The following is a 115,343-nucleotide window of genomic DNA, read 5'->3' as shown; positions in this document are numbered from 1 at the left end:
CGGCGAGTTCGGACCTGATCTCCTTGCGGTGATTGGCCAGTGCGGTGAACTCCGTGGTCAGCGCGTTGCCCGGATGGCTGTTGAGACGCCACAGAGTGCGCAGCGGCTGTGGCCCGTCCAGCAGGCTGATCTGCCGCTCCAGCTCTTCGTCGCCCCGTCGGCGCATTACGGCGAGGAAGAGGTCGTCGAGGGTGTGGAAGTAGTACAGCACCAGAGCGGGCGCGACCTCTGCCTCGCGCGCCACCCGGCGCACGCCCACGGCGGCGTACCCCTCCTGGAGCATGAGCCGCTCGGTGACGTCGAGCAGGACCTGGCGCGTCTTGGAGTTCTCGGAGCCCATACGGCGAGGTGCGGTCATGCCGGTCATTGTCCTTGACGGCGCCCCGGGAGCGCTGTTAAACAGTTGTTCAGGGATCGAGTTAAACACTCGTTCAGCATGGACGGAGGTTCAAGCCATCGGGCGGTTCGCGGAGGATCCGGCTGCCGAACTCGCCGCGGCCGAGCCAGGGTTCGAGCAGTCGGCCGGATCCCTCAGCATCGGGTCGACGGTCTCCTTGTCGCCGCATCGCAGCACCATGCCGTACCCGTCGGCCCCCTGGACGCGGTGGCCGGTGAAGCCCTCGAACGTGGCGCCGCAGCGGCCACCGCACTGTTACTTCTCGCGTCCGTTCTGCGCGGCCCCCCCGCGCGGCTTGGTGACCAGGCCTCCCCGCCACCGTCACCGCGCCACATCACCTCATCTCACCTCACCTCACCCATGAATCGAGGTCAGTCATGCCCGGACGAGTCGAAGGCAGAGTCGCCTTCATCACCGGAGCCGCCCGCGGTCAGGGCCGCAGTCATGCCGTGCGGCTGGCAGAGGAAGGCGCAGACATCATCGCGGTGGATGTCTGCAAGCAGCTCGACGGTGTCACCTTCCCCATGTCCACGCCCCAGGACCTTGACGAGACCGTCAACCAGGTCCAGAAGCTCGGCCGTCGCATACATGCGGTGCAGGCGGATGTACGTGACCACGACGCGCTCAAGGCCGCGGTCGACGACGGTGTCAGGGAGTTCGGGCGTCTGGACATCGTGGTCGCCAACGCAGGGCTCGGCAGCGACGGCGCCACGCTCGAAGCGATGGACGAGAAGACCTGGCGCGACATGATCGACGTCAACCTGACCGGTGTGTGGCTGTCCACCAAGGTGTCGACCCCGCACATCGTGGCCGGCGGCCGGGGTGGCTCGGTCGTGCTGACGAGTTCCGTCGGCGGCCTCAAGGGCTACGCGAACATCGGCCACTACATCGCCGCCAAGCACGGCGTGGTGGGGCTGATGCGCACGCTCGCAGGGGAGTTGGGCGCCCAGGGCATCCGGGTCAACAGCCTGCACTCGACCCAGGTCAACACGCCGATGGTGATGCATGAGGGCACCTACCGGATGTTCCGTCCCGACCTGGAGAACCCCACCGCCGCCGACTTCGCGGCCGTCTCGCAGAGCATGCACATGCTTCCCACTCCCTGGGTGGAGTCGCTGGACGTCAGCAACGCCGTCCTCTTCCTCGCTTCCGACGAGGCCCGTTTCATCACCGGCGTGACGCTGCCCATCGACGCCGGCGCCCTACTCAAGTGAGCCGCACAGGAGAGGAGTTGTGCCCATGACCACCGTCAACGCGATCCACTGGGACCCCTACGACCCCGCGCTCGCCCGCGACCCCTACCCCCTCTACGCACGCCTGCGTGAGGAGGCGCCGCTCTACTACAACGCCGAGCACGACTTCTACGCCGTCAGCCGTCACGCCGACGTCCAGCGTGGTCTCGCCGACTGGCAGACCTATTCCTCCGCACGCGGCGACATCCTGGAGATCGTCCAGGCGGACATCGAACTCCCGCCGGGCACCCTCATCTTCGAGGACCCGCCCGTCCACGACATCCATCGCCGCCTGCTCGCCCGGGTGTTCACGCCCCGTCGTATCGCCACCCTGGAACCACGTGTACGGGCCTTCTGCCGCCGGGCCCTCGAACCGGTCGCCGGCGCAGGGCGGTTCGACCTGGTCGAGGCCGTCGGCGCGGAGATGCCGATGCGTGTGATCGGCATGCTGCTCGGCATCCCGGAGGCCGACCAGCCCGCCATCCGCGACCGCACCGACGACACGCTGGGCACCGAGGGCGGCGGAAAGATCAACCACGAGGACATCCTCAGTACGGACGCCTTCAGGGACTACATCGAGTGGCGCAAGCGGCATCCCTCCGACGACCTCATGACCGAGCTGATGACCGCCGAGTTCGAGGACGAGAACGGCGCTACCCGCACTCTCACCGACGAGGAGGTACTGACGTACTGCTCGGTGGTCGCGGGCGCGGGCAACGAGACGACGGGCCGGCTCATCGGATGGTTCGGCGCTCTGATGGCCCGCTATCCCGCAGCGCGGCGGGAGCTGGCCGCCGACCCGTCCCTCATCCCCAACGCCATCGAGGAGGTCCTGCGCTTCGAGCCGACCGGCCCGTTCACCGCGCGATACGTCACCAAGGACGTCCAGATGTACGACCGCACGGTCCCCGCGGGCAGCGCCATCCTGTTCATCCAGGCCGCCGCCAACCGAGACCCCCGCCGCTTCGACGACCCGGACCGCTTCGACATCCACCGGGTCACCCAGCACATGAGCTTCGGCGTCGGCGCCCACTACTGCCTGGGCGCGGCACTGGCCCGCCTGGAGGGCAGGATCGCCGCGGAGGAGATCCTCGGGCGATTCCCCGGCTGGGATGTCGACTGGGACCACGCGGAACTGGCCCAGACCTCGACCGTACGTGGCTGGAAGACCCTGCCGCTGGTCATCGATGGAGGCAAGTGATGGATGGCCGCTGGACCGTCACGGTCGACAAGAGGGTGTGCGTGCGCACCGGCCTGTGCGCGGCCGCCGCACCCGAGGAGTTCGAGCTGGACGAGGGCGGCCAGGGACGCGCGAGGTCGCAGACGCTGCCGGGGTCCGAACTGGTCCTGGAAGTGGCGGAGTCGTGCCCGATCGAGGCCATCGGCATCACGGACGCGGACAGCGGTGAGCGGGTCTTCCCGTCTCCGGCCTCCTAGCGGCAGTCACTACCTCAGCTTCGTCGCCATGCTCCAGCAGTGCGGCCGCCGGGACCTCCTGCAGTGCCTTCCGGCCGAACTGGGCAGGCCCACCACCGACTTCGTAGAGCGGATCAGCGCTCTGCTTCCGCACATCCCCGAGCCGCTGCGCGGCCACCGCATCGCACAGGTCCTCGCCTTCGGTGTGCACGCCGCCGCCCAGCGCGAACGCACCCGGGCCGGCGGTGGGGTCGTGCTGCCCTTCGCCGTCCATGTCGGCGACCTCCTGGACGGCCTGGTCGGCTTCCTCCAGGCCCCGGTCTCCGCCACGACCTCGTCCGTGCTCGGCGGAGCGACCCGAGCGGACCGGTCCTGCCGCTGCACCCCTGAGCACACGCCTTCCCACCCGCGAGCGGAGGAGCGACGGTCCGATGAGCATCGATCTGCACAACGCCGTGGCGGTCATCACCGGCGCCGGCAGCGGGATCGGCCGCGCAGCCGCCCACGCCTTCGCCCGGCGCGGCGCACGAGTGGTCGTCACCGATCTGGCCGGCGAGCGGGCGAACGCGGTCGCCGCCGAACTCGGCGCCCGGGCCGTCGCAGCCGTCTGCGACGTGACCGGCGTCGACGACCTGCAAGCGGTTCGCGAGCTGGCTCTCGAACGCTTCGGCCGCATCGACCTGGTGATGAACAACGTCGGCATCCTCGCCGTCGGCCCCGTCGAGGACATCCCCCTGGACGCCTGGCAACGGGTCGTCGACGTCAACCTGTTGGGCGTCGTGCGCAGCAACCTCGTATTCCTGCCAGGTCTGTTGGCGCAGGGGTCCGGCCACATCGTCAACACCGCCTCCACGGCAGGCCTGTTGCCCTACGGGTACGACCGGCTTCCGTACACCGCGACCAAGCACGCCGTCGTCGGCCTGTCCGAGGCACTCGCCCTATACCTGCGCCCGCGCGGCATCGGAGTCTCCTGCCTGTGCCCGGCAGGCGTCGCCACCAACATCGTCGAGCAGATCAGCTTCTACGGGAAACCGGCACCGCCCCGCGGCCCGAACTTCCCTGTCCTGGACGCCGATTCGGTCGGTGAACTCGTCGCCGAGGGCGTCACCCATGACCGCTTCCTCATCCTCACCGCACCCGAAGCCGCTGAGGAACTGCGCGAACACGGTGCCGATGTCGACGCCTACCTGTCCCGTCTGACGAAGGACGCCCCATGAGCAGCAGCACCATCGACCGGCTCCGCCTGGACGACAAGGTCGCCGTCGTGACGGGCGGCGCCGGTGCCATCGGCCAGGTCTACGGCCGCGCACTGGCAGAAGCCGGCGCCCGCGTCGTCCTCGCGGACCTCAACGGCGAAGGCGCCGAACAGGCCGCCAAGACCCTGGCCGCAGACGGACTGCACGCGTTGGGCGTGCCGGTCGACATCACCGACCGCGCCTCCGCCGCCCACATGGCCGCGCGGGTGACCGACGCCTTCGGCGGCATCGACATCCTGGTCAACAACGCCGCCCTGATGGCCGAAATCCCCCAGGTCGACATCCTGGACCTGCCGGGCGACTGGTTCGACCGGGTCATGCGCGTCAACGTGTTCGGCGCCGTCGTCTGCGCGGGCGCGGTCAAGGCGTCGATGGTCGGGCGCGGCGGCGGACGGATCATCAACCAGGTCTCCGCCGGTGCCTTCATGGGCGGCGGCATCTACGGAGTCAGCAAGCTCGCCCTCGTCAACGTCACCGTCGGCCTCGCCCGCTCCCTCGGCCCGCACGGTATCAACGTGAACGCCATCGCGCCGGGCCTGGTGGACAACGAACCCGGTCTGCGCAGCCTGCCCGCCGACCACCCCGCCCGCGCCGCGCTCACGGCCTCCATCCCGGGCAAGAAGTCCGCGCCCGCCGAAGACCTCCTCGGCACCCTGCTCCTGCTCGCCTCCCCGGCCGGTGAATGGATCAACGGACAGACGATCAGTGTCGACGGCGGCTGGGTCACCCGGCTGTGACCGGCGCGAACGCACCCACCACACGGGTCGGCTTTGTCGGACTGGGCAGCCAGGGCGCGCCGATGGCCCGCCGGATCGCCGAAGAGGGCTTCCCGTTGACACTCTGGGCACGCCGTCGAACCTCGACGGACGCGTTCGCCGACACGGCTGCCACTGTGGCCGGGACACCGGCCGACCTGGGCGCCGCGAGCGACCTCGTGTGCCTGTGCGTCGTCGCGGACGCGGACGTCGAGGACGTACTGCTGCGACCCGACGGCGTACTGACCGGCATGGCTCCCGGAGGAGTCGTCGCCATCCACTCCACCGTTCACCCCGACACCTGCCGGCGCGTCGCCGACGAGGCCGCCGAGCGGGACATCGCCGTCGTGGACGCCCCGGTCAGCGGGGGAGGCGGAGCCGCCGCGCAGCGCAGGCTGCTGCTCATGGCCGGCGGGCGGGAGACGGACGTCGCCCGGTGCCGCCCGGTGTTCGACGCCTTCGCCGACCCGGTGATCCATCTCGGACCGCTGGGCAGCGGCCAACTCGCCAAGCTGCTCAACAACTTCGTGTTCACCGCTCAGGTCGGCCTGGCGCTGGACACCTACGCGCTCGCCGACGGCCTCGGCATCGACCGCACCGCCGTCGCGCAGGTACTGGCCCACGGCACGGGAGGAAGCCGTGCGGCGGCCATCCTCGCCGCCTCCGGCTTCAACACCGAGGGACTGCGTCAGGCCCTGCCCCTGCTGCACAAGGACGTCGGCCTGCTGCTCGATGTCGCCGACACGGCCCGTGCCGCCCGGCCCCACGCCCTGGCGGACCTGACCACCCACACCCTGGCGATGTTGGCCCGGCGCCCGGCGCCCTGACCCCCGCCCCACCCGGACGACCCCAAGGCGGCACCGACATGACCACGTCCCTGTCCCATGACCTCGGCACCACCGGCCCCCTCGTGGACGGCACCTGGCTCGACAGCACCTCCGCCGGCCCGCAGGACCACGTCAACCCAGCGACCGCCCGCACGAACGGCACCGTCCTGCTCGCCGGGCCGCAGGAGGTCGACGCGGCCGTCGCGGCGTCCAAGCAGGCCTTCCCCGAGTGGCGGGCGATGTCCCCGGACCGACGCCGCCGCATCCTCCAGCGCGTGGAGGAGCTGATGCTGGAGCGCGTCCCCGAGCTGGGCCGCCTCAACACCCTCGAACTCGGCGTGCCCATACGCACATCTGCGGCCCTGGCCCAGCTGAGCGCGGGCTGGTTCGGCTACTACGCGGGCTGGGCGGACAAACTGGAGGGCGCCACCATCCCGCCCAGCCCCCGCACGGTGCCCGGGCTGGACTACACCGTGCCCGAGCCGTACGGCGTCGTCGGGATCATCCTGACCTGGAACGGTCCGATCATGTCGGTCGGCATGAAGGTCGCCCCCGCGCTCGCGGCCGGCAACTGTGTCGTGGTCAAGGCTCCCGACCTGGCCCCCTTCACCGTGGCCCGGTTCGCGGAGATCGCCCTGGAGGCCGGGCTGCCCCCGGGCGTGCTGCACGTCCTGCCCGGCGGCCCGGAAGCAGGCGACCGGCTGGTCCGCCACCCCGACGTCGCGAAGATCTCCTTCACCGGCGGCATTCCGACCGCGAAGAAGATCCTCGACGCGGCCCGCCACACCCTCAAGCCGGTCCTGCTCGAACTCGGCGGCAAGACGGCCAACATCGTCTTCGCCGACGCCGACCTCGACGAGGCCGTCACCGAGACCGTCCGCTCCTGCTTCACCCTCTCCGGCCAGGGCTGCAACCTCACCACCCGCATGCTGGTGCACCGCGAGGCGTACGACCGAGTGGCCGCCGCCACCGGCCGGGCGGCCGCCGCGCTGCGCGTCGGAGACCCCTTCGACCAGGCGACGGCCCTCGGCCCGGTCATCGGCAAGGCAGCACACGAACGCATCCTCGGCATGGTCGCACGCGCCGCGAAGGACAGCCGCGTCGTCGTCGGCGGCCACGCGACCGACCCCTCGACGCTGCCCCCGGACAACCGTGACGGTTACTTCATCGACCCGACCGTCCTCGCGGACGTCGATCCGTACAGCGAGGTCGGGCGAGACGAGGTCTTCGGCCCGGTGCTCTCCCTGATCCCCTTCGAGACCGAGGACGAGGCGGTCGAGCTGGCCAACTCCACCCCCTACGGCCTCGGCACCGCCCTGCACACCCGCGACGTCTCCCGCGTCCAACGCATCGTCCCGCAGCTCCAGTCGGGCACCGTCCTCGTCAACGGCGCCTCGGGCCAACCTCCGGGTGCCCCCTTCGGCGGCTACAAGCAGAGCGGCTACGGACGAGAAGGCGGCAAGGAGGGCCTGTACGAGTTCCTCCAGACCAAGAACGTCTTCATCCGTGCGTGAGACCTGCCCGAAATCCCGCCCCTGGAGGCCGAGATGAACGACAGCCCGCAAGTGCGGACCCTGACCGACGCGCTCCCCGACCGCCAACCGCCTACGGCTCAAACGCCGTTCGGCCGTGCCTCACGGGACTTCCTGTACGGCGAGGTCTGGTCGCGCCCCGGCCTGAGCCGTCGTGACCGCCGCTGGACCACTCTGACCTGTGTAGCTGCCGCCGACGCGCCCCAGCCCATCGAGGACCACGTCCACGCGGCACTCGCGACCGGAGACATCGCCCTGGAACCCATGCTGGAGTTCGTCCTGCACTTCGCGGTGTACTGCGGCTGGCCCAAGGCCTCCCACCTGGAGGGCGCCGTCGCCCGACAGTGGGACCGCATCCATCGTGAACGCGGCGAACAGACGCCACCCTGGCCCCAGTTGGGCAACGACACGCTCGGTCCCGGCACCTGGGACGAGCGACTCGAGCGGGGCGCCGAGGAGTTCACCGACGTCAACCTCCTCCCCGCACCGCCCACGAACTCGCCGTACCGGCAAGCCGGCATCCTCGGTTTTGTCTTCGGGCACGTCTGGCAGCGCCCCGGACTGACCCGTCGCGAACGCCGGATCATCACCGTCGCCTGCGTCGCCCTCGACGACTCGCCCGTCCCACTGCAGTCGCACGTCACCGCCGCGCTCCACTCCGGCGACATCACCAAGGAGGAGATGGACGAGCTCGTGCTGCAGTTCGCCGCGTACTACGGCTTCGCCAAGGGAGAAGCCCTCGCCGACGCGGTCGAGGCGGCGTGGTCCAAGAGGCCCGACTGACGGCGGGGGCATCCGCAGAGGTTCGAGTCCGCCCGCCGGACGAGTTGGCGTTCTCGGTCGAACGCCAGCACACCGGCCGGGGTTGGCGCCTGGTAACTGTCCTTGCGCCTGCGGCAGTTGCAGTCGGTCCCTCGCCCACGGGGCCGCCGTGTGCCTACGGTCGGCCCAGGTGCATCAGGCGCTGACCACGCCGGTGCTCAGCGGGCGGAGGCAACCGACTGGAGCCGGTCGCTCTGGCGGTCGGGGCGGCCGGCGGCGTACGCGGCGAGCGCGGCGATCCCGGTGACAGCGATCAGCGCGCATATGGCGCCCCAGCCCAATGCGGTGTAGGCGCGGGTGCCGAGCCATGAACCGGCGCTGCCGCCGAGGAACGCGCAGGTCATGTAGCCGGTGTTGAGACGGCTGCGAGCCTCGGGCCGGAGGGCGAAGATGCGGGCCTGGTTGGCGACCTGGCCGCACTGCACCGCCACATCGAGCAGGAGCAGCCCGACGGCCAGCCCCACGAGCCCCGGCGCTCCGCCCAGCAGGCCCGTGGTGAGTACCGCCGCCGCGGCGAGGGCGGCCAGGATGCACCACAGGTTCACCCGGTCGGCGCCGAGCCGGTCGACCCAGCGGCCGGCCGCCGGCGCGCAGAACATGCTGCCCGCGCCGATCAGAGCCAGCAGGCCCACGGTCTGGGTTCCCATGTCGTACCGGGGGCCGGTGATCAACAGAGCCAGCGCCGTCCAGGCGGCGCTGAACCCGCCGAAGACGGTGACCTGGAAGAACACGGAACGCCGAAGCTGTCGCTCGTCGCGGAGCGGGCGCAGGGCGTCGGCCAGCAGTGTCGGGTAACGATCCCGTACGGCGGGGGCGGCGCTGGGCAGGGCGGGACCGAGGAGCACGGCGAGCAGCGCGGTCAGAGCGGCGGCGATCAGGTACGGCGCGCGCCAGCCCAGGTGCTCGCCCAGGACGCCACCGAAGGTGCGGGCCAGCAGGATGCCGCCGATCAGTCCGGCCTGCAGGGTGCCGATCACGCTGCCGCGCCGGTCCGGCTCGACCAGCCCCGCGGCCATGGGGAGCAGGAGCTGCGGGACCACGGTCGCCATGCCCACCACGCCGGCGGCCGCGAGCAGCGGACCGGAGGCCGGGGCGAGACCGGCGGCCAGCAGGGCGAGGCAGGTCACGATGAGCAGTCCGGTGATCAGCGGACGGCGCGGCAGGCGGTCGCCGAGCGGAACCAGCAGGAAGAGCCCGGCCGCGTAGCCGAGCTGGGTCACCGTCGCCACGACCGCCGCCGTGGCCGGAGCGATGTCGAGGCCGTCGGCGATCATTGGGGTCAGGGCCTGCGGAAAATAGACGTTCGCGACGCTGACACCGCAGGCCAGCGCCATGAGGAGCGGAAGCCTGCGCCCCATGCCCGGCGACTCGGGACGGGGCGCATCGTTCTGGGACATCACATAGCCTCCTATCGAACGAACTGGATGGTTCGAATTTCGACCGTGACACGGCCACCTCTGATTCGTCAAACGAACCAGTTCGTTACCCTGGGATGCATGGCATACGACTCCACAGCGACCAGGGAACGCATCCTTGCGGCGGCGACCGCGGAGTTCGCCGCGCACGGCGTCGCCGGTGCGCGAGTGGACCGTATCGCTGCCGAGGCAAAGGCCAACAAGCGTGCCATCTACGACTACTTCGGCGACAAGAACAAGCTCTTCGCCGTGGTCCTTGAACATGCGTTGGCCGACCTCGCCGACGCCGTACCCCCCAGCGAGGACCTCCCCGCCTACGCCGAGCGTCTCTTCGACTACCACCGCGCCCACCCCGAGGCCCTGCGGCTCGTCATGTGGGAGGCCCTGGAGATCGGCGAGGGGCCGGTCCCCGCGGAGGAGGACCGTACCGCCCACTACCAGGACAAGATCGACGCCGCGGCCTCGGGTGGCAGGGCCGGCGACGCCCGCGCCCGCGTGTTCTTCACTCTTGCGCTGACCGGCTGGAGCATCGCCATGCCGCAGCTGCGGCGCATGGTGCTGGGCCCCGACCACAGCCTCGACGACCTCCGTACGGATGTCGCCCAGGCGGTCCAGGCATTGTCGGCGGCGCCTGAAGGGCAGGCACAGCGCCCTGCCGAGTGAGGGGGAGCCGGGCGTCCCGAGCGGTAACGGCTCAGCGATACACAGGAGTTGGGCATCCGTGCCGGGGCACGGTCTGACACCGAACCTCTCCAACCCGGCAGCTCCCATCAGGTGGCAGGGTGTTGTTCGATCAACGGTGCTGTTCTGTCGGCAGAGCAGAGTCCATGCAAGATGGCCGGTCAGGTCTTCCCCATGTCAGTGAGCCGCTGAACGGACAACAGGGAGCAACCCATGTCCAGCCATGGCAGGAATATTCAGGACGAGCCCGAGACCGCGTACTGCCCCTACCCGCTGTACTCCCAATTGCGAGAGCGAGGCGTGCCCTTCGTCTCGGAGACCGACGCCTTCATGGTCACTCGGGCCGAGGACGTCGACACGGTGCTGCGTGATGTCGAGACTTTCTCTTCGCGCGACGCGCTCGGACTCACGCCGGTCGAGCCGGGGAGTGAGCCAACAGGGGCCGCGTTCTATCTGCTCACCACGGATGCTCCGGAGCACAGTCGGCGCAGGCGGCTGGCGGCCAGGGCGTTCACGTCCGGACGGATCGCCCGCTTCGAGCCGCAGATCCGGACCGTGTGCGCGGAGCTGATCGAGGGCTTGCGCGGGCGGGAGGAAGTCGACTTCGTGACCGACTTCGCCGTCAAGCTGCCCATCGCCGCCATCGCCACGGTGTTGGGCATCGCGGAAGCGGACACCGCTACGATGCGGCGGCTCTCGGAGGAGGTGCTTTCCTCCCTCGTCGGTTCACCCGACCCGGTCGGCTTCAGGTTGGCCTGCGAGGAGTTCGGTGCGCTCCTGTCCCCGGCGTTGGAGGCTGCGGCCGGTGTCGACCAGGAGACCACCATCCTGCATACGATCGCTGCCGCCGGTCTCGGCGCGGAGGACGCCACACGGTTTGTCATCGAGTTGCTGTTCGCCGGTAACGTGACGACCGCCGATGCCATCAGCAGCAGCACCAGGCTGCTGGCAGAGGATGCGCGCCTGGCCGACCTGTTGCGGCAGGACCCGTCGCGGCTCGCCACGTTCGTCGAGGAGTCGCTGCGTCTGGAGTCGCCGGTTCAGGGACTGTTCCGGACCACGACCCGTGACACCGAGATCGGCGGCTGTCCGGTTCCGGCCGGCGCTCGCCTCTTGGTGAGTTTCGGAGCCGGCAACCGTGACGCGAAGCTGGTCGAACGGCCCGACGAGCTGGACCTCGACCGTGTCTCGCCGCACGCGCACCTCGCGTTCGGCCGGGGAGCGCACACGTGCCTGGGGCACGCCCTCGCCCGCCTTGAAGTGCGCATCGCTGTGGAGGTGCTGTTGGACACGGTGCAACGCTTCGAGTTGGCGGTCCCACCGGAGCGGCTCGCTTACCAGCGTGAAGTCACCGTGAGGCATCTGCAGTCCCTGCCGCTTCGCCTGTACTGGTCCTGAGAGACCGTCCCGTCTCCCACGGTGTCCCAGGCACCCGGGTACCGGTCCTCGCCGGGGTCGGGTCCAGGGTTCTTCACCGCCGGGCCGGACACATCCAGAACAGTCGGGCGTGTCCGGCCCGGTGAGTGTCACTCGCCCGGGTGGGAGATCTCGATGTCGTGGCTTTCCACACCCGAGCCGCGAACGGTCAGGTGGGTGGCCTTCCGCGGGTAGCCGGCCGCCGTGATCGTGTACTCGCCACCGTCCAGGTCGGTGTGCCCGCTGACCGGGCCGTCGGTGGAGGACCGGACGGCGGCCGTGGCCGGGACCTTCGTGTCGTGCTCGTTGGTCTCGTGGTTCCCGTCCTCCCGGCCGCGGAGGCCGAACGCCGCCAGGGCGGCGCCCACGAGGGCGAGGACGCCGGTGACCAGGTCGGCGGTGTGGACGCCGTTCATGAAGGCGGTGTGACTGCCCTCCATCACGGCCGCCCTGAGCTGTGCGGGCATCGCATCGGAGACCGGGGCGACGCCCATCGCGACCGCGTCCTTCGCCTCCTCGAAGCGAGCGGCCGCCGAGTGGGGCACGCCGGCGTCGGTCAGTGAGTCCGTGAGCGTGGAGCCGACGCGGCTGCTGATGAGGGAGACGAGCACCGAGGTGCCGAGCGCGCCGCCGACCTGGAGCGAGGTGGCCTGGAGGCCACCTGCGATGCCGCCGTCCTTGACGGGCGCGTTGCCGACGATCGCGTCCGAGGACGAGGCCATCTGCATGGCGCGGGACGTCAGCCCGATCTTGTGCCCGACGAGTGTGGCGCCGGCCGCCACACGCTCCGCCGCCCAGAGTTGCTGGATGGCGTAGGCGTCCTCGATCTCGAGATCGGGATAGGTCAGGCTGAGCTGGGTGATCGGCCGGCGATCACGGTCGGCCTGCATGAGGGCAGCCGCGGCTGAGCGACGTTCGGCTTCGGTGATCACCGGTTTCCTCTCGGGAGGTGCGGACTGTTGTCGCGCGGCGTTCGGGTGGAGCAGGGCATGCACCACCCCGTCGGGTGATGGCACGGTCACGTCAGGCGCTGTCCGGCGTCGGTTCCTGCTTGGCCGACACGGGCGGCGTCGGCAGCCAGGCCTCACCCGGCTCGACGACGAAGGTGAACTCGAGGCTGTACCAGGCCTCGGTCACGTCCGGGTCCGGTGCCGACTCGTTCTCGTGGCGCGTGTAGATGCCGACGAGATTCTGTACGACGCCGAACTGCGCGTCGGTTTCCAGAATGGGGTCGTCGTGGCTGTAGAGCTGGGATGCGATCGTCTTGTAACCCGGTTTATGAATCAGCGCGTGGAGATGTGCCGGTCGGAAGGCCTGATGCTGCGGAAAGCGAACACACCTTCCTCGTCGCTGAAGAACTTGCCACGCAGATTCCACTCGGCCTGCTCGGGGTCCTGGTTTTCATACAGGCCGGCCGGTGATGCGTGCCAGATGTCGACCTCCGCGCCGGCGACCGCGTTTCCCTCGGTGTCGACGATCCGGCCGGTGAAGAACAGTGGCGGTCCCTCGGTGGGCGAGCGGACGATCGATTCGCCGTTGTTCATCAGGGACACCAGCGTCGACAGGCCCAGCGAGCCCGCCATCAGCCTGACCTCGTTGTGGCTGGCCGTGGTGAGCTGGCCCAGCCGGGTCACGATTGTGAGGGCGGTGTCGAACTCTCTTTCGCTCAACCGTACTTCGCGGGTGAACTCGTGCAGATGGCGCACCAGAGCCTGGGTTATCTCCTTGACACGAGGGTCGCCGGCCCGCTCCGTCTCGGCAAGCACCGCCGCGGTGAGCTGGGTTTCGTCCTGGATGATCACGTCGGCGTCCCCTCGAAACGGTCGCCTGCCGACCCACGGCAAGCAGTCAGACGCGAGTATCCGAAGGCCGCTCCGCCCGTACAACACCACTGTTCATCCAGCGAACATCGAGGCGCCGCGACCCGGTTGAAGCGCCCGGGTCAGCGGTGCGCCACCGAAGGCGGCAGAAGCCAGGGCCGCTCGCGACGACAGACGAAAGCGCTGCCTGGCCTTCACCGGGTCAGCGCGCACGACCTCGCACAGGACGTGACTCTCAAAACCGGACTGACCCGAACCGTTGTGCTTCGCCCGCGCCGTTCGTAAGCTTTCCACTTGGAAGGTATTGAAACGTTTCAATACCTTCTGCTCACGAAAGGAACGATCCGTGGACGAGGACAACAGAAGTGCCCTGAGCCGCCGGCACATGGTCGGCATCATGACCGCGGCGGCGGCCGGAGCCTCCCTCCCGCTCGCCGCCGCTTCGCATGCCCGGGCGGTGAGCGGACAGGTTGCCGCACCGGCTGGGCTGCAGGTCAATTCCCGCACCGAGCCGCTGGGCACCGAGACCGAGCCGACCTTCAGTTGGGTGCCCCCGGTCGCCAGGCAGAGCGCCTACGAGATCCAGGTCGGCACCGGCCCAGGCCGCGCGGACGTCTGGCGGAGTGGCAAGGTGGCGAGCTCCAGCAGTACCGGAGTCGCCTACGGCGGGGCGGCTCTGACTTCGGAGCAGGCGTACTTCTGGCGGGTTCGGACCTGGGACGAGAAGCGCACTCCCGGCCGGTGGAGTGAGTCCGCGAGGTGGGAGACCGGGCTGCTGAAGGGCGAGAAGGACTGGTCGGGTGCGCAGTGGATCGGCGGGCGCCAGCCACAGGACCACGACTGGCGGGACCTCACCGCGACGGTCGTCTTCCGCGGCGGCGCAGACCCCACCGTCGGCCTGTCCTTGCTGTTGCGCGCCGAACCCATCGGCAAGACCTGGTCCGAGGGCCTGAACTGGACCGTCAAGCAGAGCGGCGACGACATGCAGCTGGTCATGACGACCCGCCACTACGCCGGCAACACCTGGATCGACGACGGCACCTCCGAGCCTGACTGGGGTGTGAACCACTACGACCCCCAGAGCGAGACCAACCCCACCGTCGCGGGCACCCGCACCCTCCCCGTCGCGGCGGTCGCCCTCCCCGCCTCGACCGGCCTGACCAAGGACACCTGGGCCACCCGCGACCACACCGTCCAGGTCGAGGCCGTGGGCCTCACCGTCACCACCACGGTCAACGGCGTCGAGGTCGACAGCCGCGCTCTCACCGGAGACCAGATCCGCCGCCACGGAAGTTTCGGCTTCGCCGCGGGCACCAGCGCCACCATCCGCAACGTCAAGGTGGCCGGCACCGGCGCCCCCGACTTCGCCGTCGACCTCACGACCGGCGCCAATCCGTTCGAGGCCGGTATCGGCACGCTCTCCGGCCTGACCTTCCCGCCGAAGAACCCCTTCATCCCCGCCAAGAACGCGATTCTTCCCATCGCCAACCCGGCCCCCCTCCTGCGCCGCGCCTTCACCCTGCCCAGGGGCCGCCGCGTCTTCAAGGCCCGCCTGCACCTGAGCGCTGCGGGCAACGTCACCTTCACGGTCAACAACGACCCCATCACCGTCGACGGCAAGCGGGCGAACCGCGACCACACCAATGTGCCCCGCCTTCTGACCGACCAGAGCACCTACGACCGCACCGTCCTGTACGACACCTTTGACGTCACCGCACTGGTCCGGGACGGCCGCGAGAACGTCGTGGCTGCCGAACTCGGCCGTGGCTGGTACGGGGTGACGACCCCTCAGGAGTGGTACTGGCAGATCGCCCCCTACAGCGGCGCGCCCCGCCTGCGCGCGAAGCTCGTCGTGACGTACACCGACGGCTCCGCCACCACCCTCGTCACTGACCAGGACTGGCTCACCGCGGACGGGCCCACGACCTTCGACTCGGTCTACTCCGGCGAGAAGTACGACGCCCGCCGCGCCGACGACTTGGGGGACTGGCGCTCGGCCGGCCACCGCACCAGCCGCGACTGGCGTCCGGCCACCGTGCTGATCCCGCCGGGCAGTTGCTCCGGACCGTTCCCCAAGTCCCACGGCGCACTCCCCGCCACGACGATCCCCGACGGCTTCCGACCGGCGGCCGTACGCGCCCACGAGGCGGAACCGGTGCTGGTCAACCAGACCCTGCGTCCGGTATCGCTCACCGAGACGGCACCCGGTTCGGGCATCTGGGTCCTGGACTACGGCCAGATCATGACCGGCCTCGTCCGGCTGTCCCTCACCGGCGTCCGGTCGGACAAGGCGGGCCTCACCCTCCGTATCCGGGGTGGCAACCGCGTCAGCGGCGGCGACGGCACGGCTGCCTCCCCGTTTTCCGTGGAGGAGGAGAACTTCCAGCACGACGCCAATCTCCAAACGCACTACTACACGTTGGGCCGCCGGTCGACGCAGACCTGGGAACAGCAGTTCAGCCACTTCGGCTTCCGCTACCTGGAGGTCATGAACCTCGAGGCCGTTCTCGGCCGGACCCCCGACCTCACCCGGGACGCGGACGCCCTGACCGTCGGCGTCGCCCGCTCCGGCTTCGCCCGCACCGGCACCTTCACCACTGACAACGCCCTCCTCAACCGCCTCCAGCGCAACCTGGAGTGGGCCGAACAGAACAACCTCGTGCAGAAGCCCACCGACACCCCGTCCCGCGAGAAGAACGGCTGGACCGGCGACGCCATGGCCAGCTCCGAGTCCGAATCCCTCACCTGGGACGTCAACGCGGTTCTCACCAACTACCTGCGCCACTTCCCGGACACTCAGATCTCCACAGGCCAGCTGCCCATGTTCGTCCCGATCGCCAAGGGCGGATACGGCTACGACCGCACCCCCGGCTGGAACGCCACATGGAAGGCGGTCCCGGCCTGGGACTCGGCGTACTTCGTCATCCCCAGGGAGCTGTACACGTACTACGGCAACAGCAGCCTCTTCGCCGAGCTGTACGACCACCAGGACACGCTGCTGAAGTACTACGAGACGCTGTTCACCGCCGAGAACGACTACAAGTTCGAGGCCTCGCTCGGCGCCTACTCCGGTGCCGAGGCCCCCGGCAGCAATGCTGTCATCAGCCTCGCCTTCTACATCCACTTCTGCGACTACATGGACGAGGTGGGCCGCAGGCTGGGCCGTACCGAACGGGCTGTCCACTACGTCCAGTTGGCGCGTACCCTGCGCAAGGCCTTCATTGCCAACTACTGGGACGCCTCCTCGGGTCGGTTCACGCAAGGCAGCATCTCCAGCGAGAACACGCTCGCCATCGCCTTCGACCTGGTGCCCGGCTCGGACCTGGACCGCGACGACCCCCGCTACCTGGCCGGCACCAAGACGCTCGCGCAGAACAAGAAGGCCCTCGCGAACCTGGTCGCCGACCGCATCACGGCCGCGGACCAGCACATCCAGAACGACATGTACGGCTCGCGCTACGAGTTCAACATCCTCAGCGAATACGGCTACACGGACATCGCGCTGAAGGCCGTCACCCGGACCGGCGTGCCCGGCTACGTCTACCAGATCGCCAAGGGCGCCACCTCCCTGTGGGAACAGTGGACCGACCGCCTCTCGGTCGACCACCACTACCGCTCCAACGTGGCGACCTGGTTCTACCAGAGCCTGGCCGGCATCAAGCCGACCTCAACCGGCTACGAAACGCTGCGGATTCGCCCGTACGTCCCCTCGGTCGCGGTCAACAGCCAAGTCCCGAAGAGCATCGACGACACCGACCTGTCACCCGCGACCCTCGACCACGTCAGCGCCTCGATCGACACGGTGCGCGGCACGGTCTCCTCGGAGTGGCGGCGGCGTACGGACGGGAGGATCGAGCTCGCGGTGAGGGTTCCGTACAACACCGACGCGGAGATCTGGGTGCCCACCCAGGACAAGCCTGTGATTGCCCCCCGAGGTGTGGCCTACATCCGTGACGAGACCTGCGGCGGTGCCGCCTACAAGGTGTACCGGGCGCCGACGGGGTCGTACCGCTTCAACGCCTGACGGGACCTGCCGGGTCGGTGAGATTCGGTGCCGTAGCGCCAGCAGGTGGGCACGTTCGCCGCCGGAAGCACTCGACTTCCGTTGTCGGACCGTGCCCCTGCTGCTCGGCCGGGACGCCATCACCGCTCTCTGACGGGGGTGGCGCGCCCGCCTGGTTGTGTGAGCACTGGATCCATTGGGCAGCGCGTCGTCGTCTGCGGGCTGAGTGGTCCGCGACCGTGAGGACTTCGAGCACGTTGTCGGCCGCGTGTAGGGTCGCCTGAACCGGCCCGGCCCGGTCGCGTGCGTGGGCACCTCCGGCGGGGATGTCCGCGGGCGCGGGAGGGCGGTCCCGGTGACGGGGTTGGTGGTGAGGGTGCGGCCGACGGATCGCAGCAGCGAGTCGTGGATGCCGTCGGCATAGAGCAGGCCGCCGAGGTCGCCGCAGGTCTTGGCGAGTGCTGAGTCGGCCTGGAAGCCGCCCGCGCCGACTAGGAGCTGTTCGGGGTTCGGATCATGTGGTTGGGGTGAGGTGCTTCAGCCACATGATTGAGCCTCGGAGGTGGAGTCCGGCCGCGAAGCTCTCTGGGGTCTTGTCGTAGCGGGTTGCCACCCCGCGCCAGGTCTTGATCTTCTGGAACCAGCGTTCGATGGTGTTCCTTTCCTTGTAGAGCTCGGTGTCGTGGCTGACGGGCCGCCCGCCCTTGCTGCCTTTCTTTGAGCGGTGAGCGGCCTGGTCCCTCTTCTCCGGGATGACGGCCTTGATGCCACGCTTGCGCAGGTATGCCCGGTTGCCCTTGGAGGAGTAGGCCTTGCCGGCGGCGACCGCGTCCGGGGTGGTCCGCGGGCGGCCGGCCGGCCCCGGACCCTGATCTTCTCCATCACAGCCTTGAACTGCGGCAGTCTGCCGCCTGGCCAGGTGTCAGGACGAAGGCCAGGGGCAGCCCGGCCGAGTCGACCGCGGCATGGACCTTGCTGCTCAGGCCGCCCCGGGACCTGCCGAGTGCGGCAGCCTTCGCGCGGGTCTTGCGAAGCCGCCGCTTCGTGGCACGATCTGCACCCGCCCGGTGTGCACCGGCCGTGTCCGCCGCAGCTTGCGTTGCACCACCCGGGGGCAGGGCGTCCTTGAGTTCGCGAACCGTGAGGCGTTGGCGGAGTAGCTCACGCCACCACTCCAACCGCGCCGGGGCGGTCTGGGGCAGGGCGCGGAGGAGAGTGCGCGCCGGCGTGACGAGCGCGGTGGTGACGGTTGCTAGGGCGACGAGGCAGGCGGCGGCCCAGGATGGGACCGCTGAGAGGTCGGGCAGCACAGGATGACGGCCTTCCGGAGGCGCGAGGGCGAGTCCGCGACGAACCCCCGCCAGGGTCGTGCCGAGGAGCCTTGCGCTGGCAGAGCGGTGGCCGTGCCTGTGCTGTCGGGAGGTCGCTCGACTCAGCCAGGTGGGCCGGTTGGTCATCGGGTTCGGCATGCCGGTGACGCCGTTGGCGTCGCCCCTGGCATGTGCATCCCCCTATGCGTTGTCTCCGTTGGCCGGTGTCTTCCCCCAGTCGGAGATCCCTGCACGACTTCCGAGGCGCGCCCTCTCTGCCGGCCTTGGATGAGACGCCCCGTTCTGCGGTCTCAGCCTGAGAGGGCACGACAGGACAACCGTCCCCCATACCCAGCACTGAGCCCGTCGGGTCCGACCCGGCGCCGAGGCCGAGCGTCGCACTTTCACCTCGGAGTACAAGCTTCGGATCGTCGCCGAGTACGACGCCGCGCCCAGGAACGAGAAGGGTGAGGTCCTGCGTCGGGAACGGCTCTACCACTCGCATGTCAAGGAGTGGCGGGCCGCCCGGGATGCCGGGGCCCTGGAGATGTACGCGACATGGAACAGACGGCCGATCAGCATCTTCACTCGGGCCGGCGTCCACCGCAGGTCGGCCCACCCATGGGCCAGCGGGCCACGCTCCAACTGCCGCTCCAGCCGGGCTATCTGCACGTCCGACAGCCGAGGCCGGCCAGGCGATCCCTTCGCCGCACCCCGGCCCGGCCCTCCTCGCGCCACTGACGCCGCCAACATTCCACCGGCCGCTCCGAGACCCGCAAAACGACAGCGATCCCCCGATTCTTGTCCCCGCCCTCGAAGCCAGCCACAGCCTTGAGCCGGACCCGCTCCCGCGCGGTCCTCTCGCCATCGGTCAAGCCACCGCCCTGCGGATATCTCACCCAACCAGGGCTACCGACTCCGCCTGCGCGCTGTCCGGCAAACAGCCCGACATCACCCGATCAAATCAGTACATCAAGAGGAACCCCAAGACCCTCGTGGCGGCTCGTGACGTGCTCGACAAGCTGCTTCCCTGGACGCGGCCGTGAGAGACGATCTTCGGCATCGGGTGTCATACGGCCTCTGACCTGGTCTTTTTCCTTGCTTGATAAAACCGGCTGTGGGTATTGCCACATCCTGGGTGTCAGAGGGTCCGGCTAGGGTCTGTCCACTGCCTACAAACACGTAGCTGCCCGGAGGACTCATGGCGTTCGGCTGGATCGACGAGCAGGCCGAGGCGCGCCGCCGCGCCGGGCTCGTACGGACCCTGCGGCCCCGCCCCGCCGACTCCCCGCTCCTCGACCTCGCGAGCAACGACTATCTGGGCCTGGCCCGCCACCCCGAGGTCACCGAGGGCGCGGCCCGGGCCGCCCGGCGCTGGGGCGGCGGGGCCACCGGCTCGCGGCTCGTCACGGGCAGTACCGAACTGCACGCGGAACTCGAACGCGAACTGGCCGAATTCTGCGGCTTCGAGGCCGCCCTGGTCTTCTCCTCCGGCTACGCGGCCAACCTCGCCGCTGTCACCGCGCTCGCACCGCACGGCTCCCTCGTCGTCTCGGACGCGGGCAATCACGCCTCGCTGATCGACGGCTGCCGCCTCGCCCGGGGGACGACCCAGGTCGTCGGGCACGCCGACCCGGACGCCTTCCGCAAGGCACTCGGCACCCACACCGGGCCGGCCGTCGCCGTGTCCGACACGGTCTTCTCGGTCGACGGGGACGCCGCACCGCTGGCCGAACTCGCCGCCGCCTGCCGGGAGTTCGGTGCGGGAATGGTCGTCGACGACGCCCACGGGCTGGGAGTCCTGGGCGAGGGCGGGCAGGGGTCGGCCTTCGCGGCCGGACTGGCGGGCGCGCCGGACGTCGTCGTGACGGTCACGCTGTCCAAGTCGCTCGGCAGCCAGGGGGGTGCGGTGCTGGGGCCCGCCCGGGTGATCGAACACCTCGTCAACGCGGCCCGGACGTTCATCTTCGACACCGGTCTCGCGCCCGCCGCGGCGGGCGCGGCCCTCGCGGCCCTCACCCTGCTGCGCCGCGAGCCCGAACGGGCCGCCCGGGCGCGTGCGGTGGCGCGTGAGCTGCACACCCGGCTGACGGCGGAGGGGCTGTCGGCGGTCCGGCCGGACGCGGCCGTGGTATCCGTGCGCGCACCGTCCCCGGAGGGGGCCGTGCGGTGGGCGGCCGACTGCCGGGCCGCCGGAGTGGGCGTGGGCTGCTTCCGCCCGCCGTCCGTGCCCGACGGGGTGTCCCGGCTGCGGCTGACCGCCCGCGCGGACCTGGCCGAGGAACAGATCGCGCGGGCGGTACAGGTGATCGGCGAGAACCGACCGTAGACGCGGAGATCCACAGTGCCGTTGATCAGTGACACGCGACCATGAGTCGGCGGACCGCGGCCGTGTGTCGTAGGGCGATCACCGGAACGCGGTGAGGAATCCCTGCCAGCTCTCGGGGGAGAAGAGCAGGACGGGCCCGGTGGCGTTCTTGGAGTCGCGTACGGCGAGCGGTCCGGCCGGGACATCGGTGTCCGGACGGGCCGTCTCCACACAGTTGTTCGCGCCGGTGCTGTAGCTGCTGCGCAGCCATCGCACACCGGGCGGTTCGACGACGGACGGTACGTTCCGAGGCAGTGCGGTCATGGTGCCTCCTCACACGCCGTAATGCAGACCGGCGATGAAATCCAACGAGTCCTCGGGCGAAAGGGCGTGGATCTGAAGGGTGTTGAAGGCCTCGCTGTAGGCCCGGAGGTCTTCTTTCCGTTCGAGGTAGAGGCTACTCATCATCTGGTCGAGAACAACCACATCCAAGTCAGAAGTGCTCGGAAAGGAGAAGATAACGAAAGGCCCGGTAATACCGATATACGCCCCTGCGGTGAACGGCAGGATCTGCAGCCGCACTTGAGGCAGTTGGGCCGCTTCCAAAAGCCACGCCAGCTGACGTGTCATCACCTCGGGTCCGCCCACCTCGCGGCGCAGCACCGCCTCGTCGAGGACCGCGCTCAGCTCCAGCGGCCGGTCCGAACGCAGCACGTCCTGCCGGGCCAGCCGCACCTCGACCAGCGCGTCGAGCCGCTTCTCTTCCAGGCCGTCCACCGCGGCCCGGGTCACCGCACGGGCGTACTCCCGGGTCTGCAGCAACCCCGGCACCACCGAGGTCTCCAGCGTGCGCATGGTGCCTGCCTGCGACTCCAGGCTGATGAAATCCCGGTAGGCGGGCGGCAGTACGCCACGGTAGGCATGCCACCAGTTGTGCCGGTCGCCGTCCTCGGTCCCCGCCAGTACGAGCAGCAGCTCACGCGACTCGCCCTCGGGAACGGCGTACGCGTCCAGAAGTAACCGGACGTCCGCCGGTTTCACGCCGCTCGCACCTGTCTCGATCCGGCTCACCTTCGACTGGTGCCAGCCCACCAGACGGGCCGCCTGACCGCTTGTGAGCCCGGCCCTGGCACGCAGCGCGCGCAGTTCGGCACCCAGCTTTCGGCGGCGCACCGCGGGACCGTACTGCATGGGCCACCCCTTACTCCTGATGAGCCGCCCGAATACGTTCTGGGGTCGCAGAGTTCACCGCTTCGAGCGACAGATATATGCATATCTTGGTGGATCGCACCCCGTGACCGGCGCCGGAATGGCAGTCTGGCGCGAAGCACCAGTCCGGGACCGTACTCGAATCAGCCGCTCCGTGTCGGGCCCCGGTCCTGTGGGAAAGGGACGACGTCGCCATGGCAGACCACCTGGAAGCATCCGTCACTCTGCCGAGCGATCCCGCCTCGGTCTCCGCCGCCCGCGCGTATGTCGCCAACGTGCTGGCGGAATGGGGCCTGCCGGGTGACTCCGAAGCCGCCGACAGCATCCGCCTGATCATCTCGGAACTCGCCACGAATGCCGTACAGCACACCTTCGGGTTGTCACCCACCTTCACGGTGGACATCGCCCTCGATCGTGACGAAAACCTGCGCATCGGGGTGACCGACAGCCACCCGCGTTTCCCCAAACGGCTGCCCGCCGCCGTGCAGCAGGACAACGGGCGCGGGATGGTCATCATCCGCTGGCTGACCGCCGAGTCGGGCGGCAAACTGCGGGTCCGCCCCACTCGGGAGGGCGGCAAGACGGTGTCGATCGAACTCCCGTGGACGGTCCCGGCCAGGCCTCCGGTGACCGCGGTCGGACAGCAGGAGCCGTGACGCCGCGCCGACGGGCTTCGGCGCGCTGTTCCCGCTGGAGGCGTCGCTGTCGCTGTGAACGGGGCCCGGGGCGGGCCGGCGGCTCCTGGCCGCCGGCCCACCCCGGGGAGGTCAGCTGACCCGGCCGTACCAGACGCTCTTCGTCCAGATCTTCTGGAGCTTCACGACATCCCCAGTCTTCGGGGAGTGCCAGATCTTTCCCTTCCCGGCGTAGATGCCCACGTGGTAGACGTTCGAGCCCGAGTGGAAGAAGACCAGGTCCCCGCCCCTGCGGCTCTTGGCGGAGATGTGCTTGGTCTTGTTGTACTGGGCCGCCGCCGTACGTGGCAGGGACTTGCCCGCCTTCTTGTACGAATACTGCGTCAGACCGGAGCAGTCGAACCTCTTCGGTCCCGCGGCGCCGTACTTGTACGCGGAGCCCTTCTTCGAAGCCGCGATCTGAAGTGCCTTCGTCGACGGTGCGACCGCCGCGGCGGCGTTGGTCGCGACACCGGGGATCACCAGGCTGCCGCCCACGGCGGCGAGGGTGAGAGCCGAGGCCGTACCGGCCCGGGTCATCAGCGACGGGACACGATTGAGCGCAGACATGCGCAACCCTTCGTCAGCCGCCTGTGAAGGATGACCTGTCGGATTCGGGCTGGCGAAGTTGCCCGGCCGCTGACGCGGCTTCACCCCAAGGGCTGCTCGGCCCGGTCATGGCGTGACCGTTCCGGCGACCCGTCGTGCTTGGGTCCTCCACTCCTGCCGATGCACATCTGTCGACCGGTCATCCAGGCGGCGGCAGGACTCGGCGTCCGCCCGGATCGCCCCGCCGCTTGTGGCGGGGGCTTGTCGTCAGGAAGGGATCTTGGCTCATGGAAGTGGGAAAATCCCAATGGAAACGGGGCTTTGTGGGGTTACTCACCGCTGGCCCGTTCGGGTGGACACCCGTACCCACGAAGGACTTTCGAGGGGGTCGCGCACCCTCGGACCAGGGGTTGAGCGGTCTCGATTCGGTTACGAACCGTGCGTGTCGCGCAAGTCGAGCGGGCCGGACGGGGGATCCGCGACTACTCCGAACGGGGGATGCCGCCTAGTCACTTCCCCATCCGTTCCGGACAGTCCGTCACCTGACGGATGAGCCCGCCTGATGCGGTCCCGTGGATGCGGCGCGTCAACCGGCGGGCTCACGAGGAACGGTGACGCGCGCCGTGCGGCGCTCCCCGTCCAGGACGCGCAGCGCACGCGCCAGCGTATGGGCGTGCACCTCGGCCTCGCCCCGCTGGTGCATCAGCTCCAGCGCGTCGCGCAACGCCACCGCCTTGGCGACGAGCGCCTGCGCGGCCCTCAGCCCGCGGTAGGTGTCGCCGTGATAGGCGGGATTGATACGGCCGAGCAGATCGGCCACTTCGAGGTAACGGTCGATCAACTCGCCCTCCGCGCGCGTCAGCGCGGGCAGCGGAGGAAGTTCGGGTGGAAGCATCGGCGGCTCACCTCGTACCGGGGGTGGGGTGCGACGACTTGCGGCTGGGCACGATCCGGTCCACCAGCCCGTATTCCAGAGCGGCCTGGGCGTCCAGGATCTTGTCCCGCTCGATGTCCGCGGCGACCCGCTCCGCGCTCTGGCCGGTGTGCCGTACGAGCAGTTCTTCCAGCAGGTTACGGACCCGGCCCAACTCCTGGGCCTGAATGGAGAGATCGCTCACCTGGCCGTGGACCGGCTCGGACAGCGAGGGCTGGTGGATCAGCACCCGGGCTCCCGGCAGCGCGCTGCGCTTGCCCGGCGTACCCGCGGCCAGCAGCACGGCCGCCGCGGAGGCCGCCTGCCCCAGGCAGACCGTCTCCACGTCGCAGGTGACGAACCGCATCGTGTCGTAGATCGCCGTCATCGCGCTGAACGAGCCGCCGGGGGAGTTGATGTACAGGGAGATGTCCCGGTCGGGCGCGAGGTACTCGAGATGCATGAACTGGGCCATCACGTCGTTCGCCGAGGTGTCGTCGACCGGCGTCCCGAGAAAGACGATCCGCTCTTCCAGGAGCTTCGAGTACGGATCGAGCGTCCGGCTCCCGGAACTGGTGCGTTCGGTGAACTCGGGCAGGACGTAACGGGCTGACGGGTCGTCGCTGGCGTTCATGGCGTGCGCCTCCTCGATGGCTTCCGTAAAAAATGTACAGGACGTACAGAGCCCGGCGCGAGGGGGTGCGTGAGCTTTTCGGCCCGGGGTTCGGAAGCGCCCCAAAGGGGCCCGGGGAACCGCGCGACCGGCCCCAACGGCGCCGCAGTGAACCGGCAACCTTTCGCCGCCCCTCCAGCGGAGCGCTTACGCTGGAACACATGGCCTACGAGATTCCGGTGACGCAAGCCAGGGCTGAGCTCGCCGACCTGATCAACAAGGTGGTGTACGGCGGTGAGCGCGTCGTCGTGACGCGGCACGGCAAGCCCCTCGTCGCCCTGGTCTCCGCGGCCGACCTGGAACGCCTCGACGAACTGGACGCGGCGGAGGAACAGGTCGTCGGCGCGGTCTCCAGCGCGGTCTCCAGCGTCAGGGAGGTCGCTGCGGCGCCCGTCGAACGGCAGCGGTTCGGCATCGCGGCGGAGCACAGGCGGCCCGGGGCGCGCTGAAGCGGCGGGGGAGCGGGCGAGTGTGCGTGTGAGGGGTGCGGCGCCGTATACGGTCCGGTTCTCGGCGGCGTCCCGGGCGGCGGCCTCGGCGGCGTGGGAGTGGAGCTCGAAGGCACCCTTGGGGGACGACAGTCGCTGCTCGCCCTGGGTGACGCCGAGGCCGGGCCCGCCACGCCGAGCGGCAGATCGCGGGGCTTGATGCGGGCGGCGGGCCAGGCGAAGGCCCAGAGACTACGGCGATCACGCGTCGGAGATGCCCCTGGGTGCTCGCGTCGGCATGGGGGTCGATCTGTCCGCCGGGGCCGTCCACCGCTGCTTCAGCGGCGAGGAGCAGCTGATCGCCGCCATCGTCGCCGAGGTGCTCCGGGAGGTCGGAGGCGCCTTCGAGACGGCATGGAGGTGATGGGCGGGATGCGGCGAGCCGGCAAAGGTCCTCGACCAGGGCTGCGCCAAGGTCCGTGAGCCGTCGGTGCGGCTGGTCGAGCGCTATCAGGAAGCCGCCCGGACCATGATCGCCGCGGCCCGGGGCTTCGTCGCTCAGACGGCCCTCTTCGGCGACACGTCGGTGGAAGTGTTCCACGACGGTCTGCGCGGTCTGATGAGCTTGGGCGGGCCCGCTCGAAGTGAGCCGGGTGGATCACAGGCCGGTTAACGTCCTTGAAACTCCGGCCAACTAGCGTGCCCATCTCGCCACCAGCGGTTTTGGTGGCACCGGGCAACCGGACCCCGCACGGTCCGGAGCGAGGATGTGAGGTGGCAAGGCGTGCAACTGACCCCGCACGAGCAGGAGAGGCTGCTGATCCATGTGGCGGCGGACGTGGCCGAGAAGCGCCGGGCCCGTGGGCTCAGGCTGAACCATCCCGAGTCGGTCGCGTTGATCACCTCGCACATTCTTGAGGGCGCCCGTGACGGACGTACGGTCGCCGAACTGATGTCCTCCGGACGCACGCTGCTGACCAGGGAAGACGTCATGGAGGGCATCCCCGAGATGATCCACGACGTCCAGGTCGAGGCGACCTTCCCGGACGGCACCAAGCTCGTCACCGTCCACGACCCGATCGTCTGAGGGGAGTGGCTGCCGTGATTCCCGGAGAGTTCCTGTTCGCCGACGGACCCGTTGTGTACAACGAGGGCCGCGAGGTCACGACGATGACCGTGCTGAACGCCGCCGACCGGCCCGTCCAGGTCGGCTCCCACTACCACTTCGCCGAGGCCAACCCCGGCCTTGAGTTCGACCGTGCGGCAGCGCGCGGCAAGCGGCTCAACGTCGCCGCCGGCACCGCCGTACGCTTCGAACCCGGCATCCCCGTCGACGTAGAACTTGTTCCGCTCGCCGGCGCGCGCATCGTGCCCGGACTGCGCGGGGAGACCGGAGGTGCCCTCGATGCCTGAGATCTCGCGTGCCGCGTACGCGGACCTGTTCGGCCCCACCACCGGCGACCGTATCCGGCTCGCCGACACCGACCTGCTGATCGAGATCGAGGAGGACCGCAGCGGCGGTCCCGGTCTCGCCGGTGACGAGGCGGTGTTCGGGGGTGGCAAGGTCATCCGCGAATCCATGGGCCAGGCCCGCGCTACGCGCGCAGACGGCACCCCCGACACGGTCATCACCGGCGCGGTGATCGTCGACCACTGGGGCATCATCAAGGCCGACATCGGCATCCGGGACGGCCGCGTCACCGGCATCGGCAAGGCCGGCAACCCCGACACGATGGACGGGATCCATCCCGACCTGGTCATCGGTCCCGAGACCGAGATCATCGCCGGCAACGGCCGGATCCTGACGGCCGGCGCCATCGACGCGCACGTCCATCTGATCTGCCCGCAGATCGCCGACGAGGCGCTCGCATCCGGCGTCACGACCCTCATCGGCGGTGGCACGGGCCCGGCCGAGGGTTCGAAGGCGACGACGGTGACCCCCGGCCCCTGGCACCTCGCCCGGATGCTGGAGGCGATGGAGCAGTACCCGCTCAACTTCGGCCTGCTCGGCAAGGGCAACACCGTCTCGCACGACGCGATGCTCTCCCAGATCCGCGGCGGCGCCCTCGGCCTGAAGATCCACGAGGACTGGGGCTCGACCCCGGCCGCCATCGACGCGGCCCTGACCGTCGCCGACCGGACGGGCATCCAGGTCGCCATCCACACGGACACCCTCAACGAGGCCGGCTTCGTGGCCGACACGCTCGCGGCCATCGCGGGCCGGGGCATCCACGCCTACCACACCGAGGGTGCGGGCGGCGGGCACGCGCCGGACATCATGTCCGTGGTCTCAGAGCCGCACGTCCTGCCGAGCTCGACCAACCCGACCCGGCCGTACACCGTCAACACCGCCGACGAACACCTCGACATGCTGATGGTCTGCCACCACCTGAACCCGACGGTGCCGGAGGACCTGGCGTTCGCCGAGTCACGTATCCGGCCGTCGACGATCGGGGCGGAGGACATCCTCCATGACCTGGGTGCCATTTCGATCATCTCGTCCGACGCCCAGGCGATGGGACGGGTCGGCGAGGTCATCATGCGGACCTGGCAGACGGCCCATGTGATGAAGCGCCGCCGGGGTGCCCTGCCGGGCGACGGCAGCGCGGACAATCACCGTGTACGTCGCTATGTCGCCAAGTACACGATCAACCCGGCCCTCGCCCAGGGCCTCGCGCGGGAGATCGGGTCCGTGGAGACGGGCAAGCTGGCCGACCTGGTCCTCTGGGAGCCCGCCTTCTTCGGGGTCAAGCCGCATCTCGTCATCAAGGGCGGCCAGATCGCCTACGCGCAGATGGGCGACGCCAACGCCTCCATCCCGACTCCGCAGCCGATCCTGCCCCGGCCGATGTTCGGCGCGATCGGACGGGCACCGGCGTCCAACTCGTTCAACTTCGTCTCCCAGTTGGCGATCGAGGACGGGCTGCCCGAGCGGCTTCAGCTCGGTAAGCGGTTCGTCGCTATCGAGTCGACCCGTGCGGTGACCAAGGCCGACATGCGGGAGAACTCCGCGAGGCCGGACGTACGGATCAACCCCGACAGCTTCGCCGTGCACATCGACGGGGAACTGGTCGAGGCCACTCCGGCCGCCGAACTGCCCATGGCCCAGCGGTACTTCCTCTTCTGATGGGCGGCGCGAGATGAGTAGGGCGGCGCTGCTCGTCCTGGCCGACGGTCGCTTCCCCGCCGGAGGGCACGCGCACTCCGGCGGGGCCGAGGCCGCCGTCAAGGCCGGGCGGGTCACCGGCGCCGCCGGCCTGGAGGAGTTCTGCCGGGGGCGGCTGCACACGACGGGGCTGGTGTCGGCCGCGCTGGCCGCGGCTGCCGCGCTGGGAGTCGATCCGGTGCTCCTCGACGGTGCGGCGGACGCGCGGACGCCGTCACCGGCGTTGCGGGTTGCCGCGCGCAAACTGGGGCGGCAGCTGATGCGGGCGGCGCGGGCGACCTGGCCGTCGGCCGAACTGGAAGCGCTGGCGCGGGAGTTCCCCAAGGGGGCGCATCAGCCGGTGGTGCTGGGGCTGGCGGCCAGGGCGGCGGGGCTGGGGCCGGAGGACGCGGCGTACTGCTCCGTGTACGAGTGCGTCAGCGGGCCCGCGACGGCGGTGGTGCGGTTGCTGAGCCTTGATCCGTTCGATGCGACGGGGGTGTTGGCTCGGTTGGCGCCGGAGTTGGACCGGGTGGTGGACCGGGCGGTGGAGGCGGCACAGGTGGCGGCCGGGGGCGAGGTGGACGCGTTGCCTGCGGTTTCCGCGCCGATGCTGGAGGTGAGTGCGGAGGGGCATGCGGGGTGGGCGGTGCGGTTGTTCGCGTCGTAGGGGTTCCTCGCCCCCGCCGCCCCTACCCGTCCCATCCCGTTCCTGGGGGCTGCGCCCCCAGACCCCCCTGTCGGCTCTGAAGGGGCCTCGTCCTCAAACGCCGGACGGGCTGGAGGTGCCGGCCGGCGTTGGTATTTCAGCCTCTCCGGCGTTTGAGGAGCGGGGGTTCGGGGGCAGCGCCCCCGAGGACGGGACGGGTAGGGGCGGCGGGGGCGAGAAGAGAAGTCGCCCGGGCACACCACAACACACAGAGACCAGAACTGGAGCCGTATCTCATGCACCTCGACCACTCCCACACCCACGCCGGCACAGCCGTGAGCGCCGACGCGCACCGGCCCGACGGCACCCGGCGAGCCCTGCGCATCGGCCTCGGCGGTCCCGTCGGCTCCGGCAAGACCGCCACCGTCGCCGCCCTCTGCCGTGCCCTGCGCACGGAGCTGTCCCTCGCGGTCGTCACGAACGACATCTACACCCGCGAGGACGCCGAGTTCCTGCTGCGCGAGGCCGTGCTGCCGCCCGAGCGGATCACCGCGGTCGAGACCGGCGCCTGCCCGCACACCGCGATCCGTGACGACATCTCCGCCAACCTCGAAGCCGTCGAGGATCTGGAGGACGAGATCGGGTCGCTCGACATCGTCCTCGTCGAGTCCGGCGGCGACAATCTCACCGCCACCTTCTCCAAGGGCCTCGTCGACGCGCAGATCTTCGTCATCGACGTCGCGGGCGGCGACGACATCCCGCGCAAGGGCGGTCCCGGCGTCACCACCGCTGACCTGCTCGTCGTCAACAAGACGGACCTCGCGCCGTACGTCGGATCCGACCTCGGCCGGATGGCCGCCGACGCGAAAGCGGCGCGCGGGGAGAGGCCCGTCGTCTTCCAGTCGCTGCGCGGTGAGGGCGGCGTCGAGGACGTCGCCGCCTGGGTACGGGCCCAGTTCGCGGCGTGGACGGCATGACCACCGGCGTACGGGCCACCGCTCGGATCGTCGCCCGGCCGGACGGCAGGGGCGGCACCGCCCTGCCGGTGCTCGACGGCGACGGCCCGCTGGCCCTGCGCCGCATCCGCGCGCACGGCGACGAGGCCCGCGTCATGCTGGTCGGCGCCATGAGCGGCCCCCTCGGCGGCGACCGCTTCACCGTCGAGGCGCGAGTGGAGGAGGGCGCCCGACTGCAGCTGGGGTCCGCCGCGGCCACCATCGCACTGCCGGGCCAGGCGAAGGGCGAGGCCCGTTACGACGTACGGATCGAAGTCGCCGACGGCGGTGAACTCCGGTGGCTGCCCGAGCAGTTGATCTGCGCCCAGGGCAGCGAGCTGTGCGTCGGCACCCGCGTCGACCTCGCGCCGGACGCTCGCCTCGTGTTCCGCGAGGAGCAGGTGCTCGGACGCTTCGGTGAGGAGCCCGGGCGGCTCTCCAGCCGCCTCACGGTGCGGGTCGGAGGGCGGGCCGTCCTCGACCAGGAGCTGGCGTGCGGTCCCGGAGCGCCGGGCGGCTGGGACGGGCCCGCCGTACTGGCCGGACATCGCGCACTCGGTCAACTGGTCGTCGTACGCCCGGAGTTCACGGACACGCCGGTCCAGGCCCGGCTGCTGGGGGAGAGTGCCGCGCTCGTTCCGCTCGCCGGACCCGCCGCACTGGTGACGGCGGTCGCGTCGGACGCGCTGCGGTTGCGCCGGGTGCTGGACGAGGCGCTGGCGGCCCTGGCGCCCGCCGGTGGCGGCTGACCCGACCGGGACACCGGCCCGCCCGCCGATCACGGCAAATCCGCACACCGCACCGGATATCCGCTCAGCGGACTCAGGTCACCGTTTATCGGATTGGTAAAGAAGGCTGCTCACCCCCTGGTCACAGATGCCGCACAGCGGCGAGGATCCCCGTTACGACCAAGCACAACTACCCACGGGGAGGTCCCACTTGAGAGGCACCAGACTGACGAGACGAGCCGCCGCGCTCGGCTCCGCCGGAGTACTCGTCACGACGACCCTGATAGCCGGCGCCGTCGCGGCGCCCTCGGCCGTCGCGGACGCCCGCCACGGCCAGGACCGTGAGACGCGCGGCGCGGCCATCACCGCCGCGCGTGCCGCGAAGGCCGGCATCGACTGGCAGGACTGCCCGGCCGACTGGGGCCTGGAGAAGCCGATCCAGTGCGGCTGGGTCACGGTGCCGCTCGACTACGCGAAGCCGTACGGCAAGCAGATCAAGCTCGCCGTCGACCACATCGGCAACACGGGGACGAAGGACGAGCGACAGGGCTCGCTCGTCTACAACCCGGGTGGACCGGGCGCCTCCGGGCTGCGCTTCCCGCGCCGGGTCACGACGAAGAACCCGCTGTGGACCAACGTGTCGAAGGCGTACGACTTCGTGGGCTTCGACCCGCGTGGAGTGGGCCACTCGGCGCCCATATCCTGCGTCGACCCGCAGGAGTTCGTGAAGGCGCCCAAGCCCGACCCGGTGCCGGACACGGAGGCCGACAAGCGCGCCCAGCGCGAGTCGGCCCGTGAGTACGCCGAGGGCTGCTACGAGCGCAGCGGCGAGATGCTCCCGTACATGACCACGCCGAACACCGTCCGCGACCTGGACGTCATCCGTGCCGCGCTGGGGGAGAAGAAGCTCAACTTCCTCGGTGTGTCGTACGGGACGTACATCGCCGCCGTCTACGGGACTCTGTACCCGGGTCACGTCCGCCGCATGATCGCGGACAGTGTCGTCAACCCGTCGCGCGAGAAGATCTGGTACGAGGCCAACCTCGACCAGGACGTCGCCTTCGAGACGCGCTGGAACGACTGGCAGGACTGGGTCGCCAAGAACGACGCGGTCTTCCACCTCGGTACCACGCGCGCCCAGGTGCAGGCGAAGTGGCTGGAGTTGCGGGCCACCGCCAAGGCGAACCCGATCGGCGGGCTCGTCGGACCGGCGGAGCTGCTCTCCTTCTTCCAGGGCGCCCCGTACTACGACTCGTCGTGGATCCCGGTCGCCACCGTGTTCAGCAAGTACTTCGCGGGTGACACCCAGGCGCTCGTCGACGCGGCGGCCCCCGACCTCACGGACATCGCGGGCAACGCGTCCTCCGAGAACGGCAACGCCGTCTACACCGCCGTCGAGTGCACCGACGCCAAGTGGCCCACCAGTTGGAAGAAGTGGGACCGGGACAACACCCGGCTGCACAAGAACTACCCGTTCCTCACCTGGGCCAACGCCTGGATGAACCTGCCGTGCGCCACCTGGCCGGTCAAGCAGCAGACCCCGGTGAACGTGAAGTCCGGCAAGGGCCTGCCGCCCGTGCTGATCGTGCAGTCCACGCGGGACGCGGCCACCCCGTACGACGGCGGCGTCGAACTGCACAAGCGGTTCAAGGGCTCCCGGCTGATCACCGAGAAGGACGCGGGCTCCCACGGTGTCACCGGGCTCGTCAACCCGTGCATCAACGAGCGGGTCGACGCCTATCTGCTCACCGGCAAGGTGGACGCGGCGGACGTGACCTGCACCCCGCACGCCACACCGAAGCCGTAGCACCAGCCGTAGCGGGCAGCTGTCCTACGAGGTGCGGGGCGGCCGGAGATTTCTCTCCGGCCGCCCCGCACGTCACGCGTGCCGTCCCGCGAGCCAGGCGTCCTCCGCCGCGTAGTCGAAGAGGTCGCCGTACGCCTCGTACATCTCGGGATACGCCTCCCGCCAGTCCCGCCCGGCCAGCCGGCCCTCGATCCAGGCGACGGTCTCCGGCAGGCTGTCCGCGTACGTGACCACGGGCCGGTACCCCAACTCCCGTTCCGCGGCGGACATGTCGGACACCACGGGGACCGGAGTCGACCACGGGGTGTCGCCCACGGTGGGCGCCGGGGGAGGACCGTCCACCAGCACGTTCTCCACCTCGATCCCCATCACGGCGTCGATCGCCCCGGCGATCTCCGCCACCGTCGGCGCCTCGGGATCGACGGCGTTCAGGGCCCGCGTACCCGGACGTGCGGCGGCCAGCCGGATCAGCTCGGCGATGTTGTGGACGCTCGCCGGATGGAAACGGCTCGCACCCCCGTAGGCAAGGGCGCGCCGGCGCCGCCCGTCCAGGTTGCGCTTGACGAAGTACAGCTCGCGCGGGCTACGGCAGTACGGCCCGTGGATCGCGCCCGCCCGCAGCAAGGTGGCCGGCAACTGGTCGCCTACGGCGAGGAGTTCACGTTCGAGGCCCGCCTTGCGGGTGCTGTACGAGCTCTCGCCGGGCCGGACCGTGCGCTGCTCCTCGGGGATGGGCACGGGGTACTCGGGGAAGCCGTCGGGCTCCTCCTGCGTGTCGAAGTTCCGGCCCTTGGCGTCCTCGTACACGGACAGGCTGGAGATCACCACGGCCGACCCGAGCCGGCCCGCGAGACCGGTCAACTGCCGTGCGTGCTCGGGCCCGTAGGCCACCATGTCCACGAGCACGTCACATCCCTCGCCCACGACAGCCGCGAGCGCCGCGTCGTCCGCCCGGTCGGCGGCCGTGACCCGCACCTCGTCCGGCCACTCCGTGTCCCGCCCACCGCCACGCGAGACGGCGGTCACCTCCCACCCGTCGCGGGCGAGCGCCCCCACGGCCACCCGCCCGATCTGCCCGGTCGCCCCGATCACCACAGCTCGTCTCATGGAGCGACGGTAACCACTGAGACCGACAGTTCCAGCGGAACTTAGCCACCAGCAGATCGCGACCGCGACTGCGGTCGAGCGGCCCGGCCGCTTCAACTGAGCGGCATACGCGGGAACTTGCGGCCCCGCTGCTCCTTCTCCGCCTTCTTCTCGGCGGCCTTCTGCTCGGCCTCCTCCTTCTTGGCGACGGCCGCGTACTGGTCGACGTACTCCTGCTCGGAGAGGGAGAGAATGGCGTACATGATCTCGTCGGTGATGGCCCGCAGCACCGCCTTCTCGCCTTCCATCCCCTCGTAGCGGGAGAACTCGAGGGGCTTGCCGAAGCGGATCCCCACCGGATGGATGTTCGGGATGACCTTGCCCGGCGGCTGCGCCTCGAAGGTGCCGATCATCGCGCACGGAATGACGGGCACCTGGGCCCTGAGCGCCATGACGGCGACGCCGACCTTGCCCTTGTACAGCCGCCCGTCGTGCGACCGGGTGCCCTCCGGATAGATACCGAGCAGCTCGTCCTTGCTCAGCACCCCGAGCCCCTCACGGATCGCCGCCTGCCCGGCCTCCTTGCCGGACCTGTCCACCGGGATCTGCCCGGCGCTGCGGAAGAAGAACGCGGTCAGCCGCCCCTTGATCCCGGGACCCGTGAAGTACTCGGCCTTCGCGAGGAAGGTGATGCGCCGCTTGAGGATCGCGGGCATCAGGAAGTGGTCCGAGAACGACAGATGATTACCGGCGACGATGGCGGCACCCGACGACGGCACGTGTTCGAGCCCCTCGATCCGGGGCCGGAAGACGAGTTTCAGCAGCGGCCCGAGCAGCACGTATTTGAGTACGTAGTAGAACAAGGGGGTCGCTCCTCAGATCAATGCAGGTCAACGCAGGTCAACGGGGTGCGCGTCGGGACGTCAGTGTATGTGCCGGGGCCGCCACCTGTAACGGGGGCGATCAGCCTCGGATGCGGCTCGAACACAGTCCGGCAGGACCCGTAGACACGCTTGGAACCCACTCCTGCGCCGAGGGCGACCGACCGCCGGTCGCGCGCCGCGCCCGGTGGTCGGTCGGCCGATCCCTCGGTGGCTGTCGATGACGGCACGGCGGCAGGCCCGCCCGCCCGGGTGAGGGGTGGGGGAGTCGCCGTGCCGTCCGCCGTCAGGCTCCCTGTGTCAGCACCCTCTCCAACGCGCCCAGCGCCGTCCCCAGCTCCTCCCCGGTGACCGTCAGCGGCGGCGCCAGCCGGATTGTCGAGCCATGGGTGTCCTTGACGAGGATCCCCTCCCGCATCAGGCGCTCACTGATCTCCCGCCCGGTCCCGATGGCCGGGTCGATGTCGACGCCCGCCCACAGTCCCCGCGCCCGGAATCCGATGACACCCTTGCCGACAAGGCCGGTCAGGCCGTCGCGCAGGACGATGCCCAACTCGGCCGCCCTGCGCTGGAATTCGCCGGTCTCCAGCAGTTCGACCACCGCTTGGCCGACCGCCGCGGCGAGGGGGTTGCCGCCGAACGTCGAGCCGTGTTCGCCCGGGTGCAGCACCCCGAGGACGTCCCGGCGGGCGACCACCGCCGACACGGGCACGATGCCCCCGCCCAGGGCCTTGCCGAGGAGCAGCATGTCCGGGACGACGTCCTCGTGGTCCACCGCCAGCGTCCGGCCGGTGCGGCCCAGGCCCGACTGGATCTCGTCCGCGACGAACAGACAGCCCTTGCGGCGCGTCAGTTCGCGTACGCCGGTCAGATAGCCGTCGTCCGGGATCAGGACGCCCGCCTCGCCCTGGATGGGCTCCAGGAGGACCGCCGCCGTCGTCTCGTCGATCGCCTCCTCCAGGGCCGCCAGGTCGTTGTAGGGCACGATCCGGAAGCCCGGTGTGAACGGGCCGAAGCCCGCCCTCGCCGTCTCGTCCGTCGAGAAGCTGACGATCGTCGTCGTACGGCCGTGGAAGTTGTCCGCCGCCACCACGATCGTCGCCCGGTCGGCGGGCACGCCCTTCACGTCGTACGCCCATTTGCGGGCCACCTTGACGGCGCTTTCGACCGCCTCCGCGCCGGTGTTCATCGGCAGGACCATGTCCAGGCCCGTCAACTCGGCCAGGGAGGTGGCGAACTGGGCGAGACGGTCGTTGTGGAAGGCGCGGGAGGTGAGGGTGAGGCGGTCCAGCTGGCGGTGTGCCGCCTCGATCAGCGCCGGGTGGCGGTGGCCGAAGTTGAGGGCCGAGTAGCCGGCCAGCATGTCCAGGTAGCGGCGGCCCTCGACGTCCTCGACCCAGGCGCCCTCGGCGCGGGCCACCACCACGGGCAGCGGGTGGTAGTTGTGCGCGAGGACCGGTTCCTCGGCGCGGATCAGGTCCGCGGAGGTCTGCGTGCCGGTGCCGGGTCCTGTGCTCGTGGGTGCGGTCATGAGCGGATCTCCTGAGTGCAGCACTTGATGCCGCCGCCGGCCTTGCGGAACTCCGACAGGTCGACGGGGACGGGAAGGTAGCCGTGGCGCGTCAGTTCGGCGGTGAGGGCCGTGGCGCCCGGGTCGATGAAGACATGGCGGCCGTCGGAGACCGAGTTCAGCCCGAACGTCATCGCGTCCTCGCGGGTCGCCACGACCGCGTCCGGATACAGCCGGGCCAGCACCTCGCGGCTGCCCGGCGAGAACGCGTCCGGGTAGTACGCGATGTTGCTCTCGTCGAGGACGAACAGCGCCGTGTCCAGGTGGTAGAAGTACGGGTCCGTCAGCTTGAGGCCGATCACCGGGACGCCGAAGTACTCCTGCACCTCGTGATGGGCCTCACGGGTCGTACGGAAGCCCGTGCCCGCCAGGATCCAGCGGCCGGCCGGGACCAGGTCGCCCTCGCCCTCGCACACCGACTCGGGGCGGTATACGTCGAAGCCCGCCGACTTGAACCACGTCTCGTACGCGGTCGACTCGGGGCGGCGCTCCGGGGCGTGGAAGGACGAGCCGAAGACCCGGCCCGCTACGACGACCGCCGAGTTCGCCGCGAACACCATGTCGGGCAGGCCGGCGACCGGCTCCACGGTGTCCACGGTGTGGCCATGGGCGCGGTAGGCGCTGATCAGTGAGCGCCACTGCTCCTGGGCCAGATCCACATCCGCCCTGGTGTCGGGGTTCATCCAGGGGTTGATCGCGTACTGCACGGCGAAATGTCTGGGTTCACAGACGAGAAAGCGCCGGGGGCGCGGCACACGGCTGTCGGGCACAGAGGGGTTCCTCCGCTTCCTGCAATGTTCCAGTGGGATGTACACCACGGTAGGAACTGAGCCCGACGCTCGACAAGCGACAACGATTGCGTGTTCGCGCAGGAATCCTGCGTCTTTGCGCCGCTCAGCGCAGGTCTGTTGCGTTGTCCGAAGTGGTGTTCGGAGCGGGGTGGGTAGCGCCCGCCTCGGGGCTTTCCGGGAGGAGGTGGGACAGCACCATGTAGCTGATCGTCTTCCGGATGAACGGCTCGGTGCGGATGCGCTCCAGCACGTTCTCGAAGTGCTCCACATCCGTCGCCCGCACATGCAGCAGCGCGTCCGCGCCGCCCGTCACCGTCATCGCCGCAGTGATCTCCGGATGGTTGCGCACCACCTCCGCCAGCCGCCGCGGCGGCGCCGCGCCCTCGCAGTACACCTCGACGTACGCCTCCGTGCTCCAGCCGAGCGCCGACGGCTCCACCGTCGCGGTGAACCCGGTGATCACGCCCGTCTCGCGCAGCCGGTCCACCCGCCGCTTCACCGCCGTGGCCGACAGCCCCACCGTCGCACCGATCTCCGCGAAGCTCGTACGGGCGTTCGCCATCAGGGTGGTGATGATCTTCCGGTCCAGCTCGTCGAAAGGCGCCGGCCTGCTGTTCATCCGGGCACTGTATCCAGCGACCGGCGGGCACCGCGCGCGTTCGCCGCTTGGACGCCCGGCACATGTGCACACGTACGAATTCCACCTACACTCCACCTTCATGCTGCGCGCCCTCGCCGTCGACGACGAACGCCCCTCACTGGAGGAACTCCTCTATCTGCTGCGCGCGGATCCCCGGATCGGCAGCGCCGAGGGGGCCGGGGACGCGACCGAGGCGCTGCGCCGCATCAACCGGGCCCTGGAGTCGGGGCCCGGCGGGCCCGAGGCCATCGACGTGGTGTTCCTGGACATCCACATGCCCGGCCTCGACGGCCTCGACATGGCCCGCCTCCTCACCGGGTTCGCCAAGCCGCCGCTCGTCGTCTTCGTCACCGCCCACGAGGACTTCGCCGTCCAGGCGTTCGACCTCAAGGCCGTGGACTACGTACTGAAGCCGGTACGCAAGGAACGCCTCGCCGAGGCCGTCCGGAGGGCCGCCGAACTGCGCACCAGCGTCCCGCCCGTCGCCGCGCCCATACCCGTGCACGAACCCGACCCCGACCACATACCCGTCGAACTCGGCGGCGTCACCCGCTTCGTCGCCGTCGACGACATCACCCACGTCGAGGCCCAGGGCGACTACGCCCGGCTGCACACCGACCGGGGCAGCCACCTCGTACGCATCCCGCTCTCCACCCTGGAGGAGCGCTGGCGCGCCCGCGGCTTCGTACGCATCCACCGCCGCCATCTCGTCGCCCTGCGCCACATCGGCGAACTCCGCCTCGACGCGGGCGCTGTGAGCGTCCTGGTCGGCACCGAGGAACTCCAGGTCAGCAGGCGGCACGCCCGCGAACTGCGGGACCTGCTGATGCGCCGGCCCGCGGGCTGAGAGGCGGAGCCCCACTCATGCCCCAGGATCCCTCCGAACGCCGGGTCGTCGTCACCGGGCCGCCCCGACGCGCCCGCCGGACCTCCGGCTACTACCGGCCGCGCACCGAGATCGACGAACAGACCACCCTCGGCCACACCTACGTCCGCTCCCTGATGCGCTCCCAACTCCGCGCCGCCTTCACCGTGTTCGCCGTCCTCGCCCTGCTCATCGCCCCGCTGCCGCTGCTCTTCGCGGCGATGCCCGAAGCCCACCACCTGGAGTGGCTGATCCTTGGCTTCGGCCTCTACGCGCCGCTGGTGCTCCTCGCCCGCTGGTACGTGCGGCGCGCCGAACGCAACGAGCGGGACTTCGTCCGGCTGGTCGAGGACCAGGATCGCTGACATGACGAACGAGAAGCGGTCACCGTGAACGAGAACTACGCCGTCCCGGCCGTCGCCCTCGTCGTCGTCGCGACGGTCTTCGTCGGCGCGTTCGGCCTGCGCATCTCCCGCACCACCTCCGACTTCTACGTCGCCTCCCGCACCGTCGGCCCCCGCCTCAACGCCACCGCGATCAGTGGGGAGTACCTCTCAGCCGCCTCCTTCCTCGGCATCGCGGGCCTCGTCCTCGTGCAGGGCCCCGACATGCTCTGGTATCCCGTCGGCTACACCGCCGGCTACCTCCTACTGCTGCTCTTCGTCGCCGCCCCGCTGCGCCGCTCCGGCGCCTACACCCTCCCCGACTTCGCCGAGGCCCGCCTAGCCTCCCAGGCCGTACGACGGCTCGCCGGGGCCTTCGTCGTCGGCGTCGGCTGGCTCTATCTGCTGCCCCAACTCCAGGGCGCCGGGCTGACGTTGGCCGTACTGACCGAGGCGCCCGACTGGGCCGGCGGGGTCATCGTCGCCGTCGTGGTGGTCGCCACCGTCGCCGCCGGCGGTATGCGCAGCATCACCTTCGTCCAGGCCTTCCAGTACTGGCTGAAACTCACCGCGCTGCTCGTCCCCGCCCTCTTCCTCGTCCTCGCCTGGCAGGGCGACGGCGCCCCGCGACACGCCTTCGACGAACCCGCCACCTTTCGCGAACAGCGCGTCGTCCGCGTCGACGACGGCCTCGACCTGAAGCTGAAGGCCCCGCTCACCGTCACCGTGACCGGCACGGTCGACGGCCGCCCGCACGCGGACCAGGTCCTCCGTCTCCCCGTCGGCACCCACCACATCGACCGCGGCACCCGTCTCACCTTCGCCAAGGGCGCCGCCGTCCCCCAGGCCGACCGCGGCACGGGCGGCGGCATGTCGACCTCCCTCGCCGCAGGCCGCGAGGAACGCCCGCTGTACGCCACGTACGGCCTGATCCTCGCCACGTTCCTGGGCACCATGGGCCTTCCGCACGTCGTGGTCCGCTTCTACACCAGCCCGCACGGCGTCGCCGCCCGCCGCACCACCGTCGCCGTCCTGGGCCTCATCGGCGCCTTCTACCTCCTCCCGCCCGTCTACGGCGCCCTGGGCCGCCTCTACGCCCCCGAACTGGCCCTCACCTCCAACGCCGACGCCGCCGTCCTCCTGCTGCCCGACCGGGTGATCGGCGGCCTCGGCGGCGACCTGCTCGGCGCACTGGTCGCCGGCGGCGCCTTCGCCGCGTTCCTGTCCACCGCGTCCGGGCTCACCATGGCCGTCGCCGGCGTCCTCACCCAGGACGTCCTGCCCTCACGCGGAGTACGGCACTTCCGGCTCGGTACGGTCATCGCCATGGCCGTCCCGCTGGCCGCCAGCGCCATCGTCGGCGGACTCCCGGTCGCCGACGCGGTCGGGCTCGCCTTCGCCGTCTCCGCGTCCTCGTTCTGCCCGCTGCTCGTCCTCGGTATCTGGTGGCGCCGGCTGACCCCGCCCGGCGCCGCCGCCGGAATGCTGGTCGGCGGCGGCGCCGCGCTTGTCGCCGTGGCCGCGACCATGGCGGGCTTCCCGGGCACCGGCGCCCTGCACGCCCTGCTTGCCTGGCCCGCCCTCTGGTCCGTGCCCCTGGGCTTCCTCACCATGGTCCTGGTGTCCCTGGCCACCCCGGGCCGCGTCCCGGCCGGTACGGCCGCCATCCTGGCCCGCTTCCACCTGCCGGAGGAGCTGTCCGGGGCACACGGCGGCCACGGCCACGGTCACGGTCTCGGGGGAGCGGCGGCGCGTACGGAGGTGACCCGGACATGAGCGGATTCCTCGCCGGGCTCTGCGTGGCGATCCTCCCGCTGCTGGCCGCCGGTTTCTGGCTCGGCCGGCGCACCGCCCGCCCCGAACGCCTCGGCGGTCTCGGCACCCCCGTCGAGCACGCCACCTTCGAGACCCTGCACACCGCCTCCCTCGCCGCACCCCCGCTGCGCGCCGGCCTCACCGAGGAGACCGCCGGCCGCTCGGCCCGCCGACTGCGCACCCTGCTCGGCACGGACGCCCTCTGCCTCACCGACCAGGAGTCGGTCCTCGTCTGGGACGGCGTCGGCGAACACCATCGCGCCGAGATCATGCAACGCCTCACAGGCCCCCTGGAGACCGGCCGGGGCGAAGCCCTCCGCCTCACCTGCGACGCCCCGGACTGTCCCCTGCGCTGGGCCGTCGTAGCCCCCCTCACCGTCGACGACCGCGTCCACGGCGTACTGGTCGCGTTCGCGCCCCGCGAGTCCGCCGTCCTCGTCCGCGCCGCCGGAGAGGTCGCGAGATGGGTCTCGGTCCAGTTGGAGTTGGCGGACCTCGACCAGTCCCGCACCCGCCTCATCGAGGCCGAGATCAAGGTACTTCGCGCCCAGATATCCCCGCACTTCATCTTCAACTCGCTCGCGGTGATCGCCTCGTTCGTACGCACCGACCCCGAGCGTGCCCGTGAACTGCTCCTGGAATTCGCGGACTTCACCCGCTACTCGTTCCGCAGGCACGGCGACTTCACCACCCTCGCCGACGAACTCCACGCCATCGACCACTACTTGGCCCTCGTCCGGGCCCGCTTCGGGGATCGCCTCACCGTCACCCTCCAGATCGCCCCCGAGGTCCTCCCGGTCGCCCTGCCCTTCCTCTGCCTCCAGCCCCTCGTGGAGAACGCGGTCAAACACGGCCTGGAGGGCAAGGGGGCAGCCGCCGGCAAGAGCCACATCAGCATCACCGCGCAGGACGCGGGCGCCGAGGCCCTGGTCGTCATCGAGGACGACGGCGCCGGAATGGACCCGGTCCTGCTCCGCCGTATCCTCGCGGGCGAGGCCAGCCCGTCGGGCGGCATCGGGCTCTCGAACGTGGACGACCGGCTCCGCCAGGTCTACGGCGACGACCACGGCCTCGTCATCGAGACGGCGCTCGGTGCGGGCATGAAGATCACCGCCCGGCTGCCGAAGTACCAGCCCGGCGTCCACTCGGCGGGCCGACTCTTCGAGGACTGACCCGACCCGCCCATCAGCCCACCCACCCACTAGCCCAAACGGGTGTACGGACCTCAGGTGGGCCGGGCGACCACCATCCCGAGGGTGATCAGACCCAGCACCACCCAGCCGAACCACAGCCAGCCGTTGCTGCCGAGCGTCACCGTGTAGGCCGTCACCACGACGAGCCCGCCTACGGTGAGCACCCCCATGGTCTTCGTGGAACTGTTCGTGGAACCGGGCATCGCAACACCCTCCTCATGGCTCTTCTCCCTCCATGGTGCCCCCGTTCTGCCTGCGCACGGTGCACACGACGAAATGCGTTCCGGAGTCCCAGGCTCCACGCCCCGTCCAGGACCCGGCCTCGTGGACCGACGGATCGAAGCCGTAGTCGGTCGGTGGCACGTCCTTCGCGCAGGCGGTGTCCGACACGTCGCGCGCCTCCTCGAAGGGGACGGCGGGGTCGAGCCGAGTGAATCCGAGGACCTCCTCGTCGTGCGGCTCGGTACAGGCGACGAGCCGCGCCTCCCGCCCGGACGGAGACCTCAGACAGTCCCGCTTCTGCATGCCGGCCGTGTCGCGAAACGCCTGCCCGGCCTCACGGAACGGACCGAGCGGCCCGTACACCGGCCCGTGCGCACCGAGCAGCAGACAGGCCGTACGCCCCTCGGCGGCCCGGAACCCGCCGTCGGTGGGTACGACGGCATATCCGCGTACGTCGGCCAGCTTCTCCCTGAGATCCCGGGTCCGCTCCTCGCAGCGGGCGGGCCCCTGCGCCCGCGCCTCGGCGGCGGACGCGGAGTCCACGACCGCCACGACCTGCCCGTCGGGCGCCGCGCCCCCGCAGGCCGGGTCCACGGTCAGCCGTGGCGTCCCCTCGAAGCGCACGCCGCCGGGCCAGTCGGCGAACACACAGTCGCCCTCCGCCAGGGGCGCGGCGAGACCGACGGGTCCGCCGTACGGCTTCCGCGCGGTCTGCTCGTCGCCGCCCGTCGGGCCGCCCAGGGCCAACCAGAGGCCGACACCGGCGAGGACGATCCCGAGCAGGGCACCCAGGGCTGCCAGGAAGACGCGGGTGCGGCGAGGAGGTTCCGGCGGGGGCGCGGACGGGGCGGGGGAGACGCCAATGGGTGGGGACGGCGGGGCGTCGTGCGGCCCGTACAACGGCTCCGGCGCGCCCCATGGCGGCAGCGATCCCGGGTCCGTCCTGGTGTGCTCGTACGGGTCGGCCTGGGGCGTGACGATGCGGTCCAGGGCCGCCTCCACCCGGGCTGCCGTGATCCGCCGGTCCGGGTCCTTGTCGAGCATCGCCTCCAGCACGGGCCCCAGCGCGCCCGCCCGCTCCGGTTTCCGGTGCTCCTCCATGACCACGGCGGTGACTTCCGCGAAATGCGTGTCCCGTTCGAACGGCCCGACGCCCTCGACGGCGTGATACAGCGTGCAGCCCAGCGAGAACAGATCGGCGGCGGCGGTCGGCGGTCCGCCGGTGGCCCGCTCGGGCGCCAGATAACCGGCCGTGCCGACCAGGGCGGACGTCAGCGTGTACCGCGTCTCGCCGGCGTCCGGCTGTACCGAGATGCCGTAGTCGGTGAGCAGGATCCGGGAGTACGGCGTCCCGGTGCGGTCCGGCGCCAGCAGGATGTTCGCGGGCTTCACGTCCCGGTGCATGATGCCCTGCTCGTGTCCGGCGGTCAGCGCGTCCAGGACGGCGAGGCCGATGCGGGCGCACTCGTCGGGCGCCAGCGGTCCGCGCATACCGATCAGGTCACGCAGGTCGAGGGCGCCGGCCACGTACTCCATGACGATCCACGGCAGGCCTTCGTGCTCCAGTACGTCGTGCACGGTCACCACGTTCGGGTTGCCGCGCAGCCCGGCCGCGTGCCGGGCCTCGGCGCGGGCCCTGGCGACTCGGGAGGCCCGCTCGTCGGAGGCCTCGACGGGGTCGCGGAACACGATCTCCTTGAGGGCGACCTCGCAGGCGAGTCTCTGGTCGTGGGCGAGCCAGACATGGCCCATGCCGCCGCTGCCGAGTCGGCTGAGCAGGAGGTAACGGCCGGCGATGACCCGGCCCACTCCCGACGTGGGTGGTCCTGATGACATCCGGTGACTCCGCTGTATGGGTGGTTCGTCGGCTGCGGGTCGGTGGGGGTTGATCGCGCAGTTCCCCGCGCCCCTAAAGGGCGCGTCGCGCGCCCGGCGTTCCCTGGGCCGTCGGCGAAGGTGGGCTGCTCGTCTCGGGGGGTGATGTGTCCGGGGGCGCGCTGGTCGTCTCCGACGAGGTGCTGGGTGTGTCGCTCGGGGGAGGCGAAGGTGGCTCCGAGGTGGGTGATTCGCTCGTGGGGCCGCCATCGGGGGAGCTGCTGTTGGGGCCGGACGGTGGAGGATCGGGCGAGGGCGGCTCGGACGCACTCGGCGTGGGCTTGTCACTGGACGAGGGCGGAGACGTCGGGGGAGCGGTCGAAGGAGTCGACGCGTCGGGCCCGTCGGCTGACGGGGTGTCGGACCCCGGAGCCGAGCTCGCCCCGGGACCCGGCGCCGACCCCGACACCGATCCCGACCCGGGCTCCGATCCTGTTCCCGTCCCGGAGGGAGTGGTGCCGTCACTTCCGCCGCTGCCGTCGTCGGGTGACCCGGACTCGATGTGGACGTTCAGCGTGACGTACGAGCCGAACGGGAGCGCGGCTCCCGGCCCCGGGTCGGACCCGGTGACGGTGGCGTCGGACGGGGGCAGCCCGGCGCTGTCGTACGCCGTCGCCAGGCCCAGGTGCGTGAGGTGGCTGCTCGCCGCGCCGAACGTCGTCCCGGCGAGGCGCGGCACCTGATGGCGCTCGCGCGTGTCGAAGACCTTGTCGGCCTCGCCCTTGGTCCCGGTCCGGCGGTAGATGCCCCGCTCCGGTTCGTCCACGTCGATGAGCGCGAACCGGTCGACCTTGGCGGGTGCGGGACGGACGAGCACGACCTCGTCGGCGTCGTAGTCCCGCCACTTCTTGATGCCGTCCTCGAACTCGACGGAAATACGGTTCGTGGCGCCCTTGAACGGCCTCAGCGGATTTCCGCATGAACACTTCACTGCGGGAACTCCCGCTTCATCGACGAGAACCGCGATTCCCGCCTGGAGCAGCGCGTCGAAGGGGACGGCTTTCTCCTTCTTGTAGTCGTGGTTCTTCACGAGGGTGTCGTGACGCAGGAGAACGGGTGTGAGCCGGTCGAGATAGGCGGAAATCCCGCCCTGTGGAATATCGACCACACGTGCCCATTCGCGGGCCTTCCTGTTGTTCCCGGGGTCGGTGAGGAATTGCTTCAGCCGGTCGACGTCACAGACCGTCGGCTTCTTCGTGCCCCCGTACAGCCCGGGCGTGCTGCCCTGCTGCAGGCTGCTGCCGTGCGCGGGCTGCGAACGGACCTGTGCGTCATGACCCAGGCCGCTGTTCTCGTCGAAGAACGGCGCGAGGGAAGGCACCCCGGAGGCCACGGCCTTCACCATCGTCAGTGGTGCCTGTCTGCCGCAACCACTGGCGAACAGAACGCACAACAGTGCGATGGACAACCGCTGGAGCCCGGATTTCCTGAAAGCATGCAGTGTCATACCGCTCCCCCCGGCGGATACGTCACGACCATGCTACTGAATGCGAAAGTGTTTCAGGCAGGAGAATGAAAGTTGATTCAGCGCCCACGTGCGTTCAGTGAGGCCAAATAGGCGTTGTACGCCTCAAGTTCCTTGTCGCCGTCCCGGTCGGCGGCCCGGTCCTGACGCTTGGCCTGCCGCTGTTCGGAGCTGTGCCACTGGAAGAGCAGGGCCAACAGCACCAGTACGGTCGGGATCTCGCTGAACGCCCAGGCGATCCCGCCGGCCGCGTTCTGGTCGGCCAGGGCGTCGATACCGAGCGAGGCGGGCGGATTCCGGTACGAGTCGACCATCGGTGTCGACGCCATCATCAGCGCGATCCCGAAGAACGCGTGGAACGGCATGCCCGCGAACAGCTCCAGCATCCGCATCAGATAGCCGGGCCGGTTCGGGCCGGGGTCGACGCCCATGATCGGCCAGAAGAAGATCAGTCCGACGGCGAGGAAGTGACACATCATCGTGATGTGCCCGGCCTTCGAACTCATCAGGAAGTCGAAGAGCGGGGTGAAGTACAGGACGTAGAGACTGGCGATGAACAGTGGGATGGTGAACGCCGCGTGCGTGACGATCCGCATGAACCGGCTGTGCAGCAGCGCCAGCAGCAGCTCACGCGGCCCCTTCCGCCCCCGTCCGGCGACCGGCAGCGCCCGCAGGGCGAGCGTGATCGGCGCGCCGAGCAGAATGAGGATCGGCGAGACCATGCTGATCACCATGTGCTGCACCATGTGCACGCTGAACATGACCATGCCGTAGTCGTTGAGCCTGGTGCACATGACGAGCATGACGGTCAGCACACCGAGCACGAAGGAGACGGTCCGCCCGACGGACCACTTGTCCCCACGCCGGGTGAGCCGCACGACCCCCCAGGCGTACAGCCCGAGCCCGACAAGACAGGCGACCAGAAAGAACGGATCGGCGGACCACCCGAGCCCCCGCCCCAAGGTGAAGGGCAAAAGCCCCATGTCCGAACTGTGCCCGCTGTGCTCCATCCCCTCAGGGTAGAGCGGCCCCCGGTCACGAAATGACCCGGGGGCCAGGGGAGGGCTTTTAGGGGCGCGGGGAACTGCGCGACCAGCCACGGCGAACCCGCAGCCGAAAAAACAACCTCAGAGCACGCACTCAGCCTCTGCATACCGAGCCTCAGGAACCGTCTTCAACGTCTCCACAGCCTCCGCCAGCGACACCATCACGATGTCCGTCCCCCGAAGCGCCGTCATCCGCCCGAACTCACCCCGGTGCACCGCCTCCACCGCATGCCACCCGAACCGCGTGGCCAGCACGCGGTCGTAGGCCGTGGGCGTCCCACCCCGCTGCACATGCCCGAGGATCACCGGCCGCGCCTCCTTGCCGAGCCGCTCCTCCAGTTCCAGGGAGAGCTGCCGGGCGATCCCGGCGAAGCGCTCGTGGCCGTACACGTCCTTGCCGCCCTCGTCGAACTCCATCGAGCCCTCGCGGGGCTTCGCACCCTCCGCGGCGACGACGATCGCGAACCGCTTGCCCGCCGCGAACCGCTCACCCACGCGCGCGGCCAACTCCTCGATGTCGAAGGGGCGTTCCGGTACGACGATGGCGTGGGCGCCCGCGGCCATGCCGGAGTGCAGAGCGATCCAGCCGGTGTGGCGGCCCATGACCTCGACGATCAGGACGCGCTGGTGGGACTCGGCGGTGGTCTTCAGCCGGTCCAGGGCCTCCGTGGCGACCCCCACGGCCGTGTCGAAGCCGAAGGTGACATCCGTGACCGCGATGTCGTTGTCGATGGTCTTCGGGACGCCGACTATCGGCAGGCCGTTGTCGGACAGCAGCCGGGCCGCCTTGAGCGTGCCCTCGCCGCCGATCGGGATGATCGCGTCGAGCCCGAGCTCCTCGACATGGCCCCTGGCCCGCTCGACGCCGTCCCGCAGATGTTCGGGACGGACCCGGGAGGAGCCGAGGATGGTGCCGCCGCGAGCGAGGATGCCGCTCACCGCGTCAAGGTCGAGCTTGAGGTAGTCGCACTCCAGGAGGCCCTTCCAGCCGTCCCGGAAGCCGATTACCTCGTCACCGTGGTCCACTACAGCGCGGTGCACGACGGACCGGATGACGGCGTTCAGACCGGGGCAGTCGCCGCCGGACGTCAGGACACCAATGCGCATCGCCCGAAATCCTTCTCCACGTGGGCCAGGACCGGACCACGCTGTCCGGCTCGATCCCCGTCACCATACCGGCGGCGGGGACCGTAGCCGTAGCACCCGTCCGGGTGCTGGACACCCGCGCTCACCTGTGCGGATGCCCCGTCAGACGGGCCGGTGGCGCACACGAGGACGGCAGGTGTACAGGCCGGCACGGTCGCGGCGGTGCGCGCAGGTCAGGCGGGCTGCTGCGCAGCCGTGATCCGCTCGTTGCGCAGCGCCTCGTACCAGCGGTCGTCGGTCGGCGGCAGCGCGTTGACGTCGAGGGCCAGCTTCAGCAGCAGGTCCGCGATCAGCGGGTTACGGGCGAGCACGGGCCCGTGCATGTACGTACCGAAGACCGTGTCGTTGTACGCGCCCTCCGTGCCGTCTCCCGTGCCGTTGCCCTTGCCGAGCCGCACCTGCGCGAACGGGCGCGCGGTGGGACCGAGGTGGGTGACACCCTGGTGGTTCTCGAAGCCGGTCAGCGGAGGCAGGCCGAGGCGTGCGTCGATGTCACCGAGTACGTCGCCCACGCACCGCTCGCCCTCGCCGCGCACCGAGACCACGTCGAGGAGTCCGAGGCCGGGCTCACGCTGACCGAGGTCGTTGATGAACTCGTGGCCCAGGATCTGGTACCCGGCGCACACCGAGAACACGATCGCGCCGTTGCCGACGGCCCGGTGCAGTCCGCCGTCACGGCGCAAACGTTCCGCCGCGAGCCGCTGCGGTCGGTCCTCGCCGCCGCCGATCAGATAGATGTCGCCGGAGGTCGGGATCGGCTGGTCGCTGCGTACGTCGAGCCGCGCGACGTCGAGGCCGCGCTGCCGAGCCCGGCGCTCCAGGACGAGTGCGTTGCCCTGGTCGCCGTACGTGCTGAGCAGGTCCGGGTAGATCCACACCAGACGCAGCTGGTTGTCGCTCATGAAGTGATCGTCCTCAGTGGTCGGTTGCCGGCAGTGGTCAGTTGCCGACGCGGCGGCGCAGGTCCTGGAAGGCGGTGTAGTTCGCGATGACCTCGATCCGGCCGGGCGGCGCCATCTGCACGGCCTGGTCGGCGCTCTCGCAGACCTGGAAGTGCTGGTTGGCGACCTCAAGCCGCACCGCGAGGTCGAGCTTGCGGTCGCCGATGACGAAGATCGGGTGACCGGTGAGCTGCGTGTAGTCGACGTCCCACAGCCAGGAGGTGTCGGTGCCGTCGGCGCCCCGCGCGTTCACGGAGAGGATGACCGGGGTCGGCGGCGGGTCGATCAGGGAGAACGTCTCCAGCCAGCCGGCCGGGTTCTTGGCGAGCAGCAGCCGCAGATCGCGCTGCATGAACTGCACGACGTCGTACCGTCCGGCCACGGCCTGCACCTGGTACATCCGCTCCAGGCCGACCTGCGGCGGTACGCCGAACACGGCGGCGACAGCGGCGGAGGCGGCCGCGTTGGACTTGTTGGCCCGCCCCGGCAGCTGGAGACGGATCGGCCAGGCCGACCCGTGCGGATCGAGCACGTGGTCGCCGGACAGCGCCCAACTCGGCGTCGGACGGCGGAAACCGCACTGACCGCAGAACCAGTCGTCGCCGGGGCGCTGCATCACACCACCGCAGGACGGGCAGGACCAGGCGTCGTCCTTCCACATCTGCCCGGCGGCGACCCAGATCACGTTGGGGGAGGAGGAGGCGGCCCACACGATCAGCGGGTCGTCGGCGTTGGCGACGATCACGGCCTTCGAACCGGCGAGCCCCTCACGCCAGTTCTCGGCGAGCATGCGGGTCTCTGCGGCGCGGTCGAGCTGGTCGCGGGAGAGGTTGAGAAGCGCGATGCACTTGGGGTCCGTGTCCCGGGCGACGCCGGCGAGGTACTTCTCGTCGACCTCGATGACCCCGAACTTGGCGTCCGAGCCGCCCGCGAGCGCCGAGGTGATGCCGGCGGGCATGTTGGCGCCGAGCGCGTTCGACACGACCGGTCCGGCGGCGCGCAGGGCCTCCGCGATGAGCCGCGTGGTCGTGGTCTTGCCGTTGGTGGCCGAGACCAGGATGACGTCCAGGTGCTGGGCGAGCCGGGCCAGGAGGTCGGGGTCGAGTTTGAGGGCTACCTTGCCACCGATCACCGACCCGCTGCCGCGCCCTGCCGCACGCGATGCCGCCGCAACGGCCTTGCCGGCCGTCACTGCCAGCTTGGCCCGCGGAGTGAGCGGGTCCGAGTTGCCTGCCATCAGATCTCGATCCTCCTTGCGTACGCGCCGCGCCTGTGCCTCCGGCCACGTGGTGTGGACCTCAGCCTATCGAGATCCGTTCACGAGATCCGCATCGCGGCACCACCACGGCGCCCGCGCGACAAGGGTGACCGTACCCTTGCGGCCATGCGACCAGGCTCCATCCCGGGTACCAGGGGGCGCGTCCGCCCCCTGACACTGCTCGGCGACCCCGTTCTGCACACCCCCTGCGCGGAAGTCACACACTTCGACGCCGAACTAGCCGCGCTCGTCGAGGACATGTTCGCGACAATGTACGCCGCCCAGGGCGTGGGCCTCGCCGCGAACCAGATCGGCAGGCCCCTGAAGGTCTTCGTATACGACTGCCCCGACGACGATGACGTCCGTCACGTGGGCCATGTCGTCAACCCCCGCCTGGTCGAGGCGACCGGCCTGGTCCTCCGTGGACCCGAAGGCTGCCTGTCTCTCCCCGGCCTGGAAGCGGGCACCGAACGCCACGACGAGACGACGGTCGAGGGCTTCACGGCAACGGGCGACCCGGTACGCATCGAGGGCACAGGCTTCTTCGCGAGATGCCTCCAACACGAGCTGGACCACCTGGCAGGCAAGACCTACGCGGACCGAGTAACGGGCTGGCGCCACAAGAGGCTAATGCGACAAGCAACCCGAGCTTCGTGGAATGGGGCGAGGGGAGATACGTAGGGGCGTGGGGAACTGCGCGACCAGCCCCCACCGGGCCCGCAGCCAACACACAACCCTCAGAACCCCGGACCCCCGATCCGGTCCCCGGCGGCAGCCAGTCGCCCCCACAACAAATCAGCCAAACTCCGCACCAACTCCGCCCGGGAGCAGGGCCGTTCCCCCAGCCACCAGTCTCCCGCCGCATGCATCATCCCGACTATCCCGTGCCCCCACACCCGAGCCAACTGCTGGCTGCCGGGCCCGAGATCCAACCGATCCTCGATCACCTGGGCCAACTCCTCGCCCATCAGCCGCAGCAACGGCAGCGAGTGCTTCCTCACATCGAACCCGGGATCGCCGGGTGACACGCCGTCCCCGGGGTGCATCAGGAACCGGTACACCTGGGGCCGCGCCTCGATCGCCGCGAGGTAGGTGTCCAGCGTGGCCTCCACCCGTTCCCGCCGCTCCGCCGGAGCGTCCAGCGCGGCCCGCAGGGAGTCGAGCAGGGCGTCGGTGTGCCGTTTGGCCAGAGCGGCGTACAGTCCGCCCTTGTCACCGAAATGCCGGTAGAGAATGGGTTTGGTGATGCCCGCCTCGGCGGCGATGGCGTTCATCGAGGCGCCGGGGCCGTCGCGGAGCACCACTCGGTCGGCGGCTTCCAGCAGCTCGCGCCTGCGGCGGTCCGCGGACCGCTGCTGATCGGTTTGCTGCGTGGTGTCCATGGTGTCTCCCCACCCGTGCTGATATCGGTGACGCTTGCGCAAAATAACACTCATCGGTCGATGCCCATCGAACGGGCTGCCGACCGGGGTCCGGGAGTTGACTTTTCCTACCGACGAGTAACAGACTCCAGTTACCGTAGGTAACATGCTAGTGCAGCGATGGAGGGGTCATGGCCGAATTCACCATGGAGCTCAACGACGAACAGAAAGAGGTCCGCGACTGGCTCCACGGTTTCGCCGCCGACGTGATCCGTCCTGCCGCCGCCGAGTGGGACGAGCGCGAGGAGACCCCCTGGCCGGTCATCCAGGAGGCGGCGAAGGTCGGCATCTACTCCCTGGACTTCTACGCCCAGCAGTACTTCGACCCCACCGGCCTCGGCATCCCCATGGCCATGGAGGAGCTCTTCTGGGGTGACGCGGGCATAGCCCTCTCCATCGTCGGCACCGGCCTCGCCGCCGTGGGCGTCCTCGCCAACGGCACCGAGGAGCAGATCGGCACCTGGATCCCCCAGATGTACGGTGACGCGGGCGATGTCAAGGTCGCCGCCTTCTGCTCCTCCGAGCCCGATGCCGGCTCCGACGTCGCCTCCATGCGTACCCGCGCCGTGTACGACGAGGCCAAGGACGAGTGGGTCCTCAACGGCACGAAGACCTGGGCGACCAACGGCGGCATCGCCAACGTCCACGTCGTCGTCGCCGTGGTCGACGCCGAGCTGGGCTCCAAGGGCCACGCCTCCTTCATCGTCCCGCCGAACACGCCCGGCCTGTCCCAGGGCCAGAAGTTCAAGAAGCACGGCATCCGCGCCTCGCACACCGCCGAGGTCGTCCTGGAGAACGTCCGCATCCCCGGCTCCTGCCTCCTCGGCGGCAAGCAGAAGCTCGACGAGCGCCTCGCCCGGGCCCGTGAGCGCGCGAAGTCCGGCGGCGAGCGGGTGAAGAACGCGGCGATGGCCACGTTCGAGGCGAGCCGTCCGGCCGTCGCCGCGATGGCTGTGGGTACCGCCCGGGCCGCGTACGAGGTCGCCCTCGACTACGCGAAGACCCGTGAGCAGTTCGGCCGCCCGATCATCGACAACCAGGGGATCGCCTTCCAGCTCGCCGACATGCGTACGTCCATCGACGCGGCGCGGCTGCTGACGTGGCGGGCGTCGTGGATGGCGATCAGCGGGAAGCCGTTCACCGCGGCGGAGGGGTCGATGTCGAAGCTGTTCGCGAGCGAGACGGCGAAGAAGGTTACCGGGCAGGCGATTCAGATACTCGGGGGGAACGGGTACACGCGGGAGTATCCGGTGGAGCGGATGCATCGGGATGCGGCGATTTACACGATCTTCGAGGGTACGAGTGAGATCCAGCGGTTGGTGATCGCGCGGACCCTGGCGGGGATGCCGATTCGGTAGCGCCGTGGGGGTGCGGTGCGCTTCGGGCTGCGGGTGCGTCGTGGCTTGTCGCGCAGTTCCCCGCGCCCCTGCAAATCGCCCCGCATCCAAAACGCCGAAGAGCTACCCCACTCAGGGGCGCGGGGCTGTGACATCTGCGGCTCCGCCGCGGGGCGCGACCAGCCACAGCCGGCCGGTGGACGAAACGAAACCCGTGCCCCCACGACGCATCCCTCACCTCAGCCGGAGGCGCCCCCACTGCTGTGGGCGATGCAGGCCACGTCGATTCGGTCGGCCAGTTTGGCGAGTTCGATGGTGAGGGCGGCCACGGTGTCCTCGTCGAGGTTGTCCTGGCCGGCCTCCACCAGATGCAGCCAGCGGCCGCCGACCGTACGCAGCAGTTTGCTGACGTCGGAGGCGGCAACCTGCAACGTGCCGCGGTCGTCGACGATCAGAGGCAGAGTCACTTCGCGGTTCACAGGGGCGATCGTAGCCGCGGAACGCTCACGCTCCGTGCCATACCGTGGTGATGTTGCAGAACTCGCGGATTCCGTGTCCCGACAGCTCACGCCCGTATCCGGACCGCTTCACCCCGCCGAACGGGAACGCCGGATGGGACGCGGTCATCCCGTTGACGAACACGCCGCCCGCCTCCAGATCCCGTACGAGACGGTCCACCTCGGCCTCGTCGCGGGTCCACACGTTCGAACTGAGCCCGAAAGGCGTGTCGTTGGCGATCGCCAACGCCTCCTCCAGGTCGGCCACGCGGTACAGGGTCGCGACCGGGCCGAACGTCTCCTCCTGGTGAATGCGCATCTCGCTGGTGACGTCGGCGAGGACGGTCGGCGCGTAGTACCAGCCGTCGTCCGACAGATCCTTCGGACGTTCGCCACCGCACATCACCGTCGCGCCGCTCTCCACGGCCTCGTCGACCAGTGCCTCCAGCTCCTCGCGCCCCCGCTCACTCGCGAGCGGCCCGACCTCCGTGTCCTCGGCCAGCGGATCGCCGACCTTCAGCGCCGCCATGGCGGTCGAGAAGCGTTCCGCGAACGCGTCGAAGACATCCGTGTGCACGATGAACCGCTTGGCGGCGATGCACGACTGCCCGTTGTTCTGCACACGCGCAGTCACCGCGACCTGCGCGGCCCGTTCGACATCGGCGGACGGCAGGACGATGAACGGGTCGCTGCCACCCAGCTCCAGCACCGTCTTCTTGACCTCGTCCCCGGCGACGGCCGCCACCGCGCGTCCCGCCGGTTCGCTGCCGGTGAGCGTGGCCGCCCGCACCCGTGGGTCGCGCAGGATGTCCTCGACCGCGTCCGACCCGATCAGCAGCGTCTGGAAGCAGCCCTCGGGGTAGCCGGCCCGGCGGAACAGGTCCTCCAGGTAGAGGGCGGTCTGCGGCACGTTCGACGCGTGCTTGAGCAGGCCCACGTTGCCCGCCATCAGCGCCGGCGCGGCGAAGCGGATCACCTGCCAGAGCGGGAAGTTCCACGGCATCACCGCGAGCACCGGGCCCAGTGGGCGGTAGCGGACCACGGCGCGCGAGCCTCCGGAGTCCTTGATGTCCGTGTCCGCGGGCTTCTCGTCGGCCAGGAGTTCCTCGGCGTGGTCGGCGTACCAGCGCATCGCCTTCGCGCACTTCGCGGCCTCCGCGCGGGCCTGCTTGACCGGCTTGCCCATCTCGAGCGTCATGGTGCGGGCGATGTCGTCCCGGTCCTCGTCCAGCAGACCGGCGGCCCGGCCCAGCAGCCGGGCGCGCTCGGCGAAGCCGGTCGTGCGGTACGTGCGGAAGGCGGCCTCCGCGGCCGCGAGCCGGCGCTCGATCTCCGCGCCGTCCATGGCGTCGTACGTCCGAAGCGTCTCGCCGTTCGCCGGGTTCACCGTCGCGATGGGCATTGCCGTCCTCCAGGTTGAGGGCTGTCCTTCGACCTTCCCGCGCGCCGGAGGGCCCCGCAACGCGTACGGCACCCACCGGCACTCTCTCAATGCCCCGAGTGCTCCGTCAGCCGGTCCAGAAACCCGCCCTGCGCCGTCACGATCACCGCCCGCGCCGCATCGAGGCCGAACCACCGCACCCGGTCCAGCTCGGGAAACTCCCGCTCCTGCCCCGACCCCCTCGGCCACTCCATCCGGAACGTGCCCGGCACCACGGCCGCCGGATCGAGATCCGCCTCGATCGCCCACGCCGTGACGACCTTCCCGCCGGCCTGCCGGACCTCGCCCAGCGGCACGGCCTCGCCCTCGGGCGGCGCCAGCCCCAGCTCCTCCCGGAACTCCCGGCGGGCCGCGTCCCAGGCCGTCTCCCCGTCGCCGTACTCACCCTTGGGGATGGTCCAGGCCCCGGCGTCGCGCCGGGCGAAGAAGGGGCCTCCCATGTGCCCGAGGAGCACCTCCAGCGCCTGACCGGGCGGGGCCTGGCGGCGGAACAGGAGGAGTCCCGCGCTGCGCTTCCCGTTCGCCTTCTCCGTCATCCCGCCACCTCCGGGTGCGCGGCCAGCAGCGTTTGTACGGTGTCCGCTTCGTCCGGGGTCTTGTCCTCGCGGTAGCGGACGACGCGGGCAAAGCGGAGGGTGACACCGGCCGGGTAGCGGGTGGACCGCTGGAGACCGTCGTAGGCGACCTCGACGACCAGTTCGGGGCGTACGGTCACCACCCAGCCGTCGTCCGACACGGCCAGCGCCTGGAGCCGCTCGGTCTGCCAGGTCAGCATCGCGTCGGTCATGCCCTTGAAGGTCTTGCCGAGCATGGCGAAGGACCCGTCGGGGTTACGGGCGGCGAGGTGGAGGTTCGACAGCTTGCCGGTACGGCGTCCGTGACCCCACTCGGCCGCCAGCACCACCAGGTCGAGCGTGTGTACGGGCTTGACCTTCAGCCAGGACGCACCGCGCCGGCCCGCGCTGTAGGGGGCGTCGAGGGCCTTGACCACGACGCCCTCGTGGCCACGCGCCAGGGTGTCGGCGAGGAACGTCTCGGCGGCAGGGAGGTCGGCGGGGCCGCCCGCCAGCAGGCGCCGCACCCGCATCGGCTCGGGGACCAGCCGGGCCAGCTCCGTGTGCCGCTCGGCGAACGGAAGGTCGAGGAGATCGTGGCCGTCGACCGAGAGCGCGTCGAAGAAGACGGGCGAGACGGGTGTCTCCCGGGCTGCCGTCTCCACGTCCACGCGCGAGCCGACCCGGCCGGCGGTGTCCTGGAAGGAACGCGGCCGGCCGGCCGTGTCGAAGGCGATCACCTCGCCGTCCAGGATGAACCGCTCGCCCCTCAACGCCCTTGCGGCGGTGGTCAGTTCGGGCAGCCGGTCGGTGATGTCGTCGAGGGTGCGGGTGTAGAGCCGTACGTCGTCGCCGTCGCGGTGGACCTGGACCCGGATGCCGTCCAGTTTCTCCTCGACGGCACAGGCGCCGAGCTTCTCGACGGCCTCCGCCACCGAGGAGGCGCTGTGCGCGAGCATCGGCAGGACGGGGCGGCCGACGGTGAGCCGGAAGCGGGTGAGGGACGCCGGTCCGTCGGCCAGCAGGGCCTGCGCGACGGGCTGGATCGACCCCGCGAGCATCACCGCGCGCCGTACGTCGGCGGGCGGTGCGGCGGTGGCCGTCGCCAGGCCTTCCACGGCCACCGCGTCCAGGGCGCCCTGCCGTACCTCACCCGTGATCAGCGCGAACAGGAACTTCTGCTCGTCCGGGGTGGCCGCCGCGAGCAACTCGCCGACCAGCCGCCTGCGTTCGGCCTGCGAGCCGGCGCCGCTGACCGTGCCGATCGCGGTGAGGCGGGCGTCGACGTCCCGGACGGTGAGGGAGGGCTCGGCGGCGCCCGGAACCTGCTGGTCCAGCACCTTCCAGCCGATGCCCAGCCGTCCCTGGGGCAGGCGTCCGGCGAGATACGGGATGACGATGGGTACGTCGTCGGCGTCGGCGTCCCGGAACAGTTCGGCGAGCAGGGCGATCTTCCGGGACCGGGCGGAGGTGGCGGCGACCTCCTGGGACACGTGGGCGAGCCGGGTCAGCAGCATGCAGCCATGGTGCAACGGGGGTGGCGGACGCACATCCGGGCGGCGGGGCGGTTTTCTCGCCCCCGCCGCCCCTACCCGTCCCATCCCGTCCTGGGGGCTGCGCCCCCAGACCCCGCTGTCGGCCCTTAAGGGGCCTCGTCCTCAAACGCCGGACGGGCTGAGGGTGCCCTCTGCCGTATTGACAAACCTGTTTGCCGAAAATGCAATAACGGCATGGATGTCACTAACGACGATGCTGCCACCGAGCAGGTCCTCGCCGAGGTGGGGCCCCGGTTGCGGAGGATTCGCAAGGAGCGGGGGGTGACCCTGGCCGGGCTGTCTGCCACTACCGGGATCTCCGTCAGTACGTTGTCCCGGCTGGAGTCGGGACTGCGGCGGCCCAGCCTGGAGCAGTTGCTGCCGATCGCGCGGGCGCATCGCGTGGCGCTCGACGAACTGGTCGGCGCTCCGGCCGTCGACGATCCCCGGGTGCGGACCAAGCCGATCGTCCGGCACGGGCGGACGTATCTCCCGCTCACCCGGCAGCCCGGCGGCCTCCAGGCGTTCAAGGTGATCCTGCCGGTGAGTGGCCAGCAGCCCGAGCCCGGCACGCACGAGGGCTACGAGTGGCTGTACGTCCTGGCGGGGCGGCTTCGGCTCGTGCTTGGCGAGCACGACGTGGTGCTCGGGCCGGGCGAGGCCGCCGAGTTCGACACCCGTGTACCGCACTGGTTCGGGGCGACGGGGGAGGGGCCCGCGGAGTTCCTCAGCCTGTTCGGGCCGCAGGGGGAGCGGATGCACGTACGGGCGCGGCCCGCCCGTGCGAAGGGGGAGCGGTCGTGACGTACGCGACTGCCGCGGACCGGTCCTCGACGGTTCCCTGATCTGCAAGCGACCGCTTAGTATGCGGTCGAGCCCGGTCAGTCGAAGAAGACGAGCACAGTCCCGTGGAGGCCCCCCATGCAGGCATGGCAAGTGCACCAGAACGGCGAGCCGAGCGAGGCGATGGTCCTCGGCGAGGTGGAGCGGCCGGTGCCCGCCGAGGGCCAGGTGCTGCTGAAGGTGCGGGCCGCGACCATCAACTTCCCGGACGTCCTGATGTGCCGCGGGGAGTACCAGGTCAAGCCGCCGCTGCCGTTCACTCCCGGGGTGGAGATCTGCGGCGAGACCGAGGACGGCCGCCGGGTGATCGGTAACCCCGCGCTGCCGTACGGCGGTTTCGCCGAGTATGTCGTGGCGGACTCCCGCGGGCTGTTCACGGCCCCCGAGTCGCTGGACGACGCCCAGGCCGCCGCCCTTCTCATCGGCTACCAGACGGGCTGGTTCGGACTGCACCGGCGGGCCGCCCTGGAGGCCGGCGAGACGCTGCTCGTGCACGCCGCCGCGGGCGGGGTCGGCAGCGCCGCCGTACAGCTCGGGAAGGCCGCCGGAGCCACCGTCATCGGCGTTGTGGGCGGGGCCGAGAAGGTCGCCGTGGCACGGGAGTTGGGCTGCGACGTCGTCATCGACCGGCGCACGGAGAACGTCGTCGGAGCGGTGAAGGAAGCCACCGGCGGGCGCGGTGTCGACGTGGTCTACGACCCCGTCGGCGGGGAGGCCTACACCCAGTCCACGAAGGTCGTCGCCTTCGAGGGGCGGATCGTGGTCGTCGGCTTCGCGAGCGGAGCGATCCCCAGCCCCGGGCTCAACCACGCCCTTGTGAAGAACTACTCGATCCTGGGCCTGCACTGGGGTCTGTACAACACCAAGAACCCGAAACTGGTCCAGCACTGCCACGAGCAGCTCACCGAGCTGGCCGCCCGGGGCGCGATCAAGCCGTTGGTGAGCGAGCGGGTGCCGCTGAGCGGGGCCGCGGCGGCCGTGCAACGTGTCGCCGACGGTGTCACCACCGGCCGGGTCGCGGTGCTGCCCGCGCTTGCGAACGGAGCCGCCGAATGACCGTCGACGCCACTGAACTCACCCGGCTCACACGGGAGTTGCTGGCCGCCCATCCGCCGGCCGACACCGAACGGCTCGACTTCCTCAAGGCCCGCTTCGACGCCGGGCTCGCCTGGGTGCACTACCCGGAAGGGCTGGGCGGTCTCGGCGCGCCGCGTGCCCTCCAGGCCGTCGTGGACGCCGAGTTGGAGGCCGCTGGGGCTCCCGACAACGACCCCCGGCGTATCGGCATCGGTCTGGGCATGGCCGCGCCGACCATCCTCGGCTTCGGTACGGAGGAGCAGAAGCGGAAGTTCCTCCGGCCGCTGTGGATCGGCGAGGAGGTCTGGTGCCAGCTCTTCAGTGAGCCGGGTGCGGGGTCCGACCTCGCCGCGCTGGGCACGCGGGCCGTCCGGTCGGGGGACCAGTGGATCGTCAACGGGCAGAAGGTGTGGACGTCCAGCGCCCATCTCGCCCGCTGGGCCATCCTCATCACGCGCACCGACCCTGACCTGCCCAAGCACAAGGGCATCACCTACTTCCTCTGCGACATGACCGACCCCGGTGTCGAGGTCCGGCCGCTGCGGCAGGTCACCGGCGAGGCCGAGTTCAACGAGGTGTTCCTGACCGACGTCCGGATCCCGGACGCCCATCGCCTCGGCGAGGTCGGCGACGGCTGGCGGGTCGCGCAGACCACGCTGAACAACGAGCGCGTGGCCATCGGCGGTATGCGCATCCCGCGCGAGGGCGGCATGATCGGTCCCGTCGCCCAGACGTGGCGCGAACGACCCGGACTGCGCACCCACGATCTGCACCAGCGGCTGCTGAAGCTGTGGGTGGAGGCCGAGGTCGCCCGGCTCACGGGCGAGCGGACACGCCAGCAGCTCGTCGCCGGACAGCCCGGCCCGGAGGGCTCCGGCCTGAAACTCTCCTTCGCCCGCCTCAACCAGGAGATCAGCGGCCTTGAGGTCGAACTCCTCGGCGAGGAAGGCCTGTTGTACGAGGACTGGACGATGCGCCGGCCCGAGCTGGTGGACTTCGTCGGCCGTGACGCCGGCTACCGCTACCTCCGCTCCAAGGGCAACAGCATCGAGGGCGGGACCAGCGAGGTCCTGCTGAACATCGTCGCCGAACGGGTCCTGGGCCTGCCCAGCGAACCGCGCACCGACAAGGACGTCGCCTGGAAGGACCTCGCCCGATGAGCACGCAGCCCGACCTTTTGTACTCGGAGGAGGAGGACGCCCTCCGCGCGGCCGTCCGTGACCTGCTGACCGACCACTGCGACGCGGCGGACGTGATCGCGCGCGTCGAGTCGGACACCCCGCACGACATCCCGCTCTGGAAGGCCCTCACCGAGGGAATGGGCCTCGCCGGCCTGCTCGTCCCCGAGGAACTGGACGGTCAGGGCGCCACGCACCGGGAAGTCGCCGTCGTCCTGGAGGAGTTGGGACGTGCGGTCGCGCCCGTCCCGTATCTGACCAGCGCCGTCGTCGCCACCGAGGCGCTGCTGGAGTGCGGGACCGACGACCTGCTGTCCCAGCTGGCGTCCGGGACGACGATCGGCGCCCTCGCGGTCTCGCTGAGCGTTCCCGTAGGGAGTGCCTACAGCGTCGTACGGTTCGAGGACGGCGGCCTGCACGGGCAGTTGACCGGTGTCGCGGACGCGTCCGTCGCCGACGTGCTGCTGGTGCCCGCCGACGACGGCGGCCTGTACGCGGTGGACGCCTCCGCCGCCACCGTCACACCACAGGTGTCCCTCGACCTGACCCGACCGGTGGCGACGGTCGTCCTGGACGGGGCGCCGGGCCGCCTTCTCGGCGACGCCGAACCCGCCGTACGCCGCGCCCTGCGGGCCGGCGCCGGACTGCTCGCCTCCGAGCAACTCGGCCTCGCGGAATGGACGTTGACCGAGACGGTCCGCTATCTCAAGGAACGCAAGCAGTTCAACCGTCCGGTCGGCGGCTTCCAGGCGCTCAAGCACCGGCTCGCCCAACTGTGGCTGGAGGTCGTCAACCTGCGCGCCGCCGCCCGCAACGCGGCCGACGCCCTGGCGAACGGCGACGACGCCGATGTGGCGGTCGCCGTCGCCCAGGCCTACGCGGCCCCCGTCGCCGTCCACGCGGCCGAGGAGGCGCTCCAGCTGCACGGCGGGATCGGTATGACCTGGGAGCACCCGGTCCACCTGTACCTGAAGCGGGCCAAGGCCGACTCCATCGCGTACGGCACGGCGGGCGCCCACCGGGAGGCGCTGGCCGAACTGGTCGATCTGCGCGCACCCTGACGTACACCTGAGGAAAGCACCGGGAAAGCCCGCCCCAACCGGGGCGGGCTTTCCCGTGTCCGTACGGCCGCCCAGGTGAACGAACAACGGTGCTCCGGCCAACTCCCCGCGCTACGCCGCTCCTTGCCGCCTCCGGCTCGCATACTCGGTGAGTCCACCACCGGCCCCACCCGGGAGGCAGCGCATGGCCCTCACCACCCGTCGACGAGCCCTCACCGCCTTCGGCGCCGCCCTCGCGGGCACGGTCGCCCTGCCGGCCGCGAGCGCCCTCGCGGGCGAACCGACCTACGGTCCAAGGCCGTTGTGGCGCGCCCACGCCCACAACGACTACGAACACCCCCGCCCCCTCCTCGACGCCCTCGACCACCGCTTCGGCAGCGTCGAGGCCGACATCTACCTCGTCGGCGACCAGCTTCTCGTCGCCCACGACCCCGCTGACCTCGACCCGGCCCGCACCCTCGAATCCCTCTACCTCGACACCCTCGCCGCCCGAGTGAAGACCAACCACGGTTCCGTGTACCGGGGTTACCGTCGACCGCTCCAGCTCCTCATCGACATCAAGACCGAGGGCGCGTCGACCTATCTGGAACTCGACCGCCATCTCCGCCGGTACCGGCAGCTGTTCACCACCTACGCCCACGGCCGTGTCCACCCCGGCCCGGTCACCGCCGTGGTCTCCGGCGACCGCGCCGCCCGCGCGCCCATGGAGGCGCAGAGCGTTCGGCGGGCCTTCTACGACGGGCGCCTCGCCGACCTCGGCACCTCGGCGCCCGCCTCCTTCGTGCCGCTGATCTCCGACAACTGGACGCTCAACTTCACCTGGCTGGGTGTCGGCACGTTCCCGGCCGCCGAGCGCGCCCGGCTGAACGGCATCGTGTCGGCGGCCCACGCCCGTGGGCAGCAGGTGCGCTTCTGGGCCACTCCCGACGCGGCCGGCCCCGCCCGGGACGCGCTGTGGGGCGAGCTCCGCGCCGCCGGGGTCGACTACCTCAACACGGACGATCTGGCCGGGCTGGAGGCGTTCCTCGACGCCACGAAGACGTCGTAGGCGTCCCGCGATCGTTCCCCAGCCGTTCCCCAGTCGTCCCGGCAGTCACGAGAGACCACACGTTCGGCCGTCATGTCAGCCGCACGGACGAACCCTCCACTACGCCACACTTGCGGCCGAAAGCCGCGAAGTGGGCGTGGCGGAGGAGGTTCGACGATGGCCATTTCCATCTCTGTGGTGGTGCTGCTCCTGATCCTGGCGGTGGTCTTCCTGCGCAACGGCGCGCTGAAGCCCAGCCATGCCGTGGTCTGTGTGCTGCTCGGCTTCTATCTGGCCAGCACGAGCGTGGCGCCGACCATCCACAGCGGGCTCACGGCGACGGCGGACATCGTGAGCAGCCTCAAGCCCTGACGGCCGCGTTCAGGGTCTCAGGGCATCAGGACGTCATGAAGACTCCGATGGCGTTCGGGACGGGCCGCTCGGCGTCGCCGGTCGGATGGTTGCGCACGGTGACCCGGCCGGCGCCCGGTGCTCTGGCGACGAGGGTCGTGGAGCCGCCGCCGTCCAGGTTGAAGGCGTCGACCGAACCCAACTTCCGCATGGTGGCCGCCACTTCGGCGACCGTCAGCCCGCTGCGGTACTGAGGCGCACCGTCCACCGCGAGCAGCAGTAGCTTGCGCCCTCCGTTCGCGATGCCCGCGGCGGTGCGTACAGCGGCGGTGTTGTTGTCGAGGCCGGCCAGCGCCCGGCCGTCCTTCAGCACCGGGTAGCCGCCGAGGGCGAAGCGGTACGGGATGCGGCTCGTGGCCGCCACGAGACGGCTTCTGACCGTGACCGACTCGCCGACGGACAGCTTCCGCAGCTGCCGCGCGCCCGCCTCCCGGCCCACCAGGACCGTGGTGTTGGCGGCGATGGTGCCACCGCCGGGAGAGTTCGCCGTCCGTACGACCCGGCCACGCCGCACCGTCACCTCGTACGTGTCCGTACTGCACGGCGCGGCCCGCTCCGTGTCCGTGCCGCACACCGCCCGGGCCCGGGAGACACCGCCCCAGGCCTGGGTGAACGCGCCGATGGAACCCACCGGCAGCGCGTACTGGTTGAGCCCGCCGAGCGTGAACCGTCCCACGGGCGTGCCGACGCTGCCCGACAGGGCGAGGTTGTCCAGCCGGGCCCTTCTGTCGGTGCCCACGCCGAGGACGGCTCTGGTGGTGACGCCGGGCGGCATCGAGGGACCGAAGCGCTGACCGTTCGGCACCGACGCCTTCAGCACCACACCGCTCGCGATCGCGGGGCCCACGGACGCGCCCGTGGCCGCGACCCCGGGATGCTGGACCTCGCTGATATTGAAGAAGTCGCCGTTGACGCCCGCCACGGCACCCTTGGCGTCGGCCATCCTGGAGACGGCGGCCCGCGCCGCCACCGCCCCCGCGTACAGCAGGTTGACCCGCACCCGTGCGTTGCCGAGGTCGACGCTCAGCAGATGGGCGTGGGTCACCCCCTTGGCCGCCACGATGTCGAACTGGGCGTAGCGCACGCCCGGCGCGACCTGGTTGGCTCTCGGCGCGCCACTGGCCGGTGCCGCCCCTGTCAGGGTCGCGCCGACCAGCACTCCGATCACCGCGACTGCCGATACCGGTGTTCTGCCCGTTCTGAACCGTCCGCTGCCACGCATTCAGACCCCCCTGAAGTCCCGTCAACTGTGGCAGGGCGCAAGGGGAGTGCGAAAGGTGACGATGAGCCGCGCGGCGGCGTGCGAGAGGCTAGGTGTTGACCAGTCGGGAGCGGATCAGGAAGCGAACGCCTTCGGGTGCCTCCAGGGAGAAACCGCTGCCCCGGCCGGGTACGACGTCCACGATCAGCCGAGTGTGGTCCCACACCTCGTACTGGCTGCGCGACATCCAGAACGTCACCGGTTCGGGGACACCTTCGACCGCCAGTTCGGCGAGCAGTACGTCGGAGCCGCCGGTCCGGAACTCGCCCGCCGGGAAACACATGGGGGCGCTGCCGTCGCAGCAGCCGCCGGACTGGTGGAACATCAGCGGGCCGTGCGTTCCGTGCAGCCGCCGCAGCAGTTCGGCGGCGGCCGGGGTCAGTTCGACGCGCGGGTCCTTCTTGGGCATGTCCACGGCCTCAGTGAACGCCGTACGACGTTGCGAGAGGGTTGCGGGCCCGCAGCGGACACCCTGGACATGCGGAAGGCCGCCTCGGGCAGAGGCGGCCTTCCTGGACGAACTACCGGGTCAGCTCCGGTCGGTCACGTCCGTGACCCGCCAGCGCTGGTTCGAGCCGGAGTTGGCCATCCAGGTGGTGACGGCGGCCCCCTCGTTGGTCGCCTGGCCGCCGACCTCCAGGAGCCGGCCGGTGGCCACGTTGATCAGGGTCCACGTACCGTCACCGGTGGTCGACATGATCCACTCGGTGGCCGGATCCCGCTTGCCCGTGTCGGGCTCGACCACGGGGACGTTGTCGCGGACGGCGAGTCGCTTGCCCTCGGCCGGGTTGGCGAAGACGTACCGCTGGCGGGCGCCCTTGTCGCCGTGCCGGGCGTCGAGCTGCCACTGCTGCGCGACCGTGCCGTTGGCCGAGCCGATCACCAGGCTCTTGCCGTCGGCGGCGACGGTCACGGCCTTGCCGCTCTGCACGCCGGTCAGCGTGTAGGAGTGGCCCTTGCTGAACAGACCGGCGTTCTTCGCGACGCCGGAGACACCCTTGATGGCGAACGAGGTCACCGACTGGGCGGGGACGGTGTACGTGGCCTTGCCGTCGACGACCTTGACCGGGGCCTGCTGCTTGAGCTTGCCGTCGGCGCTGGTCACGGTCGGCGTGACGGTCGCGTTGCCCTTGATGGTGCGGAACTTGGACAGGTCGATGGTGACGTCACGAGCCGCGGTGGTGGAGTTGACGTGGACGAGCGAGGCGCCCTTGCCGTCCTTGGTCACGGCGGCGGCGCTGGAGGTGTCGTCCACCTTGATCAGCTTGTCGCCCGGCTTGATGAAGTGCGTGAAGTTGCGGGCGGTGTCGAACTTGGTGTTCGTGTAGATCGGGCACGACGCCAGGGTGTCCGTCTTCTTGCAGCTGAACGACAGCTGGATGCTGCCCCAGTTGCCGCCCTTGGCGGACTCGCCGCCGGGCTTCATGTTGTCGTAGTCCTCGACCGGCTGCCAGAACACCCAGGCCTGGGGCTCCAGTTCACGCAGGTCGTTGACGATCTGCTGGGCGAGGCCGAGACCCGGACGCATGTCCGTGAAGCTCTGCCCGTCGCCCCAGTCGCCCTCGACCTCGCTCATCCACAGCGGCTTGTCGGCGGCCTTGGCGAGGTCGCGCACGGTGGTGCGCTGCCCGGTGCCGTAGGTGTGGACGTTCATCTGGTCCACGAGGTCCTTGGAATCCTGCGAGTAGGAGTTCCAGTTGTTCGCGAAGATGGACGGGTTGGTCTCGTCCATCGCCGAGATCTCGGACTTGACCTTGGCCTTCTTCAGCGCGGGAGCAAGCGCGGCGAGCACCTTCTCCTGGAGCGCGGGGCCGATGTGGGCACCCTCCTGACGGCCGCCGACGGGCTGGCCGTCGGCGCCCAGCTTGGTGCCCCAGTAGCCGGTGTTGGGCTCGTTGAACGGGTCGACGGTGTCGACCTTGATGCCCTCGGCCTTCTCCAGCCGCTTCGTCGCCCCCGCCAGGTAGGCCGCGAAGTCGTCGACCGAATCGGCCTTCAGCTGGTCGGCGTTGGCGTTGAAGTTGCCGGAGACGTAGCCGCTCTCGGTCATGAACCAGGGCGGCGAGTTGCTGAACGTCTCCCAGTGGGTGATGTCCTTCTTGATCCGGTCCACCCACCAGCGCTGGGTGTGGTCCGCGTTCGGGTTCCAGTCGGCCGCGTCGTCCGCGCTCCACCAGTCGGTGTCCGTACGGGTGGTGCCCGCGGGCGCCTTCCACCAGCCCTCGACCGCTCCGCCGGCCCGCAGGTAGTCCTTCACGTCGGGGGCGTTGCCGCCGCCGATGTTGTAGCGGGCGATGTTCAGCGCCAGCCCGTCGTCACCGAACAGCAGCTTCGCGAGCTTCTCGCGGATCGCCGGAGGGTAGTCGCCGGTCGCGTTGGCGAACCAGACCAGACTGGTGCCCCAGCCCTCGAACTTCTCCTGCTTGTAGGAGGGATCGGGGGTGACCGTGACGGACGAGGCGGCTGCCTCGGCCGCCGCCTGCGCGTCCGGCGACGGTGCGCTGACCAGAGCGGCCGAAGTGGCCAGAACGGTGATGCCGACGACTCCCAGAAGGTGTCGCGTGCGGGTACGGCGTGCCAACGTGTGCTCCCAACTCAGATGTGGTCGCTGCGGTGGACCGCCGTGCCCGCACCGTACGCGGGTGCGTACGGACGGGGCACGACGGTGTGCCCCTAGGATCAGGGGAGTTCAGGGTGGTGCGGGGTGCAGCTCAGCGGGCGGGCTGTCGCAGTACGGCGACTTCCCTCGGGGCGAGGACGAGCACACCGTCGGCGTCCGTACCGCCGGACAGGCGCTCTCCGTCGAGGCCCGGCAGCGGGATCTCCTCCTCGCTCCGGTTCACCAGGAACAGGAACCGGCTCCCGCCGCCCCGTCGTACGGTCAACTCGACGCGCCCACGGGCCTGTTCGGGCAGCTCGCTGTCGACACCGGCCGGTGCGAGCAGCCCCGGCAGCAGCGCCGCGAGGCCGTCGACGCCCAGACGCGTGGAGACGTACGACGCCGAACCCGTGCCCGTCGTACGGCGGGTGACGGCCGGGCGGCCCGCGTAGGCGCCCGTGCGGTAGTGGGCCAGGACCTCGACCTCGGGGTCGGCCACATCGATCCGGTCGGTCCACACCGTGCCCGTGCCGCCGCCGTCCACCTCGACCGACTCGCCTTCGAGCAGCGGGCCGAACTCCTCGACACGGATGCCGAGTACGTCGCGTAGGGCGCCCGGGTAGCCGCCGAGCCAGATGTGGTCGTTCTCGTCGACGACACCGGAGAAGTACGTGGTGATCAGATGGCCGCCCGTCTCCGCGTACCGCGTCAGCTCCTTGGCGAGCGTCGCCGGGACCATGTGCAGGACCGGGGTGATCAGCACGTCGTAGCGGCTGAACTCGGTGCGCGTGGTGACGACGTCGGCGCGGATGCCGAGGGACAGGAGCGCCGAGTACCAGTTCAGCCCCTCCTGGCGGTAGTCCAGGAGCGCGGTGGGGTGCGAGTCCTGCTCGCTCGCCCACCAGGAGTCCCAGTCGAACACGATCCCCACGCGGGCCGGTTCGCGCTCGGAGCCCGCGATCGGCGCCAGGTCCTTCAGGGTCTGACCGAGGGCGGCGACCGCCCGGAAGACCTCGCTGTCGGCGCCGGCGTGCGGCACCATCGCGGAGTGGTACTTCTCGGCGCCGGCCGCCGACTGGCGCCACTGGAAGAAGCACACGGCGTCGGCGCCGTGCGCGACGTGCAGCAGCGAGTCGCGGGCCAGCTCACCGGGGCGCTTGGCCACGTTCACGTGCTGCCAGTTGACCGCGCTGGTGGAGTGCTCCATCAGGAACCACGGACGGCCGCTCGCGATACCGCTGGTCAGGTTGGCGGAGAAGGACAGCTCGTCGCGGTCCTGCGGGCCCGGGTGGACGTAGTGGTCGTTGGAGACGAAGTCGATCTCGCCCGCCCAGTCGGGGTAGTTCATGCCCTTCGTGCCACCCATCACCATGAAGTTGGTGGTGATGGGGACCTCGGGCGTGTACTCACGCAGGATGTCCCGCTCCGCGACCAGGTACTCCTTCAGCGCGTCCGAGGAGAACCGCTTGAAGTCCAGCTGCTGGGTCGGGTTCGGGTGCGAGCCGGCCAGCCGGGGCGGCAGGATCTGCGCCCAGTCGCTGTAGCGCTGCGACCAGAACGCCGTGCCCCAGGCGTGGTTGAGGGCGTCGAGGGTGGTGTAGCGGGCGCGCAGCCACTCGCGGAAGGCGTGGGCCGCGTCGTCCGAGAAGTCGTAGATGTTGTGGCAGCCCAGCTCGTTCGAGATGTGCCAGGCCACCAGGGCCGGGTGGTTGGCGTATCGTTCCGCCATCTTCCGGACCAGACCGAGCGCATGGCTGCGGAACACCGGGGAGGTGGGGCGCCAGTGCTGGCGCGCGCCGGGCCAGACCGTCTCGCCGGTGGACGTCACCGGGAGGATCTCCGGGTGCGCGGTGGTGAGCCAGGGCGGCGGCGACGCGGTCGCGGTGGCCAGGTCGACGCCGATCCCGCCCTCGTGCAGCAGGTCCATGACCTCGTCGAGCCATCCGAAGTCCCAGGTGTCCGCGTCCGGCTGGATACGGGCCCAGGAGAAGATCCCCACCGAGACGATGTTGACGCCGGCCTCGCGCATCAGCCGTACGTCCTCCTCCCACACCTCCCGAGGCCACTGCTCGGGGTTGTAGTCGGCGCCGTACGCGAGACGGGGCACGGAGTCACCGTCCGGCCCGTACGGCAGACGGGACGGGGAGGCGGAGGTCATGGTGGTCCTTCCGGGGCGCTGCGAAGCGGCTCGACGGCGGGGGAGAGGGGACAAGAGGGGGGTGGGGGTACGAGGAGCGGCCGGCGGTGATGCTTTCCGGCCGCTCCTCGGCTGTGTCGCAGGTCGGCGGACGCTTCGCCGCCGACACTGCTCAACCGGTACTTCTCGACTGCTACTTCTCGACGGTGAAGCCCTGCTCCGTGCCGTACTTGATGGAGGCGTCCTGCCAGGTCTTCAGACCGGCGGCGAGCTTCTCGCTGGAGATGTAGGCCTTGCCGACGGTGTCGTTGAAGATCGAGTTGGCGTACTGCTGGAAGGGCAGGTACGACCAGTCGCTGGCGACGTTGGCGGCCGAGTCGGCGAAGATCTTGTTGGCCTCCTGGCCGTCGAAGTAGTCGAACTTCTTGCTCAGGAACGCCGGGTCCTGGAGCTGAGCGGTGGTCGCCGGGAAGGCGCCCTCGTCGACACGGGTCTGCACGCCGTCACCGGCGTTCGCGTACTCGACGAACGCGTAGGCGAGCTCCTTGTTCTTGCCCAGCTCGGGCAGGGTCAGCGAGCTGCCGCCGTTCTCCGCGCTGGCCTTGTCGCCCTTGGTCCAGGCCGGCATGGGGGCCGCGCGCCAGTCACCGGAGGCCTTCGGCACACCGGTGACGAAGTTGGCGGGCATCCAGGCGCCGGTGGTCAGGGTGGCGATGGTGCCGTCGCCCAGGCCCTTGTACCAGTCGTCGGTCCAGCCGTTGATCGGCGAGACGAGCTTCTGGTCGATCAGCTTCTGCCAGGTGTCCGTGTACTTCTTGGCACCCGCGTCGTCGAAGTTGATCGTCACCTTGGTGCCGTCGACCTTGTACGGGCGTGAACCGGCCTGCCACAGCATGCTGGTGGTGAAGCCCGCGTCGCCGGCGTCGTTGGCGATGTAGACCTTGGGGTCGGCCCTGTGCAGCTTGGCGGCCGCGTCGACGTACTCGTCCCACGTGGTCGGGACGGCGATCTTGTACTTGTCGAAGACCTTCTTGTTGTAGAACATCGCCATCGGGCCCGAGTCCATCGGCAGGCCGTAGACCTTGTCGCCGTCGTTCACGGCGTTCCACGGGCCGGGCGTGTACTTGGCCTTGAGCTTGTCGGCGCCGTAGGGGGCCAGGTCGGTCAGGCCCTTGGTGAGCGAGTACTGGCTCAGTGCGAAGTACTCGACCTGCGCGACGTCCGGGACACCCTTCTTGGCCGAGATGGCGTTCGACAGGGCGGTGTAGTGCTTGTCGCCGGAGCGCTCGGCGACCAGGTTGATCTTGACCTTGGGGTACTTCTTCTCGAAGTTGGCGGCGACCGACTTCAGCGTGGGCTCCCAGGCCCAGACATTGACCGTGCCGCCCTTCTTGAGGGCCGCCTGGATGTCCGCGGCGGAGACTGCCTTCTGGTCCGAGCTGTCGTCGTCGGAGCCGCCGCAGGCGGTCGCGCCGAGGGCGAGGACGGAGAGCAGGGTTATGCCGCGCATCAGGCGGCCGGTGGTTCTACGCATCGAGGTGCTTCCACTTCTTCGTGGGTGGGACGGGGTGAGGGTGAATGCTGTGTGAGGGTGAAACGCGGTGAAGCTGAGGGGGGTGTGGGGCCTGGGGGTGGATCACTCCTTGACACTTCCGGCGGCGAGGCCGGACTGCCAGTACTTCTGGAGCAGCAGGAACGCGGCGATCAGCGGGATGATGGTGAGCAGCGAACCGGTGATCACCAGGTTGAAGATGACGTCACCGCCGATGGTCTGGGCCTGGTTGTTCCAGGAGTCCAGTCCCAGGGTCAGTGGGTACCAGTTCGGATCCTTGATCATGATCAGCGGCAGGAAGTAGTTGTTCCAGGTCGCCACCGTGGTGAACAGCAGCACGGTCACGGTGCCGGGGGCGAGCAGGGGCATGGCGACCTGGAAGAAGGTGCGTATCTCGCCCGCTCCGTCGATGCGGGCCGCCTCCATCAGTTCGGTGGGGATGGCCTCGGTCGCGAAGACCCACATCAGATACAGACCGAAGGGCGACACGAGGGACGGGATGATCACCGCCCACGGGGTGTCGGTCAGGCCCATCTTGCTGAACATCAGGAAGGTGGGCACCGCCAGCGCCGTACCCGGGACCGCGACGGCACCGATGACCACGGCGAACACGGCGCGCTTGCCCGGGAAGGTGAACTTCGCCAGCGCGTAGCCGCCGAGGATCGCCAGCAGGGTGGCGCCGCCGGCGCCGAGGACGACGTAGAGCAGGGTGTTCAGCAGCCAGCGGACGAAGATGCCGTCGTGGTAAGTGAACGTGTCGTGGATGTTGCTCCACAGAGCGAAGTGGTCGCTGAACCAGAGTCCCGACGAACTGGCCAGCCCGTCCTGGGTCTTGGTGGCGCTGATGACCAGCCAGATCAGCGGCACGACCGTGTAGACCAGGATCAGGCCGGTGAGCACGGTCAGCAGGATGCTGCGCTTGGGGCGGCTGGGCGAGTGCTTCTGCCGGCGGGTGCGCAGTCGGGGCGCGGCGGTGGTGGAACCGTCGCCGGCCGGTGCGGATGCGGACGGGGAGCTGGTGGTGACGGAGCTGCTCATGGTTCACGCTCCCTTGCGCATGCCGCGGAGCTGCACGACATAGGCGATGACCATGGTGATCAGCCCCATGATGATGGCGACCGCCGCGGAGTAGTTGTGCTGCTGGCCGTTGAAGGACAGCGAGTACGTGTAGAAGTTCGGGGTGAAGTCGGTCGTGATGGCGTTGCGCGCGACCGGCCGCAGGATGGCCGGCTCGTTGAAGAGCTGGAAGCTGCCGATGATCGAGAAGATCGTCGCGATCACCAGGGCACCGCGGATCGCGGGGAGCTTGATGGCCGTGATGACGCGGAACTGGCCGGCGCCGTCGATCTCCGCGGCCTCGTAGAGCGAGAGCGGGATGACCCGTAGCGCGGAGTAGAAGATCAGCATGTTGTAGCCGATGAACTCCCACGTGACGATGTTGCCGATCGACGCCAGCACCAGGTCACTGGAGAGCGGGTCCGGCAGGGTGACGTCGAACGCGCTGTTGATGTCACCCACCAGCCCGTACTTGGTGCCGTACATGAAGCCCCACATCAGGGTGGCGACCACGGCGGGCACCGCGTACGGCAGGAAGATCGCGATACGGAAGAAGTCCTTGCCGTAGAGGCGTCCGCTGTCCAGGGCCAGGGCGATCAGCAGGGCGATGCCGAGCATGATCGGCACCTGGACGACCAGGAAGAGCGAGACCCGTATGAGGGAGTTCCAGAACTGGTCGTCCTGCAGGGCCTGCTGGTAGTTGTCCAGGCCGACGAAACTCGTGCCGCCGATCAGCTGGTCCCTGAAGAGGCTGAGGTAGATCGAGTACCCGATGGGTGCCAGGAAGACGAGGGCGAACACCGCTACGAACGGGCCTATGAACCCCCATCCCGTCCATGAGCGGCGGTCCCTCTTCGCCGCCGGCCGGGCCGGGGCGCGTTTCACGGCCACCGGCGGTTCTAGGGTTGTCATTTTGTCGTGCCTCGCTCGTCCGTCTCGGAACCGGCGCTGGTCCGCCGCCGCCCCGATGTTTACGTAAACATCCCTGTGCGTGGAGCCCCACGAGAGGTCCACCGGCTGTTATGTTTACGTAAACATCTGATGGCGGCATGTCTACACCGCTCCCCCGACGCTGGTCAAGGGTCGTCGAGCGCAACTGTGGACCGGACGGCGAGGGTTGACGGGTGGATACAGCTGACGGCACCTCGGCGGAGCCGGCGCGGCCGCGCGCACGCACCAGAAAACGGGCGGCCCGCCGTACACAGAGCGCCTCCATGGCGGATGTGGCCCGGGTCGCGGGAGTGTCCTCGCAGACCGTCTCCAGGGTGTCGAACGGGTTCCCTGGTGTGAACGAGGAGACACGGCGGCAGGTCCTGGAGGCCATGAAGGAGCTGGGCTACCGGCCCAACAGCGCCGCCCGTGCCCTGAAGCGCGGCGAGTTCCGCACGATCGGCGTCATCACCTTCGGCCTGTCCACCACGGGCAACGTTCGGACGCTGGAGGCGATCGCCACCTCGGCGGCCCAGGAGGGGTACTCGGTCACCCTGCTGCCGGTCGCCGTGCCGACCCAGGACGAGGTGCGCGGCGCCTTCTCGAGGCTCGGTGAGCTCGCCGTCGACGCCGTCATCGTCATCCTCGAAGTGCACCTCCTCGACGCGTCGACCCTCTCCATGCCGCCGCATGTCCAGGTGGTCGTGGCCGACTCCGACGCGGGCGACCGCTACACGGTGGTCGACACCGACCAGGCCGGCGGCACCCGGACCGCCGTACGGCATCTCCTGGACCTCGGGCACCGCACGGTCTGGCATCTGGCGGGCCCCGAGGGCTCCTACGCGGCGCAGCGCCGCGCCGACGCCTGGCGCGCCGAACTCCTCGCGGCCGACCGGATCGCACCGCCCCTGGTGCGCGGCGACTGGTCGGCGGAGTCCGGCTACCACGCCGGGCTGCGGATCGCCCGTCTGCCGGACTGCACGGCGGTGTTCGTGGCCAACGACCAGATGGCGCTGGGGCTGCTGCGGGCGCTGCACGAGAGCGGGCGCAGGGTGCCCGAGGACGTCAGTGTGATCGGCTTCGACGACATCCCGGAGGCGGGATCCTTCCTGCCACCGCTGACCACCGTGCACCAGGACTTCGCCGAGGTGGGGCGGCTGTGCGTGGAAGGCGTGCTGCGGCAGATGCGGCAGGACGCGACGGAGCACGGGACGACACTGGTGCCGACCCGCCTGGTCCTGCGGAACAGCACGGCGCCGCCGCGTTCGCGCTGAGCAGGAGCACGTCGCCGGCTTCTCCGGCTTCGAACGGGCGGTTGCCGGGCTGGAGGTGCCGGGGCGACGGCGGGGTCGGTGAGGCTCGGTCCGCCGGGGCGGCCGGAATGTGCGGCGTACCGGACCGTGTACGGCGTATGGCGGTCCAGGGCCCGCCGCGCGTGCTCAGCGCCCCGCGACGGCGGGGTGAGGCTCGGTCCGCCGGGGCGGCCGGAATGCGCGGCGTACCGGACCGTGCGGGGCGTACGGCGGTCCAGGTCCCGCCCCGCATGCTCAGCGCCCTCTCGGCGACCGTCACCCTCCCGGCTGCCCGGAGGGCCCCGTACGCCTTGCCCGTGGTGCGCGGCGGGCGCACGCTGGTTCCATGGCTGCGCACGACGGACCCACGCTGATCACCTCCGTCCAGCGGGCCTTCCGTCTGCTGGAGGCGGTGGGCGCCCACGAGAACGGGGCGCCGGCGAAGCAGCTGGCACGCGAGACGGGGCTGCCCCTGGCCACCGCCTATCACCTGCTGCGGACGCTGGTGCACGACGGCTACCTGCGGAAACTGAGCGACGGTGGGTTCATCCTGGGTGACAAGGTGCGGTCCTTGCAGGTCGCGGGGGGCGGTCAGGCGCTGCTCAGCCGGGTCCGTCCGACGCTCGCCGCACTGCGGGACGAGCTGGCGACCGCCGCCTACCTCACCTTCTACGAGGAGGGCGAGATCCGGGTCGCCGAGATCGTCGACGGCCCCCGGACACCCCGCGTCGACCTCTGGGTGGGGTTCGAGGACGCGGGACACGCCACCGCGCTGGGCAAGTCCGTGCTGCGGGAACTGGACGAGAGCGCCCGCAACGACTACCTCTCCCGCCACCACCTGAACGACCTCACCCCGAGGACGATCACCAGCCGGCCGGAACTGCTCCGGCGTATCGATTCCTCACCCGTGGCCCCGGCCGTCACGGACCTGGAGGAGTACTCCCTCGGCACGGTCTGTGTCGCCGTCCCCGTCTACCGGGGCGACACGCTCGGCTCACTCGGTGTCTCCATGCCGGCGGACCGGCTCGCCCGGCTGCCGGAGATCCGGGAGCGGCTGATCCCGGTCGCCGACCGCGTGACCAGGAGTCTCTCGCTCACTATCTGAAAATCCTCTTCTTGTTGCCGCCCCGGCCGATCGCGTTTCCTGGAGTCAGGACGAAACCGGCATTTCGGGGGCTCAGCCCCGTACACAGGTGAGGACTGCGGACGGAACATGAGTCAGGCCCGACACCAAGTCCGACACCAGGCCCGACATCAGGGTGAAGCGCATCGGCGGATACGAGCGTTCAGGAGCCGGGTGTCCCTGCTGCCCGCCCTGCCCGTGCTGGTCGTCGCCGCAGTGGTCCTCGGTGACCTCGTCGGCGGAGCCGGCACGAGCTGGCTGCCGCTGCTCGCCGCCGGTCCCGCACTGGCCGCCACCACCAACGGACCGCGCGGTGTCCTCTGCGTCGGCCTCCTCGCCGGCACGCTCGCCGCGACGCTCGGCATCCGGAGCGGAGTGCCGGCCCGGGAACTGGCCGCCGTACTGTCCGCCCTGGCCGCCGTCACCCTGGCGAGCGGTCTGGCCAGCGCGCTGCGCGAACGCCGGGAGCGGGTCCTCGACGCCGTCCGCTCGGTCGCGGAGACCGCCCAGCACGCGCTGCTCAGCCCCGTGCCGGCGACGGTCGGCCCGTTCCAGGTGGCCGTCCGCTACAGTGCGGCGGCGGCCGAGGCCCGGATCGGCGGTGATCTGTACGCGCTGATACCCACGCCGTACGGGGTGAGACTGATCGTCGGCGATGTACGCGGCAAGGGGCTGCCCGCCGTGGGGACGGCCGCTCTGGTGCTCGGCGTCTTCCGGGAGGCCGCCTACGACGAGCCCGATCTCCTCGCCGTCGTCGACCGCATCGAACGGAGCCTCGCCCGCAACCTCGGCCCGGACGACTTCGTCACCGCCGTGGTCGCCGGATACCCGACGCCCGGACACCTGGAGGTGGTGAACTGCGGACACGCGCCCCCGCTGCTGGTCACCGCCTCCGGCGTCCTCGTGACCGTGGAACCCACGCACCCGGCCCCGCCCCTCGGACTGCGCGCCCTCACCGGGCACACCCCCGACCTCCAGGTGCTGCCCTTCACGGACGGCGACCAGCTTCTGCTGTACACCGACGGAGTCACCGAGGCCCGTGACCGGGGACGCGCCTTCTACCCGCTCCCTGAAGGGCTGGCCCGCCACGCCGGCGACGAACCGTCCCGAACCCTCGACGCACTCCACGACGAACTGCTCGCCCATGTGGGCGGCCGACTGCACGACGACGCGGCGCTGCTCCTGATCCGCAAACCGACGGTCCGGGAAGTGGTGGTTCCCGAACCGTCGGTGGGCGGAACAACGAGTTCAGGCTCTGGAACTGCGGCTCCTGAAGCGGCCGTTACTCGCCCGAAGGCGCGGTCAGTGTGACGCCGAGCGCCACCGGCGTACCGAAGTTCGGTGTGCCGTCGGCGTTCCAGGTGAACTTCTGCGCCCTGGTGGTGCGGTTCATGTCGCAGCCGCCGGAGGCGGAGTTGTTGGCGTGGTAGACGATCCAGTCCTCGGTCCCGTCGGGTGACTTGAAGAACCCGTTGTGGCCGGGACCGTACACGCCGTTCGCGTTGGACCGCTGGAAGACCGGGCCCGCCGACTTGACCCAGGACGAGGAGTTGAGCGGGTCGCCGGTTCCGTTGTACGTCAGCATGCCCAGCTTGTAGTCGGGCGTGGAACAGTGGCTCGCCGAGTAGACGATGAACGTCTTGCCGTTCCGCTGGAGCACCTCGGCGCCCTCGTTGACCGCGCCGCCGACCGTCTCCCAGCTCAGCGTCGGGGTGGACAGGACCCGGCGGGTTCCGCTCGCCGTCCACGGGTTGGACAGCGGCCGGATGAACATCGGCTGCGAGCCGTTGTAGAAGGTGCCCAAGAGGTAGAGCTGGCCGTTCAACTGGAGGATGCCTGGGTCGAGTTCCCAGGTGTTGTCCTGGGTCGGGTCGAGCAGGTCGGCCTTGAAGGTGTAGGGCCCCATCGGGTCCAGGCCGGCGCTCTCCAGCACATGGATGCGCTGCGTGCCCAGGTCGTACGGCTCCCGTCCGGCCGTGTAGTAGAAGTACCACCGCTTCCCGTTCGGGCCGTCGAGCAGATGGAACTCGGGGGCCCACATCGTGCCGGCCCCGTTGGGCCGCGTCAGGTTGAAGATCACCTGGTCGGTGGCGGTGGCGAGCCCGGCGAGGGTGCTCGCCCTGCGCATCGTGACCGTGGAGTTCCAGGTGGTCGTGGCGAGGTAGTAGGAGCCTTCGTAGTACGTCAGCCAGGGGTCGGGTCCGTGCTGGGAGAGCGGGTTGGTGAACGTGTGGGTGCCCGTACCGCCACCGCCGGTGAAGCCGGGCAGCCGCCACACCCTGCCGTTCGCGGTGGCACACGGGAGTTGTACGAGGTTGGTGTTCGAGGCGGACGAACCACCGCTGGGCGTCACGCACTTGCCCGAGCTGACGGACACCAGGTTGAAGGTCCTGTCGGTTCCGGAGACCGTCACGGGAACGAGCCGCCACTGTTGGTTCGTTCCGCTGTGGCAGGGCCACTGGATGATCGTGGCGTCGTCCGCCGTCGAGGCCCCGTAGACGTCGACGCACTGCCCGGACTGCGTGGTGATCGTGTAGGTGTCGGAGGTCCCAGCCACCGGGGTGTAGCCGAAGTTCTGGTTGGCGCCGGAACCGCAGGTGAACGCCCTCAGCTGAGTCGCGTTGGTCGTCGAACCGCCGGGCAGGTCAAGGCAGTTGCCGCCGTTCTGGTTCACTCCCGTCGAGCTGAAGCTGACAGCGGCGGACGCGGGCGGCACCACCAGGAGGGCGACCACCATGGCGAGCACGGCGACGAGTACGGCCGTACATCTGGATCCGGTTGATCCGGTCACTTGAGGCACATCCCTTCGTTCCTTCAGGGTCCGTACGCCTTGACTTCGAGGAGACCGACGGAGCTGGTGCCGGTGGCGGTGAGCAGTACCCGTAGCCGGGTGGTGCTGACGGCGTTGAAGGAGACGGAGTTGTACTGGTTCTTCGCCAGTGCGTAGGCGCCGGCACCCGGCACGTCCACATACGCGCTGCCGTTCCAGTACTGGAGCTTCCACGCGGAGGGCATGTCGATGCCCTGGTCGTCGTCGAAGAAGTACACGTCGGCCCTGTTGAGGGTCTTCGCGGCCGGCCAGGTCAGCTCGGCCCACTGCTGGCCCGTCTCCGGCCAGGTGCCCCAGCGCGGGTTGACCGTGTCGTTGGACGAGGGCGGGTCGACCCCGTCGTTGACCGCTGCGACGCTCTCCCAGGAGGAGGTGTACGACGCGGACGCCGTCGCGGAGGACGCCTGGTTGGCCGGTGGCTGCGGTGGCTGGACACCGCCCCGGTCGAACACCTTGACCTCGGTGAGGCCCGTCTTGGCGCCTGAGGCGTTGGTGGCCAGGACACGGATGCGCTGGGCGGTGACCGCCGGGAACTGCACGAGGTTGTAGTTGGCGCGCGGGGCGGTCGGGGTCCTGGTCTGGCTCGGCGCGTTCACCCACGAACTGCCGTCGTAGTACTGGATGTTGTACGTGGACGGCGCCCGGTAGGTCGTACTCGCCGGGCGGCTGTCCTTGAAGTACAGGCGCACCTCGTTGAGCGTGCGCGCGGCACCGAAGTTCAGCTCGTACCAGTCCTGGCTGTTGGGGGAGCCCCCGGCGCCCCAGAACGGTTCGTTGGTGGGATAGCCGTCGACAGCGCCCGGGACCGAGCTGCCGGAGCCGGTGTACGAGGCCGAAGTGGTCGCCCCGGTGGCCAGGTTGGTCAGGTCGGCGGTGAGGTCGACGCCGGCCTTGGCGAGCATGTCCACCATACGGGAGCTGCTCTGGACGACCTGGTTGGGTGCCTGGAGTCCGGCGACCGCCGTGTGGAAGCCGACCGTGCCGCTCGTGGTGACGTCACCGGTGGCCGGGTCCCAGGTGAACGGCACCAGCGAGTTGACGGTGGCGGCCCGGCTGCCGTTGACGTAGATCGAGTAGCCCTCCGGGATACCCGGGTAGCGCACCACACCGTCGGCCGGGTCGTCCCAGACGATCGACAGATCGGCGTTGCGGTAGCGGAGGTTGTTGACGGTGAAGTGGTCCCAGCCGATGTCGATCGGTGAGAGCTCGACCTTGGCGTCGCCCCGCGCCCGGAGCCCGGCCACGTCCTCGATCACCGTCCAGTTGCTGCTGCCCAGGATGTTGTGGTGGATCCAGGACCGGTAGTCGATGCTGCTGCCGTTCCAGTCGGCCCAGAACTCGTTGGCATCGGGCCACTGGGTGTTGCCGCCGACGTACTGCGCCCAGGTGTTCCAGTACAGGAGCTTCTTGTAGTCGGTCGCGTTCATCCACGAGTTCGGATAGTTGCGCAGCACCGAGGAGTAGAGCCTGAACTGCACCGTGGAGTTGATGGTGGAGAAGTTGTTGGAACCCGGCTCGCCGGCGTCGGCCGCCGCCTTCTTGTCGACCTGGTTGGCCGTGTAGAAGGGGAAGATCGGATACTGCGCCGGGTCGTCGAACAGCCGCAGGGCCTGCTTGTACGTCGCCGTGTCGGGGACGGCGCCGACCGAGAACGGGTAGTAGTTGTTGATCTCCTTCCAGGGCACCCACTCGTTCGTCGACTTGAGCCGGTGCTCGAACAGCTGCCGGTTCGGATTCCACAGCACGTTGACGATCGCGTCCTTGATCTGCGTCGCGAGCGTCCGCATCTCGTTCGCCTTGGCCGTGTTGCCGGTCGCCTCGTAGGCCTGCGCGGCGGCCAGCGCACCGCTGTACTGGTAGGCGGACTCGGCGCGGTCCATGTTGCCGGGCTTCCAGTGGAACGAGACCGCGTCGGCGTCGTTGCCGGTCAGCGCGCCCCAGTCGTACTCGATCAGCTTGTTGTTGTCGTGGTCGTAGTAGGCGAGCTGGCCCTTGACGTCACCCTCCGCGTAGCGCGCCAGGCTGGCGGCGATGGCGGGCTGGCCGCCGTGCAGCTGATAACTCTTCCAGGCCGCCTCGGCGATGTACTGGGTGTAGCTGTTGGACCAGTTCTCCGGGTCACCCGGGTTGTCCAGGAAGCGGCCGCCCTTGGAGGTCTGCCCGGCACTGAGCCAGTCCCCGTACGCGTAGGCCGGGTTGCGCAGATACTTCAGGTCGTCGATGTGCATCGGCTGGGTGAGCGCGATGGCGTTGTTGTAGCCGAGGACGCCCTCGGTCGAGGTCGGGAACTGGAAGGTCTGCCCGGGGATGTCGGCGTCCAGGTTGTTGAACCGCATCAGCCACCAGCGGTAGTAGACGCTCTTCTTGATCGCCGGTTCGGGTACGTCGATGTAGGGCACGTTCTGCGCCCACCACAGGTTGTAGGCCCTGACGTGCGTCGCGAAGGCGGTCGCGTTGGAGTAGCCCGCGTAGGCGTTGTACTCGGTGAGCGACTGGGGGATCTCGTCGGTGACGAAGCCCATCACCACCTTGGCGGTCACCGTGGCCCCGGCCGCGATCGTCACCGAGCGGTTCAGGCCGCCACTGGTGACCGTGAAACCGTCGCCGGTGAGGCGGGGGCGCAGCGTGGTCAGGTTGTTGTAGGCGCTTGCCTGGCCGGTCAGCTCGCTGCCGGTGCCCGTGGTGGCGTACGGCGAGGTCGCCCGCAGTTGCAGGGTGGTCGAGCCGCTGCCGTTGTTCTTGATCGACAGGTTGGTCACGGCCACGTTGTTCTCGGTGATGAACTTGGTCTGGTCCACCGTGACCGACCCGCTGGTGTGCACGCTGTTCCAGTGGCTGGGCATCTGCCGACGCTGGGAGACCTGCTCGGTGAAGGTGCCCGGGCTGATCGCGATGCTGTACGCGTTCTGGTCGTTGACGCTCTCCCAGTAGGCGACATGGCCGCCGAAACCCAGTATCGCCGGGTCATGGGTCTTCATGAACAGCGCGCGGCCCCGGCTCATCAGCCAGGGGCCGGCCGGGTCGTCGCCGGAGCGGGCCAGCAGCCGGTCCATCCAGAAGTCGGTGCCGGAACTCTCCGCGTCGTAGATGGCCTTCATCATGTCGCCGGTGGTCTGGGCGACGGGCGGGGCAGGGACCGCGGGGCCGCTGAAGGTGGGGAACCCGATGGTCTGAGCGGCGGCGGCCGGGGGCGCGGTGAGGACGGAGGCGAGGGTGAGCAGCAGGGCGACGAGGAGGTATCTCGTGCGCCGGCGTCGTGACAGTAAGGCGTGCGGTCTTCTCATCGGAGGCTCCCTGTCCCGTTGCCTGACAGACGTGTGGTCGCGATGGCGCCGACGTTCATGAACCCGGAGAGCACAGAAAACGGACCTGAAAGGTTTTCGCAACGTAGGAGCGACCTGATGATGTGTCAAGAGAGCTCGGTGAGACCCGAGTTCGCCGAGTCGGCCGCCCCACCCGGATCAGGGCACGGGTGCGGCGCTGAAGGCGCTGACACGGACTCGGTTCAGGACAGGGGTGCCGTCGAGCCCCTGATGACGACCCGGCAGGGCAGGGACTCCGTGCCCGAGCGCCGTACCCCGCCGATCGCGCTGAACAGGGCGTGTGCGGCGGCCCGCCCGACCTCTTCGAGGTTCAGGTCGACGCTGGTCAGCGGCGGCCGGGCGCCGGAGGTCAGGACGTGCCAGTCGTCGAAGCCCATGACCGACACGTCCTCCGGCACCCGACGGCCACGCTCGCGCAGGACCTCCATGACCCCGCGCGCTATCTGGTCGTTGCCGCACAGCACCGCGTCGACCTCCGGATGCCGGTCGAGGAGCAGCGCGGTGGCGGCCCGCCCCCAGCCCTCCGACCAGGCCCCGAACCGCGGTTCCTCGACGGGAGCCAGACCGGCGTCGGCGAGCGCGGCCAGGGCCCCTTCGGCCCGCTCGCGCGCTGCGAGATAGCCGGGGTCGCCGGTGATGTGCGCGATCCGGGTGCGGCCGCACGCCAGCAGGTGTGCCACGGCGATCCGGCCGGCGTCGACGCTGTCGGGGACGATGGACAGGTCGGCCGGATCGTCGGACGGGGCGTACGCGTAGACGACGGGGACCGGCAGTTCGGGGCCCAGGGACGGACGCGGATCGGTCCGGCTGCCCACCACGATCAGACCGTCCACCCGGCGCCCCAGCAACGCCCTGACATGGTGCTGTTCGCGGATCGCGTCCCCGCGGGCGTCGCAGAGGAACACGGCGACCTCGCCCGCGCCGAAGGCGTCCTCGGCGCCCATCAGGATCGGGATGCTGAACCGGCCCTCCAGGTCGCTGGTGAGCAGACCGACCGTGCCGGTTCGCCCGGCGAGCAGGCCGCGGGCCAGCTGGTTGGGGCGGAACGACAGCCGCTCGGCCGCGTCCACCACCCGCTGCCGGGTCTCGGCGCGCACCTGGCTCCGGCCGTTGAGGGCCTTGGACGCGGTGGCGATGGACACGCCCGCCAGGCGGGCCACGTCGCTCAGTGTGGTGGGCTGCGAACGAGAGGGGCCGGTGGCCTGTGCCATGGGGTGAACTCCTTCTCTCGCCCTGCGTGCGTAAACCGTACGCGAGCTTGTTTCGGTCCAGGCGCGTTCCGCGTACTTCCACGGTTTTCGGTGGACGTCCGTGCCGAACCTCCGACTTCCCTTCTGTGCAAGGGGATTGACGGGCAGTGAGCGGAGTCCCTACGTTCAGAAAGCCTTTTCGGCTTCTTTTCGGCGCAGAACCCAGCAGAACCCACACGAGGGGGATCGTTATGGGGAGCACGACCGGGCCACGTGGACACGGACGTCGACGCCTCCGCAGACTCGCCACCGGTGCCGTCGCGGTTCTCGCCGCCGCGAGTCTGGTCACGGCCTGCGGCTCCGGGGACGACGGCTCGGACGGAGGGGGAGGAGGCGGCGGGGGAGCGGCCGGTGCCACGGGCACCGACGACGGCGCCACGCTGACGATGTGGACCCGGGCGGCAACCAGGCCGCAGAGCGAGGCCCTGGTCAAGGCGTACAACGCGGGCCACAAGAACCGGATCGAGCTGACCGTGATCCCCACCGACGACTACCAGGCCAAGGTGGGCGCGGCGGCCGGGGCCAAGGACCTGCCCGACCTCTTCGCCTCCGACGTGGTGTTCGTCCCCAACTACACCTCCAGCGGCCTCTTCACCGACCTCACCGACCGTATCGACGCCCTGCCCTTCGCCGACAGCCTCGCCCAGTCGCACATCAAGGCCGGCACATACGAGGACCGGAAGTACGTCGTCCCGCACACCCTCGATCTGTCGGTGCTCTTCTACAACAAGGACCTCTACCGGCAGGCGAAGCTCGACCCGGAGAAGCCGCCCACCACCCTCGCCGAGTGGGATCAACAGGCGCGCGCGGTGGACGCGCTCGGCGGCGGTGTCAACGGCACCTTCTTCGGCGGCAACTGCGGCGGCTGCGGTGTCTTCACCTGGTGGCCGTCCATCTGGGCAGCGGGCCAGGACGTGCTGAACAAGGACGGCACCGAGGCGACCCTGGACTCCGCCACGGCCAAGAAGGTCTACGACACCTACCGCGGCTGGGTCAAGGACGACATCGTCGCCCCCGGCGCCCGCGACGAGACCGGCGCCACCTGGACCGGCGTCTTCCCGAAGGGGCAGGTCGGCGTCATGCCGATGCCCTCGACCACCCTCGGGCTGATGCCCAAGAACCTGGACCTCGGTGTCGCGCCCATCCCCGGACCCGACGGCGGAAGGTCCACCTTCGTCGGCGGCGACGCCATCGGCATCTCCGCCACCAGCAAGTCGGCCGACCAGGCCTGGAACTTCCTCGCCTGGTCCCTGGGCGACCAGGCACAGGTCGACGTGGTCGCCGCCCACAAGGACGTGGTGGCACGCACCGACCTCGCCTCCAACAAGTACTCCAAGGCGGACCCGCGGCTGGTGACCATCAACCAGCTGGTGGCGGACGGCCGGACCCCGTACGCCCTGAAGTTCGGCCAGACCTTCAACGACCCCAACGGCCCCTGGCTGAGCCTGATGCGCGACGCCGCCTTCGGCGACGGATCGGACGTGGCCAAGGACAACGAGGCGGTCAGCGCCTCCCTGGCCGACTGAAGGGACAGGGGCGCAGCCCCGTCCCTTCAGGGGCGCGGGGCTGTGACATTGGGCGGCTCCGCCGCGTGGGCGCGACCAGCCCCCACTCACCCGCAGCGCACGGCAGAGGAGAGCCATGCACATGAAGGCGCCCAACCGATCGGCGCCCGCGCACCGGGACCCACCGGTCAACCCTGGAACGCGCACACCGGCCCGCCGCTGGTGGACCTCCCGCAAAACCCAGGGCCTCGCCTATGCCGCCCCCACGGCAGTGTTCGTCACCGTCTTCTTCCTGCTCCCACTGCTCCTCGTCGGCCAGATGTCCCTCAGCGACTGGCCACTCCTGGCCGGCGACCGGGGCGTCAACGCCCCCGAGAACTACACGGACGCCATCGACACCACCCTGTTCTGGCCTGCGGTCCGCTTCACACTCCTCTACACGGTGATCGTCACGGTCGTCCTCCTCGGCCTCGCCCTTCTCCTCGCCCTGCTGGTGCAGGAGTCCCGCCCGGGAGCCGGCTTCTTCCGCACGGTCTACTTCCTGCCCGGCGCCCTCGGCCTCGCCTCCGCGTCCCTGCTCTTCTGGGGCCTGTACAGCCCCACCACCGGACCCCTCAGCCGCATCCTGGAGAACTTGGGCCTCGTCGACGACCCGGTGTCCTTCCTCGGCACCCCGACCTCCGCCCTTCTCTCGACGGTGTTCCTCATCGTCTGGAAGTTCGCCGGGTTCTACATGCTGATCCTCCTCGTGGGCCTCCAGCGCATCCCCCAGGAGGTGTTCGAGGCGGCCCGGACGGACGGCGCGAGCCGGGGCCAGATCTTCCGCTCCATCACACTGCCGCTGCTGCGCCCGTCCCTCGCGCTGACGCTGCTGCTCTGTGTGACCGGATCACTGCTCGCCTTCGACCAGTTCTTCGTCCTCACCAAGGGCGGACCGGACAACAGCACGGTCACCGTCGTCCAGTTGATCTACCGCGAGGCCTTCCAGCGGATGAACCTCGGTACGGCGGCGGCCCTTTCGGTGATCGTGCTCGCCGTACTGCTCCTGCTCAACGCCCTCCAGTTCCGCGGCCTGGGCCGTGCCGACGAGTCATGAGCCGGCAAGAGGCGAACCGCACGCCATCGGAAGGGAGACCACGGTGCTGACCCGCGCCCTCGGCCGTACGCCCTACTACGTCCTCGCCGGAGGACTGGCCGTCGTCTTCCTCTTCCCCCTGGTGTGGAACGCCTGGGCCTCGGTCAGCGGTCAGCCCGGCACCGCACAGGAGTCCGGCTACGGACTCGGCAACTACCGGACCCTGCTCCACTACGACGCGGGCCTGTGGCAGTACTTCCTCAACAGCACGATCGTCTCCGCGCTCACTGTCGCCCTGACCCTCGGGGTGTCCCTGCTGGGCGGCTACGCCTTCGCCCGCTTCGACTTCCCCGGCAAGAACCTGCTGTTCCTGCTGACGCTGGCCATCCTCATGGTCCCGTACGCCACCCTCCTCATCCCCCTCTACGTCCTGCTCGGCCGGCTCCACCTCCAGAACTCGCTGGTCGGACTGAGCCTCGTCCTGGCGATGTTCCAACTACCGTTCGCCACCTTCATGATGCGCATCTCCTTCGAGGCGGTGCCCCGCGAACTGGAGGAGTCGGCGCTCGTCGACGGCTGCGGCACGGCGGGCGCACTGCGCCGGATTCTGCTCCCGGCGGTACGTCCAGGGCTGATCACCGTGGGGCTCTTCGCGTTCCTCGCCGCCTGGAACGACTTCATCGCCCCGCTGATCCTCATCTCCGACAGCGAGAAGGCACCCCTGCCGCTGGCCGTGGCGAACCTGCGCCAGCAGAGCATGGGCGCGGTCGACTACGGCGCCACCGAAGCCGGAGTGGTCGTCCTGGCCGTCCCTTGCCTCCTCGTCTTCCTGCTGCTGCAGCGGCACTACGTACGGGGCTTCATGTCGGGCGCGCTGAAGGGCTGACCGACCGGACGACCGGATGAAAGGCATCAATTGGTGAGCGATAACCGAGAGTTGTCGACCGTGCTGCCCGTGGCACCGACCAGGGGACGACTGCGTCCACTGGGCCTGGACGAGGTCAGGATCACCGGCGGCTTCTGGGACCGGCGCCGGGAGACCAACGCCAACGCCACCCTCGCCCACTGCCGCGACTGGATGGAACGCGTCGGCTGGACCGGCAACTTCCGGGCCGTCACCGACGGCCGCATCCAACAGACCCGGCGGGGAAGGGAGTTCGCGGACTCCGAGATCTACAAACTCCTCGAAGCGATGGCCTGGCAGACGGCCACGGGCAACACCGGCGCCACGTTCGACGCGGACATCGCCGCACTCACGGCGACTGTCGCCTCCGCCCAGGAACCGGACGGCTATCTGAACACCGCCTTCGGCCATCCCGGACAGCAGCCCCGCTACAGCGACCTCGAATGGGGTCATGAACTGTACTGCTACGGGCATCTGATCCAGGCGGGCGTCGCCCAGGCCCGCACACAGGGCGAGGGCGAGCTGACGAAGGTCGCCCGACGCGCCGCCGACCACATCTGCGCCACCTTCGGCCGAGGCGGCATCGAACGCGTCTGCGGCCACGCGGAGATCGAGACGGCCCTCGTGGAACTCGCCCGGCTGACGGGCGAAGAGCGCTACCTCGACCAGGCCGCCCTGTTCATCGACCGCCGAGGCCAAGGCACCCTAGCCGACGGCGAGTTCGGCCGCGTCTACCACCAGGACGACCTGCCGGTACGGGACGCCACCGTGCTGCGCGGCCACGCCGTCCGCGCCCTCTACCTCGCGTCCGGCGCGGTCGACGTGGCCGTGGAGACGGGCGACGAGGAACTGCTCGCGGCGGTCGGGCGCCAGTGGGAGGCGACGGTCGCCCGGCGCACCTATCTGACCGGCGGTATGGGCTCCCACCACCGGGACGAGGCCTTCGGCGACGACTTCGTCCTCCCGCCCGACCGCGCCTACTCGGAGACCTGCGCCGGCGTCGCCTCCGTACAGCTCAGTTGGCGGCTGCTCCTGGCCACCGGCGACCCCCGCTACGCCGACCTCGCCGAGCGGACCCTGTTCAACGTGGTCGCCACCTCCCCGTCCGAGGACGGCCGTTCCTTCTTCTACGCCAACACCCTGCACCGGCGTCATCGGGGCCCGGCACCCGCTGCCGACGCGGTCAGTCCGCGTGCCGAATCGAGCCTGCGCGCCCCCTGGTTCGCGGTGTCCTGCTGCCCGACCAACGTGGCACGCACCCTGGCTCAGCTCCCCGCCCACCTGGCGACGGCCGACGACCAGGGCATCCAGCTCCACCAGTACGCCGACGCGGAGATAGCCACGTCCCTCACCGGCGGCCACGCCGTCGCCCTGCGCGTCAGCACCGACTACCCGTCCGGCGGCAACGTGACGGTACGAATCGACCGCTCGCTCCCGGGCCACCCCTGGACTCTGTCGCTGCGCGTCCCCGCCTGGACGGAGGGCGCCACGGCCTACCTGGTCGACCCGGACGGAGCCTGCCGTACGGTCGACCCGGGCACGGCCGAGGTCACCCGGGCCTTCCGCCCCGGCGACGAGATCCGGCTCGAACTGCCCGTGGCACCCCGGTGGATCGAACCGGACCCGCACATCGACGCCGTACGCGGCACGGTCGCCGTCCAGCGCGGCCCGCTGGTGTACTGCGCCGAGTCGGTGGACCTGCCGGGCGGGCGTGAGGTGGACACCGTACGAGTGGATCCGTCCGCCGAGCCGGAGGACGGACCGGTCGGCACCGTCGTCGCCCCCGGCGAACTCCTCGCCCAGGACGGTCCGGTCGACGCCGCATGGCCTTACCGGCCACTGGACCGGGCCACCGTTTCCACCGCCGAGCACATGGGAATCGTCCTGGTCCCCTACAACTCCTGGGCGAACCGCGGCCCTTCGACGATGCGCGTGTGGTTGCCGACCACAGAGACATAGACCGGACAGACCATGGACCCGACCAGACCGACCATGGACCGGACAACTGGAGACAGGCCCCCGAACCCCCACGATCGGAGCCCGACGAGATGACTCAACCCCCCACCCGGCGAGGCCTGTTGAGGCTCGCTGCGGGAAGTGTGGCCGCCACACCTCTCGCGTACGCGATCCCGGCGGCGCACGCGGCCCCGGCCCTCCCCGCCTCGCCCGTGTCCGGCACCACCCTTCCCGCGGCAGCCCCGTCCACCTGGGCCGTACAGCCATTCCCGCTGGACCAAGTCGCCCTGGGCGACGGTGTGTTCCGCCGTAAACGCGATCTGATGCTGGAGTACGCCGGGTCCTATCCGGCCGACCGCATCCTCGCCGTCTTCCGCGCCAACGCGGGGCTCGACACCCGTGGCGCGCAGCCGCCCGGTGGCTGGGAGACCGCCGACGGCAACCTGCGCGGCCACTTCGGCGGTCACTTCCTCACCCTCGTCGCGCAGGCGTACGCCGACACCCGGGAAGCCGCGCTGAAGACGAAGCTCGACTACCTGGTCAGCGCGCTCGGCGAGTGCCAACAGGCCCTGGCGGACCACGGATCGCCCAGGCCCAGCCACCCCGGATTTCTGGCCGCGTACCCGGAGACGCAGTTCATCCTGCTGGAGAGCTACACGACCTACCCGACCATCTGGGCGCCTTACTACACCTGCCACAAGATCATGCGCGGCCTTCTCGACGCCCACACCCTGACCGGGAACCAGCAGGCACTGACGATCGCCTCGAGGATGGGCGACTGGGTGCACAGCAGGCTCAGCCGGCTGCCCCAGGCGCAGTTGGACCGTATGTGGTCGATCTACATCGCCGGTGAGTACGGCGGCATGAACGAGGTGCTGGCCGACCTGTACGCCCTCACCGGCCGGGCGGAACACCTCGCCGCCGCCCGCTTCTTCGACAACACGGCGCTGCTGGACGCCTGCGCCGACAACCGGGACATTCTCGACGGCAGGCACGCCAACCAGCACATCCCCCAGTTCACCGGCTACATCAGGCTGTTCGACCACACCGGGGAGGCCGAGTACGCGGCTGCCGCCCGCAACTTCTGGGGCATGGTCGCGGGCCCACGGACCTACAGCCTGGGCGGCACGGGCCAGGGGGAGATGTTCCGGGCGCGGAACGCGATAGCGGCGACGCTCGGCGACAACAACGCCGAGACCTGCGCGACGTACAACATGCTGAAACTGAGCCGCCAGCTCTTCTTCCACACCCCCGACCCCGCCTACATGGACTACTACGAACGGGGCCTGACCAACCACATCCTCGCCTCCCGCCGGGACGCCCGCAGCACGGTCAGTCCCGAGGTCACCTACTTCGTCGGCATGGGGCCCGGGGTCGTGCGGGAGTACGACAACACCGGTACCTGCTGCGGCGGTACGGGTATGGAGAACCACACCAAGTACCAGGACTCGGTGTACTTCCGCTCCGCCGACGGCAACGCGCTGTACGTCAACCTGTACCTCGCCTCCACCCTGCGCTGGCCGGAGCGCGGCCTCGTCATCGACCAGACCAGCGACTTCCCGAACGAGGGGGTACGCACCCTGACATTCCGCGAGGGCGGCGGCAGCTTCGACCTGAAGCTCAGGGTGCCATCCTGGGCCACGGGAGGCTTCACCGTCACGGTCAACGGGGTCCCGCAGCAGGCTGGAACCGTCCCCGGCAGCTATCTCACCCTGAGCAGGAACTGGCAGCGCGGCGACCGGATCACCGTCTCCGCCCCCTACCGTCTGCGCGTCGAACGGGCCCTGGACGACCCCACCGTCCAGTCGCTGTTCCACGGCCCGGTCCTCCTGGTCGCCCGGAGCCAGAGCACGACCTTCCGTACCTTCTCCTTCTACAAGGACTTCACCCTGCGGGGCGACCTCGCCGCCTCCGTCAAACCCGAAGGGCGGCCACTGCACTTCACCACGCACGGCCTGACCCTGGCCCCCTTCCACATCGCGGACACCGCCCGCTACCACGCCTACTTCAGGCGCTCCGAGCCCGTCGTCGAGTTCGGCACGGCCATCTCCGGCGTACCGAACCGAGCCCGCGCGGACGGACTGACCTTCCTCGACGTGCTCTGGGCACGGGCTCCCTTCGCCGCCCAGGGGGTCTTCCTGGACGCGGTCCGGGTTCTCGCGGACAACTGGCTGTCCCAGGGCTTGTTCAGCCGGGACGAGCGGGACGCGGTCGTCGCCGCGTCCGTCCGGGCAGACTTGAGGCGCTGAAGGCCGGAAACAAGAGCAAGAGCAAGGGGGAGGGGAGCCGGGCGAGCGGCTCCCGTCTCCTCGGCCGGCCGTCAGCGTCGTACGAGTGTGATTCCGTACGTCGTCGTCCGCGTGCCGTCCTCAGCGGTCACCGTGACGACGGCCCGGGTGCGGCCGTGCTCGCGGACCTTCTCGACCGTGACGTCCGCATACGGGTCGCGGGCCGTCGCCGTGACCTCGGCGCCCGCCGGATCCCCGGTCGCGACCCGGTAGTCGGTCGTGCCCGGGTCGAAGGAGGCGACCGGCACGCCGGCCACCTCGACCGACGCGGCGGCCGAGTCCGAGGAGACGCCTGGAGACTTGGCGTACACCTCGATCTCACTCATCGTCAGATATCCGCCCTGACGTGCCGTCATGACCACCTGCACCCCGGCAGCGGGCCCCGCCGTCAGCGGTACGTCGATCACCGGCGCGCCCTCGGTCCCGACCGGGACGGGGTCGCTCGCGTCGGTCCAAATGTCGGCGCCTGGCGCCCGCACCTGCACCTGCAGGCTCGCCGGGAAGGACGCGCTGGACCCGTCCCGGTAGAAGTGCGCGACGACCCTGCTCAGATCGCGGGCCTTCGGCAGCGTGAACGTGATGGTGTCGGAGGGGTTCTTGGTGTTCCCCGGCTTCCAGTTGGACCATGCCTTCTCGGTCGGGTCGCCGTTGCGCAGCTTCTCCGCGGAGTACCCGCTCTCGGTGAACGTGGCGGCGACCGAGACGTCCGGGTCGGGTGCGATGTTCGTCGTCATCGGCGCCGTGACCTGGACGCGTACGGTCGCGTCGGCCGTCCCGCCGCCCACGATCCGGGCGGTGCCGTGCAGGGTGACGGTCCCGGTCGTGTCGAACGCGCCTTCGGGTGCCGGGTCCCAGGTGACGGGAAGGTCGGTTCGGCCGCCGTTCCTGCCGACGCCGACGACCGTCGCGGGCAGCTCCGGGTGCCCGCCCACGTACGTCTTGGCACGGCCGGGCAGGGTCGAGGCGATCGTGTCGACGGTGACGATCGCCTTCGCGGCGATCGTGTGCCCGAGCGAGTCGGTCGCCTCACCCCTGACCCGTACGGTCCCGGGCTTGCTCCAGGCCCGGTCCGAGGGCAGGTCCCACACGACGGGAAGGGCGTCCCGCGCGCCGTTCCGGAACACCGGCGTCACCGTTTTCGGCAGCTCGGGGCGCAGCCTCGGGACGGTGAACGTCTTCGCGGGCTCGGTGCGCAGCACTGTCTCGTCGGTCACGGCCCAGCGCTGGTTGTCCGCCGAGGTCGGGGTGTACGTCGACACCTTCGTGCCGTCCGTCGAGGACTGCCCGGTGACGTCGAGCAGTCGGCTGGTGGCGGCGTTGACGAACGTCCAGGAGCCGTCGCCGGTGGTCGAAAGTATCCACTGGGCGGCGCTGTCGGACCCACTGTTCGCCGGGTCCGGTTCCGGGTTCTCCAGGACGGCCACGTTGTCGCGCACGGCGAGCCGCTTGCCGGTGGTCGCGCTGATGAGGGCGTAGCGTTCGCGGTTGTCGGTGCCCGGGGTCAACTGCCGTACGGACCAGAGCTGTTGGGGGTTCGCGGCGTCGGTCGTGCGGATGACGACGCCGGCGTTGTCGTCCGACGGGGTGAGCGACCTGCCGCTCTGGGTGCCCTGCAGCCGGTAGACATGGCCGGGCTGGACGAGGGCGGCGTCCTTCGCCACGCCGCTGACACCCGAGACCAGGAAGGTCGTGACCGACTTCGCGGGGACGGTGAGCGTCGCCGACCGGTCGGTCACCGGGACCGGCGTGCCCCGGACTAGCGCGCCGTCGGCGCTCGTGACGACGGGCGTGACGGTGGCCTTCCCCGTCACCCTGCCGAAGCGCGAGAGGTCGAGGGTCACGGAACGCTCGGTCGTACCGCTGTTCACGTGCACCGCCGTCGCCGCACGGCCGGACGCCTTGACTGCGGCGACGGTGGACGGATCGTCGGTCTTCACGAAGTGGTCGCCGGGCCGGATGTAGTGCGTGAAGTTCCGGATGGTGTGGAACTTGGAGTTGGCCTTGACCGGGCAGGTCTCCAGGGTGTCCGTCGCCGTGCAGTTGAACGGGACGTGGATGCTGCCCCAGTTCTTGCCGGCCGCCGCCTGCGGGATCGAGTCCTCGATCGGCTGCCAGAACACCCAGGCGGAGGGCTCCAGTTCACGCATGTCGTCGACCATCCGGGTGGCGATGCCGAGCCCCGGTTCCATGCTCGTGAAGTCGGTCCCGGTGCCCCAGGTGCCCTCGACCTCGCTCATCCACAGCTTCTTTTCGGCGCCCTTGGCGATGTCCCGGGCGCTGGTGCGCATACCGGTGCCGTAGGTGTGCACGTTGAGCTGGTCGACGGCGGCCCGGGCGTCGGCGCCGTAGGCGTTCCAGTTCTGGGTGAAGATGCTCGGGTTGGTCTCGTCCATCGCGGAGACCGTCGCGTGGGTCTTCGCTCCGGCGAGTGCCCTGTCGAGGGCGAGGACGACCTTCTGCTGGAGCGCCGGACCGGCGTGCGCGCCCTCCTGACGGCCACCCGTGGGCTGGCCGTCGGCGCCCAACTGGGTACCCCAGTAGTTGGTGTTGGGTTCGTTCAGCGGATCGATGGTGTCGAATTTGATGCCGTGCCGCTTCTCCATCTCCTCGGTCACCCGCACCAGGTAGGCGGCGAACTGGTCGACCCGGTCCGCTCGGATCTGGTCCGTGTTCGCGTCGAAGCCCCCGGAGACGTACCCGCTGACCGTCTGGAACCAGGGCGGCGAGTTGCTGAACGCCTCCCAGGTGGTCACCTTGTCCTTGATCTGGTCCACCCACCAGCGCTGGTTCGCGTCGGCGTCCCAGTTCCAGTCGTCCGGGTCGTTCGGGTCCCACCAGTCCATGTCCTTCTGGGTGGTGCCCGCGGGGGCCTTCCAGAAGCCCTCCATGGTCGCGCCGGCCTTCATGTAGTCGGTGCGGACGCCGGGGGCGTTGCCGCCGCCGATGTTGTAGCGCGCGATGTTGAGATCGAGCCCGTCCTTGCCGAACAGCATGTCCACCAGCCGTCTTCGGACGGGCTCCGGGTAGCCGCCCGTCGCGTTGGCGAACCAGACGAGACTCGTCCCCCAGCCCTCGAACTCCTGCTGCTGGTACGACGGGTCGATCCGCACGGTGACGGTGCTCCGCGCCGCCGCTTCCGCGCTCGCCGCGGGCTGTGGGACCAGGAGACCCGCGCCGAGTACCAGAGGAACCGCCGGGGCCAGGGCCCGGGCGATGCGATGGCGGTGCCGAGAGGCCACGGCATTCCCTTCCACAGCAAGGAGGCGAACAGAACCGAACAGAAGGAATCGAGCTGACGGCATGCTTGATGACAAAAATGAACACGTCAAGATGGTGTGCAAGTTCCGTTGTGGTGAGCGGACTTGGTGCAGTTCGTTGACGTGCCGGAAACAGCTGGCTAGCCTCCGGGCAACCTGGGAAAGCGCTTTCAGGAAACCGTCGTCCCCCTACGCGACGGCTCATCCCCCCACAGGAGCCCCCATGAGTTCACAGCGAGTTTCTTGGCGCAACAAAGCGGTGGTGGCCGCCCTGGCAGCCGCGATGGTGGCAGGCCCCGGCATCGCACAGGCGGCCCCGCAACCCGCCCCGGCGGCCGGCGAACGGGCGGCGGCGGCCACCATCACCTGGTCCCTCGTACGGGCGAGCAACCCCACGACGGACCAGCAGTCCGCATACAACCTCATCACCACGGCCATGAACGCGGCCGTGGCCCGTTACAACAACCTCAGCGACCTCGGAAAGACCATCACCGTCCGCTACGAGCCCGGCGTCCCCACCGCCGACGGCAACATCAACGGCACCATCCGCTTCGGCGGCAACCGCAGCTACATGACCGAGCGGACCGCTCTGCACGAGATCGCCCACACCATAGGCGTGGGCACCAGCTCGGGCTGGTCCTCCCTGGGCGGCAGTGGCACCTGGACCGGCTCACAAGCCACGGCCCTGGTAAGGCAGTTCGACGGTGCCGGCGCCAAACTGTCCACCGGCGGCGGCCACTTCTGGCCCTACGGCCTGAACTACGAGAACGAGTGGTCCGGCACGGCGGCCGACCGCCACGTCCGGATCGTCGCCGCCATGAAGAACGACGGGCTGTAACCGGCGACAACGGTTGGTGCCTGATGACAAAGGTGCCACCGGGAGCTGCGTTCTTGTGAGCACCGCCTGAGCGGGTGGTTCGCGCGGTCCTACGGTCCCGCTATGAAGACGAGTCGCAGCAGAAGGACGCCCTTCACAGGGCTGCGCGGCACCGCGCTCGCGGTGCTGCTCACCACCGGGACGCTCACCGCGGTGGCCCCGGAGGCGCACGGCGAGAGCGTGCGCACCGAGGCCCCCGTGGCGACGTCGAACCCGGCGGTCGCCGGCGTGACGGAGACGGTGGTCCGGGTGAAGGCGCCGCTGCCGGCGTCCTTCGGGGCCCGGCCGGCGGCGTGCGACTGGCTGTCCTATCTGCGCTACCGCTCCTCCGCCGGGCCCACGAAGTCCGGCGACGCCGACCGGATCCTCGTCGCCCAGCCGGGCATCCTGGAGGGCGCCGGAGCGTTCGACAGCGTCGCCCGCAACACCGTGGCGCGCGCTGCCGAACAGGGCCGGCACATCGAGTTCTGGGCCCTGGACCGGCGCTCCAACTGCATGGAGGACCACACCGGCATCGACTCCGGCGACCAGCACACGGCCGTCGACTACTACTACCGGGGCAAGCAGGTCGCGGGCCGTACGTTCGCCGGATTCGCCGGCAACGACAAGCTCGGATGGATGGCGAAGCTCGGCATCGAGCAGACCGTCCGTGACCAGTACACCCTGCTCACCACCGAGTTGCCCGACCAGGGCCTACGCGCACGGAAGGTGCTGTGCGGCGGGCACTCCCTGGGCGGTGTGATCACCGGGTACTTCGCGGTCGCCGACTTCGACGGCGACCCGGCCACCACCGCCGACGCAGGGCACCGCCAGTGCGCCGGCTACTTCGCCCTCGACACCACCGTCTCCACCTCGCTCGCCGACCTGAGCGGCAGCATCCCGGACGACACCAACCTGCCCGACATCGGCCTCGGTTACGGCGTGGTTCAGGCCGGGCTCGACAGCGGACTGCTGCCGCGCTCACTGTCGGCGCCGGTCCTGCTGAACGCCGAGACGATGACCCTGCTGGCCATCGCCGGTGTCGGCGCGACACGGGACCCGGGCGGCGAGGCCGACCTGCCGTCGTATCTGCCCGCCAACGTCAACATCGAGGCGACGAACCGCTTCCTGTTCGCCAAGGACACCGCCGCCTTCCTGACGGGCTCACCCGCCGTGAAGGACTTCCGGCTCACCAACGAGACGGTGCTCGGCGCGCTGATGGACGACAACTCCGTACCGCTGGCCTTCCTGCAGAGCAGCGTGGGGTTCTTCGACGGCGGGCCGATCTCGGACAAGTCCTTCCCCGTGGCGAACGGGGGCGACGAGCAGCCGGGGCTGTTCGGTATCGCGTACAAGGCCATCCCCGACCGGCCGCACGGGCCGCTCTACATCTGGCGGAACTACGACCGGGTCGGCGACCCCGACGACCCGGGGTACCGGTCGGCCGACGGAACACCGTTCACCGGCGCCGGCAAGGAGGTCACCGACATCCAGGAGCTGGCCCGCAGCCTCGCCCAGCAGCCGCTCGACTTCACCGAGCAGTACTTCCCGACCAAGCTGATCACCGACCTCGAACTGGCCACCTCCCCGCAGGTGAAGCGGCTCGTCGTGCACCCGGAGGGGCTCACCGCGAACCCGACGCTCACCGTCCTCGCGGGCGACGGACTGCTCGCCGGCCGGGTCCCCACCGACCTCCACCCCGTGGTCGCCGACGGCTACCAGCACCTCGACGTACTGACCGCCGGACCCGCACAGAACAACGGCCGCCCGGAACCCGTCTCCACGAGCCTCACCGAGTTCGCGCGGGACCCGAAATAGCTTCCTCCCATGGAAGAAGAGCCCGGGAGGATTCTCCTCCCGGGCTCTTTCCCGTACTCCGCAAGTGCGTGTTTCCGATCCCCGGTTCCTAGTGGCCGTGGTCGGCGCGGCGGAGTGTCCGGAGTACGGGTGGGGCGGATGTCGACCACCGAACTTGACTCGCGCTCAAACGCGAATCACCTGACCACTCAGTCAGCAGTTCTTGACCCAGTGGACCCAGTACCAGGGTGCGTCGTCGTCCGCGCTGAAGGCGCCGCTGTCATGCCAGCCCGAGACGCCGTTGTTGTCCAGGAAGTTGGCGACGGTACCGGTCGTCTGGTTGTTGATCCACGACCCGTTGGCGGTCCATGGAATGCGGTAAAGGGCGCACTTCCACATGGGTATCGGAGTACCGGTGTAATTCCGCCCGCTGTAGGCGCAGAAGTAGCCGTAAGCGACAGGTAGGGCGCAGGGGTCGGCCAGCACCCCGTTGGTCATGTCGCGGGGATGTGCTTCGCCGGGAAGAGCCACGAACATCAGATGCTTGCCGCCCAGGTCGATCACATTGGCGGCCACCTGCTTTCCTCCTGTCTGGGCGAGATACCGGCCTACCTCGCCCTGGAGTGCCGCCGTCTGAGTGGCGGTGAGGCCTGCCTGCTTGGCCTGGGAGGCATAGGGACTGATATCGGCGGGAGTACTGGCTGATGAGGCGCCGGCGCTGAAGCTCAGAGCCAGAACTGCCGCAGCAACGGCGAGCATCGCCTTGACCCTCGACAATCTGCTTTGCACAGTTACGTCTTTCCGATTCGTGTAACGGATTCGGTGCGTCAGTCCGCTCTCAGGAGGTTCCTGGGATCCCGGCGTTCGACATCCGTGATCAACGCCCGTCGAAGCGTAGGCTCCGCCGGGGGACAGTCGCCAAGGTTTCGATGACCGTCGAAACGTGCCGGCCGGTCAGCCGAGGAAGCTCTGCCCAAGCAGGGCGATGCCCAGTGACGTGACGGTGTGGAGGACCGCCTTGCCTTCGTGCCGGGTGGTGATCAAGTGGGCATTGCGCAGCACCGTCGCATGGTGGCTCGCGGTCGCCGGCGAGATGTTCACACGGCGGGCCAGCTCCGTGGTGCCGCATCCGCCGACGGCCGCCCTCAGTACCGCGGCCCTGGTGCGTCCCAGCAGGTCGTCGAGCGACTGGGCGGTGGACTCGCCGATGCCTTCCCACAGTGAGGTGTTGAGTGAGGTTCCACTGAGGGTGGGGACGGCCAGCGTGGGTGCTTGGGCCGGGTCCAGTGCCGAATACAGAAGTTCGATCTGCGGTGTGGAGAACACTGTGGGTGCGATGACGAGACCTCGCCCGCTCAGGTGGATGTCCGCATCGTGCGGGTGAACGACTTCGAGCACGGGTGGCCGCCAGCGGGCAAACGGGCCGCAGTGCGTGGTGAAGAGCTGTTCCACCCCGCCGTCAGCCATCGTGCCCACGTAAGCGGCACGGACCTCACTCAGATGAGAGCGCACCCTGCTCCAGAAGGGCGCGACGGTGACACTGTGGCAGGCCCTGAGCGCCGCAGTCACCTGGAGGCGAGCTTCCCGGTCATTGTCCATCAGGTTCCGGGCCCAGGACCGGTGTGAAGGGTGGAAGTCGATGTTCTCCAGCTCGAGGCGCAGCAGAGCGCGGGGCGCCGCCATGAAGTTGTCCACCGCCTCGTCGATGGATGCCGTGTCTCCCATCAGACTCATCGCGTCGAGCAGCGGACCACGCATGGGCAGCAACGCGGCAACCGGGCCGGCCTGACCGCCCAGCCGTCCACGCACCGACAACTGCCAACGGCGGAAGGCGGGACTGGCGTCGCGATCCCTCAACAGCCTCACACTGTCGAACGTCTCCGCCGCCACGCCGATCGTCGTGGCCACACGGGTCCGCGCCAGGTCCTCCGCCGTGAAGTGAATGCGTTTCACCGAGCACCCCGTCATCAACTCACTGTTTGGCCAACAGCAGTCTCAGACCCAGACGGAAGTCGTACAACGATCAATCTGGCCACACCCGGGCGGACGCCTCTACCAGGTGGCGGGTCCGAGCGAAGCCACGGCGACACGTCGACCGCCAGGACCGGGCGCCCGCCGTCGAAACGCGGCAGCGGGCAGCCCGGTCGGCATGGTCCGCAGTCGGCCGGTGTCGACAGGTGAGCGAACCAGTTCGAGACGCCGTTCGAGGCCGGTAGAAAAGGAACGCCAAGGCGGTCGGCTACGGCCGTGGGCTCGCGCGGCTCAGACCTTGGTCGCCGCGAAGTCGGCCGCCGCGGCGGCGTTCGCCGTGTAGCCGAGGTGGGCCAGTACGTCGCCCCCGCCGTTCTCACAGATGGGGTCACCCTTGGCGCAGAAGTCGATGGTGCGGCTCTGGTAGGTGCCGGTGACGCTCTTGCCGATGGCCCGGATCGGGTTGCCGAACAGCAGCACCGCGGCGACCCTTCCTTCCAGTGCGGCGGGAATGGTGGCCACGATCGGGCTGCCGACCACCGCGCCGGCGCTGCTGATTCCGATGGAGTTGTCGACGACGTTTGCGCCCTGCGAATAGCCGACGAGCACGAAACGCTGGTTCGGGCACGCCGTCGCCTGGCCCCTGACGTGGTTCACCAGATCCGAGTTTCCCTGCGCGGCCGAGGTGAGCGAAAGGTCCGCGGGGTAGTTCACCTTGTAGCTGGACAGGCTTTTGCCCGTCAGTTTCCTTTGGAGGGCGGAGTACACCGGGTCGCCGACGATCGCGCCGAGCGTGCCCGGCTCGAACGTGCCGCGAGCTGCGACGACGTCGATGTCGCTACAGGCGGCGGCGGTGGCGGCGGGTGCCGAGAGGGTGGTCAGTCCGGCCCCGCCGACGAGTGCGAGCGCGGCGAGACAGAAGCGGATACGCATGGGGGATCCTTTGCGGGTCGGGCGCGGTCAAGCGCCTATGAGAAAGGACGTCCCGAACGTATTAGTGTTGACGCACCGAGAGTTATGGACGGGAATTCAGGAATTCCTCGTTTTTTTGTGCCGACGTGAGTGCCAGAATCAGCTCCAGGCGGTTTCCCGGGTCGTGCAGGGCCTCACCGAAGAGCTTCTCCAGCTGGCGCAGGCGATAGCGGACCGTCTGCGGGTGGACGTGGAGGCGGGCGGCGACCTCGGGCACGTTGCTGCCGCTGAGCAGCCACGCGAGCAGTGTCTCCGCGAGCCTGCCGCGCGGCTGCTCGGAGACCCCGTCGAGGGGAGCGAGGGCGCGGGTCCGGAGCAGGTCGAGCATGGGTTCGTCGCTGTGCAGCAGCAGGGTCGACAGATGGTCGGCGCAGCGCACCACCCCCTGCCGGGGGAGTATCCCGCGCCCCATCAGCCCGAGGGCCCGGACGGCCCAGCGCAGCGACCTGGCCGCCTCGACGAGGGGGACCGTCGGCCCGATCGCCGCCGGCCGCCCCCGTAGGGCGAGCGTGAACGCCCGGCCGCCGAAGCCGCCCGAGCCGTCCGGGTCTGGCACCAGCATCCGTGGCGGCCGGGACTCCATGTCCACCAGCGCCCCGGCGGCGGCCAGCGGCCGCTCCTCCCGCTGGTCCGACGGGGCCGCGAGGACGACGACCGCGACGTACGGCGGTACGGACCAACGGGCGCCGTGCGCCAGGTCCCGCACCGCCTCCGGTAACACCGGCTGCTCGCCCAGTAACAGCGCGAGCAGCCGCCCCCTGCGGCGTTCCAGCTCGTCCGCGCTGCGCAGCTGCCCCTCCGCGTACCCCGCCGCCGCTGCCTCGGCGACCTCGTGCACGGTCCGGAACGCCAGCTCGCCCAGCCCGGCCATCACCGAGGAGTCCAGCCCGAGTTCCTCGGTCGTACGGCCCAGCAGCCGCCAGGCGTGCAGCCCCCCGACCCGCAGCGCGGACTGCAGCGTTTCGAGGCTGTGGCCCTCCAGCGCCTCGCCGCGCCCCAGCTCGTGGTAGATCGCGGTGATCGAGTCTCCCCGGCAGCACGGATCGGCGATGTGGTCGACGAACAGGGTGAGCGCCTGGACGACCCCGGATCTGAGGAGTGCGCGGCTCGCTCCGTCGGCCGACCGGACGGCGTACTCGGGGACCTGTCTGCGTACCTCCTCCTCCACCTCGTCGGCGACGGCCTCCAGCTGGTTGCGCAGCAGTCTGGCCAGTTCGGGCGGTACGGCGGCGGCTCCGGGGCCGTCCGGTTCACCGTGCGGGGCGGCGGGGGTCGCCACGGAGGGCCCTCCTTTCACCCGGAAGAGGCTCACCCTCGGGTTGGTGCCCGTGGGGCGAGGGACAAGTCCTGGGTTGGACGGACGTCCCCTGCGCTCCGTTCCGTGCCCCGACGGTACCGGCCTCACTCGGGCAGCCCCAGGCCCCTGGCAAGCATCGGCCAGGACGCCCTGAACTCGCCCCTCCAGTAGGCCCAGCTGTGTCCTCCGCCCGGGTAGTAGTGGGTCGTGACCGGGACGCGGAGCAGTGCGAGCGTGTCGGTGAAGGCGTGCGCGGAGAGCCACAGGGCGCTCTCCAGCGCCTCGGGCAGCCAGTCACCGGTGCCACCGACGACTCCGCTGCCGCTGGAGACGTACAGGGGGGTGCCGCGCAGCCCCTCGGCGCGGGACCGCGGGTTGAAGTCGCGCCAGGTGAGGAGGTTCAGGAAGGGATTGCCCCACAGGGAGCCGGGCGCCAGGTTCTCGCGGGCCACGATGGCGTCCACCAGCGGCGGCACACCGGGTGCCATGGTGTCGAGGATGCCGCTGTACGAGGCCGCCGCCGCGAACATGCCCGGATGGCGTGCCGCGTGCGACATGGCGCCGTAGCCGCCGGTGGAGACACCGGCGACGGCCCGGACACCGGAGGCCCGGTACTGGCGGGCGAGCAGCGCGGGCACCTCCGTGAGCTGGAAGACCTCGTAGTCGGGGCCGCCGCGCCAGGCGCTGGGAATGCCGGTGGGGCCCGCGTCCGGCATCGCCACGATCAGGTCCCTGCCCTCGGTGAAGGCCTCGATGTCCGTCTCCCGGGTCCAGGACGTGTAGTCGTCGTGGGCGCCGTGCAGCAGATACAGCACGGGGTAGGTCCGCCCCGTCTGCGTGCCGAAACTCGACGGCAGGATCAGCCGGACCGGTGCGCTGCGGCCCAGGGCGGGGGACGACACGGTGATGTCCAGGGTGCGGGCGGAGAGCGGGGTCGCGGCTCGGGCGGTGGCGGCTCTGCTGCCGAGCAGCGCGGTCAGACCGACGGCCGTGGCGGCCTTGGTGACAGCGCGTCGGGACACTCGGGTGCTGGGACGGTCCATGGTCTGCTCCTCGTCGTCCGGTTCAGCGGCTCTGTTCGTCGAGTGCGCGCCGCAACCCGGCGGCGATCTCGTCCACGCACGGCGGGTCGAGCAGCGACAGATGGTGCCCCGCGACCGCTACGACCGTCAGCCGCGGGCACACCTCGTCCCAGCCGAGCGACTCGTCGTCCCGTTCGTACGCGGGGTCGCGCACGGTGTGCGGGGCGGGCTCGGTGGCCCGGTACAGGACCACCCGCCCGTCGTAGGTCCCGGGCCGGTGGGCCTCACCGATCCTCAGGTCCAGGTAGGAGGAGCGCTGGTGCTCCAGAGCGGCGGGCGGTATGTCGGCGACCTCGCGCAGGGCCCGCAGCACGATGTCGATGCGCTCGCTGTCGTCGTCCATCGCGAGCAACTCGTCGTACGGCAGCTCCAGTTGGGCGCCGTACGCGTCGGCGACGTGACCGGCGAAGCCCTCGAAGTGGGCGCGGATCCGGTCGCCCGGAGTGTCCCCGGGCCGGGGGAGGGGCCGTACGGAGTCGATGAGCGCCACGAGTTCCACGTCCCGCCCGGCGGCGCCGAGTTGCCGTGCCGTCTCCTGGGCGACGAAGCCTCCGAAGGACCAACCGCCCAGCAGACAGGGCCCGGTGGGGTGCGCGGCGGTGACGGCCTCGGCGTAGCGGCGCGCTTTCTCGGTCACCGTACGGGCGTCCGGGAGCCGTTCCAGTCCGTACACCGGCCGCTCCTCGCCGAGCCGTTCGACCAGCGCCCGGTAGACGTCGGTCGTGCCACCGGCGGCGTGGACGAGGAAGAGCGGGGGCCGGGAGCCCCCGGCGCGCAGGGTACGCAGGGAACCGGCCGACTCGCCGGTCGGGAGCGCCTGTTGGAGCCGGTCGGCCAGCGACTGGACGGAGGTGGCGCCGAGCAGCTCGCGCAGGGGCAGCTCGATGCCGAACTCGGCTTCCAGCGCGGTGCGGACACGGACCGCCATTAGGGAGTCCAGGCCGAGGTCGGCCAGGACGGTGGAGGGCGTGAGGCGGGTCGTCGGGTGGCCGGTGACGGCGGCGATGTGATGACGCAGCCGGCCGGAGACGGACGGGTCCGGCACGCGGGCCTCTTCGGTCACCGTGCCGGTCGCGGACGTTGTGGGCGTTGCGGATGTGGTGGGCGCCGCGCGCCCGTCCGTCCACCAGTGCCGGACATGCCGCCAGCGCGGCGCGGGCAGGTCGATGACGCGGCCCGGAGGTGACGACAGGCGCCCGCCCGCGCAGTACAGGGCGCCGACCCGGGCCAGAAATCCGGCACCGCTGTCGTCGTCGCGGCGCAGGGTGCCGATGGCGAGGGCGCCGGGCGCGGTGTCGAGGACGGCCCTGGTCAGGACAGGGTGCGGCGAGATCTCGACGAAGGCGGTGTGACCGTCGGCCGCGGCAGCCGCGACGGCCCGGTCCAGGCGTACGGGCCGCCGCAGGTTCGCCGCCCAGTGGGCGGCGTCGAAGAGGGAGTCGTCGCGTGGGTCGTCCAGGACGGTGGAGTAGACGGGGACCCGGGGACGGCCGCCCCGGACGTCGGCCAGGGAGCCCGTCAACTCCGCCAGCAGCGGCTCGACTTGGGGTGAGTGCCCGGCGCCGACGACACGCAGGGCGCGAGCGGTCCGCCCCTCCTGCTCCAGCCGCCGCACGAGCCGGGTCACCGCCGGCTCCTCCCCGGCGACGATCTTCTGCAGGGGCGAGGAGTGCACGGCGACGCAGACACCGGGGAAGTCCCGTGCCAGGACGTCGAGTTCACCGTCGGCGAGGTCGACGACAGCCATGGCGCCGCCCCGCAGTCCGCTGAGCAGCCGGGCCCGTACGGCGATCACCCGGGCGGCTTCCGACACCTCCAGGGCGCCCGCGCACACCGCCGCGGCCACCTCACCCACGGAATGGCCGATGACGGCGGCGGGTTCGACACCGTACGAACGCCACAGCTCGGCGAGGGCCAACTGCAGCCCGAACAGCACGGGTTGGGCGACCTCCAGGCGGTCGAGGTCGCGGCCGTCCGCCAGGTGCTCGTACAGGGACAGCCCGCACTCCGGGGCGATCTGCGCATCGAGCTTCTCCACCGCGGCGGCGAAGGCGGGTTCCTCGGCCAGCAGCCGCCGCCCCATGCCGACCCACTGGCTGCCGTACCCGGAGTACACCCACACCGGACCGCGCCCGACGAGATCCCGCTCGCCTGTCACAACTCGCGAGTGCGGATCTCCTTGCCCCAACGCCCGCAGCCCGTCCGCCAGTTCGTCGCCGTCGCGGGCGACCACCGCGGCGCGCACGGTACCCCGCCCGACACGTCCGGCGAGCGTGCGCGCCACGTCGGCGGGGTGCGCGGCGCCGCCCTCGGGCGTACGGAGCCAGTCGGCGAGCCGCGTCGCGGTGTCCCGCAGACGGACGGTGTCGACGTCGGAGAGGAGATGGAGGCGGGCGACCGGTTCCTCCTCCTGGGGAGACGGCAGGACGTCGGGCCGCCATTCCTCCAGTACCGCATGGGCGTTGGTGCCGCCGAACCCGAACCCGGACACCCCGGCGGTGGCCGTACCGCCGTAGCGCGGCCACGGCTCGCACTCGGTGACCACCCGCAGCCGTTCGTCGTCCAGGGCGCTCCCCTCCGCGCAGTGCAGGGACGGCGGAACGGTGTCGTGGTGCAGCGCGAGGACCGTCTTCACCAGCCCGGCGATGCCCGCTGCGGACTCCAGATGGGCGAGGTTGCCCTTGACGGAGCCGAGCAGCAGCGGCTGGTCGGGGTCGCGGCCCGCCCCCAGTACGGCACTGAGCGCGCCCGCCTCGATCGGGTCGCCGAGCGGGGTACCGGTGCCGTGCGCCTCGACGTGGTCGACGTACGCCGGATCGAGCCCGGCGCGGGCGTAGGCAGTGGCCAACAGGGCTTTCTGGGCTGTGGGGTTGGGCGCCAGGAGGCCGTTGGAGCGGCCGTCGGAGTTGACGGTGGTGGCGCGGATGACGGCGAGGACCCGGTCGCCGTCCCGCTCGGCGTCGGACAGCCGCTTGAGCAGCACGGCCGCGCATCCCTCGCCGCGCCCGATGCCGTCGGCCGCCGCCGCGAACGGCTTGCACCGCCCGTCCGGCGCGAGAGCCCCCGCCCGCCGGAACGCCACGCCGACGGTCGGCGAGAGCAGCAGGTTGACCCCGGCGGCGATCGCCGTGTCGCTCTCACCGGTGCGCAGGCTGACACAGGCCTGGTGCACGGCGACCAGCGAGGACGAGCAGGCGGTGTCGACGGCCATGGCCGGCCCCCGGGTGTCCAGTACGTAGGCCAGCCGCCCGGCGGTCACGCTGGGCGCCGCGCCGGCGGGCGCCCAGGGGTCGACGGCCGTCGGGTCGGCGCCGGTGAGTGAGCCGTACTCGGCGGCGGAGACGCCGACGAAGACACCGGTGGCACTGCCGGCGAGGGAGGCGGCGGGGACGGCGGCATGGTCGAGGGCTTCGTGGACGACCTCCAGCAGGATCCGCTGCTGCGGGTCCATCACCGCGGCCTCGCGCGGGGTGACACGGAAGAAGTCGGCGTCGAACCCGGCGATGTCGTCGAGGTAACCGCCGTACAGGGGTGCCTCGGCGGGCGGGAACGGGGCGAAGTCGCGCCAGCGGTCCTCGGGGACCCGGCGGACGGCATCGACACCGTCGGTCAGCAGCCGCCAGTAGTCGCCCGGCCCGTGCACACCCCCGGGTAGCCGGCAGCCGACCCCGATGACCGCCACGGGTTCGTCGGCCGGGGGCGGGGGAGGGGCCGGTCTGTCCACCGGGTCGGGGCCGGCCGCCGTCCCTGGTTCCGTGCGGCACAGGTACTCCACCAAGGCCTCACCGGTGGGTGCCTCCCACAGCAGCGTCGCCGACAGCTCACGACCGGTCGCCCGCGAGAGGTCCCCGGCCAGCACGACCGCGTCCCGCGACGACATTCCGAGGTCCGCCAGCGGCCGGTCCATGGGCACGTCCCCGGGAGCCGTACCGCTCCAGGCGGCCACCCGCTCCCTGACCAGCTGACGTGTCCGGCCTTTGTCGGCGCCCCTCACGCGGCCGGCTCCGGCGTGTAGGCGCCCTCCAGATAGCGTCGCCGGGTCAGGGCCCGTGCCACCTTGCCGCTCGACGTACGGGGCACGGTGCCCGGCGGCACGAGGACGACGTCGGCGAGCCGCAGCCCGTGCCGGGCCGAGACGGCCGCGCGCACGGCCCGCACCAGCCCCGGTACGTCGATCTCCGTGAGCCCGACGCTCCGTACGTGCTCGGCCACGACGACCACCCGCTCGCCCTCGTCACCCGGCACCCCGAACGCGACGAGCCGGTCGCGCCGCACGACCGGGTCCGCGTCCTGCACCGAGGCCTCCACGTCCTGCGGATAGTGGTTGCGGCCGTCGACGACGATGAGGTCCTTCAGTCGCCCGGTGACGATCAACTGCCCGTCCAGGAACGTCCCCAGGTCGCCGGTGCGCAACCAGTGACCGCGGTCGGCCGGGTCGTCGGCGAACGTGGCACCGAACACCCGCCGGGTCTGCTCGTCCCGATTCCGGTAGCCCCGACCCACGTTGGGACCCTGCACCCAGATCTCGCCGACCTCTCCCTCGGTCAACCGGGCGCGTGACACGGGGTCGGCGATACGGACCAGCTGCCCCGCCGGAGTCCCGCAGCCGGCCAGCGTCACGGCTTCCGGATCGTCGGCCCGCGCGAGCAGGGCCTTCCCGGCGGTGAGCGCGTCACGGTCGAGCGTGAACCTGCGGAGCGGCTCCCCGGGCCGGGCGGCGCTGACGAAGACGGTGGCCTCGGCAAGCCCGTACGACGGACAGTGGGTGTCGGGCGCCAGTCCCTGGGCGGCGAAGGCGGCGTGGAAGTGGTCGGCGGTGCCGGGGCGGACCGGCTCGCTGCCGTTGAGCAGCGCGGCGACACCGTCCAGCCGCAGTTCCCTCTTCTGGGCGTCGGTGACGGCCGAAGCGCAGTAGTCGTAGGCGAAGTTGGGGGCCGCGCTCAGTGCGCGCGGATGCGCGGCGAGCAGCCGCAGCCAGCGCACCGGCTCGTGCAGGAACGCGGCGGGATCCATCAGCACCGACAGCAGTCCCCGCTCGACGGGAGCGGCGACACTCAAGACGAGCCCCATGTCGTGGTAGAGCGGCAGCCAGCCCACACAGGTCACCGGACGCTCGTCCACGCCGTAAGCGGCCAGCGCCTGACGGGCGTTGGCGACGACATTGCCGTGACTGATTTCCACGCCGGCCGGGGAACGGGTCGAGCCGGACGTGTACTGGAGGTAGGCGATGGCATCGTCGTCAGGTGCGACCGGCAGGAAATCCGCGACGTCGTCGGGCACTTGGTCGACGGCGACGATCCGCACCGGCAGACGGGCACAGAAGTCCCGTACCTCATCAAGAACCTGACTGGTCGTCAGTACTAGCGCCGGGCACGCGTTGTCCAGCACGGCCGCGAGCCGGTCACCGTGCCCGGACAGGCCCGGCGGATACAGGGGTACGGCGACCAGCCCGGCCGTGAGCGCCGCCAGGAAGGCGGTGACGTACTCCCTACCCTGCGGGCAGAGCAGCGCCACCCGGGTTCCGGGCTCGGCCTCTTCGGTGAGCCGGGCGGCCAACGCCCTTACCCGTAGGTCCAGTCGGCGCCAGGTCAGGGTGCGGTGGACGCCGCGCGACCGCGGGGCGGGATGGTCGACGAAGGTGAACGCCCGGCGGTCGGGGGTGGTTTCGGCCCAGTGCCGCACGTACTCCGGCAGACTCCGGGGAGCAGTGGCGGGGGCGAGCGGGGGGCGGCGGCTGTCCATCGGGCATGGCTCCTCACATCGCGGGAACGGCGGGAACGGCGGAACAGCGGGATTCGGTCGGCTCGGAGGCCTCGTGCGGTTCAGAGCGGGATGTTGCCGTGCCTGCGCGTCGGCATCGGGGCGCGCTTGCCGCGCAGCGCGCGCAGGGCACGGACGATGTGGTCCCGGGTGTCGCGCGGGGCGATGACGGCGTCGACGTACCCGCGTTCGGCGGCCAGGTAGGGCGTCCCGTGCGTGCTCTCGTACGCGGCGACGAGGCCGGCCCGCAGCGCGTCCGGGTCGGCGGCGGCGGCCAGTTCACGCCGGTGCAGGACACCCACCGCGCCCTCGGCGCCCATGACGGCGATACGGGCGCTGGGCCAGGCGAGGTTGATGTCGGCACCCAGATGCTTGGAGCCCATCACGGCGTACCCGCCGCCGTACGCCTTGCGCACCACCACCGTGACCTTCGGGACGGTCGCCTCGGCGTACGCGTACAGCAGTTTGGCGCCGCGCCGGATGATCCCGGCCTGCTCCTGACGGACGCCGGACAGATAACCGGGGACGTCGGTGAAGGTCAGCAGCGGGATGCCGAACGCGTCGCAGAACCGCACGAACCGCGCCGCCTTCTCGGAGGCGTCGATGTCGAGCACACCGGCGCTGTGGAGCGGCTGGTTGGCGACGACACCGACGGAGGCGCCCTCGACGAGGGCCAGCGCGCAGATGATGTTCGGCGCGAACAGCTCCTGGATCTCCAGCAGTTCACCGCCGTCGACAACCGCGTGCAGGATGTCCCGCATGTCGTAGGCCTGCCCGAGCCGGTCCGGCACGACCTCGTCGAGACACCGGTCGGTGGGCGCCGCCACGGGCGCGTACTGCGGAGGCCGCTCCAGGTTGTTGGCGGGCAGGTACGACAGCAGGTCCCGTACGGTGTCGAGGGCCTCCACCTCGTCGGCGGCGAGGAAGTGGGCGTTGCCGTTGACGGAGTTGCTGGTGCGGGCGCCGCCCAGGTCCTCGGCGCTGGTGCGTTCCCCGGTGACCGCCTCGATGACGTCGGGCCCGGTGACGAACATGTGTGAGGCGCCGTCCACCATCACGGTGAAGTCGGTGATGGCCGGCGAGTAGGCGGCCCCGCCCGCGCACGGCCCGAGCACGACCGACAGCTGGGGGATCACCCCGGACGCCTGGACATTGCGGCGCACCAGCTCGGCGTAGAGGGCGAGCGAGGCGACGCCCTCCTGGATACGGGCGCCACCGCCGTCGTTGAGCCCGATCACCGGGCAGCCGGTCCTCATCGCGAGGTCCATCAGGGCGACCGTCTTCTCCCCGAATGCCTCGCCCATGCTGCCGCCGAAGACCGTGGAGTCCTGGGCGAACACACAGACGGCACGTCCGTCGACCGTGCCGTGCCCGGTGACCACCCCGTCCCCGTACGGGCGGGGGGTGCCGTCCCCGGTGGGCCGGGCCCGGACGAACATCCCGGTCTCGGTGAACGATCCCTCGTCGAGCAGCAGGTCGATCCGCTCGCGGGCGCCGTACTCCCCGCGTCTTCCCGGCCCGCCCTCCGTCAGCGCCCGCGACCGGCGGCTCTCCAGAACGGTGATGCGGTCGGCGGTGCGGTCGGGCAGATGTGCGTCCCAGGATGTTGTCGCCTCTAGCGTCACAGCCACCTCCGAAAGTGGCTTTCGAATATGGCAGCGACGATGGAGGGGCCCGGGTCAATCACCGTTCTGTGTGCGCGAGGTGAGTCCCAGGGGACCGGGCTTCGTCCGTGTGTGACAAGGGCCGGTGCGGGAGGGGCCGCGTCCCAATCTCCGGACATCCGGATCACCGGACATTCGGATCCGGAGATCCGGTGTCAGGCGGGCTGCGGGACCGTCCTCCGGTCTCCCCAGCGCCGGGTCCGGTAGGCGCCGGCCAGGCGGCACAGCGCGTAGATGGAGAACGAGATCGTGGTGACGTACGGGCTGATGGGGATGGAGCTGCCCAGGGCGAGCAGGATGCCGCCCTCGACGGAGAGCACGGCGAACACCACGCTGAGCAGCGGCAACAGAACCGGGGACGCGGTGACGCGCGCGGCGGCCGCGGCGGGTGTGACGACGAGGGTCAGGACCAGCAGAGCGCCGACGACCTGGACCGACAGGGCGACGGTGAGACCGAGCACGAGCATGAAGGCGAAGGACAGTCCGCGCACCGGCACACCACGGGCGGCGGCGACGTCCGGGTCGGCGCTGGCGAAGGTCAACGGGCGCCAGATGACGACCAGGGCGACCAGGACCAGGGCCGAGGTGCCCAGGAGCCAGGTCATCTGCGGGGTGTCGACGGCCACGATCTGCCCGGTGAGCAGGCCGAACTTGTTGGCCGCCCGGCCCTTGTAGAGAGCGAGGAAGAGCACGCCGAGCCCGAGACCGAACGGCATGAGGATGCCGATCGCCGAGTTGCGGTCACGGGCCCGCGCGCCCAGGGCCCCGATCGCGCCGGCCGCGAGAAGCGAGCCGACGATCGAGCCCCCCACGATGTTCACACCCAGCAGCAGGGCCGCCGACGCGCCCGCGAAGGACAGTTCGCTGATGCCGTGCACCGCGAACGGCAGGTCGCGCATGATGACGAAGACCCCGGCCAGTCCGCCGACCAGGCCGAGCGCGGCACCCGCGATCAGGGAGTTGCGGACCAGCGCCAGGAGTTCGCCGTAGTTGTCGAAGCTGAAGATCTGGTGCCAGACCCCCTCGGCGAGCGTCATGGGTGCACTTCCTCGGTCTGGCGGACCACCCCGTGGGCGGTCTCCTGGGCGTGATGCGGGGGAGTGGCCGGTCCGTCGGGGGCGCCGACGACCACGACCCGCCCCCGGACACGGACGACGTCGACCCGGGTGCCGTACAGCTCCGACAGCGACTCGGAGGTGAGCACCTCGTCCGGTGTGCCGATCCGGTGACGGCCCGGCGCCAAGTACAGGACGCGGTCGACCAGGCCGAGCACGGGGTTGATCTCGTGGGTCACGAAGACCACGGACGTGCCGTGGGACCTGCGGCGGGCGTCCACGAGTTCGGTGACGGCCCGCTGGTGGTTCAGGTCGAGGGAGAGCAGCGGCTCGTCGCAGAGCAGGATGCGCGGATCGGTGGCCAGGGCCTGCCCGATCCGGACGCGCTGCCGTTCGCCGCCGGACAGCATGCCGAGGGGGACGTCGGCGTACGCGGTGGCTCCGACGGAGGCGAGGATCTCGTCGACCCGCCGACGGACGGCGCCCGTCCGCAGCCGGGGTCCGAAGCGGTGCCCGTCGATGCCGAAGCGCACGAGATCGCGGGCCCGCAGCATCGCCTGCGCGGACACCTCCGCCTGCTGAGGGACGTATCCGAGGTACCGGCCGGCCTCGCGCGGGGAGCCGCCGAGGACGGTCAGTGTTCCGGCGGACAGGGGCTGCCGGCCCAGCAGGGCCCGGACGAAACTGGTCTTGCCCGATCCGTTCGGCCCGAGCACGGCCAGGAACTCGCCCGGCCGTACGTCCAGGTCGAGGCCCTGCCACACCACACGGGCGCCGTACGACAGTTCGGCGCCGCGCAGACTGACCACGGCCCCGGAGCCGCTGCCCCCGGCGGGCCCCTCGGCCTGACGGGGCAGGGGTACGGCGGCCGGGGCGGGCTGCCTCACTTGGCGAGCGCGCTCGCGAGCGCGTCGACGTTGGAGGTCATCCAGCCGAGGTAGTCCTTGCCCGCGGGCAGGGTCTCGGTCACGGGTACGACGGGGATGCCGGCCGCCTCGGCCGCGGCCTTGGACTTCTCGGTCTGCGGGCCGGAGGTCTGCTCGTTGTAGACCAGCGCTCCGACCTGCTTGTCGCTGAACACGGCCAGCGTGGCTTGCAGGACCCTGGGAGAGACGTCGTCGCCCTCTTCGATGGCCTCGCTGAACGCCGGGGGCGTCTTGTTCACCAGCCCGCTCGCGGTGGTCAGGTAGAGCGGCACGGGTTCGGTGATGGCGACGCCCTCGCCGGCGTGCTCCTTCTTGATCCGGGCTTCCTTCGCCTCCAGCGCCGTGAGTTTGGCCTTGAAGGCCTCGGCGTTCCTGGTGAAGAGGGCGGCGTCGTCGGCGTCGGCCTTGCCCAGCGCCGTGGCGACACGGTCGACGATCTTCGCGACGGTCGGGAAGTCGTACCAGACGTGCTCGTTGAGCTCGCCGCCTTTCGGGGCGGTCTTCCCGGAGACCTTGACGGCGTTGACGACCTCGGCGGAGGAGCCGCCGCTCTTCAGCATCCGGTCGACGAAGTCGTCGTAGCCGCCGCCGTTCTCGACGACGACCTTCGCCTTGGACAGGGCCAGCTGGTTCTGGGTGTTGGCCTCGTAGGAGTGCGGGTCCTGGTCGGGGTCGCTGATGATCGAGGTGACGTCGACCTTCGCGCCGCCTATCTGTTCGACGATGTCGCCGTAGACGTTCGTAGAGGCGACCACGACGATCTTGGACGAGGCAGCCGGTTCCTGCGCACCGCTCCCGTCACCGCCGGAGTCCGACGAGCTGCCGCACCCCGTCAGGAGGGCCAGTGAGGCGCCGGTGATCAGGGCGAGGCGCCGGGACGGGGACGGGGACATGGATCCTCCACGACAGGTGGTCAGCAAGGGTGCGCTCGCCACAGTAGATGGAAATGAATGTCAAAAACATCGCCGGATCCAATCGATATGGAAACCATTACCAATACTTGACGTGCTGCGCAGGTGACAGGCGCCCCCCTCATGAGGGACGGGCGTCACAGCTTGCGGAAGTCCCAGGAGACGGTCTTCGCCGGGGTCAGACGGATCCACGCATGCCGGCCGTCGTGCGGCATTTCCTCCAGGCCGAAGTTCTTGCGGGCGAACAGCGGTTCCAGCAGGGCGAGTTCGGGACACGGCTCGCCGGAGCGGGGTATCTCGCCCACGAACTCCACGGTGCCCGACAGCTCGGCGCCACGCAGCTCCCCGTACCCCTCGCCGGAGTCGACGACGACCGCGACGCGCGGATCGCGACGAAGGTCGGCCCAGCGCTTGCTGCGCACGATGGAGTACAGCCACAGCGAGGTGCCGTCCCAGGCGAACCAGAGGGCACTGACATGCGGGGCGCCGTCACTCGACAGTGTGGCGACCCGGCACATGCGCTGAGTGGTGAGGAACTCGTCCAGCTCGTCCGGCGTCATCATGATCTTCCGGCTTCTGCGCTGAGTCGCGGCCATGCGGGGCCTCTCTTCTCTCACGTCATGGCGCCAGGCCGTCCTGCCGTCCTGGCGTCCGGCCGACAGGGTGGGGCATTTTCGGTGAGCCCGCAATGGCCGAGAGGCCCCCCGCGCAGGTGGGCCTGGCACGACGCGCACCGGCCGGAACCCACCGGTCCGGACAGGGCGCCGAGGGCACTGTGAGCGGCGGAGCCGAACCGGCACGAGTGCCCAGTGTTCGTTCGTGTAATCCGCCTGATGCAGGTCTTTTTCGGCCGACCGATATCTCCGCGCCAGGCTTTGGTCGTGTGCCCGAAGCTGAGTTAATCTTCACCGGATTTTCTCATCCGGCCGGTCGGCGAACTGCGGAAACGCGGTCGGTGAGCGGGCCTTCCACCGGCCCGGCGCGGGTTCCGAGTCCTCGCCGTGAGGGCTCTTGGGGAGCGGAACGAGGGTGCGCATGAGCAGCAGGACGATCGAGGCCGTCGACCGGGCCCCGGGCGAGCAGGAGCTACGGCAGCTCCTGGCCGGACTGACCGCCGTACGGGACGGCGACTTCGGCACCCGGCTGCCGTCCGACGGCGAGGGGCTCCTCGGCGACATCGCCACGGTGTTCAACGGCATGGTGGACCAACTGTCCGTGTTCACCTCCGAAGTGACGCGGGTGGCGCGCGAGGTGGGCACCGAGGGCACCCTCGGCGGCCAGGCCGAGGTGCCGGGGGTCTCGGGCACCTGGGCCGACCTGACCGACTCGGTCAACGCCATGGCGGGCAATCTGACCACCCAGGTGCGTGACATCGCGCAGGTGGCGACCGCGGTCGCCAAGGGCGACCTGTCGCAGAAGATCGACGTCCCCGCGCGGGGCGAGATCCTTCAGCTGAAGGAGACCGTCAACACGATGGTCGACCAGCTCTCCGCGTTCGCCGACGAGGTCACCCGGGTGGCCCGCGAGGTCGGCAGCGAGGGCCGGCTCGGCGGACAGGCCCAGGTGCCCGGAGTCGGTGGCGTCTGGCGCGACCTGACCGATTCGGTCAACTTCATGGCGGGCAACCTCACTTCCCAGGTTCGCAACATCGCCCAGGTCACCACGGCGGTCGCTCAGGGCGATCTCTCGCAGAAGATCACGGTGGATGCCCGTGGGGAGATTCTGGAGCTGAAGAACACCATCAACACGATGGTGGATCAGCTCTCCGGTTTCGCCGACGAGGTCACCCGCGTGGCCCGTGAGGTCGGTACCGAGGGCCGGCTCGGCGGACAGGCCGACGTCAAGGGCGTGAAGGGCACCTGGCGTGACCTCACGGACTCCGTCAACTTCATGGGGGGCAACCTCACTTCGCAGGTCCGCAACATCGCCCAGGTGGCCACGGCGGTGGCTCAGGGCGATCTCTCGCAGAAGATCACGGTGGATGCCCGTGGGGAGATTCTGGAGCTGAAGAACACCATCAACACGATGGTGGATCAGCTCTCCGGTTTCGCCGACGAGGTCACCCGCGTCGCCCGCGAGGTCGGCACGGAGGGCAATCTGGGCGGACAGGCGATCGTCCGGGGCGCGTCGGGGACCTGGAAGGACCTGACGGACAACGTCAACGTGATGGCGTCGAACCTGACCGGCCAGGTCCGCTCGATCGCCCAGGTCGCCACGGCCGTCGCGCGCGGCGACCTCTCCCAGAAGATCACCGTCGAGGCCAAGGGCGAGGTCGCGGCTCTGGCGGACGTCATCAACACCATGGTCGACACGCTCTCCGCGTTCGCCGACGAGGTCACCCGCGTCGCCCGCGAGGTGGGCACCGAGGGACGCCTCGGAGGCCAGGCACACGTGCCGAACGTCGCGGGCACCTGGAAGGACCTCACCGACAACGTCAACTCGATGGCCAACAACCTCACCGGGCAGGTCCGCAACATCGCCCTGGTGACGACGGCGGTCGCGAACGGCGACCTGTCGAAGAAGATCGACGTCGACGCCCGCGGCGAGATCCTGGAGCTGAAGACCACCATCAACACGATGGTCGACCAGCTGTCGTCGTTCGCCGCCGAGGTCACCCGCGTCGCCCGCGAGGTCGGCAGCGAGGGCCAACTCGGCGGACAGGCCGAGGTGGAGGGCGTCGAAGGCACCTGGAAGCGGCTGACGGAGAACGTCAACGGACTCGCCGGGAACCTCACCCGCCAGGTCCGTGCCATCGCCGAGGTGACCAGTGCCGTCGCCGAGGGCGACCTGACCCGCTCGATCACCGTGGAGGCCTCCGGTGAGGTCGCCGACCTCAAGGACAACATCAACTCCATGGTGGAGTCCCTGCGGGAGACCACCCGGGCCAACCAGGAGCAGGACTGGCTCAAGACCAACCTCGCCCGGATCTCCGGCCTGATGCAGGGCCACCGTGACCTGCCCGTCGTCGCCGAGCTCATCATGGACGAACTCGCGCCGCTGGCCTCCGCCCAGTACGGCGCCTTCTACCTCGCCGAGGACACCGAACGCGGCCCCGAACTGCGGCTGGTGGGCTCGTACGGCTATCCGGACGACACCGACCGGCCGGACCGCATCCCCGTCGGACGCTCCCTGGTCGGACAGGCCGCGCGCAACCGGCGCCCCATCAGCGTGGAGGAACTGCCGCCGGGCTACGTGACCATCTCCTCCGGTCTCGGACAGGCCGTGCCCAGCGCCCTGGTGGTGCTGCCCATCGTGGTCGAGGACCAGGTGCTCGGGGTCATCGAGCTGGGCTCCGTCACCGCCTTCACCCAGATCCACCAGGACTTCCTCGCCCAGCTGATGCCGACCATCGGCGTCAACCTCAACACCATCGTGGCCAACGCCCGCACCGACGAACTGCTGGGCGAGTCCCAGCGGCTGACCGCCGAACTGCAGGCCAGGTCGGAGGAGTTGCAGGTGCAGCAGGACGAACTCCAGCGCTCTAACGCCGAACTGGAGGAGAAGGCATCCCTGCTGTCCTCGCAGAACAGCGACATCGAGGCCAAGAACCTGGAGATCGAGCAGGCACGGCAGGAGCTGGAGACGCGCGCACAGGAGCTGGCGCTGGCCTCGAAGTACAAGTCGGAGTTCCTGGCGAACATGAGCCACGAACTGCGCACCCCGCTCAACAGCCTGCTGATCCTGGCCCAGTTGCTGGCCCAGAACCCCTCGCGCAACCTCACGCCCAAGCAGGTCGAGTACGCGGGCATCATCCACTCGGCGGGCTCGGACCTGCTGCAGCTGATCAACGACATCCTCGATCTGTCCAAGGTCGAGGCGGGCAAGATGGACGTCACCCCCGAGCGGGTCCCGCTGCGCAAACTGCTGGAGTACGTCGAGGCGACCTTCCGGCCGATGACGACGCAGAAGAGCCTGGACTTCACGGTGGCCACCGCCCCGGGCACGCCCGCCGACCTGCTCACCGACGACTCCCGGCTGCGCCAGATCCTGCGCAACCTCCTGTCGAACGCGGTGAAGTTCACCGAACAGGGCAGTGTCGCCCTGCGCATCGAACCCGCCGCCGACCGGGAGGTGCCCGCCGGCGTCGTCCGCGGCGGTCCCGTCGTGGCCTTCAGGGTGCGGGACACCGGTATCGGCATTCCTCAGCAGCAACTGGAGACGATCTTCGGAGCCTTCCAGCAGGCGGACGGCACCA

Annotated in this window: 97 protein-coding genes, 3 pseudogenes and 1 riboswitch (2 of these 101 running past the window's edge); of the genes and pseudogenes, 46 read left to right on the top strand and 54 right to left on the bottom strand. The window is 70.1% G+C overall.

Going from position 1 to position 115,343, the window contains the following annotated elements:
- Positions 1-358: the 5' portion of a TetR/AcrR family transcriptional regulator gene (locus tag OG241_RS05645; protein WP_405814026.1), read on the bottom strand. It extends 236 nt beyond the left edge of the window; only the first 358 of its 594 coding nucleotides appear in the window; the start codon lies at positions 356-358; its stop codon lies off the left edge, out of view.
- A gap of 416 nt (positions 359-774) precedes the next feature.
- On the opposite strand from OG241_RS05645, the gene OG241_RS05640 reads away from it, so the two are divergent.
- Genes OG241_RS05640 through OG241_RS05630 form a run of 3 tightly spaced genes read left to right on the top strand, consistent with a single transcriptional unit; the run spans position 775 to position 3,066 of the window.
- Entirely contained in the window at positions 775-1,611 is an 837-nt protein-coding gene (locus OG241_RS05640; RefSeq protein WP_405814024.1) for a mycofactocin-coupled SDR family oxidoreductase, read from the top strand.
- A gap of 25 nt (positions 1,612-1,636) precedes the next feature.
- Positions 1,637-2,830, top strand: a complete 1,194-nt coding sequence (locus OG241_RS05635; protein WP_405814023.1) for a cytochrome P450 — start codon at positions 1,637-1,639, stop codon at positions 2,828-2,830.
- Positions 2,830-3,066 carry a ferredoxin gene (locus tag OG241_RS05630; protein WP_405814021.1) on the top strand — a complete coding sequence of 79 codons (237 nt, stop codon included), beginning with the start codon at positions 2,830-2,832 and terminating at the stop codon, positions 3,064-3,066. The genes OG241_RS05635 and OG241_RS05630 overlap by 1 nt, the downstream gene beginning before the upstream one ends.
- On the opposite strand, the gene OG241_RS05625 is transcribed toward OG241_RS05630, so the two are convergent.
- Positions 3,017-3,439 (bottom strand): hypothetical protein, encoded by a 423-nt coding sequence (locus tag OG241_RS05625; protein WP_405814019.1) that lies wholly within the window; start codon positions 3,437-3,439, stop codon positions 3,017-3,019. The genes OG241_RS05630 and OG241_RS05625 overlap by 50 nt on opposite strands.
- 37 nt (positions 3,440-3,476) lie before the next feature.
- Between OG241_RS05625 and OG241_RS05620 the strand changes: the two genes are divergently transcribed.
- The 5 genes from OG241_RS05620 to OG241_RS05600 are packed head-to-tail and all read left to right on the top strand — an operon-like array spanning position 3,477 to position 8,198.
- On the top strand, positions 3,477-4,262 hold the full coding sequence (locus OG241_RS05620; RefSeq protein WP_405814018.1) for an SDR family oxidoreductase: 786 nt from the start codon (positions 3,477-3,479) through the stop codon (positions 4,260-4,262).
- Complete coding sequence (locus tag OG241_RS05615) at positions 4,259-5,038, top strand: SDR family oxidoreductase (protein ID WP_405814017.1); 780 nt, start codon at positions 4,259-4,261, stop codon at positions 5,036-5,038. The genes OG241_RS05620 and OG241_RS05615 overlap by 4 nt, the downstream gene beginning before the upstream one ends.
- On the top strand, positions 5,035-5,883 hold the full coding sequence (locus OG241_RS05610; RefSeq protein WP_405814016.1) for an NAD(P)-dependent oxidoreductase: 849 nt from the start codon (positions 5,035-5,037) through the stop codon (positions 5,881-5,883). The genes OG241_RS05615 and OG241_RS05610 overlap by 4 nt, the downstream gene beginning before the upstream one ends.
- 38 nt (positions 5,884-5,921) lie before the next feature.
- The gene (locus tag OG241_RS05605) at positions 5,922-7,397 is read left to right on the top strand and encodes an aldehyde dehydrogenase family protein (RefSeq protein ID WP_405814015.1); all 1,476 of its coding nucleotides are present in this window, start codon (positions 5,922-5,924) and stop codon (positions 7,395-7,397) included.
- A 33-nt stretch (positions 7,398-7,430) separates the two neighbouring features.
- Positions 7,431-8,198, top strand: coding sequence for a carboxymuconolactone decarboxylase family protein (locus tag OG241_RS05600; protein WP_405814014.1), 768 nt, complete (start codon positions 7,431-7,433; stop codon positions 8,196-8,198).
- 197 nt (positions 8,199-8,395) lie between these two features.
- Here OG241_RS05600 and OG241_RS05595 read toward each other — a convergent pair whose 3' ends face one another.
- A complete protein-coding gene (locus OG241_RS05595) occupies positions 8,396-9,634 on the bottom strand; it encodes an MFS transporter (RefSeq protein WP_405814013.1) in 1,239 nt (412 codons plus the stop codon).
- Positions 9,635-9,733: 99 nt separating this feature from the next.
- Here OG241_RS05595 and OG241_RS05590 point away from each other — a divergent pair, with 99 nt between their 5' ends.
- Together OG241_RS05590 and OG241_RS05585 are read left to right on the top strand one after the other, a co-directional pair.
- Positions 9,734-10,315, top strand: coding sequence for a TetR family transcriptional regulator (locus OG241_RS05590; RefSeq protein WP_405814012.1), 582 nt, complete (start codon positions 9,734-9,736; stop codon positions 10,313-10,315).
- A 231-nt stretch (positions 10,316-10,546) separates the two neighbouring features.
- Positions 10,547-11,731, top strand: a complete 1,185-nt coding sequence (locus OG241_RS05585; protein ID WP_405814011.1) for a cytochrome P450 — start codon at positions 10,547-10,549, stop codon at positions 11,729-11,731.
- Between the two features lie 353 nt (positions 11,732-12,084).
- Here the strand turns inward: OG241_RS05585 and OG241_RS05580 are convergent.
- Together OG241_RS05580 and OG241_RS05575 are read right to left on the bottom strand one after the other, a co-directional pair.
- Positions 12,085-12,477: pseudogene (locus OG241_RS05580) on the bottom strand (MFS transporter); the annotation flags it as partial.
- 463 nt (positions 12,478-12,940) lie between these two features.
- Positions 12,941-13,455 (bottom strand): annotated as a pseudogene (locus tag OG241_RS05575) (dioxygenase); the annotation flags it as partial.
- Between the two features lie 460 nt (positions 13,456-13,915).
- On the opposite strand from OG241_RS05575, the gene OG241_RS05570 reads away from it, so the two are divergent.
- Positions 13,916-17,593 carry a family 78 glycoside hydrolase catalytic domain gene (locus tag OG241_RS05570; protein WP_405814010.1) on the top strand — a complete coding sequence of 1,226 codons (3,678 nt, stop codon included), beginning with the start codon at positions 13,916-13,918 and terminating at the stop codon, positions 17,591-17,593.
- Between the two features lie 493 nt (positions 17,594-18,086).
- On the opposite strand, the gene OG241_RS05565 is transcribed toward OG241_RS05570, so the two are convergent.
- The 4 genes and pseudogenes from OG241_RS05565 to OG241_RS05550 all read right to left on the bottom strand — a co-directional run bounded on the left by OG241_RS05565 (position 18,087) and on the right by OG241_RS05550 (position 19,709).
- Positions 18,087-18,353, bottom strand: coding sequence for a transposase (locus OG241_RS05565; protein WP_405826067.1), 267 nt, complete (start codon positions 18,351-18,353; stop codon positions 18,087-18,089).
- A gap of 118 nt (positions 18,354-18,471) precedes the next feature.
- A pseudogene (locus OG241_RS05560) lies at positions 18,472-18,585 on the bottom strand (IS5/IS1182 family transposase); the annotation flags it as partial.
- 789 nt (positions 18,586-19,374) lie between these two features.
- On the bottom strand, positions 19,375-19,554 hold the full coding sequence (locus OG241_RS05555; RefSeq protein WP_405826885.1) for a hypothetical protein: 180 nt from the start codon (positions 19,552-19,554) through the stop codon (positions 19,375-19,377).
- Positions 19,545-19,709, bottom strand: a complete 165-nt coding sequence (locus tag OG241_RS05550; protein WP_405826065.1) for a hypothetical protein — start codon at positions 19,707-19,709, stop codon at positions 19,545-19,547. The genes OG241_RS05555 and OG241_RS05550 overlap by 10 nt, the downstream gene beginning before the upstream one ends.
- Positions 19,710-20,083: 374 nt before the next feature.
- On the opposite strand from OG241_RS05550, the gene OG241_RS05545 reads away from it, so the two are divergent.
- Positions 20,084-21,211, top strand: a complete 1,128-nt coding sequence (locus OG241_RS05545; RefSeq protein ID WP_405814009.1) for an 8-amino-7-oxononanoate synthase — start codon at positions 20,084-20,086, stop codon at positions 21,209-21,211.
- A gap of 78 nt (positions 21,212-21,289) precedes the next feature.
- On the opposite strand, the gene OG241_RS05540 is transcribed toward OG241_RS05545, so the two are convergent.
- Positions 21,290-21,514, bottom strand: a complete 225-nt coding sequence (locus tag OG241_RS05540; protein ID WP_006380654.1) for a DUF397 domain-containing protein — start codon at positions 21,512-21,514, stop codon at positions 21,290-21,292.
- A 9-nt stretch (positions 21,515-21,523) separates the two neighbouring features.
- Positions 21,524-22,381, bottom strand: coding sequence for a helix-turn-helix domain-containing protein (locus OG241_RS05535; RefSeq protein ID WP_405814007.1), 858 nt, complete (start codon positions 22,379-22,381; stop codon positions 21,524-21,526).
- A 212-nt stretch (positions 22,382-22,593) separates the two neighbouring features.
- Here OG241_RS05535 and OG241_RS05530 point away from each other — a divergent pair, with 212 nt between their 5' ends.
- Positions 22,594-23,055: an ATP-binding protein gene (locus OG241_RS05530; RefSeq protein ID WP_405814005.1), complete on the top strand. Its 462-nt coding sequence runs from the start codon at positions 22,594-22,596 to the stop codon at positions 23,053-23,055.
- A gap of 111 nt (positions 23,056-23,166) precedes the next feature.
- On the opposite strand, the gene OG241_RS05525 is transcribed toward OG241_RS05530, so the two are convergent.
- From OG241_RS05525 to OG241_RS05515, 3 genes are all read right to left on the bottom strand, one after another.
- Complete coding sequence (locus tag OG241_RS05525) at positions 23,167-23,643, bottom strand: C40 family peptidase (RefSeq protein WP_405814004.1); 477 nt, start codon at positions 23,641-23,643, stop codon at positions 23,167-23,169.
- A 3-nt stretch (positions 23,644-23,646) separates the two neighbouring features.
- A riboswitch (cyclic di-AMP (ydaO/yuaA leader) is annotated at positions 23,647-23,826 on the bottom strand.
- 382 nt (positions 23,827-24,208) lie between these two features.
- Positions 24,209-24,517 (bottom strand): hypothetical protein, encoded by a 309-nt coding sequence (locus OG241_RS05520; RefSeq protein ID WP_105975329.1) that lies wholly within the window; start codon positions 24,515-24,517, stop codon positions 24,209-24,211.
- 7 nt (positions 24,518-24,524) lie between these two features.
- Positions 24,525-25,169, bottom strand: coding sequence for an ATP-dependent Clp protease proteolytic subunit (locus OG241_RS05515; protein ID WP_405814003.1), 645 nt, complete (start codon positions 25,167-25,169; stop codon positions 24,525-24,527).
- Between the two features lie 200 nt (positions 25,170-25,369).
- Between OG241_RS05515 and OG241_RS05510 the strand changes: the two genes are divergently transcribed.
- From OG241_RS05510 to OG241_RS05465, 10 genes are all read left to right on the top strand, one after another.
- Positions 25,370-25,657, top strand: a complete 288-nt coding sequence (locus tag OG241_RS05510) for a type II toxin-antitoxin system Phd/YefM family antitoxin (RefSeq protein WP_319098343.1) — start codon at positions 25,370-25,372, stop codon at positions 25,655-25,657.
- Between the two features lie 277 nt (positions 25,658-25,934).
- Entirely contained in the window at positions 25,935-26,060 is a 126-nt protein-coding gene (locus tag OG241_RS05505; protein ID WP_405814001.1) for a hypothetical protein, read from the top strand.
- A gap of 66 nt (positions 26,061-26,126) precedes the next feature.
- A complete protein-coding gene (locus tag OG241_RS05500; protein WP_405814000.1) occupies positions 26,127-26,309 on the top strand; it encodes a hypothetical protein in 183 nt (60 codons plus the stop codon).
- Between the two features lie 111 nt (positions 26,310-26,420).
- Positions 26,421-26,723, top strand: a complete 303-nt coding sequence (locus tag OG241_RS05495; protein ID WP_334591860.1) for an urease subunit gamma — start codon at positions 26,421-26,423, stop codon at positions 26,721-26,723.
- A 14-nt stretch (positions 26,724-26,737) separates the two neighbouring features.
- Entirely contained in the window at positions 26,738-27,049 is a 312-nt protein-coding gene (locus OG241_RS05490; protein ID WP_405813999.1) for an urease subunit beta, read from the top strand.
- Positions 27,042-28,763: an urease subunit alpha gene (locus OG241_RS05485; RefSeq protein WP_405813998.1), complete on the top strand. Its 1,722-nt coding sequence runs from the start codon at positions 27,042-27,044 to the stop codon at positions 28,761-28,763. The genes OG241_RS05490 and OG241_RS05485 overlap by 8 nt, the downstream gene beginning before the upstream one ends.
- Before the next feature lie 13 nt (positions 28,764-28,776).
- A complete protein-coding gene (locus tag OG241_RS05480; RefSeq protein WP_405813997.1) occupies positions 28,777-29,451 on the top strand; it encodes an urease accessory protein UreF in 675 nt (224 codons plus the stop codon).
- A gap of 275 nt (positions 29,452-29,726) precedes the next feature.
- Entirely contained in the window at positions 29,727-30,407 is a 681-nt protein-coding gene (ureG, locus tag OG241_RS05475) for an urease accessory protein UreG (RefSeq protein ID WP_405813996.1), read from the top strand.
- On the top strand, positions 30,404-31,174 hold the full coding sequence (locus OG241_RS05470; protein ID WP_405826063.1) for an urease accessory protein UreD: 771 nt from the start codon (positions 30,404-30,406) through the stop codon (positions 31,172-31,174). The genes ureG and OG241_RS05470 overlap by 4 nt, the downstream gene beginning before the upstream one ends.
- A 190-nt stretch (positions 31,175-31,364) precedes the next feature.
- Positions 31,365-32,960, top strand: coding sequence for an alpha/beta hydrolase (locus OG241_RS05465; RefSeq protein ID WP_405813994.1), 1,596 nt, complete (start codon positions 31,365-31,367; stop codon positions 32,958-32,960).
- A gap of 72 nt (positions 32,961-33,032) precedes the next feature.
- On the opposite strand, the gene OG241_RS05460 is transcribed toward OG241_RS05465, so the two are convergent.
- The 5 genes from OG241_RS05460 to OG241_RS05440 all read right to left on the bottom strand — a co-directional run bounded on the left by OG241_RS05460 (position 33,033) and on the right by OG241_RS05440 (position 37,907).
- Positions 33,033-34,055 carry an NAD-dependent epimerase/dehydratase family protein gene (locus OG241_RS05460; RefSeq protein ID WP_405826061.1) on the bottom strand — a complete coding sequence of 341 codons (1,023 nt, stop codon included), beginning with the start codon at positions 34,053-34,055 and terminating at the stop codon, positions 33,033-33,035.
- A gap of 104 nt (positions 34,056-34,159) precedes the next feature.
- Entirely contained in the window at positions 34,160-34,909 is a 750-nt protein-coding gene (locus OG241_RS05455) for a lysophospholipid acyltransferase family protein (RefSeq protein ID WP_405813993.1), read from the bottom strand.
- A gap of 304 nt (positions 34,910-35,213) precedes the next feature.
- Positions 35,214-36,458: an ornithine--oxo-acid transaminase gene (gene rocD, locus OG241_RS05450; protein ID WP_405813992.1), complete on the bottom strand. Its 1,245-nt coding sequence runs from the start codon at positions 36,456-36,458 to the stop codon at positions 35,214-35,216.
- Positions 36,455-37,267 (bottom strand): dimethylargininase, encoded by an 813-nt coding sequence (ddaH, locus tag OG241_RS05445; RefSeq protein WP_405813991.1) that lies wholly within the window; start codon positions 37,265-37,267, stop codon positions 36,455-36,457. The genes rocD and ddaH overlap by 4 nt, the downstream gene beginning before the upstream one ends.
- Before the next feature lie 124 nt (positions 37,268-37,391).
- Positions 37,392-37,907 (bottom strand): Lrp/AsnC family transcriptional regulator, encoded by a 516-nt coding sequence (locus OG241_RS05440; RefSeq protein WP_405813990.1) that lies wholly within the window; start codon positions 37,905-37,907, stop codon positions 37,392-37,394.
- Between the two features lie 100 nt (positions 37,908-38,007).
- Here OG241_RS05440 and OG241_RS05435 point away from each other — a divergent pair, with 100 nt between their 5' ends.
- From OG241_RS05435 to OG241_RS05420, 4 genes are read left to right on the top strand one after another with little or no spacing between them, the layout of a single operon-like run.
- Positions 38,008-38,775, top strand: a complete 768-nt coding sequence (locus OG241_RS05435) for a LytR/AlgR family response regulator transcription factor (protein WP_405813989.1) — start codon at positions 38,008-38,010, stop codon at positions 38,773-38,775.
- A gap of 17 nt (positions 38,776-38,792) precedes the next feature.
- Positions 38,793-39,158, top strand: coding sequence for a hypothetical protein (locus tag OG241_RS05430; protein WP_405813988.1), 366 nt, complete (start codon positions 38,793-38,795; stop codon positions 39,156-39,158).
- Between the two features lie 24 nt (positions 39,159-39,182).
- Positions 39,183-40,952, top strand: coding sequence for a cation acetate symporter (locus tag OG241_RS05425; protein ID WP_405813987.1), 1,770 nt, complete (start codon positions 39,183-39,185; stop codon positions 40,950-40,952).
- Positions 40,949-42,163, top strand: a complete 1,215-nt coding sequence (locus tag OG241_RS05420) for a sensor histidine kinase (RefSeq protein ID WP_405813985.1) — start codon at positions 40,949-40,951, stop codon at positions 42,161-42,163. Before OG241_RS05425 ends, OG241_RS05420 begins: the two co-directional genes overlap by 4 nt.
- A gap of 53 nt (positions 42,164-42,216) precedes the next feature.
- Here OG241_RS05420 and OG241_RS05415 read toward each other — a convergent pair whose 3' ends face one another.
- The 7 genes from OG241_RS05415 to OG241_RS05385 all read right to left on the bottom strand — a co-directional run bounded on the left by OG241_RS05415 (position 42,217) and on the right by OG241_RS05385 (position 50,116).
- Positions 42,217-42,387 (bottom strand): hypothetical protein, encoded by a 171-nt coding sequence (locus OG241_RS05415; RefSeq protein WP_006373919.1) that lies wholly within the window; start codon positions 42,385-42,387, stop codon positions 42,217-42,219.
- 13 nt (positions 42,388-42,400) lie between these two features.
- Positions 42,401-44,242 carry a protein kinase domain-containing protein gene (locus tag OG241_RS05410; RefSeq protein WP_405813984.1) on the bottom strand — a complete coding sequence of 614 codons (1,842 nt, stop codon included), beginning with the start codon at positions 44,240-44,242 and terminating at the stop codon, positions 42,401-42,403.
- Positions 44,243-44,315: 73 nt separating this feature from the next.
- Complete coding sequence (locus tag OG241_RS05405; RefSeq protein WP_405813983.1) at positions 44,316-45,728, bottom strand: DUF6777 domain-containing protein; 1,413 nt, start codon at positions 45,726-45,728, stop codon at positions 44,316-44,318.
- A gap of 77 nt (positions 45,729-45,805) precedes the next feature.
- The gene (locus OG241_RS05400) at positions 45,806-46,756 is read right to left on the bottom strand and encodes a cytochrome c oxidase assembly protein (RefSeq protein WP_405813982.1); all 951 of its coding nucleotides are present in this window, start codon (positions 46,754-46,756) and stop codon (positions 45,806-45,808) included.
- A 117-nt stretch (positions 46,757-46,873) separates the two neighbouring features.
- Entirely contained in the window at positions 46,874-47,899 is a 1,026-nt protein-coding gene (locus OG241_RS05395) for a 6-phosphofructokinase (RefSeq protein ID WP_405813980.1), read from the bottom strand.
- A gap of 212 nt (positions 47,900-48,111) precedes the next feature.
- A complete protein-coding gene (locus OG241_RS05390) occupies positions 48,112-48,840 on the bottom strand; it encodes a glutamine amidotransferase (protein WP_330292596.1) in 729 nt (242 codons plus the stop codon).
- 37 nt (positions 48,841-48,877) lie between these two features.
- On the bottom strand, positions 48,878-50,116 hold the full coding sequence (locus tag OG241_RS05385) for a MurT ligase domain-containing protein (protein WP_319098318.1): 1,239 nt from the start codon (positions 50,114-50,116) through the stop codon (positions 48,878-48,880).
- Between the two features lie 147 nt (positions 50,117-50,263).
- Here OG241_RS05385 and def point away from each other — a divergent pair, with 147 nt between their 5' ends.
- Entirely contained in the window at positions 50,264-50,818 is a 555-nt protein-coding gene (gene def / locus OG241_RS05380; protein ID WP_405813979.1) for a peptide deformylase, read from the top strand.
- Between the two features lie 56 nt (positions 50,819-50,874).
- Here the strand turns inward: def and OG241_RS05375 are convergent, their stop codons facing one another.
- Positions 50,875-51,519 carry a TetR family transcriptional regulator gene (locus OG241_RS05375; RefSeq protein WP_405813977.1) on the bottom strand — a complete coding sequence of 215 codons (645 nt, stop codon included), beginning with the start codon at positions 51,517-51,519 and terminating at the stop codon, positions 50,875-50,877.
- Between the two features lie 170 nt (positions 51,520-51,689).
- Between OG241_RS05375 and OG241_RS05370 the strand changes: the two genes are divergently transcribed.
- On the top strand, positions 51,690-52,916 hold the full coding sequence (locus OG241_RS05370) for an acyl-CoA dehydrogenase family protein (protein WP_405813976.1): 1,227 nt from the start codon (positions 51,690-51,692) through the stop codon (positions 52,914-52,916).
- 218 nt (positions 52,917-53,134) lie between these two features.
- On the opposite strand, the gene OG241_RS05365 is transcribed toward OG241_RS05370, so the two are convergent.
- The 4 genes from OG241_RS05365 to OG241_RS05350 all read right to left on the bottom strand — a co-directional run bounded on the left by OG241_RS05365 (position 53,135) and on the right by OG241_RS05350 (position 56,904).
- Positions 53,135-53,374 carry a DUF6213 family protein gene (locus OG241_RS05365; RefSeq protein ID WP_405813974.1) on the bottom strand — a complete coding sequence of 80 codons (240 nt, stop codon included), beginning with the start codon at positions 53,372-53,374 and terminating at the stop codon, positions 53,135-53,137.
- A gap of 25 nt (positions 53,375-53,399) precedes the next feature.
- Positions 53,400-54,794, bottom strand: coding sequence for an NADP-dependent succinic semialdehyde dehydrogenase (locus tag OG241_RS05360; RefSeq protein ID WP_405813973.1), 1,395 nt, complete (start codon positions 54,792-54,794; stop codon positions 53,400-53,402).
- A gap of 86 nt (positions 54,795-54,880) precedes the next feature.
- Entirely contained in the window at positions 54,881-55,369 is a 489-nt protein-coding gene (locus tag OG241_RS05355; RefSeq protein ID WP_405813972.1) for an NUDIX domain-containing protein, read from the bottom strand.
- Positions 55,366-56,904: an ATP-dependent DNA ligase gene (locus tag OG241_RS05350; protein ID WP_405813970.1), complete on the bottom strand. Its 1,539-nt coding sequence runs from the start codon at positions 56,902-56,904 to the stop codon at positions 55,366-55,368. Before OG241_RS05350 ends, OG241_RS05355 begins: the two co-directional genes overlap by 4 nt.
- A gap of 213 nt (positions 56,905-57,117) precedes the next feature.
- Between OG241_RS05350 and OG241_RS05345 the strand changes: the two genes are divergently transcribed.
- From OG241_RS05345 to OG241_RS05320, 6 genes are all read left to right on the top strand, one after another.
- Complete coding sequence (locus OG241_RS05345) at positions 57,118-57,726, top strand: helix-turn-helix domain-containing protein (RefSeq protein ID WP_405813969.1); 609 nt, start codon at positions 57,118-57,120, stop codon at positions 57,724-57,726.
- A 117-nt stretch (positions 57,727-57,843) separates the two neighbouring features.
- On the top strand, positions 57,844-58,821 hold the full coding sequence (locus tag OG241_RS05340) for an NADPH:quinone oxidoreductase family protein (RefSeq protein WP_405813968.1): 978 nt from the start codon (positions 57,844-57,846) through the stop codon (positions 58,819-58,821).
- Positions 58,818-60,002, top strand: coding sequence for an acyl-CoA dehydrogenase family protein (locus OG241_RS05335; RefSeq protein WP_405813966.1), 1,185 nt, complete (start codon positions 58,818-58,820; stop codon positions 60,000-60,002). Before OG241_RS05340 ends, OG241_RS05335 begins: the two co-directional genes overlap by 4 nt.
- Complete coding sequence (locus OG241_RS05330; protein ID WP_405813965.1) at positions 59,999-61,081, top strand: acyl-CoA dehydrogenase family protein; 1,083 nt, start codon at positions 59,999-60,001, stop codon at positions 61,079-61,081. Before OG241_RS05335 ends, OG241_RS05330 begins: the two co-directional genes overlap by 4 nt.
- A gap of 184 nt (positions 61,082-61,265) precedes the next feature.
- A complete protein-coding gene (locus tag OG241_RS05325) occupies positions 61,266-62,129 on the top strand; it encodes a phosphatidylinositol-specific phospholipase C/glycerophosphodiester phosphodiesterase family protein (protein WP_405813964.1) in 864 nt (287 codons plus the stop codon).
- 156 nt (positions 62,130-62,285) lie between these two features.
- Positions 62,286-62,480 (top strand): hypothetical protein, encoded by a 195-nt coding sequence (locus tag OG241_RS05320; protein WP_405813962.1) that lies wholly within the window; start codon positions 62,286-62,288, stop codon positions 62,478-62,480.
- 25 nt (positions 62,481-62,505) lie between these two features.
- On the opposite strand, the gene OG241_RS05315 is transcribed toward OG241_RS05320, so the two are convergent.
- From OG241_RS05315 to OG241_RS05285, 7 genes are all read right to left on the bottom strand, one after another.
- Positions 62,506-63,741: a phosphodiester glycosidase family protein gene (locus OG241_RS05315; RefSeq protein WP_405813961.1), complete on the bottom strand. Its 1,236-nt coding sequence runs from the start codon at positions 63,739-63,741 to the stop codon at positions 62,506-62,508.
- Between the two features lie 88 nt (positions 63,742-63,829).
- Positions 63,830-64,189 carry a DUF779 domain-containing protein gene (locus OG241_RS05310; protein WP_405826059.1) on the bottom strand — a complete coding sequence of 120 codons (360 nt, stop codon included), beginning with the start codon at positions 64,187-64,189 and terminating at the stop codon, positions 63,830-63,832.
- A 120-nt stretch (positions 64,190-64,309) separates the two neighbouring features.
- Positions 64,310-66,361 carry a glycoside hydrolase gene (locus tag OG241_RS05305; RefSeq protein ID WP_405813960.1) on the bottom strand — a complete coding sequence of 684 codons (2,052 nt, stop codon included), beginning with the start codon at positions 66,359-66,361 and terminating at the stop codon, positions 64,310-64,312.
- Positions 66,362-66,491: 130 nt separating this feature from the next.
- The gene (locus OG241_RS05300) at positions 66,492-68,537 is read right to left on the bottom strand and encodes a beta-galactosidase (protein WP_405813959.1); all 2,046 of its coding nucleotides are present in this window, start codon (positions 68,535-68,537) and stop codon (positions 66,492-66,494) included.
- A gap of 172 nt (positions 68,538-68,709) precedes the next feature.
- Positions 68,710-70,050 carry an ABC transporter substrate-binding protein gene (locus tag OG241_RS05295; protein ID WP_405813958.1) on the bottom strand — a complete coding sequence of 447 codons (1,341 nt, stop codon included), beginning with the start codon at positions 70,048-70,050 and terminating at the stop codon, positions 68,710-68,712.
- Between the two features lie 102 nt (positions 70,051-70,152).
- On the bottom strand, positions 70,153-71,106 hold the full coding sequence (locus OG241_RS05290) for a carbohydrate ABC transporter permease (protein ID WP_405813957.1): 954 nt from the start codon (positions 71,104-71,106) through the stop codon (positions 70,153-70,155).
- A 3-nt stretch (positions 71,107-71,109) separates the two neighbouring features.
- On the bottom strand, positions 71,110-72,036 hold the full coding sequence (locus OG241_RS05285) for a carbohydrate ABC transporter permease (protein WP_405813955.1): 927 nt from the start codon (positions 72,034-72,036) through the stop codon (positions 71,110-71,112).
- Between the two features lie 212 nt (positions 72,037-72,248).
- On the opposite strand from OG241_RS05285, the gene OG241_RS05280 reads away from it, so the two are divergent.
- The 3 genes from OG241_RS05280 to OG241_RS05270 all read left to right on the top strand — a co-directional run bounded on the left by OG241_RS05280 (position 72,249) and on the right by OG241_RS05270 (position 75,780).
- Positions 72,249-73,328 (top strand): LacI family DNA-binding transcriptional regulator, encoded by a 1,080-nt coding sequence (locus tag OG241_RS05280; protein WP_405813954.1) that lies wholly within the window; start codon positions 72,249-72,251, stop codon positions 73,326-73,328.
- A 364-nt stretch (positions 73,329-73,692) separates the two neighbouring features.
- Entirely contained in the window at positions 73,693-74,451 is a 759-nt protein-coding gene (locus tag OG241_RS05275) for an IclR family transcriptional regulator (RefSeq protein WP_405813953.1), read from the top strand.
- Positions 74,452-74,643: 192 nt separating this feature from the next.
- Positions 74,644-75,780, top strand: coding sequence for a PP2C family protein-serine/threonine phosphatase (locus tag OG241_RS05270; RefSeq protein ID WP_405813951.1), 1,137 nt, complete (start codon positions 74,644-74,646; stop codon positions 75,778-75,780).
- Here OG241_RS05270 and OG241_RS05265 read toward each other — a convergent pair.
- The 3 genes from OG241_RS05265 to OG241_RS05255 all read right to left on the bottom strand — a co-directional run bounded on the left by OG241_RS05265 (position 75,752) and on the right by OG241_RS05255 (position 81,833).
- On the bottom strand, positions 75,752-77,206 hold the full coding sequence (locus OG241_RS05265; protein ID WP_405826057.1) for a family 43 glycosylhydrolase: 1,455 nt from the start codon (positions 77,204-77,206) through the stop codon (positions 75,752-75,754). The two genes, OG241_RS05270 and OG241_RS05265, sit on opposite strands and share 29 nt — an antisense overlap.
- A gap of 77 nt (positions 77,207-77,283) precedes the next feature.
- Entirely contained in the window at positions 77,284-80,583 is a 3,300-nt protein-coding gene (locus tag OG241_RS05260; RefSeq protein ID WP_405813950.1) for a discoidin domain-containing protein, read from the bottom strand.
- A gap of 221 nt (positions 80,584-80,804) precedes the next feature.
- Positions 80,805-81,833: a LacI family DNA-binding transcriptional regulator gene (locus OG241_RS05255; protein ID WP_405813949.1), complete on the bottom strand. Its 1,029-nt coding sequence runs from the start codon at positions 81,831-81,833 to the stop codon at positions 80,805-80,807.
- Positions 81,834-82,063: 230 nt separating this feature from the next.
- Here OG241_RS05255 and OG241_RS05250 point away from each other — a divergent pair, with 230 nt between their 5' ends.
- The 5 genes from OG241_RS05250 (at position 82,064) to OG241_RS05230 (ending at position 89,561) form a co-directional block, all read left to right on the top strand.
- Positions 82,064-83,398, top strand: coding sequence for an ABC transporter substrate-binding protein (locus OG241_RS05250; protein WP_405813947.1), 1,335 nt, complete (start codon positions 82,064-82,066; stop codon positions 83,396-83,398).
- 115 nt (positions 83,399-83,513) lie between these two features.
- The gene (locus OG241_RS05245; RefSeq protein ID WP_405813946.1) at positions 83,514-84,473 is read left to right on the top strand and encodes a carbohydrate ABC transporter permease; all 960 of its coding nucleotides are present in this window, start codon (positions 83,514-83,516) and stop codon (positions 84,471-84,473) included.
- A gap of 43 nt (positions 84,474-84,516) precedes the next feature.
- Positions 84,517-85,338 (top strand): carbohydrate ABC transporter permease, encoded by an 822-nt coding sequence (locus tag OG241_RS05240; RefSeq protein WP_405813945.1) that lies wholly within the window; start codon positions 84,517-84,519, stop codon positions 85,336-85,338.
- Positions 85,339-85,371: 33 nt separating this feature from the next.
- Positions 85,372-87,315: a glycoside hydrolase family 127 protein gene (locus OG241_RS05235; protein WP_405813944.1), complete on the top strand. Its 1,944-nt coding sequence runs from the start codon at positions 85,372-85,374 to the stop codon at positions 87,313-87,315.
- A gap of 89 nt (positions 87,316-87,404) precedes the next feature.
- A complete protein-coding gene (locus tag OG241_RS05230; protein ID WP_405813943.1) occupies positions 87,405-89,561 on the top strand; it encodes a beta-L-arabinofuranosidase domain-containing protein in 2,157 nt (718 codons plus the stop codon).
- Positions 89,562-89,632: 71 nt separating this feature from the next.
- Here the strand turns inward: OG241_RS05230 and OG241_RS05225 are convergent, their stop codons facing one another.
- Positions 89,633-92,839: a glycoside hydrolase gene (locus OG241_RS05225; RefSeq protein WP_405813942.1), complete on the bottom strand. Its 3,207-nt coding sequence runs from the start codon at positions 92,837-92,839 to the stop codon at positions 89,633-89,635.
- Positions 92,840-93,080: 241 nt separating this feature from the next.
- Between OG241_RS05225 and OG241_RS05220 the strand changes: the two genes are divergently transcribed.
- Positions 93,081-93,695 (top strand): hypothetical protein, encoded by a 615-nt coding sequence (locus tag OG241_RS05220; RefSeq protein ID WP_405813941.1) that lies wholly within the window; start codon positions 93,081-93,083, stop codon positions 93,693-93,695.
- A gap of 102 nt (positions 93,696-93,797) precedes the next feature.
- Positions 93,798-95,531, top strand: a complete 1,734-nt coding sequence (locus tag OG241_RS05215; RefSeq protein WP_405813940.1) for a hypothetical protein — start codon at positions 93,798-93,800, stop codon at positions 95,529-95,531.
- 192 nt (positions 95,532-95,723) lie between these two features.
- Here the strand turns inward: OG241_RS05215 and OG241_RS05210 are convergent, their stop codons facing one another.
- From OG241_RS05210 to OG241_RS05155, 12 genes are all read right to left on the bottom strand, one after another.
- Complete coding sequence (locus tag OG241_RS05210) at positions 95,724-96,269, bottom strand: hypothetical protein (protein ID WP_405813939.1); 546 nt, start codon at positions 96,267-96,269, stop codon at positions 95,724-95,726.
- A gap of 195 nt (positions 96,270-96,464) precedes the next feature.
- Complete coding sequence (locus tag OG241_RS05205) at positions 96,465-97,463, bottom strand: ArsR/SmtB family transcription factor (protein WP_405813938.1); 999 nt, start codon at positions 97,461-97,463, stop codon at positions 96,465-96,467.
- A gap of 309 nt (positions 97,464-97,772) precedes the next feature.
- The gene (locus OG241_RS05200) at positions 97,773-98,414 is read right to left on the bottom strand and encodes a cutinase family protein (protein WP_405813937.1); all 642 of its coding nucleotides are present in this window, start codon (positions 98,412-98,414) and stop codon (positions 97,773-97,775) included.
- Between the two features lie 82 nt (positions 98,415-98,496).
- Positions 98,497-99,732: a PucR family transcriptional regulator gene (locus OG241_RS05195; protein ID WP_405813936.1), complete on the bottom strand. Its 1,236-nt coding sequence runs from the start codon at positions 99,730-99,732 to the stop codon at positions 98,497-98,499.
- A gap of 122 nt (positions 99,733-99,854) precedes the next feature.
- Positions 99,855-100,793: an alpha/beta hydrolase gene (locus OG241_RS05190; protein ID WP_405813935.1), complete on the bottom strand. Its 939-nt coding sequence runs from the start codon at positions 100,791-100,793 to the stop codon at positions 99,855-99,857.
- Between the two features lie 22 nt (positions 100,794-100,815).
- Complete coding sequence (locus OG241_RS05185) at positions 100,816-104,826, bottom strand: beta-ketoacyl synthase N-terminal-like domain-containing protein (protein WP_405813934.1); 4,011 nt, start codon at positions 104,824-104,826, stop codon at positions 100,816-100,818.
- Positions 104,823-106,574, bottom strand: coding sequence for a fatty acyl-AMP ligase (locus OG241_RS05180; protein ID WP_405813933.1), 1,752 nt, complete (start codon positions 106,572-106,574; stop codon positions 104,823-104,825). Before OG241_RS05180 ends, OG241_RS05185 begins: the two co-directional genes overlap by 4 nt.
- 80 nt (positions 106,575-106,654) lie before the next feature.
- Complete coding sequence (locus OG241_RS05175) at positions 106,655-108,217, bottom strand: acyl-CoA carboxylase subunit beta (RefSeq protein ID WP_405826055.1); 1,563 nt, start codon at positions 108,215-108,217, stop codon at positions 106,655-106,657.
- Between the two features lie 194 nt (positions 108,218-108,411).
- Positions 108,412-109,293: a metal ABC transporter permease gene (locus OG241_RS05170; protein ID WP_405813932.1), complete on the bottom strand. Its 882-nt coding sequence runs from the start codon at positions 109,291-109,293 to the stop codon at positions 108,412-108,414.
- The gene (locus tag OG241_RS05165) at positions 109,290-110,168 is read right to left on the bottom strand and encodes a metal ABC transporter ATP-binding protein (RefSeq protein ID WP_405826053.1); all 879 of its coding nucleotides are present in this window, start codon (positions 110,166-110,168) and stop codon (positions 109,290-109,292) included. The genes OG241_RS05170 and OG241_RS05165 overlap by 4 nt, the downstream gene beginning before the upstream one ends.
- Before the next feature lie 26 nt (positions 110,169-110,194).
- Positions 110,195-111,130, bottom strand: coding sequence for a metal ABC transporter solute-binding protein, Zn/Mn family (locus OG241_RS05160; protein ID WP_405813930.1), 936 nt, complete (start codon positions 111,128-111,130; stop codon positions 110,195-110,197).
- Between the two features lie 155 nt (positions 111,131-111,285).
- Positions 111,286-111,744, bottom strand: coding sequence for a pyridoxamine 5'-phosphate oxidase family protein (locus OG241_RS05155; protein WP_405813929.1), 459 nt, complete (start codon positions 111,742-111,744; stop codon positions 111,286-111,288).
- A gap of 439 nt (positions 111,745-112,183) precedes the next feature.
- On the opposite strand from OG241_RS05155, the gene OG241_RS05150 reads away from it, so the two are divergent.
- Positions 112,184-115,343, top strand: partial view of a HAMP domain-containing protein gene (locus OG241_RS05150; protein WP_405813928.1) — the 5' portion only. It continues 1,112 nt past the right edge of the window; the window shows 3,160 of its 4,272 coding nt (coding positions 1-3,160); the start codon lies at positions 112,184-112,186; its stop codon lies off the right edge, out of view.

It is taken from the genome of Streptomyces sp. NBC_01390 (assembly GCF_045040105.1).
In the GTDB taxonomy this organism is placed as follows: Bacteria; Actinomycetota; Actinomycetes; order Streptomycetales; family Streptomycetaceae; genus Streptomyces.
This window is presented reverse-complemented; position numbering and strand designations above follow the sequence as displayed.

Coding starts and splice junctions, on each gene's coding strand:
- OG241_RS05640 (WP_405814024.1), top strand. CDS start 775: ATGCCCGGACGAGTCGAAGGCAGAGTCGCCTTCATCACCGGAGCCGCC.
- OG241_RS05635 (WP_405814023.1), top strand. CDS start 1,637: ATGACCACCGTCAACGCGATCCACTGGGACCCCTACGACCCCGCGCTC.
- OG241_RS05630 (WP_405814021.1), top strand. CDS start 2,830: ATGGATGGCCGCTGGACCGTCACGGTCGACAAGAGGGTGTGCGTGCGC.
- OG241_RS05620 (WP_405814018.1), top strand. CDS start 3,477: ATGAGCATCGATCTGCACAACGCCGTGGCGGTCATCACCGGCGCCGGC.
- OG241_RS05615 (WP_405814017.1), top strand. CDS start 4,259: ATGAGCAGCAGCACCATCGACCGGCTCCGCCTGGACGACAAGGTCGCC.
- OG241_RS05605 (WP_405814015.1), top strand. CDS start 5,922: ATGACCACGTCCCTGTCCCATGACCTCGGCACCACCGGCCCCCTCGTG.
- OG241_RS05600 (WP_405814014.1), top strand. CDS start 7,431: ATGAACGACAGCCCGCAAGTGCGGACCCTGACCGACGCGCTCCCCGAC.
- OG241_RS05595 (WP_405814013.1), bottom strand. CDS start 9,634: ATGTCCCAGAACGATGCGCCCCGTCCCGAGTCGCCGGGCATGGGGCGC.
- OG241_RS05590 (WP_405814012.1), top strand. CDS start 9,734: ATGGCATACGACTCCACAGCGACCAGGGAACGCATCCTTGCGGCGGCG.
- OG241_RS05585 (WP_405814011.1), top strand. CDS start 10,547: ATGTCCAGCCATGGCAGGAATATTCAGGACGAGCCCGAGACCGCGTAC.
- OG241_RS05545 (WP_405814009.1), top strand. CDS start 20,084: ATGGCGTTCGGCTGGATCGACGAGCAGGCCGAGGCGCGCCGCCGCGCC.
- OG241_RS05540 (WP_006380654.1), bottom strand. CDS start 21,514: ATGACCGCACTGCCTCGGAACGTACCGTCCGTCGTCGAACCGCCCGGT.
- OG241_RS05535 (WP_405814007.1), bottom strand. CDS start 22,381: ATGCAGTACGGTCCCGCGGTGCGCCGCCGAAAGCTGGGTGCCGAACTG.
- OG241_RS05530 (WP_405814005.1), top strand. CDS start 22,594: ATGGCAGACCACCTGGAAGCATCCGTCACTCTGCCGAGCGATCCCGCC.
- OG241_RS05525 (WP_405814004.1), bottom strand. CDS start 23,643: ATGTCTGCGCTCAATCGTGTCCCGTCGCTGATGACCCGGGCCGGTACG.
- OG241_RS05520 (WP_105975329.1), bottom strand. CDS start 24,517: ATGCTTCCACCCGAACTTCCTCCGCTGCCCGCGCTGACGCGCGCGGAG.
- OG241_RS05515 (WP_405814003.1), bottom strand. CDS start 25,169: ATGAACGCCAGCGACGACCCGTCAGCCCGTTACGTCCTGCCCGAGTTC.
- OG241_RS05510 (WP_319098343.1), top strand. CDS start 25,370: ATGGCCTACGAGATTCCGGTGACGCAAGCCAGGGCTGAGCTCGCCGAC.
- OG241_RS05505 (WP_405814001.1), top strand. CDS start 25,935: ATGGGGGTCGATCTGTCCGCCGGGGCCGTCCACCGCTGCTTCAGCGGC.
- OG241_RS05485 (WP_405813998.1), top strand. CDS start 27,042: ATGCCTGAGATCTCGCGTGCCGCGTACGCGGACCTGTTCGGCCCCACC.
- OG241_RS05480 (WP_405813997.1), top strand. CDS start 28,777: ATGAGTAGGGCGGCGCTGCTCGTCCTGGCCGACGGTCGCTTCCCCGCC.
- ureG (WP_405813996.1), top strand. CDS start 29,727: ATGCACCTCGACCACTCCCACACCCACGCCGGCACAGCCGTGAGCGCC.
- OG241_RS05470 (WP_405826063.1), top strand. CDS start 30,404: ATGACCACCGGCGTACGGGCCACCGCTCGGATCGTCGCCCGGCCGGAC.
- rocD (WP_405813992.1), bottom strand. CDS start 36,458: ATGACCGCACCCACGAGCACAGGACCCGGCACCGGCACGCAGACCTCC.
- OG241_RS05440 (WP_405813990.1), bottom strand. CDS start 37,907: ATGAACAGCAGGCCGGCGCCTTTCGACGAGCTGGACCGGAAGATCATC.
- OG241_RS05435 (WP_405813989.1), top strand. CDS start 38,008: ATGCTGCGCGCCCTCGCCGTCGACGACGAACGCCCCTCACTGGAGGAA.
- OG241_RS05430 (WP_405813988.1), top strand. CDS start 38,793: ATGCCCCAGGATCCCTCCGAACGCCGGGTCGTCGTCACCGGGCCGCCC.
- OG241_RS05420 (WP_405813985.1), top strand. CDS start 40,949: ATGAGCGGATTCCTCGCCGGGCTCTGCGTGGCGATCCTCCCGCTGCTG.
- OG241_RS05415 (WP_006373919.1), bottom strand. CDS start 42,387: ATGCCCGGTTCCACGAACAGTTCCACGAAGACCATGGGGGTGCTCACC.
- OG241_RS05410 (WP_405813984.1), bottom strand. CDS start 44,242: ATGTCATCAGGACCACCCACGTCGGGAGTGGGCCGGGTCATCGCCGGC.
- OG241_RS05405 (WP_405813983.1), bottom strand. CDS start 45,728: ATGACACTGCATGCTTTCAGGAAATCCGGGCTCCAGCGGTTGTCCATC.
- OG241_RS05400 (WP_405813982.1), bottom strand. CDS start 46,756: ATGGAGCACAGCGGGCACAGTTCGGACATGGGGCTTTTGCCCTTCACC.
- OG241_RS05395 (WP_405813980.1), bottom strand. CDS start 47,899: ATGCGCATTGGTGTCCTGACGTCCGGCGGCGACTGCCCCGGTCTGAAC.
- OG241_RS05390 (WP_330292596.1), bottom strand. CDS start 48,840: ATGAGCGACAACCAGCTGCGTCTGGTGTGGATCTACCCGGACCTGCTC.
- OG241_RS05385 (WP_319098318.1), bottom strand. CDS start 50,116: ATGGCAGGCAACTCGGACCCGCTCACTCCGCGGGCCAAGCTGGCAGTG.
- def (WP_405813979.1), top strand. CDS start 50,264: ATGCGACCAGGCTCCATCCCGGGTACCAGGGGGCGCGTCCGCCCCCTG.
- OG241_RS05375 (WP_405813977.1), bottom strand. CDS start 51,519: ATGGACACCACGCAGCAAACCGATCAGCAGCGGTCCGCGGACCGCCGC.
- OG241_RS05370 (WP_405813976.1), top strand. CDS start 51,690: ATGGCCGAATTCACCATGGAGCTCAACGACGAACAGAAAGAGGTCCGC.
- OG241_RS05360 (WP_405813973.1), bottom strand. CDS start 54,794: ATGCCCATCGCGACGGTGAACCCGGCGAACGGCGAGACGCTTCGGACG.
- OG241_RS05355 (WP_405813972.1), bottom strand. CDS start 55,369: ATGACGGAGAAGGCGAACGGGAAGCGCAGCGCGGGACTCCTCCTGTTC.
- OG241_RS05350 (WP_405813970.1), bottom strand. CDS start 56,904: ATGCTGCTGACCCGGCTCGCCCACGTGTCCCAGGAGGTCGCCGCCACC.
- OG241_RS05345 (WP_405813969.1), top strand. CDS start 57,118: ATGGATGTCACTAACGACGATGCTGCCACCGAGCAGGTCCTCGCCGAG.
- OG241_RS05340 (WP_405813968.1), top strand. CDS start 57,844: ATGCAGGCATGGCAAGTGCACCAGAACGGCGAGCCGAGCGAGGCGATG.
- OG241_RS05335 (WP_405813966.1), top strand. CDS start 58,818: ATGACCGTCGACGCCACTGAACTCACCCGGCTCACACGGGAGTTGCTG.
- OG241_RS05330 (WP_405813965.1), top strand. CDS start 59,999: ATGAGCACGCAGCCCGACCTTTTGTACTCGGAGGAGGAGGACGCCCTC.
- OG241_RS05325 (WP_405813964.1), top strand. CDS start 61,266: ATGGCCCTCACCACCCGTCGACGAGCCCTCACCGCCTTCGGCGCCGCC.
- OG241_RS05320 (WP_405813962.1), top strand. CDS start 62,286: ATGGCCATTTCCATCTCTGTGGTGGTGCTGCTCCTGATCCTGGCGGTG.
- OG241_RS05315 (WP_405813961.1), bottom strand. CDS start 63,741: ATGCGTGGCAGCGGACGGTTCAGAACGGGCAGAACACCGGTATCGGCA.
- OG241_RS05310 (WP_405826059.1), bottom strand. CDS start 64,189: ATGCCCAAGAAGGACCCGCGCGTCGAACTGACCCCGGCCGCCGCCGAA.
- OG241_RS05300 (WP_405813959.1), bottom strand. CDS start 68,537: ATGACCTCCGCCTCCCCGTCCCGTCTGCCGTACGGGCCGGACGGTGAC.
- OG241_RS05295 (WP_405813958.1), bottom strand. CDS start 70,050: ATGCGTAGAACCACCGGCCGCCTGATGCGCGGCATAACCCTGCTCTCC.
- OG241_RS05290 (WP_405813957.1), bottom strand. CDS start 71,106: ATGAGCAGCTCCGTCACCACCAGCTCCCCGTCCGCATCCGCACCGGCC.
- OG241_RS05285 (WP_405813955.1), bottom strand. CDS start 72,036: ATGACAACCCTAGAACCGCCGGTGGCCGTGAAACGCGCCCCGGCCCGG.
- OG241_RS05275 (WP_405813953.1), top strand. CDS start 73,693: ATGGCTGCGCACGACGGACCCACGCTGATCACCTCCGTCCAGCGGGCC.
- OG241_RS05265 (WP_405826057.1), bottom strand. CDS start 77,206: ATGGTGGTCGCCCTCCTGGTGGTGCCGCCCGCGTCCGCCGCTGTCAGC.
- OG241_RS05260 (WP_405813950.1), bottom strand. CDS start 80,583: ATGAGAAGACCGCACGCCTTACTGTCACGACGCCGGCGCACGAGATAC.
- OG241_RS05255 (WP_405813949.1), bottom strand. CDS start 81,833: ATGGCACAGGCCACCGGCCCCTCTCGTTCGCAGCCCACCACACTGAGC.
- OG241_RS05250 (WP_405813947.1), top strand. CDS start 82,064: ATGGGGAGCACGACCGGGCCACGTGGACACGGACGTCGACGCCTCCGC.
- OG241_RS05245 (WP_405813946.1), top strand. CDS start 83,514: ATGCACATGAAGGCGCCCAACCGATCGGCGCCCGCGCACCGGGACCCA.
- OG241_RS05230 (WP_405813943.1), top strand. CDS start 87,405: ATGACTCAACCCCCCACCCGGCGAGGCCTGTTGAGGCTCGCTGCGGGA.
- OG241_RS05220 (WP_405813941.1), top strand. CDS start 93,081: ATGAGTTCACAGCGAGTTTCTTGGCGCAACAAAGCGGTGGTGGCCGCC.
- OG241_RS05215 (WP_405813940.1), top strand. CDS start 93,798: ATGAAGACGAGTCGCAGCAGAAGGACGCCCTTCACAGGGCTGCGCGGC.
- OG241_RS05210 (WP_405813939.1), bottom strand. CDS start 96,269: ATGCTCGCCGTTGCTGCGGCAGTTCTGGCTCTGAGCTTCAGCGCCGGC.
- OG241_RS05200 (WP_405813937.1), bottom strand. CDS start 98,414: ATGCGTATCCGCTTCTGTCTCGCCGCGCTCGCACTCGTCGGCGGGGCC.
- OG241_RS05190 (WP_405813935.1), bottom strand. CDS start 100,793: ATGGACCGTCCCAGCACCCGAGTGTCCCGACGCGCTGTCACCAAGGCC.
- OG241_RS05180 (WP_405813933.1), bottom strand. CDS start 106,574: ATGGACAGCCGCCGCCCCCCGCTCGCCCCCGCCACTGCTCCCCGGAGT.
- OG241_RS05170 (WP_405813932.1), bottom strand. CDS start 109,293: ATGACGCTCGCCGAGGGGGTCTGGCACCAGATCTTCAGCTTCGACAAC.
- OG241_RS05160 (WP_405813930.1), bottom strand. CDS start 111,130: ATGTCCCCGTCCCCGTCCCGGCGCCTCGCCCTGATCACCGGCGCCTCA.
- OG241_RS05155 (WP_405813929.1), bottom strand. CDS start 111,744: ATGGCCGCGACTCAGCGCAGAAGCCGGAAGATCATGATGACGCCGGAC.